This is a genomic window from Thomasclavelia saccharogumia DSM 17460, assembly GCF_000686665.1.
Lineage (GTDB): Bacteria > Bacillota_I > Bacilli_A > Erysipelotrichales > Coprobacillaceae > Thomasclavelia > Thomasclavelia saccharogumia.
In genome coordinates, this window is sequence record NZ_JMLH01000006.1 from 1 (window position 1) to 84,991 (window position 84,991).

The 84,991-nt window shown below is 30.4% G+C and carries 88 protein-coding genes; 72 read left to right on the plus strand and 16 right to left on the minus strand.

All coding sequences use genetic code 11. From position 1 onward, the window contains the following. Positions 1-371 precede the first annotated feature (371 nt). Complete coding sequence (gene asnA, locus BR82_RS0102755; RefSeq protein WP_027088925.1) at positions 372-1,379, minus strand: aspartate--ammonia ligase; 1,008 nt, start codon at positions 1,377-1,379, stop codon at positions 372-374. A gap of 277 nt (positions 1,380-1,656) precedes the next feature. Here asnA and proB point away from each other — a divergent pair, with 277 nt between their 5' ends. The 53 genes from proB (at position 1,657) to BR82_RS0103020 (ending at position 56,100) form a co-directional block, all read left to right on the plus strand. After that, positions 1,657-2,790, plus strand: coding sequence for a glutamate 5-kinase (proB, locus tag BR82_RS0102760; RefSeq protein ID WP_027088926.1), 1,134 nt, complete (start codon positions 1,657-1,659; stop codon positions 2,788-2,790). Beyond that, positions 2,787-4,016: a glutamate-5-semialdehyde dehydrogenase gene (locus BR82_RS0102765; RefSeq protein ID WP_240474502.1), complete on the plus strand. Its 1,230-nt coding sequence runs from the start codon at positions 2,787-2,789 to the stop codon at positions 4,014-4,016. The genes proB and BR82_RS0102765 overlap by 4 nt, the downstream gene beginning before the upstream one ends. Before the next feature lie 213 nt (positions 4,017-4,229). Next, entirely contained in the window at positions 4,230-5,042 is an 813-nt protein-coding gene (locus tag BR82_RS0102770) for an endonuclease/exonuclease/phosphatase family protein (RefSeq protein ID WP_027088928.1), read from the plus strand. 73 nt (positions 5,043-5,115) lie between these two features. Beyond that, complete coding sequence (locus BR82_RS0102775; RefSeq protein WP_027088929.1) at positions 5,116-5,535, plus strand: C-GCAxxG-C-C family protein; 420 nt, start codon at positions 5,116-5,118, stop codon at positions 5,533-5,535. Between the two features lie 111 nt (positions 5,536-5,646). Further along, positions 5,647-6,099, plus strand: a complete 453-nt coding sequence (locus BR82_RS0102780; RefSeq protein WP_027088930.1) for a MarR family winged helix-turn-helix transcriptional regulator — start codon at positions 5,647-5,649, stop codon at positions 6,097-6,099. Then, positions 6,099-8,327, plus strand: coding sequence for an ABC transporter ATP-binding protein (locus tag BR82_RS0102785; RefSeq protein WP_027088931.1), 2,229 nt, complete (start codon positions 6,099-6,101; stop codon positions 8,325-8,327). Before BR82_RS0102780 ends, BR82_RS0102785 begins: the two co-directional genes overlap by 1 nt. Beyond that, a complete protein-coding gene (locus BR82_RS0102790; protein ID WP_027088932.1) occupies positions 8,320-10,170 on the plus strand; it encodes an ABC transporter ATP-binding protein in 1,851 nt (616 codons plus the stop codon). Before BR82_RS0102785 ends, BR82_RS0102790 begins: the two co-directional genes overlap by 8 nt. Positions 10,171-10,250: 80 nt before the next feature. Next, positions 10,251-11,570, plus strand: coding sequence for a replication-associated recombination protein A (locus BR82_RS0102795; RefSeq protein WP_027088933.1), 1,320 nt, complete (start codon positions 10,251-10,253; stop codon positions 11,568-11,570). A 196-nt stretch (positions 11,571-11,766) separates the two neighbouring features. Beyond that, positions 11,767-12,606 (plus strand): DUF368 domain-containing protein, encoded by an 840-nt coding sequence (locus BR82_RS0102800; protein WP_027088934.1) that lies wholly within the window; start codon positions 11,767-11,769, stop codon positions 12,604-12,606. A 185-nt stretch (positions 12,607-12,791) separates the two neighbouring features. Beyond that, entirely contained in the window at positions 12,792-13,040 is a 249-nt protein-coding gene (locus BR82_RS0102805; RefSeq protein ID WP_027088935.1) for a hypothetical protein, read from the plus strand. 432 nt (positions 13,041-13,472) lie between these two features. Further along, entirely contained in the window at positions 13,473-14,018 is a 546-nt protein-coding gene (gene lepB, locus BR82_RS0102810; RefSeq protein ID WP_027088936.1) for a signal peptidase I, read from the plus strand. A 12-nt stretch (positions 14,019-14,030) separates the two neighbouring features. Next, complete coding sequence (ylqF, locus tag BR82_RS0102815) at positions 14,031-14,897, plus strand: ribosome biogenesis GTPase YlqF (RefSeq protein ID WP_027088937.1); 867 nt, start codon at positions 14,031-14,033, stop codon at positions 14,895-14,897. Next, a complete protein-coding gene (locus BR82_RS15050; protein ID WP_024720599.1) occupies positions 14,884-15,504 on the plus strand; it encodes a ribonuclease HII in 621 nt (206 codons plus the stop codon). The genes ylqF and BR82_RS15050 overlap by 14 nt, the downstream gene beginning before the upstream one ends. Positions 15,505-15,572: 68 nt before the next feature. Then, the gene (gene dprA / locus BR82_RS0102825) at positions 15,573-16,325 is read left to right on the plus strand and encodes a DNA-processing protein DprA (RefSeq protein WP_027088938.1); all 753 of its coding nucleotides are present in this window, start codon (positions 15,573-15,575) and stop codon (positions 16,323-16,325) included. A 74-nt stretch (positions 16,326-16,399) separates the two neighbouring features. Further along, entirely contained in the window at positions 16,400-18,472 is a 2,073-nt protein-coding gene (topA, locus tag BR82_RS0102830; RefSeq protein WP_027088939.1) for a type I DNA topoisomerase, read from the plus strand. 59 nt (positions 18,473-18,531) lie between these two features. Beyond that, positions 18,532-19,836 (plus strand): methylenetetrahydrofolate--tRNA-(uracil(54)-C(5))-methyltransferase (FADH(2)-oxidizing) TrmFO, encoded by a 1,305-nt coding sequence (gene trmFO / locus BR82_RS0102835; protein WP_027088940.1) that lies wholly within the window; start codon positions 18,532-18,534, stop codon positions 19,834-19,836. Continuing rightward, positions 19,823-20,728, plus strand: coding sequence for a tyrosine recombinase XerC (gene xerC, locus BR82_RS0102840; RefSeq protein WP_027088941.1), 906 nt, complete (start codon positions 19,823-19,825; stop codon positions 20,726-20,728). Before trmFO ends, xerC begins: the two co-directional genes overlap by 14 nt. 530 nt (positions 20,729-21,258) lie before the next feature. Then, positions 21,259-22,122: a 30S ribosomal protein S2 gene (gene rpsB / locus BR82_RS0102850; protein ID WP_027088942.1), complete on the plus strand. Its 864-nt coding sequence runs from the start codon at positions 21,259-21,261 to the stop codon at positions 22,120-22,122. 42 nt (positions 22,123-22,164) lie between these two features. Beyond that, positions 22,165-23,073 carry a translation elongation factor Ts gene (gene tsf / locus BR82_RS0102855; protein WP_471529567.1) on the plus strand — a complete coding sequence of 303 codons (909 nt, stop codon included), beginning with the start codon at positions 22,165-22,167 and terminating at the stop codon, positions 23,071-23,073. A gap of 267 nt (positions 23,074-23,340) precedes the next feature. Further along, positions 23,341-23,550 carry a hypothetical protein gene (locus BR82_RS17615; RefSeq protein ID WP_240474504.1) on the plus strand — a complete coding sequence of 70 codons (210 nt, stop codon included), beginning with the start codon at positions 23,341-23,343 and terminating at the stop codon, positions 23,548-23,550. 98 nt (positions 23,551-23,648) lie between these two features. Next, a complete protein-coding gene (locus BR82_RS16955; RefSeq protein WP_154659601.1) occupies positions 23,649-23,798 on the plus strand; it encodes a hypothetical protein in 150 nt (49 codons plus the stop codon). Then, positions 23,767-23,985 (plus strand): hypothetical protein, encoded by a 219-nt coding sequence (locus BR82_RS0102865; protein ID WP_027088944.1) that lies wholly within the window; start codon positions 23,767-23,769, stop codon positions 23,983-23,985. The genes BR82_RS16955 and BR82_RS0102865 overlap by 32 nt, the downstream gene beginning before the upstream one ends. Before the next feature lie 69 nt (positions 23,986-24,054). Continuing rightward, positions 24,055-24,255, plus strand: coding sequence for a hypothetical protein (locus BR82_RS0102870; protein WP_027088945.1), 201 nt, complete (start codon positions 24,055-24,057; stop codon positions 24,253-24,255). 1,557 nt (positions 24,256-25,812) lie between these two features. Then, positions 25,813-26,529 (plus strand): UMP kinase, encoded by a 717-nt coding sequence (gene pyrH / locus BR82_RS0102875; RefSeq protein WP_024720591.1) that lies wholly within the window; start codon positions 25,813-25,815, stop codon positions 26,527-26,529. Between the two features lie 2 nt (positions 26,530-26,531). Continuing rightward, positions 26,532-27,077: a ribosome recycling factor gene (gene frr / locus BR82_RS0102880; protein ID WP_024720590.1), complete on the plus strand. Its 546-nt coding sequence runs from the start codon at positions 26,532-26,534 to the stop codon at positions 27,075-27,077. Positions 27,078-27,166: 89 nt separating this feature from the next. Continuing rightward, on the plus strand, positions 27,167-27,919 hold the full coding sequence (locus BR82_RS0102885) for an isoprenyl transferase (protein WP_027088946.1): 753 nt from the start codon (positions 27,167-27,169) through the stop codon (positions 27,917-27,919). Then, positions 27,919-28,701, plus strand: coding sequence for a phosphatidate cytidylyltransferase (locus BR82_RS0102890; RefSeq protein ID WP_027088947.1), 783 nt, complete (start codon positions 27,919-27,921; stop codon positions 28,699-28,701). Before BR82_RS0102885 ends, BR82_RS0102890 begins: the two co-directional genes overlap by 1 nt. A 1-nt stretch (position 28,702) precedes the next feature. Further along, on the plus strand, positions 28,703-29,866 hold the full coding sequence (locus BR82_RS0102895; RefSeq protein WP_027088948.1) for a 1-deoxy-D-xylulose-5-phosphate reductoisomerase: 1,164 nt from the start codon (positions 28,703-28,705) through the stop codon (positions 29,864-29,866). Beyond that, positions 29,854-30,933 carry a M50 family metallopeptidase gene (locus BR82_RS0102900; RefSeq protein WP_027088949.1) on the plus strand — a complete coding sequence of 360 codons (1,080 nt, stop codon included), beginning with the start codon at positions 29,854-29,856 and terminating at the stop codon, positions 30,931-30,933. The genes BR82_RS0102895 and BR82_RS0102900 overlap by 13 nt, the downstream gene beginning before the upstream one ends. A 69-nt stretch (positions 30,934-31,002) precedes the next feature. Further along, positions 31,003-35,322, plus strand: a complete 4,320-nt coding sequence (locus tag BR82_RS0102905; RefSeq protein WP_027088950.1) for a PolC-type DNA polymerase III — start codon at positions 31,003-31,005, stop codon at positions 35,320-35,322. A 97-nt stretch (positions 35,323-35,419) separates the two neighbouring features. After that, complete coding sequence (locus tag BR82_RS0102910) at positions 35,420-35,887, plus strand: ribosome maturation factor RimP (RefSeq protein ID WP_024720586.1); 468 nt, start codon at positions 35,420-35,422, stop codon at positions 35,885-35,887. A 12-nt stretch (positions 35,888-35,899) separates the two neighbouring features. Beyond that, a complete protein-coding gene (gene nusA / locus BR82_RS0102915) occupies positions 35,900-37,204 on the plus strand; it encodes a transcription termination factor NusA (RefSeq protein WP_024720585.1) in 1,305 nt (434 codons plus the stop codon). Between the two features lie 12 nt (positions 37,205-37,216). Continuing rightward, the gene (gene rnpM / locus BR82_RS0102920; protein WP_027088951.1) at positions 37,217-37,474 is read left to right on the plus strand and encodes an RNase P modulator RnpM; all 258 of its coding nucleotides are present in this window, start codon (positions 37,217-37,219) and stop codon (positions 37,472-37,474) included. Further along, a complete protein-coding gene (locus tag BR82_RS0102925; protein ID WP_027088952.1) occupies positions 37,467-37,763 on the plus strand; it encodes a L7Ae/L30e/S12e/Gadd45 family ribosomal protein in 297 nt (98 codons plus the stop codon). Before rnpM ends, BR82_RS0102925 begins: the two co-directional genes overlap by 8 nt. A 4-nt stretch (positions 37,764-37,767) precedes the next feature. Beyond that, positions 37,768-39,618 (plus strand): translation initiation factor IF-2, encoded by a 1,851-nt coding sequence (infB, locus tag BR82_RS0102930; RefSeq protein ID WP_027088953.1) that lies wholly within the window; start codon positions 37,768-37,770, stop codon positions 39,616-39,618. Between the two features lie 8 nt (positions 39,619-39,626). After that, entirely contained in the window at positions 39,627-39,974 is a 348-nt protein-coding gene (gene rbfA / locus BR82_RS0102935) for a 30S ribosome-binding factor RbfA (protein WP_024720582.1), read from the plus strand. Between the two features lie 115 nt (positions 39,975-40,089). Then, entirely contained in the window at positions 40,090-41,013 is a 924-nt protein-coding gene (locus BR82_RS16250) for a DUF4062 domain-containing protein (protein ID WP_051592725.1), read from the plus strand. A gap of 41 nt (positions 41,014-41,054) precedes the next feature. Next, positions 41,055-41,933 carry an aldose 1-epimerase family protein gene (locus BR82_RS0102945; RefSeq protein WP_027088954.1) on the plus strand — a complete coding sequence of 293 codons (879 nt, stop codon included), beginning with the start codon at positions 41,055-41,057 and terminating at the stop codon, positions 41,931-41,933. Positions 41,934-41,971: 38 nt separating this feature from the next. Continuing rightward, positions 41,972-42,145: a sporulation protein Cse60 gene (locus tag BR82_RS16610; protein ID WP_081721093.1), complete on the plus strand. Its 174-nt coding sequence runs from the start codon at positions 41,972-41,974 to the stop codon at positions 42,143-42,145. A 63-nt stretch (positions 42,146-42,208) separates the two neighbouring features. After that, entirely contained in the window at positions 42,209-42,358 is a 150-nt protein-coding gene (locus BR82_RS16615) for a DUF1540 domain-containing protein (protein ID WP_081721092.1), read from the plus strand. Between the two features lie 64 nt (positions 42,359-42,422). Further along, complete coding sequence (locus BR82_RS0102960; protein WP_024720579.1) at positions 42,423-42,926, plus strand: hypothetical protein; 504 nt, start codon at positions 42,423-42,425, stop codon at positions 42,924-42,926. Next, on the plus strand, positions 42,907-43,626 hold the full coding sequence (locus BR82_RS0102965) for a pseudouridine synthase (protein ID WP_027088955.1): 720 nt from the start codon (positions 42,907-42,909) through the stop codon (positions 43,624-43,626). Before BR82_RS0102960 ends, BR82_RS0102965 begins: the two co-directional genes overlap by 20 nt. Before the next feature lie 32 nt (positions 43,627-43,658). Next, positions 43,659-44,312: a tRNA (guanosine(46)-N7)-methyltransferase TrmB gene (trmB, locus tag BR82_RS0102970; protein ID WP_024720577.1), complete on the plus strand. Its 654-nt coding sequence runs from the start codon at positions 43,659-43,661 to the stop codon at positions 44,310-44,312. Next, positions 44,305-44,625 (plus strand): thioredoxin family protein, encoded by a 321-nt coding sequence (locus tag BR82_RS0102975; protein ID WP_024720576.1) that lies wholly within the window; start codon positions 44,305-44,307, stop codon positions 44,623-44,625. Before trmB ends, BR82_RS0102975 begins: the two co-directional genes overlap by 8 nt. A gap of 11 nt (positions 44,626-44,636) precedes the next feature. Beyond that, positions 44,637-45,236 (plus strand): YtpR family tRNA-binding protein, encoded by a 600-nt coding sequence (gene ytpR, locus BR82_RS0102980; RefSeq protein WP_027088956.1) that lies wholly within the window; start codon positions 44,637-44,639, stop codon positions 45,234-45,236. Between the two features lie 15 nt (positions 45,237-45,251). Further along, complete coding sequence (locus BR82_RS0102985; RefSeq protein WP_024720574.1) at positions 45,252-45,932, plus strand: hypothetical protein; 681 nt, start codon at positions 45,252-45,254, stop codon at positions 45,930-45,932. Positions 45,933-45,934: 2 nt separating this feature from the next. Next, the gene (acpS, locus tag BR82_RS0102990; RefSeq protein ID WP_024720573.1) at positions 45,935-46,258 is read left to right on the plus strand and encodes a holo-ACP synthase; all 324 of its coding nucleotides are present in this window, start codon (positions 45,935-45,937) and stop codon (positions 46,256-46,258) included. Positions 46,259-47,477: 1,219 nt separating this feature from the next. Beyond that, a complete protein-coding gene (locus BR82_RS0102995) occupies positions 47,478-50,498 on the plus strand; it encodes a fibronectin type III domain-containing protein (RefSeq protein WP_084300677.1) in 3,021 nt (1,006 codons plus the stop codon). Between the two features lie 298 nt (positions 50,499-50,796). Continuing rightward, positions 50,797-51,132 (plus strand): single-stranded DNA-binding protein, encoded by a 336-nt coding sequence (locus BR82_RS0103000; protein WP_024720571.1) that lies wholly within the window; start codon positions 50,797-50,799, stop codon positions 51,130-51,132. Positions 51,133-51,189: 57 nt separating this feature from the next. Further along, entirely contained in the window at positions 51,190-53,001 is a 1,812-nt protein-coding gene (gene lepA / locus BR82_RS0103005) for a translation elongation factor 4 (RefSeq protein ID WP_084300678.1), read from the plus strand. A 139-nt stretch (positions 53,002-53,140) separates the two neighbouring features. After that, a complete protein-coding gene (locus tag BR82_RS0103010; RefSeq protein WP_027088959.1) occupies positions 53,141-55,234 on the plus strand; it encodes a peptidoglycan D,D-transpeptidase FtsI family protein in 2,094 nt (697 codons plus the stop codon). A 71-nt stretch (positions 55,235-55,305) separates the two neighbouring features. Then, complete coding sequence (gene rpmG / locus BR82_RS0103015; RefSeq protein WP_027088960.1) at positions 55,306-55,455, plus strand: 50S ribosomal protein L33; 150 nt, start codon at positions 55,306-55,308, stop codon at positions 55,453-55,455. A 21-nt stretch (positions 55,456-55,476) separates the two neighbouring features. Then, positions 55,477-56,100: an MBL fold metallo-hydrolase gene (locus tag BR82_RS0103020; protein WP_471529570.1), complete on the plus strand. Its 624-nt coding sequence runs from the start codon at positions 55,477-55,479 to the stop codon at positions 56,098-56,100. A gap of 778 nt (positions 56,101-56,878) precedes the next feature. Here BR82_RS0103020 and BR82_RS0103025 read toward each other — a convergent pair. From BR82_RS0103025 to BR82_RS0103055, 7 genes are read right to left on the minus strand one after another with little or no spacing between them, the layout of a single operon-like run. Continuing rightward, positions 56,879-57,250 (minus strand): hypothetical protein, encoded by a 372-nt coding sequence (locus tag BR82_RS0103025; protein WP_240474503.1) that lies wholly within the window; start codon positions 57,248-57,250, stop codon positions 56,879-56,881. After that, positions 57,231-57,695, minus strand: coding sequence for a prepilin-type N-terminal cleavage/methylation domain-containing protein (locus BR82_RS0103030; protein ID WP_027088963.1), 465 nt, complete (start codon positions 57,693-57,695; stop codon positions 57,231-57,233). The genes BR82_RS0103025 and BR82_RS0103030 overlap by 20 nt, the downstream gene beginning before the upstream one ends. Continuing rightward, the gene (locus tag BR82_RS0103035) at positions 57,647-57,868 is read right to left on the minus strand and encodes a hypothetical protein (RefSeq protein ID WP_027088964.1); all 222 of its coding nucleotides are present in this window, start codon (positions 57,866-57,868) and stop codon (positions 57,647-57,649) included. Before BR82_RS0103035 ends, BR82_RS0103030 begins: the two co-directional genes overlap by 49 nt. Further along, entirely contained in the window at positions 57,855-58,262 is a 408-nt protein-coding gene (locus tag BR82_RS0103040) for a type II secretion system protein (RefSeq protein WP_027088965.1), read from the minus strand. The genes BR82_RS0103035 and BR82_RS0103040 overlap by 14 nt, the downstream gene beginning before the upstream one ends. Beyond that, positions 58,252-58,554: a competence type IV pilus major pilin ComGC gene (gene comGC / locus BR82_RS0103045; protein WP_027088966.1), complete on the minus strand. Its 303-nt coding sequence runs from the start codon at positions 58,552-58,554 to the stop codon at positions 58,252-58,254. The genes BR82_RS0103040 and comGC overlap by 11 nt, the downstream gene beginning before the upstream one ends. A gap of 45 nt (positions 58,555-58,599) precedes the next feature. Beyond that, on the minus strand, positions 58,600-59,601 hold the full coding sequence (locus BR82_RS0103050; RefSeq protein ID WP_027088967.1) for a type II secretion system F family protein: 1,002 nt from the start codon (positions 59,599-59,601) through the stop codon (positions 58,600-58,602). Beyond that, the gene (locus tag BR82_RS0103055; RefSeq protein WP_027088968.1) at positions 59,594-60,580 is read right to left on the minus strand and encodes an ATPase, T2SS/T4P/T4SS family; all 987 of its coding nucleotides are present in this window, start codon (positions 60,578-60,580) and stop codon (positions 59,594-59,596) included. The genes BR82_RS0103050 and BR82_RS0103055 overlap by 8 nt, the downstream gene beginning before the upstream one ends. A gap of 340 nt (positions 60,581-60,920) precedes the next feature. On the opposite strand from BR82_RS0103055, the gene efp reads away from it, so the two are divergent. From efp to BR82_RS0103145, 18 genes are all read left to right on the plus strand, one after another. Further along, positions 60,921-61,478 carry an elongation factor P gene (gene efp, locus BR82_RS0103060; RefSeq protein ID WP_027088969.1) on the plus strand — a complete coding sequence of 186 codons (558 nt, stop codon included), beginning with the start codon at positions 60,921-60,923 and terminating at the stop codon, positions 61,476-61,478. Positions 61,479-61,560: 82 nt separating this feature from the next. Next, positions 61,561-62,028 (plus strand): SpoIIIAH-like family protein, encoded by a 468-nt coding sequence (locus BR82_RS0103065; RefSeq protein ID WP_027088970.1) that lies wholly within the window; start codon positions 61,561-61,563, stop codon positions 62,026-62,028. Between the two features lie 51 nt (positions 62,029-62,079). Further along, the gene (locus BR82_RS0103070) at positions 62,080-62,418 is read left to right on the plus strand and encodes an Asp23/Gls24 family envelope stress response protein (RefSeq protein WP_024720560.1); all 339 of its coding nucleotides are present in this window, start codon (positions 62,080-62,082) and stop codon (positions 62,416-62,418) included. Positions 62,419-62,506: 88 nt separating this feature from the next. Continuing rightward, a complete protein-coding gene (nusB, locus tag BR82_RS0103075; RefSeq protein ID WP_027088971.1) occupies positions 62,507-62,911 on the plus strand; it encodes a transcription antitermination factor NusB in 405 nt (134 codons plus the stop codon). Continuing rightward, positions 62,911-64,227 (plus strand): exodeoxyribonuclease VII large subunit, encoded by a 1,317-nt coding sequence (gene xseA, locus BR82_RS0103080; protein WP_027088972.1) that lies wholly within the window; start codon positions 62,911-62,913, stop codon positions 64,225-64,227. Before nusB ends, xseA begins: the two co-directional genes overlap by 1 nt. 9 nt (positions 64,228-64,236) lie before the next feature. Beyond that, positions 64,237-64,452 (plus strand): exodeoxyribonuclease VII small subunit, encoded by a 216-nt coding sequence (xseB, locus tag BR82_RS0103085; RefSeq protein ID WP_027088973.1) that lies wholly within the window; start codon positions 64,237-64,239, stop codon positions 64,450-64,452. 3 nt (positions 64,453-64,455) lie between these two features. Next, complete coding sequence (locus BR82_RS0103090) at positions 64,456-65,304, plus strand: polyprenyl synthetase family protein (protein WP_027088974.1); 849 nt, start codon at positions 64,456-64,458, stop codon at positions 65,302-65,304. Beyond that, on the plus strand, positions 65,304-67,178 hold the full coding sequence (dxs, locus tag BR82_RS0103095) for a 1-deoxy-D-xylulose-5-phosphate synthase (RefSeq protein ID WP_027088975.1): 1,875 nt from the start codon (positions 65,304-65,306) through the stop codon (positions 67,176-67,178). The genes BR82_RS0103090 and dxs overlap by 1 nt, the downstream gene beginning before the upstream one ends. Further along, positions 67,159-67,959 (plus strand): TlyA family RNA methyltransferase, encoded by an 801-nt coding sequence (locus tag BR82_RS0103100; protein ID WP_027088976.1) that lies wholly within the window; start codon positions 67,159-67,161, stop codon positions 67,957-67,959. The genes dxs and BR82_RS0103100 overlap by 20 nt, the downstream gene beginning before the upstream one ends. An 8-nt stretch (positions 67,960-67,967) precedes the next feature. Next, positions 67,968-69,623 carry a DNA repair protein RecN gene (recN, locus tag BR82_RS0103105; RefSeq protein WP_027088977.1) on the plus strand — a complete coding sequence of 552 codons (1,656 nt, stop codon included), beginning with the start codon at positions 67,968-67,970 and terminating at the stop codon, positions 69,621-69,623. A 53-nt stretch (positions 69,624-69,676) separates the two neighbouring features. Further along, a complete protein-coding gene (locus tag BR82_RS0103110; protein ID WP_027088978.1) occupies positions 69,677-70,675 on the plus strand; it encodes a SpoIVB peptidase S55 domain-containing protein in 999 nt (332 codons plus the stop codon). 174 nt (positions 70,676-70,849) lie between these two features. After that, the gene (locus tag BR82_RS0103115) at positions 70,850-71,527 is read left to right on the plus strand and encodes an AzlC family ABC transporter permease (protein WP_027088979.1); all 678 of its coding nucleotides are present in this window, start codon (positions 70,850-70,852) and stop codon (positions 71,525-71,527) included. Continuing rightward, complete coding sequence (locus BR82_RS0103120; RefSeq protein WP_034864028.1) at positions 71,514-71,843, plus strand: branched-chain amino acid transporter permease; 330 nt, start codon at positions 71,514-71,516, stop codon at positions 71,841-71,843. The genes BR82_RS0103115 and BR82_RS0103120 overlap by 14 nt, the downstream gene beginning before the upstream one ends. A gap of 13 nt (positions 71,844-71,856) precedes the next feature. Then, positions 71,857-73,056: a DNA polymerase IV gene (locus BR82_RS0103125; RefSeq protein WP_027088981.1), complete on the plus strand. Its 1,200-nt coding sequence runs from the start codon at positions 71,857-71,859 to the stop codon at positions 73,054-73,056. A gap of 50 nt (positions 73,057-73,106) precedes the next feature. After that, positions 73,107-73,670: a hypothetical protein gene (locus BR82_RS0103130; protein WP_027088982.1), complete on the plus strand. Its 564-nt coding sequence runs from the start codon at positions 73,107-73,109 to the stop codon at positions 73,668-73,670. Positions 73,671-73,737: 67 nt separating this feature from the next. After that, positions 73,738-74,646, plus strand: coding sequence for a site-specific tyrosine recombinase XerD (gene xerD, locus BR82_RS0103135; RefSeq protein ID WP_027088983.1), 909 nt, complete (start codon positions 73,738-73,740; stop codon positions 74,644-74,646). A gap of 30 nt (positions 74,647-74,676) precedes the next feature. Next, positions 74,677-75,858: a phosphopentomutase gene (gene deoB, locus BR82_RS0103140; RefSeq protein ID WP_027088984.1), complete on the plus strand. Its 1,182-nt coding sequence runs from the start codon at positions 74,677-74,679 to the stop codon at positions 75,856-75,858. An 11-nt stretch (positions 75,859-75,869) separates the two neighbouring features. Next, complete coding sequence (locus BR82_RS0103145; RefSeq protein ID WP_027088985.1) at positions 75,870-76,142, plus strand: hypothetical protein; 273 nt, start codon at positions 75,870-75,872, stop codon at positions 76,140-76,142. Positions 76,143-76,163: 21 nt separating this feature from the next. Here the strand turns inward: BR82_RS0103145 and BR82_RS0103150 are convergent, their stop codons facing one another. The 8 genes from BR82_RS0103150 to BR82_RS0103185 form a co-directional block, all read right to left on the minus strand. Next, positions 76,164-76,940, minus strand: coding sequence for a sporulation initiation factor Spo0A C-terminal domain-containing protein (locus tag BR82_RS0103150; protein ID WP_027088986.1), 777 nt, complete (start codon positions 76,938-76,940; stop codon positions 76,164-76,166). Between the two features lie 328 nt (positions 76,941-77,268). Beyond that, positions 77,269-78,690, minus strand: a complete 1,422-nt coding sequence (gene purF / locus BR82_RS0103155; protein WP_027088987.1) for an amidophosphoribosyltransferase — start codon at positions 78,688-78,690, stop codon at positions 77,269-77,271. A 61-nt stretch (positions 78,691-78,751) separates the two neighbouring features. Beyond that, a complete protein-coding gene (locus BR82_RS0103160) occupies positions 78,752-80,479 on the minus strand; it encodes a GNAT family N-acetyltransferase (protein WP_027088988.1) in 1,728 nt (575 codons plus the stop codon). Between the two features lie 8 nt (positions 80,480-80,487). Then, entirely contained in the window at positions 80,488-81,720 is a 1,233-nt protein-coding gene (locus BR82_RS0103165; RefSeq protein WP_027088989.1) for an ATP-binding protein, read from the minus strand. 47 nt (positions 81,721-81,767) lie between these two features. Continuing rightward, complete coding sequence (locus BR82_RS0103170) at positions 81,768-83,132, minus strand: PFL family protein (protein ID WP_027088990.1); 1,365 nt, start codon at positions 83,130-83,132, stop codon at positions 81,768-81,770. A 13-nt stretch (positions 83,133-83,145) separates the two neighbouring features. Next, positions 83,146-83,418: an ACT domain-containing protein gene (locus tag BR82_RS0103175; protein WP_027088991.1), complete on the minus strand. Its 273-nt coding sequence runs from the start codon at positions 83,416-83,418 to the stop codon at positions 83,146-83,148. Positions 83,419-83,542: 124 nt separating this feature from the next. Further along, entirely contained in the window at positions 83,543-83,860 is a 318-nt protein-coding gene (locus BR82_RS0103180) for a PTS sugar transporter subunit IIB (RefSeq protein WP_027088992.1), read from the minus strand. A gap of 82 nt (positions 83,861-83,942) precedes the next feature. Continuing rightward, positions 83,943-84,257, minus strand: a complete 315-nt coding sequence (locus BR82_RS0103185) for a PTS sugar transporter subunit IIB (protein WP_027088993.1) — start codon at positions 84,255-84,257, stop codon at positions 83,943-83,945. Between the two features lie 204 nt (positions 84,258-84,461). Here BR82_RS0103185 and BR82_RS15060 point away from each other — a divergent pair, with 204 nt between their 5' ends. Continuing rightward, entirely contained in the window at positions 84,462-84,914 is a 453-nt protein-coding gene (locus BR82_RS15060) for a metallophosphoesterase family protein (protein WP_051592726.1), read from the plus strand. Positions 84,915-84,991: the final 77 nt, after the last annotated feature.

An 84,991-nucleotide genomic window follows, 5' to 3' on the forward strand; every position in this document is an offset into this window, starting at 1 on the left:
CAGGTAATAAGCGATTACGAGTAAAATTTGAGATTGGATCATGGCAGAAGCACTGAATCCCTTCAAGAGTAAAATCGATAGATTGATTGAGAATCTTTTTGATCTTTTTTGGTGAATAGTAGATGTTTGAATTTGAATGTTTCATCATATGTAATACCTCCTAAAAAATACATCTACTAAAAAGGGCTAGTAATGAATATTTTGCTATTCATTACTAGCCACACGATTCTCACTATTTGTCAATAGCTAAATAAAAAAGTCTCTTTAAATTACATTAAAGAGCTTTTTCAGTATTTTAATGCCTAACTTAATGACATTGGATCGATCACCAGTATTTTTAATTACTGTGATTCTTCCTTATTTTTATTCAATTATAGTAAATGGATGTTATGTTTCTCACATTCATCGATTACTTCTTGAGGCCAAATACTAGCTTGAACTTCACCGACATGAGCTTTTTTTAATAATAGCATACATAATCGTGATTGTCCGATTCCCCCACCAATAGTATATGGCAATTCTTTATTAAGAATCTGTTTATGATAAGGTAATTCTAAACGTTCTAGACAATTTTCAGCTTCTAATTGTTTTACTAAAGCATCTTCATCAACTCTGATTCCCATTGATGAAATTTCTAGAGCGCATTTAAGTGGTTCAAACCAAAATAAGATATCGCCATTTAAATCCCAATCGTCATAGTCTGGTGCTCGACCATCATGTTTGATTCCACTTTTTAATTTCTTTCCAACTCCCATGACGAAGATGCAGCCATATTCTTTACACATTGCTGTTTCACGCTCAGTTGGTGTTAGATTAGGATAACGATCTTCTAACTCTTGTGATGTAAAAAAATGAATTCTATCTGGTAAACGATTAACAGCATGAGGGTATTTATACCAAACTTCATGTTCCATGTGTTTAATTACTTTAAAAATCTTTAAAACATGACGTTTAAGAGTATTTTCGTTTCTTTCAGATTTAGAAATAATTTTTTCCCAATCCCATTGATCAACATAGTATGAGTGCAGATTATCAACAGCTTCATCTTTTCTAATAGCATTCATGTTTGTATATAGACCTTCATGCATTTTAAAGCCATATTTTTTAAGAGCCATCCGTTTCCATTTTGCTAATGAATGAACGACTTCGATTGTTTCATCAGGTATTTCTTTGATTTCAAATGAGACCGGATTTTCTACACCATTTAAATTATCATTTAAACCACTATTTTTCTCAACAAATAATGGAGCTGATATTCTAGATAACTGTAAAGCTCTTCCGATTTCTTTTTGGAATGTATCACGAATATATTTGATTGCTTCCTGAGTTTGACGTAAATCTAAAACAGGATCATAATTTTCAGGTATAATTAATTTCATTGTAGTAATAACTCTCCTTTAATATTTTTCTACATTGTAACATGTATAAATACTTAGATACAATAAGAAAATAGAGTAATTTTGTAAACTTTTAAGGTGATTTATAAACGTTAAAGGTTTATAAATGAAATTTAGGAAATATTTTTTTAAATATTCAATTTATATTTATTGAAATTAACATTAATTAAATCCATTATATTATTTAGTAAGAAAATATTTGTTGTTAAGTAGTGATAAAACTTGTATAATTAAGAAAATAATTGCAGGGGGAATTAGTATGCGAGATTTGAGTAAAATAAAAAATTTGATTATTAAGATCGGGTCTTCGTCATTATGTGATGATCAGGGAAATATAAATAAAGAAAAAATTTTAAACTTAATTCAGCAAATAGCATATATTAAGCGTAAGGGGATCAAAATTACACTAGTCAGCAGTGGAGCAATCAATGCTGGCGTTCATGTAATGAAACTCGATGAGCGGCCTCAGACAATTCCTAAAAAACAAGCCCTGGCAGCTATTGGTCAAGCCTCGTTAATGCAAATATATGAAGATCTGTTTAGTTTGTTTAATTTAAAGTGTGCGCAAATATTGTTAAATCATGATGATTTTGATGATCGAAAACGGTTGATGAATTTCAATCATGCGATGCAGGCATTAATTGAGTATGATGTCGTGCCGATCATTAATGAAAATGATACTTTGGCAGTCGATGAGATCAAAGTTGGGGATAATGATACTTTGGCATCACTGATCGTACCAGCTGTAAGTGGTGATATGCTAGTGCTGGTTAGTGATATTGATGGTTTATATGATGATAATCCGCATATCAATAAGAAGGCTAAGTTGATTAGAAATGTTAATGGTATTACTAAAGAAATTGAAAATATGGCTAAAGATGCTTCGAGTAAAGTTGGAACAGGCGGGATGATCACTAAGATCAAAGCTGCTAAAATATGTAATGAATTTGGCTGTGATATGGCAATTGTTAATGGGGCTCAAGCAAATGTTTTAATAGATTTGATTGAAGGTAAAGAAGTAGGAACATATTTTAATAGTGATGCTGGTAGAAAGTTAAACTCGCGACAGCACTGGATCATGTATCGAAGTATGCCCAAAGGGAGTATTATTGTTGATGATGGTGCTAAAATGGCATTGATCAATAAACATACTAGTTTATTACCTAAAGGAATCGTAGATGTGAAAGGAAATTTTTTAATTTCTCAAATCGTCGATATAAGAGATCTTAATGATGATTTTTTAGCACGAGGAATGGTTAATTATTCAAGTGATGAAATTAAGTTGATCAAAGGTTTAAATACAAGTGAAATCGAAAAAGTGTTACATTATAAAGACTATGATGAAGTTATTCATGCAAATAATCTGGTCTTAGTAGAAGGGGTGAAGAAATGATGATTGAAGAACAATTAAAAGAGGCTAAATTAGCTTGTCGTAAAATGCAAAATATTGATAAATATACTAAGATGGATGCTTTAGATGCTATTAGTAAAGGACTATTAGATAATATCGATTATATTTTAGGTGAAAATGCTAAAGATATTGCAAATGCCAAATATAATGGAATTAGCGATGCGATGGTTGATCGTTTATTGTTAACAGAAGAAAGAATCAAGTCGATGGCCAAAGATGTTGAAAAGATTGCAGATTTAAAAGACTGTATTGGTGAAGTAGTACGTGAAATCAAACGTCCGAACGGATTAGTTATTGATCAAGTACGTATTCCTATCGGGGTAGTTGCAACAATTTATGAATCACGACCTAATGTTACCGTTGATATTGCTTCAATCTGTATCAAAACTAATAATGTCTGTGTTTTAAAAGGTGGGAAGGAAGCAATCTATTCAAATATCGCTTTAGTTAATGTTATTAATATGGCAATTAAAGATATTTTACCTGATAATGTTGTAACGTTAATTGAAAATACAGACCGTAGTATCGTTACAGAGATAATTACAGCTAATCAATATGTCGATGTTGTGATACCTCGCGGTGGGGCAGGTTTGATTCAGCATGTAGTAAATAATGCAACAGTACCAGTAATTGAAACTGGAGCAGGGATCTGTCATTTATATGTCGATAAAGATGCCGATTTGCAAATGGCTGTAAAAATTGCAGTCAATGCCAAAATTTCAAGACCTTCAGTTTGCAATGCGATTGAAACGATTTTAGTACATCAAGATATTGCTAATGCTTTTTTGACAAGCTTGAAACCAGAGTTTACAAAAATCAAGATTTATGGCAATCCTGAAGCATTAAAGTTTATTGATGGGGAGTTAGCAACATCTAAAAATTATGCTACTGAATACGATGATTATATTTGTAATATTAAAGTGGTCAAAAATGTTGACGAGGCAATTGAACATATTTATAATTATTCGACTAAACATTCTGAAAGCATTGTCAGTGAAAATGAAAATACAGCTAAATATTTTATGGAATCTTTAGATTCAGCTTGTGTATATCATAATGCTTCAACGAGGTTTACTGATGGTGGCGAATTTGGTTTTGGGGCTGAAGTGGGTATAAGTACGCAAAAATTACATGCCCGAGGGCCAATTGGATTACAAGAGATGACATCAACAAAATATATGATCTATGGAAAAGGACAGATCCGATAAATATAAATAAAAGTGTCTAGTGTTTTTATACCTAGATATTTTTTATGCAAATAAATAATTTAATTACCTGTTTTTTGTAAAATGTTTGTAAATTTATGTGATATTATAGAAAATTTATCTAAAATTAACGAATTATTTAAAAAATATTGACGCAAATTAAGTTTATCATATAGATTAAGTATAGAAGATGATAATGTATGGCAGGTGAAAGAGATGAAAAAAATATTGAAATTAATGATATGTATTGTCATTTTATTATTTGTTGTTGTAGGGCGTTTTTATTATAGTGTTTATGCTAGTGAATATGATTGTGATCTATCTAATGATGATAGTTTAAATATAGATGATTTTGATAGTTTACGGATCGGTAGTTATAATATAAAATCTTTGAATTATGGAAAAGAATCTTTAGAAGATTTTAATAATGATATTAGTGGACTTGATCTTGATGTTATTTGTTTACAGGAAGTTGATAAAAATGCTTACCGTTCAGGTAATTATGATATGCTGGAAGAAATGGCAGAGGCTAATGGCTATGCATATTATCATTTTTATTCAACGATGTGGATCTTAGATGGTTATTATGGTTTAGGCATCTTAAGTAAATACCCAATCATTGAAGTATCGGCGAAACTTTTACCAAATAGTTTATTGAAAGAACCACGAATATTAACTAAAACTACGATTGCTTTTGGTAATAAAGAAATCGATATCTATAACACTCATTTAACATATGAAAATAATGATTATCGTATTTCACAAATGGATTTTGTTAAAGAAGAAGTTGATTTTGATGATTATGCAGTTTTAGCCGGTGATTTTAATTCTTTTGGGATGAATGGTGATTTTGAACTTGAAGGTATTAAAAGTATTAATGATGAAAAAGAATATATGACATTTCGTGATTTTGCTGCCCCAGATGATATCTTTTATTCTGATAAATTTACAGTAAATGATCAAGGGTTGATCATGTCATCTTTTTCAGATCATAATCTTTTGTATGCAGAATTAAAACTGGAAAATTAATTATCGGATTCTTGACAATATTTGTAAATATCACTACACTATAAATAGCAATAAGGAAGGTAAGGATCAAACTATGAATATTGAAGAAAGAGTAAAAAAGGCTTATGATTTGCATCATATGGGTTATAATTGTGCTCAGGCGGTATTAGGAGCATATGTTGATTTGTTAAATATTGACATGGATCAAGCTATGAGCATCGCCTATGGTTTTGGGGGCGGTGTAGGAATGACTAGAGAAATCTGTGGAACTTTGACTGGTGGGGCGATGGCATTAGGTCTAAAATATGGTAAAGGTGAAGCTGATGTAAAGCAAAAGAAATTTGTTAATGAAAAGGTAGCTGCTTTATGTAAAGAATTTGAAGAATCACATGGTTCAGTTATTTGTGGTGAGTTATTGGGAATTAGAAAAACAGATAAAGAAGTTAATCGTGCTACATGTGATGATCTAATTGCTGAGGTTGTTAGATTATTGGAAAAATATTTAATTGATTAGAAGATGTCGTTTGACATCTTTTATTTTTTTATTGACATTAGTTTGTGTACTAACTATAATGATTAGTATACTAACCATTGGTTAGTATTAACTGATGAAAGGAGGTAGAAAATGGAAGAGACTAATTTTGATGATATAAAAGAATTGTTTGATAATTTTCAAAATTTTCATAAAAATGTACATTATACAATGAAGGGAAAAACAGAACATTTTGATATTTCAATCGATCAAACGAAATTGCTTATGATGTTACAGAAACATCACAATATTAATCAAAATGCTTTAGCAAAAAAGCTTAATGTCACTAAGGCTACTTTATCAGTTAGGTTGCAGCGTTTGGAAAAGTTGGGTTATCTTATTCGCGTTCAAGATGAACACGATAAGCGTAATTATGTCTTAAACATTACAAATACTGGGGAAGCTTTTATCGAACAAGCAACTAAAATTATGAAAGAAAAGATTATGATTTTGTTTAAAGGAGTTTCAAAAGAACAGATTAATGTGATAAATGATGTCATAAAAATTATGAAAAAGAATATTGAAGAATGTAAAGGAGAGAAATGATGCTAAAATTAAAAAATTATTTTAAAAAATTTTGGGCACCGATTTTGCTTTGTGTAGGTTTATTATTCTTGCAATCACAATCAGAATTAGCATTACCTGATTATATGTCGGATATAGTATCGGTTGGTATTCAAGCAGGCGGTTTTGATAGTGCGGTTAGTGATGTTTTAAGTGAAGATACGTATAATCATTTACTAGTTTTGATTGATAAAGATGACCAGGATTTTTTTAAACAGTCCTATAAATTAGTGGATAGTAAGGATATTGATAAAGATACTTTAGATAAGTTTCCTAATGCTAAAGGTCAAAATATCTATACTTTAAAAGATCTTAATGATAAAAATATGGATGAATTAGAACAGGTTCTTGAAAAACCAATGTTATTAGTAACATCAATAGATACAATGGATCCAAGTTCTAAAGAATATCAAGAAAAATTTGGTAATTTACCTGAAGGGATGAGTCCTTACGATGCTCTGGCAATGATTCCAGATGATCAAAAAGCAGAAATGTTTAGTGAAATTGATAGTCAAATGGAAGCAATGGGAGAGTCTACACTAAAAATTGCTGCTGGTAATGGGGTAAAAGCTGAATATACAAAACTTGGCTGTGATATTGATCAAGTTCAAAATGAGTATATTTTAATGGCCGGAGTTAAAATGTTAGGAATTGCTCTTGTGGGAACTGTCTGTGCCATTGCCTGTGGTTTTTTAGCTAGTAGAGTTGGATCAGGTGTAGCTAGATTATTACGTGGCGATGTTTTTAAAAAAGTTGAAAGTTTTTCTAATGAGGAATTCAATAAGTTTTCAACAGCTTCTTTGATTACGCGAACCACTAATGATATTACGCAGGTTCAGATGGTTGTAATCATGTTTATTAGAATCGTCTGCTTTGCACCGATGATGGGAATAGGAGCATTGATCAAAGCATTTCAAAATACACCATCAATGACATGGATCATCGGATTAGTATTAGTTGTTATCTTTTTATTAATTGGAATTACTTTTGTGATCGTAATGCCAAAATTTAAAATTGTTCAGTCATTGATCGATAAACTTAATTTAACGATGCGTGAAAATCTATCAGGAATGCTGGTTATTAGAGCCTTTGGAAATGAGGAACATAGTGAAAAAAGATTTGAAAAAGCCAATTCTGATTTAACAAAAGTTAATTTATTTGTCAATCGGACAATGGCTTCGATGATGCCAATCATGATGTTTATATTTAATGTTGTTAGTTTGTTGATTGTTTATTACGGTGCTAAACAAATTGATTTAGGAAATATTGCGATTGGTCAGATGATGGCATTTATGCAATATGCAATGCAGATCATTATGTCATTTTTAATGATTGCCATGATTGCAATCATGTTACCACGTGCTAGTGTCGCTGCTGATCGTGTTTATGAAGTATTATCAATGGAACCAAAGATCATAGATCCTCAGGAGCCAAAATCTTTTGATGATAGTAAACGGGGCTTAGTTGAATTTAAAAATGTTACATTTAAATATCCTGGAGCTCATGAAGCGGTCTTAGAAAATATTAGTTTTACAGCTAAACCAGGGCAAACAACTGCTTTTATTGGTTCAACTGGTTCAGGGAAAAGTACATTAATCAATTTGATTCCACGATTCTATGAGGTCAGTGAAGGAAAAATTGAAGTTGATGGTGTTGATATTAGGGATGTTAAACAGCATGATTTAAGAGAAAAGATTGGTCTAGTTCCGCAAAAAGGATTATTATTTTCGGGAACGATTAGATCTAATTTGACTTACGGAGCACCAGAGGCAACCGATGAACAGTTAGAAGAAGTTATTAAAATTGCTCAAGCTAAAGAGTTCATCGATCATAAAGAAGAGCGTCTAGATTCAGAAATTTCTCAAGGTGGTACAAATGTTTCTGGGGGACAAAAACAGCGTCTAGCAATTGCAAGAGCTATTGCTAAAAATCCTGAAATATTTATTTTCGATGATAGTTTCTCAGCTCTTGATTTTAAAACGGATGCTAAATTACGCCGTGAATTAAATGAGATGATCAAGAAAACTAAAAATACTGTTTTAATCGTTGGTCAACGTATTGCTTCGATCATGTCAGCAGATCAAATCATCGTTTTAGATGAAGGAAAGATCGTTGGTAAAGGTAAACATAGTGAATTGATGGAAAATTGTAAAGTATATCAAGAAATAGCTTATTCACAATTATCAAAGGAGGAATTAGGACATGAGTAGTAAAGAAAAAAGAAATGGTCCTAAATTCGGACCAGGAATGCAGGGAATGCGTGGTGGTGAAAAGGCTAAGGATTTTAAAGGCACGCTTGGAAAGCTATTTAAATATTTGAAACCATATTATTTTAAATTGGTAATAGTAATAATTTTTGCTGTGGCTTCAACTGTATTTTCAATTGTAGGACCAAAAATCTTAGCTAAAGCAACAGACAAATTAGGTGAAGGAATTATGGCTAAGGTCAATGGTACTGGCGGAATCGATTTTGAATATATTAGTTATATTATCTTGATTTTAGTTGGACTATATTTATTAAGTGCATTATTTAGTTATGTTCAAGGTTTTATCACTTCTACAGTATCCCAAAAAGTGGCATATGATTTAAGAACATCAATTTCTACTAAGATGGATAAAATGCCATTAAGTTATTTTGATAAACATACAAGTGGTGATATTTTAAGTCGTGTTACTAATGATATTGATACAATTGCCCAGTCATTAAATCAAAGTATGTCACAGGTAATTACTTCTAGTGTTACTGTAGTTGGTATCTTTATCATGATGTTGAGCATTTCGCCACAAATGACATTGATCGCTGTTTGTGTTTTACCTGTTTCAATGATTTTAATTGCTTTGGTTATGAAGCGTTCACAAAAATATTTTGCAAGACAGCAGCAGGCTTTAGGCGATGTAAATGGTCATATCGAAGAAATGTATGGTGGTCATAATGTAGTTAAAGCTTTTAATGGTGAAGAGGCTTCAGTTGAGCAGTTTAATGAATATAATTATAGTTTATATGAAAGTGCCTGGAAATCACAATTTTTCTCAGGATTGATGCAGCCAATTACAAACTTTGTTGGAAATGTTGGCTATGTAGCTGTTTGTTTATTAGGTGGTGTTTTAGCTGGTGGTGGTAATATCACAATTGGTGATATTCAAGCTTTTATTCAGTATGTTCGTCAATTTAATCAGCCAATTAGTCAATTAGCACAAACGATGAATATGTTACAAAGTACAGCAGCAGCGGCAGAACGTGTTTTTGAATTTTTGAATGAAGAAGAGTTAGAATTGGAAACACCAAAAGTAACAAGTGAAGAAGTTAAGAAAATCAATGGTTCGGTAACTTTTGCTGATGTTAATTTTGGATATGTAAAAGATCAAACGATCATTAATGATTTTAGTTTACATGTTCATTCTGGACAAACGGTAGCAATCGTTGGTCCTACAGGTGCTGGTAAGACAACGATTGTTAAATTATTGATGAGATTTTATGAGTTGAATGGTGGTTCGATTTTAATTGATGGTAAAGATATTCGTGATTTTGCTCGTAAAGATTTAAGATCATTATTTGGAATGGTTTTACAAGATACTTGGTTATTTAATGGAACAATCAAAGAGAACTTAATGTATGGTAAACTTAATGCTAGTGATCAAGAAGTTAAAGAAGCTTGTAAAGTTGCTAATGTTGACCATTTTGTTCAAACTCTTGAAGATGGTTATGATACGATCATTAATGAAGAGTCATCAAATATTTCTCAAGGACAAAAGCAGTTATTGACGATTGCTCGAGCATTTTTGAAGAATCCTAAGATCTTGATTCTTGATGAAGCAACTTCATCGGTTGATACAAGAACTGAAGTCTTGATTCAACGAGGAATGGAAAAATTAATGGAAGGAAGAACAAGTTTTGTCATTGCCCATCGTTTATCAACGATTCGTGATGCTGATACGATCATTGTTATGAAAGATGGCGATATTGTTGAACTTGGTAATCATGATTCTTTAATTGAGAAAAATGGTTTCTATGCTTCTTTATATCAATCTCAATTTGAAGGGATAACTGAATAATAATTAAATGAGCGGATGAATTTTATTCATTTTGCTCTTTTTTATATTGTATAATAGTAGATGAATGGAAGTGATAGAAGATGAAACAAAAGACGCTATTTACACATATTAGTAATGAACCGTTAGCTAATCGTTTAAGACCTAAAACTCTGGAAGATTATGTAGGACAGAGTCATTTAGTTGCACCAGGAAAAATTTTGTACCAGTTGATCAATAGTGATACTTTACCTTCAATGATTTTTTGGGGGCCTCCAGGTGTTGGTAAAACAACACTAGCAAGAATCATTGCCAATCAAACAAAAGCAAATTTTATTAATTTCAGTGCTGTTACTAGTGGTATTAAAGATATTCGAAGTGTTATGAAAAAGGCCAAGGATATACAGGAACATGGAGAAAAAACAATTGTTTTTGTTGATGAAATTCATCGTTTCAATAAAGCTCAACAAGATGCTTTTTTACCGTATGTTGAACAAGGAAGCATTATTTTGATTGGTGCAACAACAGAAAATCCATCATTTGAGATTAATTCAGCTTTGCTATCGCGTTGTAAAGTATTTACATTAAAAGCACTAACGAGTGATGATATTGTAAATTTATTACATCGCGCTTTAAATGATGAAAACGGTTTTAAAGGAGAAAATATAATCATTGAAGATGATTTATTGTATATGATTGCAAATTTTTCTAATGGTGATGCAAGAGTAGCAATAAACACTTTAGAAATGGTAGTTTTAAATGGAAATATCGATAAAGATAAGATATTTATTACTAATGAAACAGTTGAACAATGTATCAACCAAAAATCATTATTGTATGATAAAAATGGTGAAGAACACTATAATATTATTAGTGCTTTGCATAAATCAATGCGTAATAGCGATGTTGATGCTTCAATCTATTGGCTGGCTAGGATGCTTGAAGCAGGTGAAGATCCTTTATATGTAGCTAGACGTTTGATTCGATTTGCATCAGAAGATATTGGAATGGCCGATAGTCGTGCTTTAGAAATAGCCACAGCTGCATATCAAGCTTGTCATTATATTGGAATGCCTGAATGTAATGTTAATTTAACTCATTGTGTAACTTATTTAGCTTTAGCGCCTAAATCGAATGCTTTATATATGGCATATGAAAAGGCCAAAAATGATGCATTAAATACTGTTGCTGATCCTGTACCATTACATCTTTGTAATGCTCCAACACAATTAATGAAAGAATTAAATTATAGTAAAGGCTATCAGTATGCTCATGATTATGAAGATAAAATAACAAATATGCAGTGTTTACCTGATCGTCTTAAAGATCAACGCTATTATTTTCCTACTAATCAAGGGACTGAAGCAAAAGTGATTAAACGGCTGGAGCAGATAGCTTATTTAAAAAAAAGATATCATAAATAAATATTTTATAGATAAAAGGTAAATATTTACTGTATAAACATGGATCATAATTGATAAAAATTATTAATTTAATAAATAACCTAACTTCTTTAGTTAAGAAAATAAAATCTCTTCTTTAGTTAAGAAAATAAAATCTCTTGTTATCTCTAAAAGATTTGATTATAATAGGGATAAATTAAATAACAAGGAGAAGTATATGATAAAAAATATAATCGGTGGTATTGCCATAGGTATTGCCAATGTAATCCCAGGTGTTAGTGGGGGAACCATGATGGTTATTTTAGGTATTTTTAATCCTATGATGGATGCTATTAGTGGCATTTTTAAACGTGAAAATCCTAATCGAAAAAGAGATATTATTTTTATTTTTCAAGTATTGATTGGTGCTGCTGTTGGAATTATTGGTTTTGCTAAAATTTTAGAAGTACTATTTAATTATTATCCAACTCAGACGATCTATTGGTTTATTGGGCTGATTGCATTTAGTATCCCTTTATTTTTAAAAGGTGAGATGAAAGGGCAAAAGTTGGCTGTGATTCCATTTATTTGCGGTCTAGCAATTATTTTTGCTTTAGAATATTTTAATCCTGGTGAAGGTAAAACAGTTGTAAATCCTGATTTTCCAGCGTTGAGTGCAGGTCTATTTATTAAGATGGTAATAATTGGGGCTATTTCTGGAGCAACGATGATCATGCCAGGTGTTAGTGGTAGTATGGTATTGTTGATTTTAGGAGAGTATTATTTATTTAAATCTTATCTAGCAAATGTTACTAGTTTTAGTTTAGATGTGATTCTGCCACTTGGTTTTATGGCAATCGGAATTGCTGTAGGTATTGTTATTAGTGCTAAATTATGTTCTTATTTTACTAGAACACATAAAGCAGGATTTTTAAGTTTGATACTTGGCTTGATCGTTGCTTCATCGTTAGTATTAATTCCTTTTGATGTTAGTTATGATCTTAATTTAATCATTACATCATTAGCAGCTGTTATTTTTGGTGGAATAATTGTTTTAGGTTTATCTAAAATTCAATAATTTTAAAATCAATAATGCTTTTTAGTATTATTGATTTTAATTTATAAAAAATTATTTTTTCTATTTATGATGTTTATAAACTAAAAAAATTACTCTTTTGGCTAAAAAAATGACAAGAGAGTGTCATAGGGAAGTGACATATTGACGATTTTGTGTTAGTATTGGACTAAAGGGGGGATAAAGAAATGATTACGTATAAAAAAGCAACAACAAAAGATGAAATCATTAAAACTATTCATGAGATGGATTTAGAATATGTTAGAGAATATGGTACATCAATAGTAATTCCGTTTGTTGATAAAAAGACAAGAAAAATTATTGAACGAGAACTAAAAAAATTAAAAATATATCATAAAGTAGAACTTATTATGACTAATGATATAAAAGCAATGCATGAACATGTATTAAAAGAATACAAAAAAACAGTGTCATAGTTTTTTAATTCTTATCCATAATCAAAAATATATTTACAAAAATTTAATAACAACATTAGATGTATTGAAATTCTATTTTCCATGTAAAAAATAATTTATCTTAATAACAACATTAGATGTATTGTAAAGAATATCTAGGTTTAAGATATATTGAGATAATAATTTATTAACCCATATGGATATTTATAGTATTAATACATGTTTATTAATAACCTAGATTAGGATAATGGTGATTTAGAATCATAAATAAGTAAATTTATTTAAAGATATTTAATCTTTAAAGAATTCTTTTATGTTACAATAAAATGTTTACAAATATGTGAAAATAGGTATTATTTTAACTGTAAAGTGTTAAAAAATAGAATTTTTGAAACTAATGTTTCTTTTTTTTATAATCTTTTGTATAATAATTCTATTGCAGGAGGCTTTCAGATGACAAAGAAAAAAGAACTAGTTAAGTTTTCAATTGAAATGATAGCGATCGTTGCAGTAACAGCAGTTGTTTTTACGAAGATCGTGATTCCCGTAAAAGTAGATGGGGAAAGTATGTATCCTACATTGCATGATAAGGATACTGCAATAGTAAATGCTTTGTATTTAGGTAAAAATGATATAAAACGTTTTGATATTGTCGTTTTGAAATGTGAAAAATTAGATAAAGATATCATTAAAAGAGTAATTGGACTACCTGGCGATACTATTGTTTTTAGTAATGATAAATTATATATAAATGGTTCATATTATGCAGAAGATTATTTAGATAAAGATTATATTGAAGAAGCGAAAGAAAGATATGCTACTGATCTATTTACAAATGATTTCGAAGTAACATTAGGCGATGATGAGATATTTGTTTTAGGCGATAATCGCTTACGTTCAGCTGATTCAAGAACACTAGGGACTTTTAAGTATAGTGATATTGTTGGTAAAAAAGGAGTAATCATTTATCCATTTAGTAATATGAAGTTTATTGATTAAAGGAGGTAAAGTATGTCGAAGAAAATTCAATGGTTTCCTGGACATATGGCTAAAGCTCGTCGGGAAATTAGTGAGAAAATGAAATTGATTGATATTGTTATTGAGTTAGTAGATGCTAGAGCACCACTTTCATCAAAGAATCCTTTATTTAATCAAGTCTGCAATAATAAGCCCCGCTTAATTGTTATGACAAAAAGAGATCTAGCTGATGAAGAAATAACTGATAAGTGGATCAAATATTTTAAAAACAAAGGGATTCATGCAATATGTGTAAATTTGAAAAACTTCAATGAATATTATTTAATAATTGATCTTTGCAAAGATATTTTAAAAGAAAAGATGGAACGTGAAGCCAAGCGAGGTCTTAAGCCCCGAGCGATGAGAGCGATGGTATTAGGAATTCCCAATGTTGGTAAATCAACTTTTATTAATCGTCTTGCTAAGCGTAAAGCGACAATTACGGGCAATCGCCCTGGTGTAACTAAAGCACAGCAAATTATCAAGGTTGATAAAGATTTTGAATTATTTGATACACCGGGAGTTCTATGGCCACGATTTGATGATATAAATACAGCTCGTAATATTGCTTTGATCGGATCAATCAAACAGGATATTTTACCATTAGATGAATTGTTTATTTATGCAGTCAAATATTTAGAAACAACATACTATCAAATGGTTAGTAAACGTTATAATATTGAAATCGATTTTGATAGTGACTGGGTGGAAAAAGTTTATGATGATATCGCGAAAAATCGTAAAATTAAACCAGTGCGCGGTTATACAGACTATGATCGGGTAATGGAAGTGTTTTTTAATGATATATTTGATGGCAGTATGGGAAGAATTACATGGGAGAAACCAGATGAATCGCTATGAGTATGAAAGTAAATATTACCAGATGGGCTATGATTATATTATTGGTCTAGATGAAGCTGGTCGTGGGCCAATGGCAGGCGAATTAGTTGTAGCTGGTGTAATCTTTCCAAAAGGTTTTTATGATGAAAAAATTAATGATTCAAAGCAGCTTTCAGAAAAAAAACGTGAAGCACTGTATGATTTGATTGTCGAAAATGCTTTAGCTTATGATATTGAAATTATTAGTGTTGAGGATGTTGATAGTTTAAATGTATATCAAGCTAGTAAGCTGGGAATGGAAAAATGTATTGAAAATTTAAAACGTGAAAAGATGTTTGCATTAAGTGATGCAATGCCTCTAAATTATGCTGATCATGAAGCTATCATCAAAGGTGATGCTAAAAGTATTTCTATTGGGGCAGCTAGTATATTAGCTAAGGTTACAAGAGATCGATTAATGAAAGAATATGCTAAAATTTATCCAGAGTATGGTTTTGATAAACATAAAGGTTATGTTACAAAGATGCATAAAGAGGCAATTGAGAAATATGGAGTTTGTCCAATTCATCGTAAATCTTTTGCACCAGTACAAAAAATTTTAAATAAACAGATGTCATTTGATTTTTAAATGACATTTTTTATTTTTTGTAGTAATTTTTGTTTTTTTGGAGTAAAAGATAATGAGGTGATAAATTTATGGAAGAAATTTTGTTATATTTCTCATTAAAATATGAAGGTGATTTTGATGAAATATATGGAGCTTTACAGCAAAAAGAAAAAGTTGATGAAAATTTGAAAGAAAAGTTATTTAAAAGTTTAAAAACCAGGTATACAACCATAATATCCAAAGATTATCCGATCAGTTTAAAAGAAATCAGCTGTCCACCTTTTGTATTATACTATCATGGAAATTTAGGGCTGGTCAAAAATAAGTGTATTGGTGTTGTCGGAATGCGCCATCCTAGTGAATATGGGATTGAGGTGACAAAAATGATGGTTGAGCAGTTAGTAAAAGAAAACTATACAATCGTAAGTGGCCTGGCATTAGGAATCGATGTTACAGCTCATAAAAGTGCGATGAATAGTTTTGGGCAAACAATTGCGGTATTAGGAAGTGGAATTGATTATTGTTACCCTTTAAAAAATAAGTCAGTTTATCAGGCTATGAAATGTAATCAGTTGATTATTAGCGAATATCCAGGAAATCTGGTGCCAAAGAAAGTTAATTTTCCGCGGCGAAATCGCATAATTTCAGGATTAAGTGAATCTATATTAGTAACAGAAGCAAATTTACGTAGTGGAACGATGATTACAGTAGGGCATGCTTTAGAGCAGGGTAAAGATATATACTGTATCCCTAGTAGAATTACGGATTCTTTAGGGTGTAATCATTTGATTCAACAGGGAGCAAAATTGATAGTTGATATCAATGATATTATTGATGATTAAATATTTTTTTAAATTTTAGTTGACAAAAGTTAAAAAAAAACTAATAATTGTGTTATTCGTGTGGAGGAAATGAAATGAGCAAAAAAGTTGTTATTGTCGAGTCGCCATCAAAATCCAAAACAATTGAGAAATATTTAGGAAGTGATTATTTGGTTACTTCTTCAAAAGGTCATGTTCGGGATTTGGCTACTTCAGGAAAAGAGGGATTAGGTGTAGATGTTGAAAATAATTTTGCACCTAAATATGTAATAAATAAAGATAAAAGAGATGTTGTTAAAGAATTGAAGCAATTGGTCAAAGAATCTGATGATGTATATTTAGCGACCGACCCTGATCGCGAAGGGGAAGCAATTTCCTGGCATTTAGCGCAGGTTTTAAATGTTGATATGGATAAAGAAAATCGGGTCGTATTTAATGAGGTAACTAAAGATGCTGTTGTTGATGCGTTAAAGCACCCACGTAAGATCGATCAAAATTTAGTAAAGTCTCAAGAGACAAGAAGGGTTTTAGATCGAATTATTGGATTTAAATTATCTAAGTTATTACAAAAGAAGATCAAATCTAAAAGTGCTGGACGTGTTCAATCAGTTGCTTTACGTTTGATCGTTGAAAGAGAGCGTGAAATTGAAGCGTTTGTTCCTCAAGAATATTGGAAAATCAAAGCTGAGTTTGAAAAAGATCAAATTGAATTTACCGGTGAACTAACAAAATATAATAATAAGAAATTAGAAATCAAAAATGGTGAAGAAGCAAATAATATTTATGAATCATTAAATAAAGAATTTGAAATTGCTAATGTTAAAAAGACAACCAAAAAAAGAGAGTCAAAACCACCATTTATAACATCAACTTTACAGCAGGAGGCTTCTTCTAAATTAGGCTATAAAGCAAGAAGAACCATGTCGATTGCCCAAAAGTTATATGAAGGGATTGCTTTAGAGGATGAAACAGTTGGTTTGATTACGTATATGCGTACTGATTCGACTCGTTTATCAGATTCTTTTGTAAGTAGTGCCCATGAATATATTAGTGAAAAATATGGTAAGGACTATGTTGGGAAAGTCAAAGTTAGTAAAAAGACAGAAAATGTCCAGGATGCTCATGAAGGAATTAGACCAACAAGTGCTCTACGAACTCCTGAAAGTGTAAAGAAATTTTTAAAACCAGAAGAGTATAAGTTATATGCTTTGATTTATGCTCGGGCGATGGCTTCATTGATGGCACCAGCTAAATTTGATGCGACATCAGTATCTTTGATGAATAATGGATATGAATTTAGAGCTAGCGGTTCAGTAATTAAATTTGATGGTTATTTGCGAGTTTATGGTGATTATGAAAAACAAAGTAATGAATTATTACCAGAATTAAAAGAAAAAGAAATGATTGAAAGCAAGAAGATTGAAAAAACTCAACATTTCACTAAACCACCAGCTCGATATAGTGAAGCAAAATTAATTAAAGAAATGGAAGAATTAGGAATTGGACGTCCTAGTACTTATGCGATGATCATCGATACGATTCAAACTAGAGGTTATGTAGAATTGATCGATAAAGCATTTAAACCAACCGAATCAGGAATTTTAACAAGTGATCGTTTAACGCAATACTTCAACGATATTATAAATGTTGAATACACTGCTAAAATGGAACATGAATTAGATGAAATTGCTGAAGGTGAAGACGATTATGTAAGTGCACTGCAAAGTTTTATGGATATTTTTCAGCCTTTATTAGATGATGCCTACGATAAAATGGAAGTAATTGCTCCTAAGAAAACTGGGGAGAAGTGTCCTGAATGTGGACATGATCTGGTAGAACGTAAAGGTCGTTATGGAACATTTGTAGCATGTGAAAATTATCCAGAATGTAAATATATTAAAAAGGATCCTGTAGAACCAGAATATACTGGTGAGGAATGTCCAAAATGTGGTGGTAAGATGGTCTTTAAAAATGGCCGTTATGGACGTTTTGAAGCATGTTCAAATTATCCAGAGTGTAAGTATATTAAAAATAGTAAGAAAAAAGAACCTGTCATGACTGATGAGATTTGTCCCAATTGTGGTTCACCAGTTGTAATCAAGCAGGGACGCTGGGGTGAATTTAAAGCTTGTTCAAATTATCCTAAATGCAAGACGATCATAAAGTAGAACGGAAGTTCTACTTTTGTTTTCAAATAATAAATGTTAAAATATGAAAGGTGATAAAAATGGAAAAGATAATAAATGTAATTGGTGCTGGTTTAGCAGGTGTCGAAGCTTGTTATCAGTTAGTTAAACGTGGGTATAAAGTTCGTTTATATGAAATGCGCCCGCAAAAGATGACACCGGCCCATCATAGTGAAAATTTTGCCGAACTAGTTTGTTCTAATTCATTAAGAGCCGATGGAACAGCTAATGCTGTTGGTGTTTTAAAAAAAGAGATGGAAATGCTCGATAGTATCGTTATTAGATTTGCTAGAAAGCATCAGGTTCCTGCTGGTGGAGCTTTAGCAGTCGATCGTGAGAATTTTTCAAAAGATATTACTGAGTATTTAAGAAATCATCCTTTAGTTGAAGTTATCCATGAAGAAGTTACCGAGTTTCCAAAAGGCCATACGATCATTGCTTCGGGTCCTTTAACAAGTGATGCACTGTCTAATGCAATTAAAGATAAATTAGGAGAAGATTATTTTTACTTTTTTGATGCTGCTGCACCGATCGTTAGTAAAGAGAGTATCAATTTTGAAAAAGCATATTATAAATCACGTTATGATAAAGGTGATAATGAATATATTAATTGTCCGATGAATGAAGAAGAATTTAATCATTTTTATGATGAGTTGATTAATGCTCAAGTGGTAAAGCCTAAAGATTTTGAGGAGAAGTTTTTTGAAGGCTGTATGCCTTTTGAAGAAATGGCGCGACGTGGTAAACAAACTTTATTGTTTGGTCCAATGAAACCAGTAGGTTTAAATACGCCTGATGGTAAACGACCATATGCTGTAGTACAGTTACGTCAAGATAATGTCCAGGCAAGTTTATATAATATCGTAGGTTTTCAAACACATTTGACATGGCCTGAACAAAAACGAATCATTCAAATGATTCCAGGGCTTGAAAATGCTAGTTTTGTTCGTTATGGTGTTATGCATCGAAACAGTTTTATCTGTTCACCAAAACATTTATTAAATACATATCAATTAAAAGCTGAGCCTAGTATTTTTATGGCTGGTCAAATTACTGGTGTGGAAGGGTATGTTGAATCAGCCCAAAGTGGAATCGTAGCTGGTATTAATACGATTAGATTATTGGAAGATAAAGAACCTTTGATTTTTCCTAAAGAAACAGTTATGGGATCTTTAGCTAATTATATTACTAATGCTTCAGCTGAAGATTTTCAGCCAATGAAAGCCAATTTTGGAATTTTACCAGATTTTTCGACACGGATCAAAAAGAAGGAACGAAAAGCAGCATATGCTGCGCGGGCATTAGAAACAATGAAGGAATTTATAGAGATAAATGGACTTGGATAAATTGATTGATCAATACCTGGATTATTTAAAATATCAGCGTAATTATTCAGATAAAACGATTGAATCGTATCGTCGTGAAATAAATCATTTTAAAAGATTTTTAATTCAAGAAGTAATCGATAGTTATAATGATGTTGATTATTTTATGTTAAGAGGTTATTTAACTAAACTGTATGAAGAAAATTTATCAAAAGTTAGTATCAATCATAAATTAAGTGCCCTTAGAAGCTTTTTTAATTATTTGTTAAAGGAAGAATTGATCAAAGATAATCCTTTTAAGCTGATTGAATCACAAAAAGCAGCTAAACGAACTCCTGACTTTTTATTTCCTGAAGAAATCATCGCATTATTAGATAGTATTGAAACAAAAGATGATCTAGGGATACGTAATAAAGCAATGCTGGAACTTATGTATGCTTCAGGTCTAAGATGTTCAGAAGTAGTGAATTTGCAAATCTCAAACATTGATTTAAATCAACAAGTATTATTAATTCATGGAAAAGGAAATAAAGATCGTTATGTCCCGTTTCATGAATATGCGCGGGATTGGTTAATTGAATATATTGATGATGCTCGTAATAATTTAATGGTCAAAAACGAAGGGCATAATTTTGTTTTTGTAAATAAGTTTGGTAATCCCTTGACAAACCGTGGCGTTGAAAATATTGTTGATCGTGTTACTAAGCATTATGATCCAACAAAAAAAATCCATCCTCATACGATCAGACATTCGTTTGCAACCCATTTATTAAATGCTGGTGCTGATATTCGAACTGTTCAGGAGCTTTTAGGTCATGAAAATCTTGCAACAACACAAATTTATACCCATATTACAAAAGATCATTTAAAAGAAGTGTATTTGCAAACACATCCACGAAGTGAAGATAAATAAAAAACTCTTGATTTTTTCTAAAAATAAGCTAGAATATAGTTGTAAATCAAGTATTCCAAAAGAAAAGGAAGAGGTGTGACTCTTCCTTTTCACTGTTTTACGGGCTATTATTCTAACTAAATCTGCTTAGATTTAATTAGATATAAAATTAGAAATAATATTATCAAGTATTCCATAATTGGAAACTTTATTATTTTTAATATGAGCCCGCTGGAAAATTTTAAACATTCGTTTCCTCCTTCCATTCAAACAGCGGCAGCTATCTTTTTATATTTTATCACAGTTTAAATAATTATTCGTCTCAACATTGTTGCTGATTTGTTTCATGATTATTTATTTTTTATGTTATTAGATTGTTGAGATGTTTACAAAAGTGAAGCAATTAAAAAAATATGCTTGTATGTTATATTTTTTTGTGATAAAATATCTCAGGTATGAAAAATACACACATTATGGATTCATTTATCTAGTGCCTAATGGTGATAAATGTTCGAAATAATGGAGGAAAAAACAAAAAGGAGGAAGTTACAATGTCAGTAATTTCAATGAAAAAATTATTAGAAGTAGGTGTTCATTTTGGACATCAAACAAAAAGATGGAATCCTAAAATGGCTCCATACATCTTTACAGCAAGAAATGGTATTTACATTATTGATTTACAAAAATCATCTAAAAAAATTGATGATGCTTATAAAGCAATGAATGAAATCGCTGCAAAAGGTGGAAAAGTATTATTTGTTGGTACTAAAAAACAAGCTCAAGAAGCAGTAAAAGAAGAAGCTATCCGTTCTGAAAGTTTCTATGTAAACTCTCGCTGGTTAGGAGGAACTTTAACTAACTTCAAAACAATTCAAAAAAGAATCAGAAGATTGATTGAATTAGAAAAAATGGAAGCTGATGGTACTTTTGATCTATTACCTAAAAAAGAAGTAATCTTACTAAAAAAAGAAGCTGATAAGTTAGAAAAGAACTTAGGTGGTATCAAAGAAATGAGAAGATTACCAAATGCATTATTCGTAGTAGATCCAAAAGCTGAACATAATGCAGTAGCTGAAGCTAGAATCTTAGGAATTCCTGTATTTGGTATCGTTGATACTAACTGTGATCCTGATGAAGTTGATTATGTTATTCCAGCTAATGATGATGCAATCAGGGCTGTTAAATTAATCGTTGCAGCTATGGCAGATGCTATTTGTGAAGCTAAAAACGAACCATTAACTGTAGCATATATCAAAGATGAAGATGACAAAGAAGTGTCTATGAATGATGCTATCACTTCAGTTGAAAATAATCAAAGAAGAGCTCCTAGAAATAAGGGTGGTAGACCTAATCCTAAAAGAAATGGTGCTCCAAAGGCAACTAAAGAAGAAAAAACAGCTGGAACTGAAAAATAATTGTAAAATAAGGGAAAGCTTTGCTTTTCCTTTTTAATAAATATACATAAAGGAGATAATAAAATGGCAATTAGTGCAAAATTAGTAAAAGAATTACGTGAAAAAACTGGTGCTGGGATGATGGACTGCAAAAAAGCTTTAGAAGCTTGTGACGGTGATATTGAAAAATCATTCGACTGGTTAAGAGAAAAAGGAATCGCAAAAGCTGCTAAAAAAGCAGATCGTATTGCTGCTGAAGGATTAACTACTTTTGTTATTGAGGGTAATACTGCTGCAATCGTAGAAGTAAACTCAGAAACTGATTTCGTTGCAAAAAATGCTGAATTCCAAGGATTAGTAAAAACAATCGCAGAAACTGTTGTTGCTAATAAACCTGCTGATTTAGAAGCTGCTTTAAATACTGAAATCGAAGGTAAAAAATTAGAAACAGTTATTGCTGAAGCAAGTGGTAAAATTGGTGAAAAATTAAGTTTTAGAAGATTTGAAGTATTAACTAAAGAAGATAATGAAGCATTTGGTGCTTATTCACATATGGGTGGAAAAATGACTGCAATTGTTAAAGTTGCTAATTCTACTGCTGAAAAAGCTCGTGATGTTGCTATGCATGTAGCTGCTTCAAATCCTCAATATATCGATAGAACAGCTATTCCTCAAGAAGTATTAGATCATGAATTAGCTGTATTAAAAGCTCAAGCAATGGAAGAAAATGCAAAGGCTGCTAAACCAAAACCAGAGAATATTGTTGAAAAAATGGTTCAAGGTAGATTAAATAAAAACTTAAAAGAAATATGCTTAGTTGATCAAGAATTTATTAAAAATCCTGATGAAACTGTAGCTAAATTCTTAGGTGAAGGTAAAGTTTTAAATATGGTTAGATTCCAAGTTGGTGAAGGAATGGCTAAAAGAGAAGAAAACTTTGCTGAAGAAGTAGCTGCGCAAATGAAAGGTTAATTTTTAGTTACTATTATAATAATAAATAAACCCCGTTAATTTATGTTCTGCGGGGTTTTTAAATATAATTATTTGAAATTTTATTTTCCTTTTTCCAAATTAAAATCAAAATTATTAAAAATGTGCATCGTTTGTAAATAAGAAAAAAGGAAATGTTAGTAGTCTGTCAGAACTTATAGAATATGGAAAAACTTTTCGAAGTTATTATTATTTGAAGAAAGAATTGATTTTTGTAGAGAAAACAACTTACCCGTTTCAGGTGGAAAGATAGAACTTACAGATAGGATTGTATGTTTTCTTGATATGAGGAAGATGTTAGAAACTTCTCCAAAAAGGAAAACAGCAATAACTGTTGGATCAATTGCTGAGAATACAATAATAGAACTTAATATAGTATGTTCTAAAAAACATAGGGCCTTTTTTATAAAAAAATTGATAAAAGCTTTTCTTTTAACGTGCTGTTTCAAAAATGGTTAAAGGGCAATGCTGGAAATATAAAAAAGTTTGCAGGGACATAATCGTTATGAACAATCTGATAAATCGGGATTTTCAGATTATACAAAGGGGAATATCGAGTGAATGATTATAAGATTGAATTAGGAATGTATCAAGATTGCTTATATGAAATAAAGAGAAGAATTGACGTTATTGCAGAACATCTCAACAGAGTGACTACTGAAAAGTATTTGATAATTGGAAATAGAAACTGTTTGTTTACAGTTTAGAAAAATATTTGAAAAAATTGCTTTAATGTTATTAGTAGCTAATAAAGAATCATATGCAGAACAAAATGACAAATTTGTTAAGCACTATCATACCAAAAGAATATTGAATGATTTGGAAAGGATTAATCCTGATTTTTATCCTGTTCCGACAAAGAGAGTAACACATGAAAATAAAGAAGATGAATAGATTGAAATTGAGAGTGGGTATTTAACAAAAGACGAATTAATTAAAATTTATGAAAAGTGTGGAGGTATGATGCATGCACAGAATCCTTTTGCAAATAAAAAACCTTTAGAAGAAATAGAGGCATGTTTTCCAGGATGGTTAACAAAGATATGTATTCTTTTGAATCATCACCATATTAAGTTGGTTGGAGGAGAAATTATGGTTGTGGGTTTAATGAAAAGAAAAGATAACGGACTTCCACAGGCAGTACTATTTAAAAAAGTTGATTAGATATTTATCTTATTAAAAGACAAATTCCAGTTTATGAAAGGCTTCAATAAATGCTGGTATCAAAATAACTGATATTTGGTATAAAATTGAATATTATGTTTATACTTGAAAACGAGTAGGTTAAATGTTATAAACTACTTGTAAATCAAGAAGCATTGTATCAATGTAAAAAGGTAAGCAACGCACGCAACTCCTTACCTTTTTTAGTTTTTAGAGAGTGAACTTAACATCAGGCTAGTTACCGTTATAAGTGTCTGTTTAACCATTTGCATATGTGTCAGCTATTTGACGCTTACGTTGTTTCTTTACCGTTAAGTATCAGGTGATCCTCTTCATCTACACCGCTGATAATACAGGTTCTTGCTATTGTTTTTATTTGAACCACGTTTTTTTTGTGAATAAAGCATTTTGTTCTACCTCTTTAAGGTTGATTGGAATATTTCTAGCATCTAATTGAATCTGATCACTTAATGAGTTATTCTGTAGATAGTTTATGGAATCATAAGTAACTGTGCTGTATTTTTCTTGATACTAACAATATCAGTAGTTTTGCGATGCAAAAAGCCGTTTATTCATATTTGATAAACTTAGTTCATTTTTATTAAAATGAGTAGAATCATGATAAGGGTATTTATGTTTCTTGGCACACCAAATAAAGATCTGTTGAGCTTGTGGGCCTCTAATAACAGGTTTCATAGTAAATAATATTTCAAATAATTCATTTAATAAATCAGGTAAAAGTTTTTTTAAATCATCAATGGCATATTTTTATTCCATATAAGTACTTCTCTAATATAAGTTACTTATATTCATGTTATACACTAAATATGTTTATCAGTTTAATGATGTGGCATAGTTATGTATTTAGAGATTAACTCTTTTATTGTAAGAAAAGGATATCGTTTATTTTGATACATATTTCATTTTTGGCATTATATCAAGGCTTATTCAATCGTGATAAAATTAATAATTTTTGCAACATCAAATTTTTTGAAAATATAATATTTATGTGGATGATTTCAAATCACATACAAAAATTTTCTGTAAATAATTATAAAGTTATGTTTTTAATTGATTTAAGTAAGGAAGTTATCATTTAGAAAAAGGATAATCAAGTGTTAGTTAAAATAGATAAAGAGGTGAATTAGAGATAAATTCAGATTTTTTGGCAAGTTCAAATATGAATTAGGGTTTAAAATTATAGGAAGATAATGCTGTTCATGATTTTCAAAACTGTGTATAGGATTTATTATCTGATGATAGATCGTGATTCTTTTTTGTGTAACATATTTTATTATTGATCTTTTATGCTTTAACGAAATAGTAAATATTGGTGATACAACTAGGTTAATTCTAAAATTAAATTGATTATCTATTAATTGTTTATAATAAGAAAAATCTAAAAAATATCTAGATAGTTTTACGAGTATAATGTACCTTGACTAAAAAGAGAAAATATGATAAATTTTGTAAAGAAAAAGTAATCATTATTGTTGATAATGGGATGCAAATTTATGCATAGATATTTTTTAAGAAAATGTAAAAAAGGAGATTAATATGAAGTATAAGCGGGTATTATTGAAATTAAGCGGTGAAGCTCTAGCTGGTGATGATAAAATGGGAATCAATGCGCAGACTGTTGCAGATATTGCACGTCAAATCAAAGATGCCAAAGCTATTGGTGTAGAAATTGCAATAGTATGTGGTGGTGGAAATTTATGGCGTGGTAAAACTGGTGCTGATATGGGAATGGATCGATCAAGTGCTGATTATATGGGAATGTTAGCAACTGTTATGAATGGTTTAGCAGTTCAAAATGCATTAGAAGCTATTGATGTTCCAACAAGAGTTCTTTCAGCAATTGAAATGCGCCAAGTAGCAGAACCATATATTAGAAGACGGGCGATTCGTCATTTGGAAAAAGGGCGTATCGTTATTTTTGGAGCTGGTACGGGAAGCCCGTTCTTTACAACTGATACAACAGCAGCTTTAAGAGCAGCTGAAATTAATGCTGATGTTATTTTAATGGCAAAAAATGGTGTTGATGGTGTTTATTCAGCTGATCCTAAACTTGATCCAAATGCAGAGCGTTTTGAAAACATTTCATATTTTGATGTATTACAAAAAGATTTGAAAATTATGGATCAAACTGCAATTACTTTATGTAAAGATAATAATATTGATTTATGTGTATTTAATATGTCTGAAGATGGCAATATTGCTAAAGCATGCAATGGCGATAAAATAGGAACAATTATTTCAGGAGGAAAATAGAAATGATAAACATGATTTTAGATGATACGAGTGAAAGAATGAGTAAAACGATTGATTCTTTTAAGCGTGATTTAACAACAGTTAGAACAGGACGGGCTAATCCTGCAATGCTTGATCGTGTAATGGTCAATTATTATGGATCACCGACACCAGTTAATCAAATTGCGGGAATTTCAGTAGTAGAAGGACGTCAATTAGTAATCAAACCTTATGATAAATCAAGTATTAAAGATATTGAACATGGTATTTATGAAGCTGAATTAGGATTAACACCACAAAATGATGGGGAACTTATTCGAATCATGGTACCAGCTTTAACTGAAGAACGCCGTAAAGAATTCGCTAAACAAGTTTGGAAATATGCTGAAAATGCTAAAGTATCAGTTCGTAATATTCGTCGTGATAGTAATGATGAAATAAAAAAAGTTGATGGCAGTGAAGATGAAATAAAATCTGGTCAAGAAAAAGTTCAAAAGTTAACAGATAAATTTGTTAAAGAAATTGATGAGATTGCTAAAGCAAAAGAAAAAGAGATTATGACTGTATAATAATTATCGATGCTAAGTTTAGATTTAGCATCTTTTTTTTATAGTCTATTTATGGTATAATCTCGAATAGTTAAACAGGAGGTCAACAAATGTTTTTTAAAAAAGATAAAAAAGAAGAAGATTATCAAGATCTTGATTTGAATAATATTCCGAAACATATTGCTTTTATTATGGATGGCAATGGTAGATGGGCAAAGAAACGTAAAATGCCTCGTACATATGGACATCATGAAGGAACTAAGACGATTCGTGATATTGCTTTAAAATGCAATGAATTAAAGGTGGAAGCAATGACTGTTTATGCTTTTTCAACAGAAAATTTTGCGCGTCCTGAAAATGAAGTTCAGTATATTTTTAAACTGCCAAAAGATTTTTTTGATGCATATATGAAAGAATTGATGGAAAATAATGTTAAGATCTGTACGATCGGTCATTTAGATATGGCGCCTCAAGAAACTCAGGATATCATTAATAAAGCAATTGAAAAAACACAGCATAACACTGGTTTAAAATTATGTTTTGCCTTTATTTATGGTGGACGTGATGAGATAGTTAATGCTGGTAAGAATATTGCTATCAAACTAAAAGAGGGTGAGATCGATATTAATGATATTGATGAACAGTTATTTGCTGGTGAATTAATGACTAAAGATTTACCAGATGTTGATTTGATGGTTAGAACGAGTGGTGAACAGCGTTTGTCTAACTTTCTATTATGGCAATTAGCTTATGCCGAATTTGTTTTTACAGATGTATTATGGCCAGATTTCAATGAAGAAGAATTGTGTAAAGCGATTTGGCTGTATCAAAATCGAGATCGGCGTTTTGGAGGATTAAAATAATGAAACAAAGAATAATTACGGCTATTTGTTTATTGATAGTAGCTTTGCCATGTGTTATTTTAGGTGGTTACTTTTTTAAGGGACTAGTAGGTGTAGTACTAGCTCTGTCGGTTTATGAAATGCTTCATATTTGTACTCGTCCTAAAATTAAATTATATATTTATCCCTTAGTATTTTTATTTTTTAGTTATGGTTTTTTATTTGATCAAAATGATTTGTTTTTGGCTTCTTATGGGATACTGCTTTATTTGGTTGTCTTATTTGCAGCAACGATATTTGATGAGACTTTAACGATTGAAAGAACAAGTTATATTTTTACGATGGGGGTACTGATTTGTGCCGGTTTACACGCATTGATGTCACTTCGTGATGTTTATGGTTTTCAGTATTTATTATTATTGGCTTTAGCTACTTATGGTAGTGATACGGGAGCTTATTTTGCGGGTGTCTTTTTTGGAAAACATAAACTAATTCCTAGATTATCACCAAAGAAAACTGTTGAAGGATCGATAGGCGGGGTGTTTTTAGGAACTTTGCTGGCAGTTAGTTTTGCTGGGTATTTTGGACTTTTAAAAACAAATTCAATTTTGATCGTAGCATGTTTTGTTTTAACTCTTACAAGCCAAATCGGTGATTTAGTTTTTAGTGCTGTGAAACGTCATTTTGGCGTTAAAGACTATTCAAATTTATTACCTGGGCATGGTGGTATTTTAGATCGAATTGACAGTATTTTATTTAATGCACTTGTGTTAAGTTTCTTTTTAGTGATGGTGAGGTTATAAAATGAAAAATATTACAGTCTTAGGAGTAACAGGATCAATTGGAATGCAGACTGTTGATGTGGTCAAAAATCATTCTGACAGGTTTAAGATCAAGGCAATGTCAGCAGGATTCAATATTGCAAAAGTAGAAGAGATTTTAGAGATGATCGATGTTGAATATATTTGTGTGGTTAATAAAGAAGATGCCACTTATTTACAAAAAAAATATCCCCATAAATATATTTATCATGGAACCGAGGGATTGATTAAAATAGCAACATTGAGTGAAGTCGATATTGTTTTAAATGCAATCGTTGGCTTTGCCGGTTTATTACCAACAATTGAAGCAATCAAAGCTAAGAAAGATATTGCTTTAGCTAATAAGGAAACATTAGTAGTTGCAGGGCATATAATTACTAAGCTGGTAAAAGAAAATAATGTTAAATTGTTACCAGTTGATAGTGAACATTCAGCTATTTTTCAATCTTTAAATGGAGAAAATAGAAAGCAGATAAAAAAGATTATTTTAACTGCTAGTGGTGGCAGCTTTCGCGATAAAAGTTGCGAAGAACTTGTAGGTGTAAGTGTACAGGAAGCTTTGAATCATCCTAATTGGTCGATGGGAGCTAAAATAACTATTGATAGTGCTACTCTTTTTAATAAAGGTTTGGAAGTTATTGAAGCTAAATGGCTTTTTGATGTTAGTTATGATCAAATAGAAGTACTGATTCATCCTGAAAGTATCATTCATTCAATGGTTGAATTTGTTGATACATCAGTCATTGGACAACTAGGTAATCCTGATATGCGTCTACCGATTCAATATGCTTTAACTTATCCTGAACGTGATGTCTTAGCTGGTGGTGCGAGTTTAGATTTAGCTAAGATTGCTGCTTTAACGTTTAAAAAACCTGATTTTAAACGCTTTAGAGCTTTAGCATTAGCATATCAGGCAGGGCGTGAAGGTGGTAGTAAACCATGTGTTTTAAATGGTGCAAATGAACAAGCCAATGAATTGTTTAGAAATGGTAAAATTGAGTTTTTACAAATTGAAGAATTAGTCGAAAAAGCTTTATCTTGCCATCAAACTATTAAAGAGCCAACTTTACAGCAGTTAATTGAAGTTGATGCTTGGGCTCGTGATTTTGTATTAAAAGAGATAGGAGAAGATGGATGCAAACATTAATAAATATTGTTGTTTTTATATTGATATTAGGAATTGTTGTTTTAGTCCACGAATTAGGACACTTTTTAACAGCAAAATCATTTGGTGTATATTGTAGCGAATTTTCAATTGGTATGGGGCCTAAATTGTTTTCACGAAAAGTTGGGGAAACTGAATATGAAATTAGAGCTTTGCCAATTGGCGGTTTTGTTAGTATGGCTGGAGAAGCAGATAATGATATTGAGGAATTTAAAGATGTTCCTTTTGAAAGAACTTTAAAAGGAATTAGCTGTTGGAAGAAATGTGTTGTCTTTTTAGCTGGCGTCTTCATGAATTTTGTTTTATCATTAGTTATTTTAATTAGTGTATATTGTTTTATCAATGTTCAAACTAACACCTCAGAAATTGGTACGGTTGTTCCAGATAGTCCAGCTATGATGGCAGGCTTAGAAGCCGGCGATACTATTTCTAAGATAACTTATAATGATCAAGAAAATATTGTTGCTTCGTTTAGTGATATTCAAAAAGTGTTAGATAATTCTAATTTGAAATCTGACAGCAGTCAAGTTTCATTAAAAGTTGAGATCGTTCGTAATGGTAAGACAATGACCAAGAATGTTAGTGCTAATTATGACCAGGATACTAATTCTTATATTATGGGAATTAAAGCTGCGACAAGAAGATTAAGTTTTTTTGAAGCAATCAACTATGGTTTGGATCAATTTAAAACAATGGCATTGTTGATTTTTACTACTTTAGGGAAATTAATAACTGATTCGGCTAATACAATAGGGCAGTTATCAGGTCCTGTTGGTATATACAATGTTACTTCAGAAATTACCCAAACAGGTTCGATCAGTCAGCTTCTCATTTTACTAGCGCTTTTTTCAACCAATATTGGGATGTTTAATTTACTTCCGATTCCTGGTTTAGATGGATGTCAAGTGCTTTTTGCATTAGTAGAAAAGATCATTGGTCGTGAACTGCCAATCAAGCTTAAATATGCACTTCAAGTTATTGGTTTATTATTTGTTTTTGGCTTGATGATTTTTGTAACGATCAACGATATTTCGGGAATATTTAGTTAAAGGGAAATTAATTCCCTTTTCTTATGTTATAATAACAAATATGAATTTAAAGATCGATGAGGTGAGATGATGGAGGATAGACTATTAATATTATTAAAGAATTTAAAGATTGATGAACAAGTACAGTTTTTAAAAAAAGGTCTTATATCGAAAGTAGTGGTTGGTAAGGATGATAGTTATACGTTCTATTTATCATATCCGCAGCTAATACCATTTGATGAATATCAGTTGTTGTTGCAGGGAGCTCAAAATTTTCCCTATCCTGTAAAATATCGCATCAATTATGAAAATACTGATTTTACGGTTGAGCAATTATTACCATATGTAGGATATCTTTTAGAAAAATTGAAACAAGAATATCCAGTTTGTTCAACTTTAACAATAGATAGTTTTAAAATTGGATCAATTATAAAAATAGAGACTTGTAACGAAATCCAGCTAGAACAACTATCCCAATTAAAAAGTCAAATTGAAACTCTTTTTGCGGGAGTTGGTATCGATAGACCATTTGATTTTTATATCGATGAAAATAATGATATTTTCAAAGATATCAAAGAAGAAATGGAAGCTTATGAACCAGTAGAAATAGATATGTCATTATTACAAAAAAACGAAAAACCACCTGTTCAGGAAAATAATTATAAAAACAATTACCGTCAAAAAGGTAATGTCATTGAAATGAAGATAGAAGAAATAACTAATCAAACGATGGAGAATAATATCGTGATCAAGGGATATGTATTTAAAACGGATATGGTTAAAACCAGAGCCGGAAAGCATATTCAAAGTCTTTGGGTAACTGATTATACAGATTCTATTATCGTTAAAAGGTTTGAAAATAATTCTAATAATTCCCTTGAAGAGTTAAAAGTAATTGGTAAAGGGAATGTTTGGGTCAAAGTGCGCGGTGAAGCACGTTTTGATAGTTTTGCCCATGAAACAGTATTGATGGCGCGTGAAGTTGAAGTAATTAAAAGTCCTGCCGCAAGAAAGGATACATGTGAGACAAAACGAGTTGAATTACATACACATTCAAAAATGTCAGCAATGGATGGTATTGGAACGATCAGTCAATATATAAATACGGCAGCATCATGGGGACATAAGGCTATAGCAGTGACAGATCATGGAAATGTCCAATCTTTTCCTGAGGCTCAAATGGCTAGTTTGAAAGCGGGTATCAAAATGATCTATGGAGTAGAGTTCAATATGATCGATCCAACTTTAAATATTGTCTATAATCCAATCGATACTTCAATTGAACACGCCACATATGTATCATTTGACTTAGAAACAACTGGTCTTTCAGTTATTCATGATGGCATAACGGAATTTGGTGCTGTAAAAATTAGAAATGGTGAGGTCATCGACCGGATGCAAAGATTTATTAATCCTGGCAAGATAATTTCTTCTAGAATTACTAATCTTACTAATATTACTAATGATATGGTTAAAAATGAACCTACTATTGATGCCATTTTACCGGATATTTTAGAATTTTTTGATGATTGTATCTTAGTTGCTCATAATGCGAATTTTGATATTGGCTTTTTAAATGAGAATTTAAGAAGAAATAATTTACCAGAAATAACTAATCCAATCATTGATTCATTAGCTCTAGCAAGAGCTATCTTAAAACCAATGAAATCATATCGATTGGGAAATGTCTGTCGTACTTATCGGGTTAATTATGATGATGAAGTTGCCCATCGTGCTGATTATGATGCTCAGGTTTTAGGTGATGTTTTTACTTTGATGATTCATCAAATCATGCAGGGGGGAAAATATAATTTATTAGATTTATGTGAATTAACAGGTGATGATGTTTATAAAATTGTTTATCCTTATCATATGACAGCGTTAGCTTTAAATAAAACGGGATTAAAGAACATGTTTAAATTAGTAAGTGAAGCTAATACTAAATATTTTCATGGTGAATCAAGGATTCCTAAAGAGCGTTTGGAATATTATCATGAAGGTTTGATTTATGGCAGCAGCTGTTATAATGGTGATGTTTTTGAAGCAGCTTTAAATCTTTCTGATGATAAATTAGAAAAGGCCATGGCATTTTATGATTATATAGAAATTCAGCCGTTAGAAGATTACTATCATTTAATTGAACGAGGTAAACTTCAAGATCGTGATGAATTAATTAAGTCATTACATCGTATCGTCGATTGTGCTAAAAAATTAAATAAACTGATCGTTGCTACCGGAGATGTTCATTTTTTAGATCTTAAAGATAAGATTTTTAGAGATGTCTTTATTTCTAACCCGACAATCGGAATAGGACATAAAGCACATCCCTTATGTGATCGTCGTAATCCTAAAGCTAAAAATCCTTCTCAGTATTTACGAACTACAAATGAGATGCTGGAATGTTATCCTTATTTACCACAAGAAGAAGTATATGAATACGTTGTAACTAATACTAATAAAATTGCTGATATGATTGAAGAAATCAAACCAGTACATGATAAATTATATACGCCAAAAATTGATGGTGCAGATGAAAATTTGAAAAAACTTTGTTATGAAACAGCTTATAAAACATATGGTAATCCCTTACCAGAAATCGTTGAAAAGCGTTTAGAAAAAGAATTAAGTAACATCATCAAACATGGTTTTGGGGTCATTTATTATATTTCCCATTTATTAGTAAAGAAATCTAATGATGATGGATATCTGGTTGGTTCAAGGGGATCGGTAGGATCTTCTTTTGTAGCCACGATGTCAGGAATTACCGAGGTTAATCCGTTACCGCCACATTATGTTTGTTTGAATTGTTCTTATAGTGAATTTTTAGATGAAGGTGTTATTGCCGATGGTTATGATCTTGAAGATAAGGTTTGTCCTAAATGCGGAAAGATAATGAAAGGCGAAGGACACAATATTCCTTTTGAAACCTTCCTTGGTTTTAATGCTGATAAAGTACCAGATATCGATCTTAATTTCTCAGGTGAATATCAAGCTAATGCCCATGCTTTTACTAAAGAAATCTTCGGTGAAGATCATGTCTTTAGAGCCGGAACAATTTCGACAGTAGCGGAAAAAACTGCTTATGGTTATGCCAAGGGCTATGCTGAATTAATGGGGACTGATCAAACGATCAGAAGTGCTGAATTAGAGAGAATCGCAGCTGGCTGTGGTGGTGTCAAGCGAACTACGGGACAGCATCCTGGGGGAATAATTGTCATTCCTCGGGATATGGATGTTTTTGATTTTACTCCTTACCAATATCCTGCCGACGATCTAACGGCAGCATGGAAAACGACACACTTCGATTTCCATGCGATTCATGACAATGTCTTAAAATTTGATATTTTAGGGCATGTCGATCCTACGGTTACTAGAGCTTTACAAGATCTAACCGGAGTCGATCCTAAGACGATTCCCACGAATGATAAAAAAGTAATGTCTTTATTTACTAGTAGTGAAGCTTTAGGCTGTAATCTAGACTTTATTGGTTGTAAAAATGGTGCGCTGGGCTTACCCGAGTTTGGAACGACTTTTGTTCGCGGCATGCTGGATCAAACGCAGCCTAAGTCATTTAGTGATCTAGTTATCATTTCAGGATTATCTCATGGTACGGATGTTTATTTGGGCAATGCTGAAAGTTTAATTAAATCAGGAACTTGTACGCTTTCGGAAGTAATCGGATGTCGTGATGATATCATGGTTTATTTGATTGAAAAGGGCTTACCAAATAAAGATGCATTTGATATTATGGAATGTGTTCGTAAGGGAAAATCACCAGCCGTTTTTCCGGAGAAAAAGTATGAAGAATTAATGAAAAAATATAACGTACCACAGTGGTATATTGATTCATGTAAAAAAATCAAGTACATGTTTCCCAAAGCCCATGCAGTGGCTTATGTTCTTTCAGCAATTCGAGTAGCCTGGTGGAAAGTTTATTATCCTCGCGAATATTATGCAGTTTATTTTTCGACAAGATGTGATTTTTATGAAATAGATACCTTGATCCAAGGAAAAGATGCCATCATGGCAAGACGTGAAGAAATTACGCGGCTTCGAGCTGAGCGAAGTGCTTCAAATAAAGATGAGGGATTATGGGATGTATTTGAAATTGCTTTAGAGATGATTGAACGAGGGTTCCATTTTAGTCCAATCAGTTTGGAATATTCACAAGCGAGTAAGTTTATTCTTGATCCTAATGATGATCATGCTTTGATTCCCCCATTTAGTGCTATTGATGCTTTAGGTGATGCGGTAGCTAAAACTGTTATTGAAGCGCGTGAAAAAGGGCCGTTTTTGTCAAAAGAAGATGTTATCAAACGAACTAAATTAAATAATTCACATATTAAGACACTTACAAAAATGGGTGTATTTAATGGGATGCAGGAAAGAAATCAATTATCACTTTTTTAAAAGGTTGCAATATAAATTAAAATGTGCTATTATATAGACAGTTTCATAGGAAGCGAGTGGGGCAACCCACTCTTTATTATTGAATAGAGGTGAAATGATGGAACTTTTGGATAAGATTAAAATGATGATTGAACCAATTTTACAAAGTAACGATGTTTATCTTGATGATATTGAATATGTTCAAGATAAAGGGGAGTGGTATCTTAGAATCTTTATTGAAAAAAATGAAGGATTTTTAGATATGGATACTTGTGTAGCTGTAAGTGAAGCGATTAGCCAGAAACTCGATGAAGAAGATCCGATTCAAGGAGAATATTATTTGGAAGTTTCTTCACCGGGAATCGAAAAACCGTTAAAAACATTTGAACAGGTTAAAAAATCGATCGGTAAATATGTTTATGCTAAATTTTATGATCCGATTGCGGGGATGGATGAAGTTGAAGGTTATATTAAGACAATTGAAGATGAAGTGATTGAATTTGAATATTTGGTCAAAAATATTAAGAAAAAGATTAAGATTGACTATAACAATATTAAATTTATTAGACTAGCTGTGAAATTTTAGGAGGAAAAAAAAGTGGCAAGTAAAAAATTCATGGACGCATTAAATCTATTAATTGAAGAAAAAGGAATTGAAAAAGAAGTTTTCTTAGATATGTTAAAAGAATCAATTGCAAAAGCATACAAGAAAAATTATTTAAATCCTGATGCTAATGTCCGTGTTGAAATTAATGAAAAAACGGGTAAGTTTAGACTATTTGAATTAAGAACGGTAGTTGAAGATCTTGAAGATGAAGATATTGAATTATCTTTAGAAGAAGCTCAAGCTATCAATCCTTTTTATAAAGTAGGAGATGTTGTTGAAACAGAAGCTGATGTTGAACATATTGGGCGTTTAGCAGCAATTCAAACTAAACAGCTGTTTAGACAAAAAATTCGCGAAACTGAAAAAGAAACACTTTATAATGAATTTGCAGATAAAAAAGATGATATTATTACGGGAATCGTTGATCGGGTAGAAGATAAGTTTGCAATTATCAATATTGGTAAAACTGGAGCTTTTTTAGCAATAAATCAACAAATTCCTGGTGAAAAGATCAAAGAAGGTCAACATTTGAAAGTTTATGTTAATGATGTTGATCGTGGTACAAAAGGAACTCATATTGTCGTTAGTAGAACCGAACCAAATTTTGTTAAGCGTTTATTTGAATTAGAAGTGCCTGAAGTATATGAAGGAATCGTTGAAATCAAAGCTGTTTCTCGGGAACCTGGCGAAAGAAGTAAAGTAGCTGTTTATACTAGCCATGAAAATGTTGATCCAATTGGTTCATGTGTAGGACCTAAAGGAAGCCGAGTTAAAAATGTCGTTGATGAATTAAATGGTGAAATGATCGATATTATTATTTGGAGTAGTGATCCAGTTGTCTTTATTTCAAATGCTTTAAGTCCATCTGATGTTAAATATGTTACTGTTAATGAAGATGATCATAGTGCTTTAGTAATCGTACCTGATGATCAGTTGTCTTTAGCAATCGGTAAACGTGGTCAAAATGCCCGTTTAGCAGTACGTCTTACGGGATGGAAGATCGATATAAAATCAGTCAGTGAAGCTTTAGAACTTGGTTTAGTGACATTAGATGAAATTGATAATGAACCAAAAGATTCACCTGTTGATACTGGCTTTGAAGAAGAATTCGCTCAAGAAATGTTAGAAAAGACAGCAGCTGAAGCAATTGAAGATGATGAAACAGAAGCAGTTGAAGTGACACCAGTTAAAAAAGTCTTTGAATATGAAGATTTTGAAGATTTAGATGATGATTACAATAAGTATGATGAAGAAATCGATTATGATGAATATGATAAATATTATGATGCTGATTAAGGAGTGATGATCTTGCATAAAATACCATTGAGAAAATGTTTGGCTACTGGAGAACAGTTGCCAAAAAAAGAAATGATAAGGGTCGTTCGTAATAAGGAAGGCGAAGTATTCGTTGATCCGACGGGAAAGATGAATGGTCGTGGTGCGTATTTAAAAAGAAGTAAGGCAGCTTTTGAAACGGCAAAAAAGAAAAAAGTTTTAGCCCGAGCTTTACAAGTTGAAATTCCTGAGCAGATTTTTGAAGAATTGGAAAAATATGCAAATGAATAATTTTTTAAATACCTTAGGTCTAGCTAGTCGGGCTCGTAAAATCGTTACAGGAGAAACATTAATAAATAAAATTAGATCTAATGGGGTATATTTCGTAGTTATTGCTAGTGATGCAAGTGATAATAGTAAGAAGAAGATTACAGATAAATGTACTAGTTATAATGTTGATTATGTTATTGCTAGTAACATTAGTGAACTTTCTAAAGCAATCGGTAAAAATAATCGTGTCGCAATAGGAATTACAGATAGAGGATTTGCTAAAAATTTAAAAGAAAAGATAGGAGGGTGAAGTTATGGTAAAACAAAATAAACATTCAAAAAATAAAAAGGGTGCATCAAAAAAGAAACAATTGAAATCTAATTTTCCTACTAAGAAAGAAGAAGTAGTTAAAGATGGAGTAATTGTATATGAAGAAGGAATCACAGTTGGACAATTAGCAGAAAAAATTGGTCAAACACCTGCTAATGTTATTAAAGTATTATTTTTATTAGGAACGATGGTGACGATCAATTCTTCATTGAATGATGAACAAGTTGAATTAATATGTTTAGAATACGGTTTTGAAGCTGAAAAACATGTTGAAGTAAGTGAAGTTAATTTTGAAGAAATCGATATCGTAGATGATGAAAAAGACTTAGTACCACGTTGTCCAGTGGTTACAATAATGGGACATGTTGATCATGGAAAAACAACATTATTAGATACAATTAGAAAATCTGCTGTTGTTGAAGGAGAATTTGGTGGAATTACTCAGCACATTGGTGCTTACCAGGTTGATGTAAATGGAAAAAAAGTAACTTTTTTAGACACTCCAGGTCATGAAGCTTTTACAGCAATGAGAGCTCGTGGGGCCCAGGTAACGGATATTGTAATTATTGTTGTTGCTGCTGATGATGGTGTTATGCCACAAACTAAAGAAGCTATCGATCATGCTAAAGCAGCTGGGGTTCCAATCGTTGTTGCCGTCAATAAGATCGATAAAGAAGGTGCTGATCCTGAAAGAATCAAAGGAGAAATGTCTGAATATGGTCTTTTACCTGAAGACTGGGGTGGAGATACCGTGTATTGTGAAATCTCAGCTAAAAAGGGAATCGGAATCGAAGAATTATTAGAAACTTTAACTGTAGTTGCGGAATTGGCAGATTTAAAAGCTAATCCTAATCGTTATGCATACGGTAGTGTCGTTGAGGGTAAATTAGATAAGGGACGTGGACCAGTAGCAACTTTATTAGTTGAAAATGGAACATTAAGAGCCGGTGATCCCATCGTTGTTGGTACGGCATTTGGTCGCGTTCGTCAAATGTTAGATGATCGTGGTAAAATTATTAAAGAAGCTTTACCAGCAACACCTGTAGAAATTACGGGATTAAATGAAGTACCTGTAGCTGGTGATAAATTTATGGCTTTTGAAACTGAAAAACAGGCACGTAGTGTTGGAGAATCACGTTTGAAAGCTAAACAGGATAAGGAACGTAGTACGGGAGCAGCTTTATCACTTGATGATTTATTTTCACAAATCAAAGATGGTGAGGTCATTGATTTAAATATTATTGTTAAAGCTGATGTTCAAGGTACAGCTGAAGCGGTCAAAGCTTCACTTGAAAAAATAAATGTTGATGGTGTAAGAGTTAATGTAATTCGTTCAACAGCAGGTGGAATTTCAGAATCTGATGTATTATTAGCGACAGCATCTAAAGCAATTATTTATGGTTTTAATGTTCGTCCTAATGCTAAAGTTCGGCAAAAAGCAGAAGAGGAAGGCATTGAGATCCGTTTGCATAATATTATTTATAAGATGGTTGAAGAAATCGAAACAGCGATGAAAGGAATGCTTGCTCCTGAAGTGAAAGAAGTAGTTACTGGACAAGCTGAAATTCGTCAAATTATTAAAGTTTCCAAAGTTGGTAATATTGCTGGATGCTATGTTACTGATGGATTTATTCGTCGTAATTGTGGAGTACGCTTACTTCGTGATGGTGTTGTTGTATATGAAGGTAAATTAGGATCATTGAAACGTTTCCAAGATGATGTAAAAGAAGTTGCCAGTGGTTTTGAATGTGGTTTAAGTATTGAAAACTTTAATGATATTAAAGAAGGCGATATTGTTGAAGGCTATATCATGGAAGAAGTAGAAATTAAGTAGGTGATTAAATGGCTTTAAAGAAAGAAAAAGTTAGTGGTATTATTCAAAGAGAATTATCACAGATCCTTCAAACAGAAGTACGTGATCCTAAAATTGGTTTTTGTACGATCACAGCAGTTGATTTGACTAATGATTTATCGATTGCTAAAATTTATGTAACTTTTTTAGGTAAAGATTTTGATACACGTAAGGGAATGCAGGCATTAGAGCGTTCAAAAGGGTTTATTCGTTCATTGCTTGCTAAGCGTCTTACTATTCGTAAAGTGCCTGAATTATATTTTGTCAACGATACTTCTTTAGAGTATGGAAATAAGATTGAAAAGATAATAGATGATCTAAATCATCATGGTGAATAATTTTTAAGGTTTTGATTTATTAGTTCAGTGAAACTAAAAGATCAAAACCTTTTTTGTTTGTTGTAGGAAAATCTTTTAAATGATATAATTAAAATATTAAAGAAAGGGGAAAACTATGGCAAATGTAATTTTGAAACAGCATATACCCATTTTTGTTTCATCAACCTACGAAGATTTGATTCCATATCGTGATCAAGTTAAAGAAGTTATCGTTAGATTAGAACAAATAGTAAAAGGAATGGAATATTTTGGTTCTAGTCCAAGTAATTCACTAGCAACCTGTTTATCTCAGGTAAGAGAAAGTAAAGTATTTATTTCAATCATTGCTATGCGTTATGGTTCAGTTCATGAAGAGTTTGATCTTTCCTATTCAGAACTAGAATATAATGAGGCTATAAAAAATAACGTTCCTACTCTAGTTTATATTTTGGATGATAATCATCCAATTCCTCCTAAATTTGTTGATACCGGAATTAAAGCAGAAAAATTGAAAAAAATACATACTGTTAGTTTTTTTACTACACCTGAGGATTTAAGAGATAAAGTTAGTAGAGATCTAGTAGATACTTTAAGCGGATTAGAGGAAAAAATTAAATTTGATATCGAAAGAAACCGTGAATTTGAAATAAAAAGTGAAAATTTAAATAAAGAGATCATTAATGAATTTTATCTTCGCCCTAAAAAACATGCTGGTAAAGAAGGAAAAATAAAATTGCAAATGGTTGATGAACCATTTACCGTAAAAAGTGAAATTGTAAATTCCATAGGTCTAACAATTGGTGATACGATCGGTCGAGAAGTAAATATTCTTGATTTTGAAACTAATGAAAATATTGGAAGAGAAACATCATATATTTATGCTGATGGAGAAAATGCTGACTGGTTGGAAAAACTGGCTGTTAATGATGTAGTAGAAGTAAAAGTTCGTTTGAATTACTGTGTTGTAAAAGAAAAAAGAACTGCTGATGGTGAAATCATCTCTGATTTAACTGATGTAGTGTATAATTGTTTGATTTTATTAGAATTTGAAAAGAAATAATTTAAGATATATTATTTTGGAAAGGTATGCAGGTAAAGAAAATGATTACATTAAAAAATGATTTTTTAGAAGTACAATTAGCTAATAAAGGTGCTGAAATTATTAAAATTATTGGTCAAAAAGATCAAATAAATTATATGTGGCGTCGTGATCCGATTCAATGGGGGAGTAGTGCACCAGTTTTATTTCCGATAGTTGGCGCTTTACAAAATAATGAATGTCGTATCGATGGTAAGACATACAGTATGACGCAACATGGTTTTTCACGTCATAATGAATATCAGGCAAATCAAATTAGTGACCAGAAAGTAGTTTTTACACTTACATCAAATGAAGAGATCGTTAAACAATATCCATATTTATTTAAATTAGATGTTATTTATACTTTAAATGAGAATATTTTAACATGTAATTTTAAAGTAACAAATATTGATGAAAAAGAAATATATTTTCAAATTGGGGGACATCCAGCATTTGCTTGTCCATTTATGGAAAATGAATCTAGTAACGATTATTATTTGGAATTTAGTGAAAATGAAACTTTGGCACGTAAAATTTTGAATCTTGAAAAAAAGGGAATCACTCATGAAACAGAAAGTTTTTTAGATAATGAAAGAAGATTTTTTATTCGTCAAAAATTGTTCAGTAATGATACGATCATCTTAGAAAATTTTAAATCGAAAAAAATTGCATTAAAATCTTTGAATCATGATAAATCATTGGTAGTTCATATGGACGGTTTTAAACACTTAGGAATATGGGCGGCTAAACATGTAGGTGGACTTGTTGCTATTGAACCTTGGTTTGGACATAGTGACTATGTCGATTTTACTGGGGAATTTAAAGATAAAGAAGGAATTATCGCTTTAAAACCTAATGAAGTATTTGAAGCAGCATTAAAAATTGAAATCAACCAATAATGACAAAAATTTTATGATCTACAAATTATAATCTAATTATGAAAATAAAAATAATTGAAAAAACTCATGAATTAGATTTAGAAGATGAAATCAATGAATTTATCGCTAAAAAAGATCCTAAAATCTTAGCAATTCATTATCAAGTAGCAATGACTTTTTCTAGTGAGCTAGAATATAGTTTTAGCTGTTTGATCGAATATGAGGATAAATAATTATTTATCCTTTTTTTGAATAGTTTCTTTAAAACTGCTAAAACTAGTAATGGAGGTGATTCCATGGCAAAAGATGTATGTTGTCATGTTGACAATTGTGTATACAATCATAATTGTAAGTGTGATGCCCAAGAAATTACAGTATGTAATTGTAGATGTAATGAAGCAAAAGAAGTTAAAGAAACTGCTTGTGAAACTTTTAAATGTAGATAGGAACTTCGGTTCCTATTTATTTTATTGTTTTATAAAAAGTGCTATAATGGTTACGGTGAAGAATATGAAAAGAATTGTTTTTATTATTATATGTAGTATATTGTTGACAGGCTGTTTTAATAATAGCTTAGACGATGATAAAAATGATAAATTATATAAACAATATAAAATATATGAAGAGATGCTCAATGAGTCTAAAAACTATCAGGATGGTAGTGATGAGTTTTCAATCAGATTAATTATCAATAAAATAGATGATGAGACAAATCGCTATGATGTTGTTATTGACAGTCCTAAAATAAATATGTATCATTTACAAGCAATCGCAAAAGTTGAACAAGATGAAAGTGCGAGTTTACCTAATTTAGGAATTCTTGAAGATGATGTATTTTCACTCGTCCCTAATGTTATAGATAAAGAAAAAGGAATTTATAAAGGTGTAAATTTATCTGGGATCACGACAAAAAAAGAGTTTAATGTATTAGTTTATTTAACTTTTTATAACGATGAAAATGGTAAAGAAAAAGAAGAGAGGTTTATAAGATTATATGGTAATGCGATTAGATAAATTGTTAGCTAATTATGGAATGGGAACTAGAAAAGAGGTCAAAGCTTTTATTAGAAAAGGATATGTTACAGTAAATGGAGAAATAATAAAAAAAGATGACTATAAAGTTGATTATGAAAAAGATATAATTGTTTTTGATGGTGAAAAGGTCAATTATCGGCCTTATGTATATATAATGCTTAATAAACCACAAGGATATGTTAGTGCTACCAAAGATAATGTTCATCCTACTGTAATAGATTTAATCATTGGTTATGAAAATTATGATTTATTTCCAGTTGGAAGATTAGATATTGATACAGAAGGTTTGTTGTTAATAAGCAATGATGGTGATTTTGCTCATAAATTGATGGCACCTAGTCGAAATCATTCTAAAATATATATAGCTGAAGTTGAAGGAATCATGAATGAAAATGATATTGCTGCTTTTAAAGAAGGAATTGTTTTAGATAATGGTTATAAATGTAAAAAAGCTAATTTACAAATACTAGAAACTGGTGAAGCTTTTTGTAAGGTACAAATTGAAATTTTTGAGGGCAAATTTCATCAGGTGAAAAAGATGGTTGAAGCCTGTGGCAAACATGTAACATATTTGAAGCGCTTAAAAATTAAAGATTTATCATTAGATCGTAGTTTAGAATTAGGTGATTTTCGTGAACTTACTGATGAGGAATTGGTCGACTTGATGAATGATTTATGATAGAATATGCATATATGTAAAGGGGAGTAGTAATGCGACTTAGAAATAATCCAAAGGCTTATGATATAATGAATGAAAATACTGATTTTGTTGTAATCGAGCCGGAAAAGTTTAAAAATAAATGGAAAGAAATTTTTGGTAATGATAATCCAATTTATATTGAAATTGGTATGGGCAAAGGTGATTTTATTTATGAAAATGCTCGTTGTAATCCAAATATCAACTTTATTGGAATTGAAAAATATCCAAGTGTATTAGCTGCTGCTATTAATAAAATTAATATGCAGGAAACAAAAATTACTAATCTACGCTTAATGCGTTATGATGCAATTTTATTAGGTGATGTTTTTAATGAGAATGAAGTTGATAAGATTTATTTGAATTTTAGTGATCCATGGCCTAAAAACCGCCATGAAAAAAGAAGATTGACTTCTAGTAAATTTTTAGATGTTTATCATAAAATATTAGTAAATGATGGTGTGATTGAATTTAAAACAGATAATCGTGGTCTGTTTGAATATTCTTTAGTTTCATTGAATCAGTATCCATTAGATTTAGAAACTGTAAATCTTGATTTGCATCACAGTCCTGAAAATGAAACTAATATTATGACTGAATATGAACGTAAATTTTGTAAGAAAGGCCCAATTTATAAATTGGTTGCGAGGTATCGAGAAAATGGATAAGTTAATTGAAATTAAAACACTTGAAGAATTTGACAAAGTTAGAGTGGGTAAAACAATTATCATGTTTACAGCTGACTGGTGTCCAGATTGTATGTTTGTTAAACCTTTTATTGGCGATATTGTTGATGCTAATCCAGAATTTAAATTTTATTTAATAAATCGTGATAATTTATTAGATTTATGTAAAGATTTAGATATTTTAGGAATTCCTTCTTTTGTAGGATATGAAGATGATAAAGAAATTGGACGCTTTGTAAGTAAACTTCGCAAAACTAAAGAAGAAATTCAAACATTTATAGATAGTTTAAAGTAAGAGGTGTAGAGATGTTATTTCATGGATTTTATAATCATGGTCATATCGGTGATATAATGTTAGCTAGATGTAATGAAGGTAAGACATTCAGTTATGATAAATATGATGACCTAGTTGTTTTGAAAGATAAAAAGGATAAAGTTATTGGTTATAATTTATTAAATGCCAGTAAATATTTAGGAGAAATTAATGATGGATTGATCAAATTTAGTGATGCACAGATAGAGGCTTTTAATCAACTTTTAAATAAATATGAATTAGAACCAGTAGTCTTAGATAAAACTCCACGTTTTATCGTTGGAGAAATCATTTCAATGTGCGATCACCCTGATTCAGATCATTTGCATATTTGTCAGGTGGATTTAAAGGATACAAAGACACAGATCGTTTGTGGGGCTCCAAATGTTGAAGCAGGACAAAGAGTTGTTGTTGCGACAGTGGGTGCAGTCATGCCCAGCGGTTTAATAATCAAACCATCAAAATTGCGCAAAGTAGATTCAAATGGAATGATTTGTTCTGCACGTGAGTTAGGTTTACCAAATGCTCCTCAAGTTCGTGGTATTCTTGTATTAGACAAAGATAAGTATGATATCGGAGATTCTTTTTTCTAGAAAAGGAGGGTAAGTATGTTTAGAGGTTTATTTAAAAAACATGAGCAGGATGATGATATTTTTGAAGTCGATCCAGTTGTTGAACAGCGTCGAAAAGAAAAGTTTAGTACGCCATTGATTTATGATGAAGAGTTTAAAGAAGAAGTTAGCGAAGCTGAAGAAAAACCTGTAGCTAAACCTAAAGCAAAATCAAAAACTGTTGAAACAAAACCGGTAGTTGAAGAAAAGCCTAAACCTGTTTATCAAATGAGCGAAGTCATTTCACCAATGAATGGTATTACAAAAAGAAAAGAAGAAGAAAAAACTGTTAAAACGAAAAAAACTGTTAAACCAAAGAAGAAAAAGAATAACGACCAGTTAGTGCCGGTATTGAGTCCATATTTTGGTAATTATGAAGAAAAACCAGTTGTTGAATCAGAAGCAAAATTAACTTCAATCAATGAAGAAAAAGCGAAAAAAAAGAAATCTAAAGAAATTGAAAAGTTACCAACAGTGGAGGAAAACTTACGAAATATAGCTAAAATAGTTGAAGAGGAAAAAGATCAGTTAAAAATTATCGAAGAAAGAACTGGGGAGTTTAAACTTGATTTTAGTACTAATGAACTTGAAAAACAAAATTCTTTAATTGATGAAATTGATGATGATATGTCTTTAGATGAATTGATGAGTTTGTATGAAAAAAAATTTAAGGATTAAAAATGATTAAGGGTATTGGTTGCGATATTGTTGATTTAAATCGGATAAATGATAAATTGGCTAATAAGATTTTAACTGCAAAAGAACTAAAAATATATGAAAATAAAAAAACATCTAAGCAAAAGCGTGAGTTTTTAGGAGGACGTTTTGCTGGAAAAGAAGCATTTTTTAAAGCTGTAGGAATTGATCAGGGTTTGGATACTTTTTGTGACATTGAGATATTAAATGATGCTAAAGGGAAGCCATATCTTAATTATCCCAATTCTTTTATTTCGATTGCTCATGAAAATGATTATGCCATCGCTTATGTAGTTGTAGAAGCTTGATTATTATTGATATATACTTATGTAAATAACCTGAATACAGGTTATTTTTATTTATATACCAAATTTTTTATGTTATTTTTAGGAACTATACTTTTTTTGTTGCTAAAAAAAAGAATGTGTGGATTTTGTTTTGGGGTATATAGTTAATATATAAATAGTGTTGATGGTTTAAAAAATTTAATTCTATACGGGGAGCTTATGTATGAAGATGTGTATTTTTTTGAAAATAATACTACAATGGAATAAATGAAGATGCTGGTTCTTCATTTTAATTATTAGTATTTCTGTCAAAAAAAGTGCATATTCTAAAAGTTTAGATTTAAAAAGCAAATTTTTAATTTTAAATGAAAGATGATTTTTAATAGTGTAATTATTTATGAGATTAATTTAAAATTGATAAATAATGATTAAACTTAATGATAGTAATAGATCCTTGTTGTTTTGCAACCTCAATTAGTGGAATTGTTACTTTTTTGTATGAAAAAGATTTTTAGTGAATCAATCAAAATAGCAGGAAAATGTAAATGGGATAATAATTATATAAAATATAGAAATTATAATAAATTAACTTTTTGACACTGATTCTTTGTAAAGGTCTAATTATATTGAAGAATAATTGACAGGTATTATAGTTCTTTGAAAAGTGAATGAAAATGTATACTGAAAACAAGTTTAGTAGTTTTTATTTAATAAAATCACTATTGTACTAAATAAAAATGTTTTCGGTTAAAAGTTACTCAAGTAACTCTCTTATACAAGTATTAGATAGAATATTTATTGAAAGTAAGATAATGTAGTTTTTATTTTTGATAGAATTTTTAGAGTGCCATATTTAAGTTATTATGCATAAAAAATATATTAAAATAAGAGAGCTAGTTTTAGGAGGTGACTCTTTTTGTTATCCACACTATTGATTAAGTTTTAATTATTAATTAACTGTTTTCTTTTATTTCTGTTAATAGAATACTAATGTATTTTTATTTATAGAATATTGCTAAAAGATTAGTTGTTTTTTATTTTGGGTAAAAGAGGAAATATGTATATTTTTATTAAGAGGCAATAACCAGCAAGATATCAAGAATTGATGAAAATTTGAATTATTGATTTTTTTATTGCTATTAAAACGAACAATAGAAACAAATCATATACATCACTTTTATAATGTAATTAAAATTTAGAGAAAGGGAAAGGTATACAAAATATACCAAAAGTATAATTTATGAAACATAATAGGTTTAGATTTCTTACATCTATTGCTCTAGTCTTCATGCTTTGCGTAAGTACTGTTATGCCGGTATTTGCTGATACACCAATAACAAAAGTCTTTGCAGCTTCAGATTATCAGGCAAAAACCGGTGATGCTGAAGGTGAAGAAATACTTGGCGCTATCATCGATGCTATGATAAATGATGGTCATACAAGCGTAGATGGGGCTTTATATGCCGGAGATTATGACTACAATATGCCTAGTGATACATCACATGGTATAATTTCTATCAAGAATGTATTTAATTCAAAATGGCCATCACTCAGTGAGGATAATATGGTATTTGTTCAGGGAAATCATGATCCTGCCAGCACTCCAGGAATTACTCCAAGTGGTGCTAACGATACTGAGGATTATGGGGTGTTTGTTATCAACGAAGGTGATTATATGTGGTATAATAGTGATCGTGGAACGATTGAAAAAACTGCTAATAATCTAGAAAATTATCTTGGTGATAAGCTTATAGAAGGTTATAGTAAGCCAATCTTTGTAGTATCACATTTGCCATTGCATTATAGTATGCGTACTCGTAATGACGGTGATACTCAATATGCCAATTTATTGTTTGATGTACTTAACGAAGCAGGTGCTAATGGTTTAAATATTATTTTCTTGTTTGGTCATGATCATTCAAATGGTTGGGATGATTATCTTGGTGGTTCTTGTATATATCTTGCTAAAGGTGATAGTATTAATATTGCTCAATCAAGTCGTACAGAATTCAAAGCAGAAACTTTAAACTTTACTTATATGAATCCTGGATACACAGGTTATTATAATCAAGTTAATAGTGGGGTTGAAGCTACACTTACTTCTACAGTATTTACAATTTATGAAAATCGTGTAGAGATAAATCGTTATAGTGCAAATGGTACATATAATCTTAAAAGCGAAGGAGTACGAAACGCTTATAAGAATGAAAGTGGTTATGATGTAGATACCCGAGTTGTTACCGGTCCTGGAAATCTTGAACTTAATACAGTTAAAGCCATGTCAGCTGTTAAGATTGTAAATGAGGGGAAAAATATTATCCCAGTTGGCGGAGCAGCTGCATTAACAGCAGAAATTTCTAATATAACTGATCCAATATTTGATTGGTCAAGCAGTAATTCTGATATTTTATCAGTTGAAGGCAATGGTGATAATGCAGTAGTTTATGCTGTTGGAGAAGGAAGTGCAACAATTAATTTAACTGTAACAGATGGAAATGATTCTACTACTACATCAACGTCGTATAGTGCAACTGCTATTGATACAGCTAATAGCAATGTTTATGAATTGGTAAATAAAGTTGATCAAATTGAAAGTGGTAATAAATATTTTATGATCTTTACAGATAGTAGAGATACATTACCTAAATACAGTGCTGTAACTCATGAAGTAATGACAAATGGGGGAAGAACTGGGCTTGTTCCAAAAGATATTGGATTAACTAGTGATGTTGCACATTTAACTGGTGATTATAGTAGCTATGAATGGACATTTACAGGATCAAATGGCAGCTATGTTATAAGTTGTGATAGTGGTGTTTTAAGTATTGGCAATAGTAATGTTAATTTAAATGGTTCTGCTGATCATATAATTAAAATTACAGATGGTTTAACAGGATTATATTTTACAGACAGTACTACTAATTATCAGTTAAGCGATTCTAGTAAAGGGATGTTTAGTGGATATTCAAATGGTGAAGGTAAACAATTCTCTCTTTACAGAAATATTGATATCGTCGAAGCACCTGGGGAACCACAAAATCTTTCTGTCGTTTCTGGTAATCAAACTGTGACTTTATCATGGGATGTGCCTAAAACTAATGGAGGTAATGCTATTACAGGTTACCAAGTATCATGTGATGGTTTAACTTGGGTAGATACAGTTGATAACAGTTATACTTTTACAAATTTAACTAATAATACAGCATATACTTTCTATGTCCGGGCAGTTAATAGTAAAGGTGCTGGTATTACGGCTAATATTATAGGAACACCTGTTGCTAAAGATCCTGAACCTGGAGAAATAGTAAACAAATTAGCTTTATCAATAGCTGTTGAAATGGCAAATAATGTAACTGATGAACAGTTAGCTAATGTTGTCCCAGCTGTCGTTAATGAATTTAAAGCCGCCCTACAAGAGGCAACAGTAATTTTAGCTGATGATAGTGCTAGTCAGGAAGTAGTAGATGCTTCATTTGCTCGTTTATCAGTTGCTATGCATATGTTAGAATTTGTAAAAGGTGATAAGAGTGCTTTAGAAGCCTTGATCAATGAAGCAAATAGTTATGCAGAAGAAGACTACACACCAGCTTCATGGACAGTATTCAAAGAAGCCTTAGATGTTGCTAGTGTTGTCATGAATGATGAAAATGCATTAGAATATGAAGTAGTAGAAGCCTTAAATAACTTAAAAGATGCCATGACAAACTTAGTGATCAAAGTAGATAAAACAAGATTACAAGAAGCATATGACATGGTAAATGGCTTAGATAAGAGTCTATATACAGAAGGAAGTGTTGCCAACTTAGCTAAACCAATGGCAAATGCTAAAGCGGTATTAGATGATGCAGATGCAACACAAGAAGCAGTAGATAATGCATATGAAGCATTGATAAGAGCATACTTAGACTTAAGATTAATTCCAAACAAGGATTTATTACAAGGATTGATCAATAAAGCTGAAACATTAAATGTTACAAATTACAGTGCTAAGACATGGTCAGTGATGATGGAAGCATTAGATGAAGCCAAAGCAGTATTAAACGATCCAGAAGCAACACAGGAACAGGTAGATAATGCTAAAGATGTTTTAACAAAAGCGATGGCTGGATTAGAAGTAAATGAAGCAAGTAATCCAGTAAAAGCCGGTGATACAACAGCAAGTGTAGCTACTGGTGATGATAGTTTAATTGGTTTATTTGCGGGAGTAGGATTGTTAAGCATGGCTACAGTTTTAACAAATCGTAAAAGAAAAGAGAACTAGGAAAAAGTTTTTAATGAAAAGATAAAAATAAAAGGAACATAAATATGAAAAGAGATTTTCAATGATTTATGTTCTTTTGTTTTTAGGATAACTAAAGTCTTAAAATCATAATATTTTCAACTTTTTTTTGTAGACATCTTTGGACTATTTTGGGATATTAAGTAAGGATTTAGATAAATTTTAATAAAAAATAGTCATCACAGACCGATTTTAGGAATTTACTAAATTAGGTTAAAAATCATCAACTTGCAAAACATGTTCTTTCCGCCTATAATTGCTATGCAAAGGAGGGGAATAGATGTTAAATCAAGTAATGTTGGTAGGTCGTCTTGTAGATATACCGGTTATGAAAACAACTAAAGGAGGTGTAAAAGTCGCAAATGCAACTCTTCAAATTGAACAAGGATTTAAAAATGGCTTAGGTGCTTATGAAAGTGATTATGTTACTGTATCACTGTGGCGCGGTATTGCTGAAATGATAATAGAAACTGCAATGCCAGGCAGTCTAGTAGCTGTAAAAGGAAGATTACATTCGCGAACGTTTGAGTGCAGTGATTCTAAAATTATTACATCAATTGAAGTTATTGCCGAGCATGTTTCTTTACTTGACAAATATTTTCGTGAAAATAAATAGTATTTGAGTTTAAGAGACTTATTTGTTATAATATCATAACGAAAGTGGGTGATGAAAATGACTATTGATCAAAGTAAAATAAGAAATTTTTCAATTATCGCGCATATCGATCATGGTAAAAGCACCCTGGCAGATCGTATTCTTCAAATAACTGGCGCTGTTGCTGATAGAGAAATGAAAGCCCAGCTGCTTGATAGTATGGATCTTGAACGTGAAAGAGGAATAACAATAAAGTTAAATGCAGTCCAATTAAATTATACTGCAAAAAATGGTGAAACATATTTATTACACTTGATAGATACTCCAGGTCATGTGGATTTTACATATGAAGTGTCACGATCATTAGCAGCATGCGAAGGTGCTATATTAGTTATTGATGCAGTACAAGGTGTTGAAGCTCAAACTTTAGCTAATGTATATCTTGCTTTGGATAATAATCTAGAGATACTTCCAGTTATAAACAAAATTGATTTGCCTAGTGCTGATCCTCAAAGAGTAATTAGGGAAGTTGAGGACGTAATCGGTTTACCAGCTGATCATGCGCCATTAATTTCTGCAAAAACAGGATTAAATATTGATGAAGTTCTTGAAAAGGTTGTTCAAGAATTTCCAGCTCCATCAGGGAGTATCAATAATCCAACCCAGGCATTAATTTTTGATTCTTATTATGATAGTTATCGTGGAGTAATTGTTTTTGTTAGAATCAAAGAGGGAAAAATCAAATTAGGTGACACAGTTAAGTTTTTAGCAACTAACGCTACCTATGAAGTTACAGAATTAGGGGTTAGAACCCCAAGAGAAATAAAAAAAGAAGAGCTAGTTGTTGGAGAGGTTGGCTGGTTTTGTGCATCAATTAAATCTATTCAGGATATCCATGTTGGCGATACTGTTACAACACTAGAAAATGAATCAGATCAACAATTACCAGGTTATCGACAATTGAATCCAATGGTTTATTGCGGCCTTTACCCAATTGATAATGCTCGTTATAAAGATTTGCGTGAAGCTTTAGAGAAAATGCGATTAAGTGATTCTTCATTAATGTTTGAACCTGAAACTTCACAAGCACTTGGCTTTGGTTTTAGATGTGGATTTTTGGGATTGTTACATATGGATGTAATTCAAGAAAGGTTAGAAAGAGAGTTTGATCTTGATTTAATAGCTACAGCGCCATCAGTTATTTATCATTGTTATTTAACTGATCGTAGTAAAGTAGTAGTGGATAATCCTGCGATGATGCCTAGTCCACAAGTTATTGATCATATTGAAGAACCATATGTAAAAGCTTCGATTATGTCACCAAGTGAATTTGTTGGTGTGATTATGGAACTTTGTCAAAATAAACGTGGTGAATATATTGATATTGAATATATTGATGATACGCGTCGAAATATTATTTATGAAATACCATTATCAGAAATAGTTTATGATTTTTTTGATAAACTTAAATCTAGTACTAAAGGTTATGCTTCATTGGATTATGAATTGATTGGTTATCGTAGTAGTAAACTGCAAAAAATGGATATTTTATTAAATGGTGAAGTTGTAGATGCCCTTTCAACGATCGTACATAAAGATTTTGCTTATAGTCGAGGAAAGGTTATTTGTGAAAAACTTAAAGAAATCATTCCTAAGCAAATGTTCGAAGTACCAATTCAGGCAGCTTTGCAAGGAAAAATCATCGCGAGAACTACGATCAAAGCAATGCGTAAAAACGTTCTTGCTAAATGTTATGGTGGTGATATTACCCGTAAAAAGAAATTATTAGAAAAGCAAAAAGAGGGTAAAAAAAGAATGAAAGCGGTTGGAAATGTAGAAATTCCACAAGAAGCTTTCATGGCAATATTGTCAGTCGATGATGATAAGTAGTACATGCCGTACTACTTATTTTTAGTACTTATTAGAGAGTAATTTTGGGTACTTTCTTTATTTTGTGGTAAATTTCTGTTTTAATTTACTTAATTAAGTAATTAGTCTATAATAATTAAAATGATAAGGAGGCGACAAGATGGCATTTAATTTTAAAAACAAAATTCATAAAGTTCGTTTTTATGGAGCCTTAGAACAAGAACGAGAGCAAAAAAATAAACAGGATAATATAGTCAGCAGACGCTTGATCATTTTACTTTGTTTCATTGTTGCAATTACATCAGTTATGGCGGTTAGACTAGCCTTGATCCAGTTTAGAGATGGTGATGAATTAGCTGTCAAATTAGAAAAATACGGTACAGCTACATATTCGACCGATGCCCCAAGAGGTGAGATCGTCGACCGTAACTACGTTAAACTGGTACAAAATACTAATGTTATCTGTGCAACTTATTATGCACCTAAAAAGATCAAGGATGAACAGTTAAAAACATCGGCTAAATTTTTAGCGAAAACGATAAATTTAGATACCTCTTCTATTACGACCCGTAATAAAAAAGATTATTTCATTATTGCCTATCCAGATCTAGCAGATGAATTAGTCAGTGATGAAGAAAAAGCTAAACTTAAAGAACAAAATAACTACGACAGTGCCTTATTAAATCTCCAGATTGAACGGATCACTGATGAGATGCTTGAAAAATATATGGATGAAGAGACATTAAAATATACACACTTTTATTATTTGATGAAGAGCTGTTCAAGCGGATCATCAGTATTAGCAGAAGGGATAAGTGAAGAAGAAGCAAGTATTATTGGAGAAAATACAGATATTTTGCCAGGGATCGATGTAACGACGGACTGGTCACGGCAGTATGTCTATGATCGAGAGTTCAGTCAGGTACTAGGCAGAGTAACAACGAAAAAACAGGGTCTGCCTTCAGAAATGAAAAATGAGCTGTTAGCATTAGGATATCAGAATGATTCTAGAGTCGGGGTATCGGGATTAGAAGCCCAGTATGAAGATATCTTGAGAGGAAGCGACAGCAGCTATACATTAAATTATGACAGTGATGGAAATCCGATTATTACAAGTACCAAATCCGGGACAGCAGGATCGAATATTCGTTTGACGATCGATTGGGAGCTGCAGCAGTTTGCTGATTCGATAATAGAAGAAGAACTGGTCAAGATGAACAGTCAAAACAAATTCTTTAATAAGATGTTTTTTACCCTGATGGATCCCGACACGGGCGAGATCATTGTGATGTCTGGAAAGATGATCGATAAAGAGACCGGAGAAGTAACGGATTATGCGGCAGGGAACTATTTAGATGCCAATTTGATTGGATCGACGATCAAAGGGGGAACACTTTATACAGCATTTAAAGAAGGAGTGATAACACCAGGGACGACCTTTATGGATGAACCAATCAAGATAAAAGGAACGAAAGAGAAGAAATCACATCGAAATTTAGGACTGATCAATGAAGTAGATGCGCTAGCATACTCATCAAATGTATATATGTTTAGAATCGCGATGCTGTTAGGAGGAGCAAATTACGTATATGATGGACCGCTAAAGATCAATGATGAAGCTTTTGAAACCTTAAGAAGAGATCTGGGAGAATTAGGTTTAGGGGTAAAGACCGGAATCGATATTCCTAACGAAGCGTTTGGATACAGAGGAAGCAAACGAACTGGAGGATATTTATTAGATGCTTCGATCGGACAATATGATACATATACAAATATTCAGTTGGCCCAGTATGCCTGCACACTAGCAAACGGGGGAAAGAGAATCAAACCGCACTTATTTTTAGATTCATATGTAACCGATGCTGATGGACTGGCCAATGCCAACTATACAGCGAAAACAGAGGTATTGGATGATGTTTCCAGCCAAACGACAGCCTTTGGTCAAATCAAGCAGGGGATGAGAGCGTGTGTAACAAGAAGCAGCGGGACATGCAATGCCTACTGGAGCAGTAAACCATATGTGACATATGCCAAAACAGGGACAGCCGAAGATTATACGGGAACAGGAGAGACCGATTATCCAAACCATTTACAGATCGGATATATTCAGGCAGATGAAAACTCTGAACCAATCGTAGCCTTTGCCTGTATTGCGATACGACAGACGACAGCATCGAATGGAGGCAGCAGTTCGGCACCGTTGATTTCACAACAAATAATCGATAAATATGTCGAAAAGTATGGTTTAAATTAAAAAAAAACTAGTAATTAAGATGATACTATGTTAATATATTTAACGGAAGTTTACAAATGGAGGTGTAAGTAATGAGAGAAAATATCATTCTTAGATGTACTGAATGCGGTGAAGAAAATTACATTAATACAAAAAATAAAAGAAATCATCCTGATAGAATGGAAATAAATAAATATTGTCCAAGATGTAATAAGAAAACTGTACATAAAGAAAAGAAATAAGCCTAACGGCTTTTTTTCTTTATTGGAGGTGGGAAGATGAAAGTAAAAACATTATTATTAGGAAATATGCAAACTAATTGTTATGTTGTTAATGATGATACAAAACATTGTTTTATTGTAGATCCTGGTGCAAATGGTAAAAAGATTATTAATTACTTAAATGAAAATGAATTAGTCTTAGATGCAATATTATTAACTCATGGTCATTTTGATCATATAGGAGCAGTTGATTATTTATATGAACATTATCATTGTCCTATTTATATCCATCATGATGATATCTTGTTATTACATGATGCCAAAGCAAATTTATCAGTTTTTGAAAAACCATTTGTAGTTAAAGCACCAGTAATTAAAAGTGATGAAAAAATGAAGATAGGTAATTTTGAAATAAGCTGGTTACATCTACCAGGACATTGTCCAGGATCTTCAATGATTTACTTACCTAAAGAAAATGTGATTTTTGCTGGTGATGTATTATTTAAGGGATCGATTGGTCGTTTTGATTTTCCAAATTCTTCTAAACATGATACTTGTGAATCGTTAGCAAAGATCAAAGAGTATGATTTTGATGCTGTAGTATATCCTGGACATGGTCCTGCAACAACATTAAAAGAAGAACAAATGCATAATCCTTATTTTTAAGGGAATTAAAAATAGTAAAAGAAGTGTATTATTTCTTTTACTATTTTTTATAAACTTCTTGATTTAAAAAAAGATGTGCGCAGAAAATATCAATCATATAGATTAACTATATAATTTATTTCTTTTTAGTATTTTTTTAACTAGGCAGGCTACCCAATATTACACCAGCAATTAAACCAAGCTGCTAATTTATCATTATTTGTATTTTTGATTTTCATATTTATTTTCCTTTCATATATTAAATAGAAGTTATTAAAATTACACTTATCATGATAGCTATGATATTACTAGCATAATTTATCTTTTCTATGAATTGTATATTATCAAAATCGTATTTTAATTTATTACATTATAACATAGATAAGTTCATCTTTATAATTCTTTTCTAGAAGCATATTGTTTTTAATTAAATAAGTCATTTCTACTTTGGTTTATAAATTATTTAATTGTTAACAAATTAATAGTCATTCACAAGTTTGTTTTTTGTTCATACCTTTTCATTAAGATTGTATATAGTGATTTTTTAATTCAGTTGGTAAATCATTATTTATGATGATTTATCTCTATTTAGTATAGTTACAGCATTATCAATTGATTTTTATAGCATGTGATAATATTCAAATCATTTTTTTACATAGTTACTAAACTTTGTTAAGGGAAGATTAGTAATTAGCCTTAAAAAGAATCAACTAATAAATCATTTGATTTACTGCTGATTCTTTTTATTATTTACTTTTAAACAAATAAACATTACTCTTTATCATTTATAAAATGGTAGTTATTGATATTCAAATGCAGAAATTATTAAAGTTTCAATGTTGATTTCTAAGTTAAAACTATACTCATATTTATCATTTCTAACAGTTGTTACAATATAATAATAGCTTCCTAAATCATCTACTGTGTACTCAATGATATATTCACCAACTGTGATAATATCACTAATTAAAATATCGTTAGCAATCATTTCTTTATAATATCTTAATATACTAAGCTCAACTAAACGCTCATTATTAATTTTTTTAACTCTTTCTATTGCTTTACTGTTTTCAATTATGCTAGTAAAAAACACTCCGATATTTAAGCTCAAAACCATAAAAATAATTAATACTAATTGTAAAATTGTACCTTTATGGAAGTATTTCATCATTCGTTTCCTCAAAATTATGAGTATGTTCATAATTTGTGGCAATTAGATAATAAAAATCATCTTTACCATTATTTAAATGCATATAAATATTTTCATCTCTATTAAAAAAATCTAAGCTTTCAACATCTCTGATTATAATATCAAAACCAGGTTCTTTGACTACTCTTTTTTTATGCAGAGATATTGTAAATAACTGATTATTACTATCTTTAAAAGATAACTGATCACCAACAATAATATCTTTAGATGTATATAAAATCTTAGTTAATTGTTTTGCCCCGATAGCATAAAAGCTAGTATTTACCTTAAGTTTATCTTTATAAGATATTGTTTTAATAAGCGGTACACTGTTTAAAACAATCAGCAGACAAATTGAAAGTGAAAATAAAACTTCAATTAATGTAAAACCTCTTCTATTGACTGATCCAATGCTGTTGTTTGCCATAATTGTAACTCCTTAACATTTTGTTGTTCTAAATAATTTTGATAATCATCATTATTGATTTGGAAATGTCGCATACCAGTACGATAACAACTAAAAATTACTACGATAATAGTAATAAAAATACTAAATGCCAACAAACTTTCAATCAAAGTCATTCCTTTATTCTTTGACATAAAACGTACCACTGCCAACATTAAAAATAATACTTCTACAATCATTTTGATTGCAGATAGTTAAGTGATTTCCTTTATTAATATTTCCATTTTCATTAAAATAAAGTTCAAAGCTATTTTGAAAATAATAATTACGATCTAATTCAATTTTTTGTTCACCCTGATAATCATAACAGATTTGATTATTATCAATTAAAATATCGATTCTTTCATGATTTAATAAAGCTTGAGTTTTAGCTTCCTGTAATAAAGCAATAATTAGTTTACACTGCTGATCAATAGATATGCAGGGTGGGGTAGTAATTGCAAAATGCAGACTAAAAACGCTTAGAATAATAATGATACTAATTGTAAAGACTACTTCAATCAATGTAAAACCATGTTTATCTTGCATAAGCTTGACCATCACTAATAGAAATCGTTAAACCGCTAGGACAGGTTACCTGTTTTTCTGTTAAATAAGGGTGATCACCTGATGTTAGATCAGAAATACTTGCTGGTAGATGACCATTTTCAATTTCATAAAGAACGATTTGAGAATTGACAACTTCAATTTGGGCATCACAGCTTTTTTCTTTAACAACTCTGTTTTTGCTTGTAACATTTGGTATAACTAATAATAAAATAACTAAAATAACTGAAATACAAAAAATCATTTCAATTAAAGTAAATCCTTTTTGTTTCATCTTTTCCCTCCGTTTTGTGATAAATATCATGAAATATTCAAATTACTATAAATTACCAATTATTGACATCATTGGAATAACAATTGAAACATAAACTAAAATAACGAATCCGGCTGTAAAACAGTAAATTAATGGTACGACAAGCTTGATTATTTTCATGACTTTAAAATGTAAAGTGTCAATAGAAATCTTTAAATAATTATCAAGCGATTTATGAGCTTGATTATCATGAATCAATAATTTAAAACTAGCAATAAAAAGAGGCTCAAAATAGTTAAACTGAGAAATGATATGTTCTAAAGATTCACCCTTTAAAATCTTTAGATATATTTCATATACCAACATTTTAATATCACTATCATCAATTTGTTGATAAAGCATTACAACGATATCGGTAGTATCATAGCCATTGATCAATAGTTCATTATAATATAGAGCAAATTTAATTGAATAATATTTTTGAATCATTTTTTGAATGAACCAAACATGAGTCACTAAAAAATCTATTAATTGATAATACTGTTTTTTTATTGCATAAACAGTTATTAAACAGGTACAGCTAAAACATATTAAGATCATTAAAATAAGAAAGGGAATGATTTTAAATAGGCTAAACATCATTTTAGTAATAAAACCAGATTCAATGGCAAATTCGACAAAAAGCTGCATTATTGAGGGTAGTAAGGCATAAATGATAAACAATGAAAACATCATTAAAAAGATAATCAATAAAATAGGGTAAGTTAATTCTTTTTTTAATTTATTAAATGTTTCGTCTCTTGTTTTACAAATATTTAAACTTTGAACAATTGCTTTAGATAGATTATTTTTAATTCTAAAAAATTTAAAATATTCAATGAACGTTCGATTAAAATCACCTTTGATTATTGCTTCATCTAATGTCAAACCATTATTTAATTTCTTTTTTAGATCTTCAATTCGTTCATTACTATATATAAAAGAACATATCTCTAAAATATCTTGAATCAAATATCCCTGTTGTAAAAAATAAGCAATGCTTTCTAAAAAACGATATTCTTCATTCATAAAAAATTCCTGCTACCTGTTGATAATTAACCATGTTATTTTCCAATAAGATTTTTGCATTATCTTTAAAAGTAAGATAATCAACAGTCTGATTATTAAAAAAATCATTAATTTTTTTACGATCTAAGTATTCTGGTAAAACAAGCGGTGTATGCTTGTTTTTATGATAAAGCATCTTTTGTGACATTACACCAATTAAAACATCTTCAATATCTATTTTTAATATTCCTAAGTTCAATAGACGTCTAATCGTTGTCAAACAATTACTGGAATGAATCGTTGTTAAAACAAGATGTCCTGTCAAAGCACAGGTAATTGCCAATCTTGCCGTTTGTTCATCACGAATTTCTCCAATCATGATTATATCGGGATCATGGCGAAGAATTTGTTTTAATGAATTATTGTATGTAATACCCAATTTTTCATTGATTTGGATTTGTAAACAGTAAGATTTTTTAATTTCTATGGGATCTTCTAAAGTTACGATATTCTTATGATATTTTTGATTGATTGTATCCAACAAGGTATAAAGAGTGGTCGACTTTCCCGAACCGGTTGCCCCGCTAACAATAAATAGTCCGGAATTTAAAGTTACGATTTGGGCTAAAAATATTTTTACATCTTTAAAAATAGTAAGTTCCTCTAATGATAATTTACGATGATTATTCAATATTCTAATTACAATACTATCAATATCTTTTCCTGGTAAACTGGAAACACGTAAATAATATGCATTATTATCGTATTGATAGTTTAAGTGCCCAGTTTGCGGTTTTAGCTGATAATTAATATCAACGTTTGATTTAAAACGAATATAATTTAATAATTTTATTCCTTGTTTATATTCTAAAGTATCATAAAGTATTAGATCTCCCTGTTGACGAAAAGAAATAGTGCACTGTTGTTTTAGTAATAGATGAATATCTGATGTTTTACAAGCAATAGCATGGTTTATTATTTTTTCAAATAGATCATTCATAAAATTTCCTCCTATTATCTTTTACAACAAAAAATCATAAATTACTTCAAAAAATAAAAAAATTCGTTTAAAATACTTTTTTATAGAACAGCAGCTTGTACATAACCATTACAACAAATATTACTGTTGTAATATAGCTCAAAATAATTCCTAACTTTTTTATTTATACAAATGAAAACCTATACATCATTTTTGACCTTGGATCTTAAAAGTTGCTGTTTTAATTTATTACTAGTGATAAATTAAAATTAGAGTATCAATAATTATCAAAATCTCTTCACTTTATCAATAATTTTTGATATAATCACAAAGTAAATTACAAATAAGGAGATTTTTTAAAATGATTAGTGTTGGAGATTTAAGACCAGGTATTACTTTTGAATATGAAGGTAACCTATATGTTGTATTAGACTATTCACATAACAAGACAGCTCGAGCAGCTGCTAATATTAGAATCAAGATGAAAAACTTAAGATCTGGATCAACTACAGAGGTTACTTTTGGGGGAAATGATAAAGTAAAGAAAGCGCATATCGATAAAAATAAAATGCAATATCTATATAATTCTGGAGATGCATTAGTATTTATGGATAATGAAACTTATGAACAAATTGAAATTCCTGCTGATAATTTAAAATGGGAAATTAATTTCTTAAAAGAAAGTGATGAAGTTGAAGTAACTAGCTATGAAGGGGAAGTTTTAGGAGTTTCTTTACCTATCAATGTTCCATTTAAAATTATTGAAACTGAACCAGCTGTTAAAGGAGATACTGCAACAGGAGCTACTAAAAATGCTATTATCGAAACTGGATATCAAATCAAAGTGCCTTTATTCATTTCTGAAGGTGAAATAGTTATCGTAAATACAGTTGATGGTAAATATCAAGGTAGAGCTTAACACTAGTTTTATTGAACTAGTGTTTTTTTCATACTTTTTTTCTTCTTGCATATAATAAAGTAGTTGATAAAGGAGAAAGAAAATGAATAGACAAGCAATTACTTTTTTAACTTTATTTAGTCTAATTTTAGTATTATCAATTTATTATATTCTTCTGCCACCAGAAAATACTGCTAATGAAGTTGCTGTAAATAATCAAGAGGTATCGCAAATCGAAGCCCTGCAGAAGAACTTAGATAAAGAAAGAGAAGATCTAATCAGCGAAAATAATGCTATTATTGCTTCGAGCAAAAGTGATAGTGATAAAATAGCATCAGCTTTAGCAACAATTAGTGAAGCTAAAGAAACAGCTGCTTTAGAAGCAAAAATCACAAAGATTGTAAATGAGGCTGGATTTAAAAATGTTTTTGTAGAAGTGGAAAATAAAACTATTAAGGTCGTTGTTGATAAAAAAGATGGCAGTGTAAATGATGCTAATGGTATAATTAAAATAATTATGGAAGAAACTAAAAATGAGTATCAAGTAGAAGTTAAGTTTATTGAGTCTTGAATTTTTTCTTGATTTTATATACAATAAAGGTATATAAAAGGAGCATTTGTTATGAGTCAAGAATATTATTCAGTAGAAAAAGAAACAAATTTGGGAGCTTTAAATATTGGGTTAAATGTATTTCAGTCAATTGTTATTAAAGCTGTAGAATCAATTGATGGCGTAGATTTTGAAGGAAATATGATTCCAATGCCTGGTAGTGGACCAGTAACAGTACGCTTAAATAAGAACAATCAGGTAATTGTTGATGTCGCTATTTTAATTGATTACGGTTTGAATGTTACATCTACAACTAATGCATTACAAAACAAGATAGCACAAAGCTGTTTTGAAATGACAGGAATAAAAAATATTAAAGTCAATATTGAAGTTAAAGGTATTAATTTTTAAAGATTATCTTTTGATAATCTTTTTATTTATTTATTTTAAGATATAAATATGGTAAAATCATCTTAGATATTTTGGAAGGACGGTTTAAATGAAAAAATATAGAAAAAAATTAATTAGAGAAAAAGCAGTTATTGCGATTTATCAAAAATTACTCGTTGATATAAATGAAGATGAAGTACGTGAATATTTAAATAGTGATAAAGATCTTGTTAGTGATAAAGATGATTATGATTATTGTTTTATGTTAATTACAAGCATTGCTAATGAGATTGAAAAATATAAATCAGAAGTAGCTAAATATTTGAAATCAGGCTGGACTATTGATAGATTATCTAAGATGGAGCTGGCAATTCTTTTAGTAGGATGTTATGAATTATTAGAAACAAAACAGAGTAAGGAAGTTATTATTAATGAAGCTGTTGAACTTTCAAAAAAATATTGTGATGAAGATGCTTATAAATTTGTTAATGGATTATTGAATAAGATCAAGTAATGGAAAAAAAATATTTAACAGTCAGCGCTTTAAATCGTTATTTAAAAGCCCGAATCGATGCTGACGAACAGTTGCAAAAAATATTAATAAAAGGTGAGATTTCCAATTTTAAGCATCATAGTTCAGGACATCTTTATTTTACTTTAAAAGATGAATATTCAAGAATAAATGCTGTTATGTTCGCTTCGAAAGCTAAAAAAATTCCTTTTAAACTAGAAAATGGAATGAAAGTGCTGATACAGGCTAGTGTATCTGTATATGACGTTGCTGGAACATATCAGCTATATGTTGATAATATTGAGCAGGATGGTTTAGGAAATCTTTTTTTAAGATATGAACAGTTAAAAAAACAGCTTCTTTTAGAAGGCTTATTTGATTTAGATCATAAATCAAAGATTCCTAAATTTCCTAGTAAAATTGCTGTTTTATCAGCATATCCTAGTGCTGCATTAGCCGATATTGTAAGAACGATCAAGTTAAGATTCCCTGTTGTTCGCGTAATCGTATTTCCTATTCCGGTTCAAGGAAAGGATGCCTATTTGCAAATAATGAAAACTTTGAGTTACGTTGATAGTTTAGGTTTTAGTACTATTATTATTGCTCGTGGCGGTGGCTCTTTGGAAGATTTATGGAATTTTAATGAGGAGGCCTTAGCTAGAACGATATATAGTTGTAAAACACCTATCATCAGTGGTGTGGGACATGAGGTTGATTTTACGATTTGTGATTTGGTTTCTGACTATCGGGCTGCTACACCAACGGCAGCAGCGATCAAAGCAACACCAGATTTAGTGGAATTACAACAAAATGTAAATAATTTACAGTATACGCTAAATACCTTAATGAAACAAAAAATTGCTTTGAATAAACAAGCCCTTACAAAGATAAAATCATTTTACTTATTTAAAAATCCTGATAAATTATTTGAAGATAAAAAAGCTAAAGTAGATTACTTATATGACCGCCTAAATGATGTTTTTGCTTATAATTTAACGAATCAGAGTAATAAAATGAAACATTTGATACAATCTTTTGAGCATCAAACTAATTTATTTACAATTACTCAGCAAAATCATATAAATCTAATGATGCAGGCAATGCAGCAGTTAATGAAGCAAAAAATTCAATCTGATCAGGAAAAGTTTTATTTTACATTATCAAAATTAAATACTCTTTCTCCTTTAAAAACACTTGAAAGAGGATATGCAATCATATTAAAAGACGAAAAACTTATCTCTTCATCATTAGATCTTAAATCAGGAGATAAAGTTGAAATCAAAATGAAAGACGGCATGAAAAATGCTATTATTGAATAGAGGTAAATTATGGACAATATTACATTTGAACAAGCTATGAAGCGACTTGAAGAAATTATTAAAGAACTTGAAGATAATCAAACATCGTTAGAAAATAGTGTCGAGCTATTTCAAGAAGGGATTAAACTATCTAAAATTTGTAGTGATAAATTAGCGGGAATTGAAGACAAAGTAGCTAAAATCTTAGTTGATGGAAAATTGGAAGATTTAAAGATCGAGGAATAGCGGATGGAAAAATTAATTAGTGAAATAAATGACAGGCTATTACAAATAATTGATAGATTTCAAGATTCGACTGTTAAAGAAGCAATGCGATATTCATTAATGGCAGGCGGTAAAAGAATTCGGCCGGTGATGATGCTGCAAATAATTAGAAGTTATAACATTGATTATCATGACTATATTGATGCTGCCTGTGCAATAGAAATGATTCACACTTACTCATTGATTCATGATGACCTGCCAGGTATGGATAATGATGATCTACGACGCGGTAAGCCAACATGTCATAAACAGTTTGATGAAGCAACAGCGATTTTAGCCGGAGATGGTTTGTTAAATGAAGCAGTAAATGTTATTTTAGAAGCAGATTTTAATAATGAATTAAAAATCTCGTTACTACAAACTTTGTATCAGGCAAGTGGTGTAAATGGCATGATTTTAGGACAAGCATTAGATATGAAGTATGAAAATCAAAAAGCTGATCAACAGGAATTAGATTTGATTCATCGTCATAAGACCGGTGATTTAATTAGTGCAGCGATGAAAATGGGTGCTTTGATTGCTAATAAAAATGATGCTGCTATTTGGCAGGAAATTGGCTATAAAATAGGATTAGCATTTCAAATTCAAGATGATGTTCTTGATGTAATTGGAAATAGTGAAATTTTAGGAAAAAACGTAGGTAGTGATATTGAAAATCATAAATCCACTTATGTTTCTTTGATGGGAATCGAAAAGTCTCAAGAAATAATTGAACAGTATTTTAATGAGGTAGATGAACTTATCAATAAATTAAAAATTAATCATGAAGTGATTTTAGAAATAATAAAAAAAATAAAGAGAAGAGTGAAATAATGGATCTAAATAAAATTAAAGATCCCTCTTTTTTAAAAGAGCTGGATATTAGACAATTAAATCAATTAGCCTCGGATATCCGTGAATTTTTAATTAATAATATTTCAAAAACTGGAGGCCATCTTTCAAGCAATTTAGGTGTAGTTGAATTAACAATTGCTTTACATTATGTTTTTAATTCACCTAAAGATAAAATCTTCTTTGATGTGGGACACCAGTCTTATGTTCATAAGATCCTTACAGGTCGAGCTAGTCAATTTAATACTTTGCGGAAATACCAGGGGTTATCAGGATTTCAAAAACGTTGTGAAAGTGAGCATGATGTGTGGGAAGCAGGACATTCCTCAACGGCATTAAGCGGTGCTGTAGCAATGGCAATCGCCCGCGATTTAGATAAGCAAAATTTTAGTGTTATTCCTGTCATTGGTGACGCCGCAATGGTTGGCGGGGAATCTTTAGAAGCTTTAAATCATCTTGGTTCTATCAACAATAAAGTTATCATTATCTTGAATGATAACCAAATGGCAATAGGTAAAAGTGTTGGCGGTTTTAATGATTTTTTGTCTTCAATAAGACTTAGCGGAACTTATAATAATTTGAAAGAAGATTATCGTAACATTACTTCAAAAAATAAATTTGGTAAAATGATTTTTAATATTTCTAAACGCGTCAAAGATTTTGTAAAGCATGGTTTGATCGATGACACAATTTTTGAGGATTTTGGTGTTGATTATTTAGGACCTGTCAACGGACACGATTTTGATGATCTAATCAGAGTTTTGAATCTAGCAAAAGCTTCTAAAACAAGTGTTGTTGTTCATGTAGTTACCAAAAAAGGAAAAGGGTATCGCTATGCCGAAAATGATTTTGCTGGTAAATGGCACGGAATTGCACCATTTAATATTAGTGATGGAACAATAAAAAATCCCGAACCTGAAGATAAAACGACCTGGTCTAAATTAGTTGCTGATCATATTGAAAAAAAGATGGCAAGTGATCAAGATATCGTTGCGATTACACCAGCAATGATTCATGGTTCCGCGATGGATAGTATTTTTGTACATTATCCTGATCGCAGTTTTGATGTTGGAATTGCTGAAGAGCATGCCTTGACTTTTACCGCTGGTCTATCTATTGCGCATAAAAAACCGTTTATTTCTGTATATTCGTCTTTTTTACAGCGTGCTTATGATCAAATCAATCATGATATTGCCAGAATGGATCTTGGCTGTTTAATTTGCGTTGATCGTTGTGGTTTTGTTGGAGCTGATGGTCCTACTCATCATGGTGTATTTGATTTAGGAATTTTAAATCCTTTACCAAACGTTATTATTTGTACTCCAAGTAATAGTAAAGATGTTAAAAGATTTATTAATACATACTTAAAATATAATGATCATCCTTATATTTTAAGAATTCCTCGTGGAAGTATCGAAATTGATGATACAGAGGTTGAAGAAATCTTACCGATTGGTAAATGGTCAGTTGAAGGCTTTGATGATCATGAGATAACTATTATTAGTTATGGTCAAAACGTAAATATGATTCGTGATTTTTATAAAGATAAAGATATTAAAATTCGCTTAGTAGATGCTAAGTTTATTAAACCGATGGACTTTGAACTATTGGATAGACTAGTTGATGATAAACCATTGATCGTATATGAAACGGAATTAAAAATAAATTCTTTATCTAGTAATATTGCTTATTATTATAGTCAAAAAGGAATTTTAAAGCGTATTTATAGTTTTGGCGTTGATGACCATTTTTCTGTTCAGGGTAGTATCGAAGAAATTTTAAAAGATGAAGGATTAGATATGGAATCATTTTATCAAAAGGTTAAGGAGATAATTGATGAAAAAAGAGAGAATTGACGTCTTATTAGTTGAACATGGTTTTTTTGATTCGCGCGAAAAAGCTAAACGAGCAATCATGGCTGGAATTGTTCATGATGATTATGATATAATTGATAAACCAGGGACAAAGATCCCAATCGATTCTAATTTACATGTTAAAGGAAATATCATGCCTTACGTATCCAGAGGTGGTTTAAAACTGGAACGAGCTTTAAAAGAATTTTCTTTAGATCTTAAAGATAAAATTATGGTTGATATTGGCAGTTCAACCGGTGGTTTTACTGATTGTGCGTTACAAAACGGTGCTAAATTAGTATACGCAGTAGATGTCGGAACTAACCAGTTAGTTTGGAAACTACGCAATGATCCTCGTGTAATCGTAAAAGAACAGACAAACTTTCGTTATGCTACGATTGAATTGTTTGAAAATGGAGTTCCTTCTTTTGCTACGATCGATGTTTCGTTTATATCTTTAAAATATATTTTTGATGCTTTAAAAAATATATTAAGTTCTAATGATCAAGTTGTGGCATTAATAAAACCGCAATTTGAAGCAGGTCGTGAAGATGTTGGTAAAAAAGGGATCGTTAAAGATAAAAAAATTCATTGTCGTGTTATTGAAAAAGTAATTGAATTTGCTAGAGCGGATGGCTTTATTTTAGAAAAGCTTACATATTCACCAATAACTGGTGGAGAAGGAAATATTGAGTTTTTAGGATTATTTGTTAAAGAAGGCAAAGAAACCGCTATTGATATTGAAAATGTAGTGGAGAGCGCACATAATTGTTTTGAAGGATAGGTGAAAAAATGTTAGAGAGTATCTATATTGAAAATTTTGCAATCATTGATCGTTTGGAAGTATCTTTTCATGATCAGATGACGGTTTTAACTGGTGAAACTGGTGCTGGTAAATCGATTATTATTGATGCAATTGGTCAATTGATGGGTAATCGCAGCCAAACCAGCTTTATAAAAAGCGGCTGTAATGAGTCATTTATCGAAGGAATTTTTACGATTAAAGATAATTCTTCGGTTTTAAATAAATTGAAGGAATATCGAATTGAATTTGATGATAAACTAGTAGTATCAAAATCTTTTAATCGTGATAATAAAACAGTTATTAAAATAAATTATCGAAATGTTTCAAAAATGGTTTTACAATCTATTATGAGTGAATTAATTGATATTCATTCTCAATTTGAAACACATAGTTTATTTGATCCTAATAATCATATAAATATTTTAGACAATTATATTGGCAACTCTCTAACAGTTTTAAAAAAACAATATTTAGATGTTTACCAAGAATATAAAGAAACAAAAAAACTTTACCAAAAAACAATTGAAGAAGAACTAAGTGATGAGCAGTTAGAATTTTATCAAAGTCAGCTAGATGAAATTAATAGTATTGATCTATCAGCAATCGATGAAGAAGAGTTAGAACAAGAAAAAAAAGCATTACTAAATTATGAAAAAACTAATGAAAAAATCACTAATTATCGCCATTATATCAGTGGTAGTCAAGGTGTATTAGCACTTTTAAATAGTGCTATAAATGAATTAGAAACACTTGGTGAACAGCCTGCTTATCAAGCTATTTATGAAAAGATGTATGATTTATATTATAATTTGATTGATCTTGATGAAGAGGTACAAGATGAATTTAACAGTAATGATTTTGATGAATATCGTTTAAATGAAATACAAGATACTCTATTTAAGCTAAATCGTTTAAAACGTAAATATGGCCAATCTCTTGAAGCAATTATTGAAGCTAAAAAAGAGCTGGAAAATAAAATAGAAGCTTTTACTAATCGAGAGATATACTTAAATGAATTAAAAAATCAATTAGATACCACTTTTAACAAAGCAACTGAATATGCTAACAAGATTACGACATTACGTAAACAAAAGGCTTTAGAGTTCACTGAACAGGTAATGGTTCAATTAAAATCTTTATATCTTGATAAAGTTATTTTTAAAGTTGCTTTTGGAAAAAAAGAACTGCAAAAAGATGGCCAGGACGAGATAACTTTTTTGATTGCAACTAACCTTGGTCAATCTTTAAAACCATTAAACAAAGTTGCTTCTGGTGGTGAAATGTCAAGAATCATGCTGGCAATAAAGACGCTTTCTTTAGCAACTAGTACTATTGAAACAATTATATTTGATGAAGCTGATACTGGTGTAAGTGGTAAAGTAGCTGAAAGCATTGGTGCTAAAATGCAACTAATTGCTAAAAATCATCAGGTTTTATGTATAACCCATTTAGCTCAGGTAGCTGCATTTGCTAAAAATCATTATTTGATTGAAAAAACTGCTACTAATAATAATACTGAGGTTAAGATTTCTAAATTAGATGAAAATCAAAGTATTAATGAAATTGCTAAATTAATTTCTGGAAAAGATATTTCTAAAGAATCAATCGAGCATGCAAAAAAATTAAAAGCTTGTAGTGAATAATTATTAGCATAGAGACCAAACTAGATTGTAACATTTGTTACAAGGAGGTTTCTATGCTTTTTAAAAAGCTAATACTTTCCTTAATTGTTATTTTAGCCATTACAATTAATCCCATTGCTTTATATGCAATATCATTGATTCCTGGTGGTGATTCAATTGGAATTGAATTAAATTATCAGGGCGTTGTAATAACTGGTGGATATAAAATTAAAACTGCTGATACAATTTATGACCCTTTAGCAGAAGATTTTAAAGTCGGAGATATAATTGTTGAAATTGATGGACAAAAAGTAACTACGATTGAAGAATTAAGTGAATTTATTAAAACTGGTGGTAGTGAGAAAAGTAATTACGATTTAACTATTATCAGAAATAAAGAAAGACTTCATCGTAATCTCCAGGTTTTTTTAGAAAATCAGGAATTTACAACCGGATTATATGTAAAAGATGCTATTTCTGGTGTGGGAACTTTAACGTTCTATAATCCTGCAGATAATACCTTTGGCGCATTAGGACATGCAATGAGTGATACTAAATTAAATACCAATAGTTTACTGCAATCTGGTAATATTTATGAAAGTAGTGTTACGGGAATTAAAAAAGCTTCTCCTAACAGCTCTGGTAATAAAATTGCTGATATTTCTAATATTGAAATAGGTAGTATAAACAGCCATAATCAATTTGGTATTTATGGAACTTATAATTACGATATTTCTAATAGAAAGGCAATGGATACAGCCAGCAAGGATGAAATCAAATTAGGAAAAGCATATTTTTTAACTGTTTTAAATGGTCAGGAAATCCAAAAATGTGAAATTGAAATTACTAAGTTAAATGATCAAGATTCAGTTAAAGAAAAAGGAATTGAGTTTAAAGTAACAGATCAAAATATTATTGATAAGGCTAATGGTATAATTCAAGGAATGAGCGGCTCACCAATTATTCAAGATGATAAGATTATTGGTTGTGTAACGCACGTATCTGGAAATAATCCGATGACAGGTTTTGGTTTGTATATAGAATGGATGTTGGAAATGGAAAAACAAAGATAACAATGGTGCCTTAAGGGCCAAAGTCATTAGTTTAGATGACAAAAATATGCCAGGAGGATGAGACTTAAAAGTTTCTGCTCCTGGTTTTATTTTAAATGACTGTTATTTATCTTTTTTAACCTTACTTTTCATAAATAAACTTTTTTAGTATAATAGTGTCATTGGAGGATTTATATGAATTTTAAAATATTGAAAGAAGCCTTTAAGGAATCTATTCCGGTAATGATGGGATATCTTGTATTAGGTTTTGCCTTTGGCGCTTTGCTTGTAAGTAAGGACTATCCTACTTATTATGCTTTAATTATGAGTTTTTTTATCTATGCTGGCAGTATGCAGTTTGTAACAATATCTCTATTAACAGCTAAAAGTTCACTTTTAAATGCCTTTATCATGACATTAGTAGTAAATGCTAGACATATTGTCTATGGTTTATCAATGTTAAATAGATTTGAAAAAATGAAAGTTTTAAAGCCATATATGATTTTTTCATTAACTGATGAGACTTTTTCACTTTTGATCAAAGATGATCAGCAAAATAAATATGTTAGTTTTTTTATTAGTCTTTTTGATCAGTGCTATTGGATCATCGGGTCATTGATTGGAGCTACCATTTCAAATATTATTACTTTTGATAGTAGGGGATTAGAGTTTTCAATGACAGCATTATTTATAGTAATTGTAATAGATCAAATAAAAAACAGTCAAAATCATCTAGCAACAAAAATAGGTTTTATTGTAAGTATTGTTTCTTTGCTTATATTTGGTAGTGATAATTTTGTAATCGTATCTTTAATTGGAATTATTGGGGCTTTAATATTTAAAAGAAAGGATTTAGAAAATGAATATGAATAGAGATATAATGATAATAATAGTTGTGGCTCTAGGCACCATTTTGACAAGAGCTTTACCTTTTATTATTTTTAATGATCCAAGTAAAAAGCCGGCTTTAATTGATTATTTAGGTAAAGTATTACCATATTCCGTTATGGCCATGCTAGTTGTATATTGTTTAAAAGATATAAATTTTTTTGATTCAAATCATGGCTTACCAGAAATAATCGCAATTTCGATTATTATTGTAGTGCACTTATTAAAAAATAATACATTATTATCGATTATCATAGGGACTATCAGTTATATGATTTGTGTCCAGATGATTTTTATTTAGGAGGGGTTGTGTAATGCAAATAATCTTTCATATTGATTTAAATGCATTTTATGCAAGTGCTGAAATATCAAGAAATCCCAAACTTGAGGGGAAACCGCTTGTTATTTCGGGAAAATCAAAACGAAGTATTATTACTACTGCTTCCTATGAAGCTCGTAAGTTTGGAATCCATTCTGCGATGCCGCTATTTCAGGCTTATCAAAAATGTAAAAATCTAATTGTTTTACCAGCAGATTTTGAATTGTATCATCGCTTATCTAATGATTTTTTTAATATAATAGCATCATATAGTGATATTTTAGAGGTTGCTAGTATCGATGAATGTTACGTTGATGTTACTAAAATTATTCAAAGTAGAAATTGTCATCCGATGCAGTTAGCAAAAGAAATCCAAGATAAAGTTTATAACGAGCTAAATCTTAAATGTTCGATTGGCATTTCGCCAAACAAATTTTTAGCAAAAATGGCTAGTGATATGAAAAAACCAATGGGTATTACGATTTTAACACGATCAAATATCAAAGAATTAATGTGGCCTTTAGATATTAAGGATATGTTTGGAATTGGAAAAAAAACTACACCTCGTTTAAAAGAAGTTGGAATCAATACAATCGGTGATATTGCTAATTATGATAATTATAATAAATTGCGTCAAATCGTTGGTAAAAATGCTTTACTATTATATCGTAAAGCCAACGGAATCGATATTCGCACAGTTGATGCTAAACAAAACGAATTAAAATCTGTAGGCAATTCTACTACATTACCTCATGATACTTTAGATGAGGTCATATTGAGGGATACTTTAAAAAAATTAGCTAAACAAGTTTCTACAAGAGCAATAAAAAGAAATCTTATTTCTAATTCGATATCGATTACAATAAAATACACGCGATTTGAAAGTGTTAATCGACAAACAACTATCAAGTCATATGTAAATGATTATGAAACTATTCTTTCTACTGCTAAGATGCTTTTTGAAGCTCATTATGATGGTCGACCAGTACGTTTATTAGGAATTAGTTTAAATAATACCATCAATAAAAAGGATTATAAAGAGCAGCTGAGTATTTTTGATACTTCTAAAAATGAAGATGATAAGGAAGCGTTAGAAACGATTATAGAAAATATTAATAATAAGTTTGATAAACCGATCGTAACTAAGGCATCAGCTGTTTCTAATAAAGGTATTCAAAAGAAATATTTAAAATAAATGAATAATTATTTATCTTGCTCATAAGTTATATAAACGGAGGACTACTTATGGGCATTATAAATAAAATTTTTAAAAATGAAAAAGTATTAATTAATCTTTTTTCAGTTGTTTTATTAAGCTGCGGGATTATTTTTGGAATTATTTATTATTTTTATGGTAGTGAAAATCTGATTGATTTTTGTAAGTATTTATTTTTTTATAAAGATAATGAAGTAACTAATAATTATAATATATATATGACAATTACTGGTATATACATATTTTTATCTTTGTTTATTTCAACGAGTTTTTTAGGAATGTTTTTTAATAGTTTTATTATTTTTACTAAAGGAATGCAATTTACGATCGCAACTATTTTTTACTTTACTTTAAACGACTTTAGTATTAGTATGTTTTTTTTAGGATATATACCACAATTGTTTATTGAATTATTATTAACGTATGTAATATCAATAATTTCACTTAGGTTATCATTAAATTGTTTTACGATTACATTTATTACTAGAGAAGTGTTTAATAGCCGAAAGATAATAAATTATATTTTAGATTATGTTATTGTAATTTTGATCATTGTAACTTTGTCAATGGCTTTTAAAGTTTATGCACTTTAAGTTAGCAAATCAATGGAAAATTTAATTTTAATCATGATATAATTAGTCATATAAGAGGTGAAGATTGATGAAATTAAAAGATAGTCTAAATGAATACCGACAGTATTTGATCGTTGAAAAGGGATTAAGTAAAAATACTATCTTAGCATACTTAAATGATTTAAATAAATTTTTTATCTATTTAAATGATATTCATCAAATATATGAAATAGAAAATATTTCTAAAGAACATATTCGCCTTTATTTAAAAGAATTATCAAAAATAAACAGTTCTACAAGTATAACGAGAAAGTTAGTTTCTTTAAGAATGTTTTTTGCTTTTTTAGTGAAAGATAAGATCATAGATGTTAATATTATGAATGATTTTGATTTACCAAAAATTGATAAAAAATTACCTGTTGTTTTAAGTGAACAAGAAATGCAGGAAATTTTAGATAGTATCGTTGTTGAAGATCATTTGAGTTCGCGTAATCGCTGCATGTTAGAACTAATGTATGCTACGGGCTTAAGAATATCTGAATTAATTAATTTGAATGTTAGTTCTGTGAATATTTATATGGGTTATATAAAAGTAATTGGAAAAGGGAATAAAGAAAGAATTGTTCCCATTGGTGCAGTTGCAAAAAAAATATTGAGTGATTATTTAAATAATTATCGGGAAGAATTTATCAAAAAAGAATCTTCATTATTATTTTTTAATAATCATGGTAATAAAATGAGTCGCGAAGAGTTTTATATTATTTTAAAACAAATTATTAGACAGACATCAGTAAACAAAAAAGTATCTCCACATACAATTCGTCACAGCTTTGCTACTCATCTTTTAGAAAATGGGGCTGATTTACGTTCGATTCAAGAACTGCTAGGACATAGTGATATAAGCACGACGACAATATACACTCATATATCAAATCAAAAAATAAAAAAAGAATATCAGCAATTTCATCCCCGAATAAAAAAGGATATAGATAAATAATGCATGAATCATGCTGGAAATGGAGGAAAAATGAAATATAAACGAATTTTTTTAATTATATGTGATTCTCTAGGAATAGGTAATGCAAAAGATGCTGTTGCTTTTAATGATCAAGGAGCTAACACTTTAAAACATATTTGTGATTATTGCAATGGTCTAGATTTACCAAATTTAGAAGGCTTGGGCTTAGGTAATCTAGGTGATTTTAAAGGAATCAACCCTTTAAGACTACAGCTTGGCTATACTTTACCATTAAATGAAATTTCTAACGGTAAAGATACTATGACAGGACATTGGGAAATAATGGGATTAAAGACAGGAAAGCCTTTTGTTACTTTTACAGAAACTGGCTTTCCCGACGAATTTATTCAGTTATTTGAAGAAAAAACAGGACGTAAATGCGTCGGTAATAAAGCAGCCAGTGGTACAGCTATACTCGATGAATATGGTGAACATCAAATCAAAACAGGAGATTGGATCGTTTATACTTCAGCTGATTCGGTCTTTCAAATAGCCGCTAATGAGGAAATCATACCTCTAGAAGAGTTGTACGAAGCTTGTCAGATTGCTCGTGAATTAGCAATGGATGAGCGCTGGAAAGTTGGAAGGATAATTGCAAGACCATACATAGGTAAAAGAGCAGGGGAGTTTAAGCGTACCGCTAACCGCCATGATCTAGCTTTAGCACCCTCTAGCAAAACTGTTTTAGATAATTTAAAAGAAAATAATTATGACGTGATTGGTGTTGGTAAAATAGCAGATATTTTTGATAATCAGGGAATTAGTAAAAAAGTAAAAACAGAAAGTAATCATGATGGTATGGCAAAAACGATTGAATTAGCTAAAACAGATTTTACGGGTTTATGTTTTGTCAATTTAGTTGATTTTGATGCTGTTTACGGTCATCGCCGTGATCCTGAAGGATATGGTAAAGCTATTAAAGAGTTTGATACACAATTAGAAGAATTGATGAAATATTTGCATCATGATGATTTATTGATGATAAGTGCTGATCATGGAAATGATCCAACGTATCAGGGAACTGATCATACCCGTGAACAAGTGCCGTTAATAATTTATTCAAAAGAATTATTAAAACCACGTCAATTAGAAGAAATGGATTCTTTTGCAGTTATTGGTGCAACTATTGCTGATAATTTTGAAGTTCCTTTACCAACGATCGGAATTTCAATTTTAAATAAAATAATATAATGGAGATTTTTATGGAAGAAAATAGTAAACGTTTAATAATCACTTCAATTTTAGCCTATGCAGTCGGAACATTTATTTTTGCAGCCGGACTTTTAACTAAAACATCTATCAGTATTATTGCTTTTTATATTATTGCAATGATATTGATTATTTGTGCAATGCTGGCATTGTTTAATAACTATAAAAATAATAAACAAATAAAATTATATCTTTATTTATTTATTGTTGGTTTTGTTTTTATTATTATTAATACAGCAGCATTTATTAATAATTTAATATTATAAAAAGAAGTTTTTAACTTCTTTTTATATTCTTTCATTTAAGCCTTTTTTCATTCTAAGATTATCAGCAATTAAAACAATGAACTCGGAATTAGTAGGTTTAAATAGATCTGTTCTTTTCAAGATATCATTAATTTTTTTACCATCATCTTGATTCCAGGCAGTCTTAATGGCATGACGGATAGACTTTTCAACTCTTGAAGCTGTTGTGCTGTACTGGCGAGCAATATCGGGATATAGTTTTTTTGTTATCTGAGTAAAATATTCAATATTATTATATACTAAGATAATAGCTGTTCGTAAATACAAGTAACCATTAAGATTAACAGAAATACCTGTCTTTTTTAGAATTATACTAATTTCATTTTCTAATTTAATCATTTCATATTTTTTAGAAGTTTTAGAAAGATTAATTATTTTATCATCTACATTTATAATTGAATCAATTGTTGAAAGAAAAGAATCAATGTCTATAGGTGATTTTATACAATATGTGACCTCTAAATCATTTAATAATTTAGATATAATTGGATTATTAAAACTTGTCATACAAATTACTTTTTTATATGCTGTTTCATTTAATTGCTTTAATTTTTGTAAAACACTTATACCATCAATTTTAGAAAGCATCAAGTCAATTATTAATAGATCACAACTATTATGTGATAAATAACTAATACAATTTAAAGCATTATTACTAACTTCTAAAATATGATATTTATTTGTTGATAATAGTTTTGTACTTAAGATAGATGCTAATCTTATATCTTCTTCTAAAATATATATTGTATCTTTTTTCATGGTTTAACTCCTTTCATCGATCGACAAAAACAATTATATTGTTACATAAATGTAATTAAAAGATACACTTTATAATTTGATAATAAATTTATTAAATTATAAAGTGTGTTTAATGATTATAATAAATAATTCGCCATAAAGTGTTATTATATAAAGGTTTTTGACGAATAATAACGAAAGCATAAATTATTAAATACTAGATTTATTTTAAATAAAATTTACATAATATTAATTATGCGAAGTTGAATATATTATTATTTTATTTAAGATAGAAAATAAAAGGATTGGATGATAATATCCAATCCTTTATAAGTATTAAGTATGAAAATTATAACTTTCCTTTTTTTAGCTTATCTGTTTCAAAAGAATCATATAATTTAGTAATATAATCTCCATTAAAGCAAGCTAAACATAGACCACATTTATGTTTTTCTTTATTATAATGAATTGATTTATCAATTCCTTCTTCACTAATAAAAGCTAATGAATCAGCTTCAATATACGTACATAATTCTTCAACTGATAATTTATTAGAAATCAATTCATCCATCGTTGACATATCAACACCGTAAAAACATGGCCATTTAATTGCTGGTGAAGCAATTCTTACATGAACTTCTTTAGCACCAGCTTCTTTTAATAAACGAACAATGCGTTTTGAAGTAGTCCCACGGACAATTGAGTCATCGATCATGATTACTCTTTTACCACATACAATTGATGAAACAGCAGAAAGTTTCATTCTTACTCCCTGTTCTCGCATTTCCTGAGTTGGCTGGATAAAAGTTCTTCCTACATATTTATTTTTTATTAAACCCATTTCATAAGGAATACCTGAAGCTTCAGAATAACCAATAGCAGCAGATATTGAAGAATCAGGAACTCCAATTACTAAATCAGCATCTACAGGAGCTTCTTTATATAATTGTTTACCAGCTAATTTTCTTGTTGTATGTACATTGATACCATCTAAATTACTATCAGGACGTGAAAAATAAATATATTCCATCGCACATATTTTATCTGTTACATCTTCAGTATATAATTTAGATTTTAACTCGTTATTTTTCACTCTAACAATTTCACCAGGCTCTAAATCACGAACAAATTTAGCTCCAACAACTTCAAAAGCACATGTTTCCGATGAAAAAATATAAGCACCATTAGGCAATTGACCAATAGATAATGGTCTTAATCCATATTTATCACGAGCAACATAAAGAGCATTTTCAATTAAAATCAAAAATGCAAAAGCACCATCTAAACGATTTAATGATTTACAGATACGGTCAATCATATGCCCTTCTTCACGCATAATTAAATGACCCAAGATTTCAGTATCTGATGTACTAGAGAAAATACTCCCCTTTTTTTCTAATTCAGCCTTTAAAACATTAGCATTAACAATATTACCATTATGAGCAATTCCCAAAGAACCATTTAAAGTTCTAAATAATAATGGCTGGACATTAGCAATTCCGCCACCTCCAGCAGTAGAATAGCGAACATGTCCGATTGCATAATCACCTTTCATCTTATTAATTTTTTCTTGATCAAAAACTTCAGAAACCAAACCTTCACCTTTTTGAATCGATAAAGCTTCGTGATCTTTTACTACGATTCCAGCTGCTTCCTGTCCACGATGTTGTAAACTGTGTAAGCCATAGTAGCACATCGCTGCAGCATGTTCATAGCCACATACTGCAAAAACTCCACATTCTTCATGCAATTGTCGATCTTGTAAAAACATTTATTGCTGACCTCCTTGAATTCCATTACATTTTATAATGCATTAAAGGTATAGTCAATATTTATAAGCACTCATTTATATAAAAATTATTATCTTGACAATTATTTTTTAAGAAATTTGTTAACATTGTACAAATAAATGTGCATTCACCATTGATTTTGGCCTGTAAATCACTTTCAACAATTATTTCTTTATTGAAATTACCAAAATAATTAAGTATTTCATTTAATTCATTTTGATTCAAATATATGATTTCAGAAATTTTAATTGTTGTTGCATCTTCACTGTAGATAACATATCCCACTGCTTTGGTATCATGATAGAATACTTTGATTTCTTCTTTAAAAGCAATACAACGTGGAATTAAATAATTCTCGTAATATTCGATATCTCTTTTACGATATCCATTAAAATTTTCACAAAAACAATTATATAAATTCACTAACTTATTATAATTGTAAATCTCAATTACTTTAAGTTTAGATGGAGATGAATATGATCGAATATCAACTTTTGTGATTTTATGAAAATAATCTTCATTAAATCCAAATTGATAATATAATTCAGGATGATATGCTTGTAACATTATTTTAGCATTTTGATATTTAGGTAATCCTAAAACATGATTCATCAGTTTTTTCATCATCCCCTGCCTTTGATAGTTTTTATCAGTCGCTACTCCTAAAATAAAATACACTGACTCTTCTTTATTTTCTAAAAAAATAGTATAAGGAACAATTTGTAACATGGAAGCAATATGATGATCATTTTTTAAAAGATAAGTATTTTCTTTTTGATAGCGATTTATAAAATAGAAATTTGTAGACATTTCATCCTCATCTTTAAAACTATTACGCCATAGATCAATAATACCATATAAATCATTATTATCAGCTTGAACAATTGATTGTTCATTCAAAACGATAGTATATTTTTTTATCATTTTGATAGGATGAAGCATTTGCTTTGCTTTTCGTAGTGACTCTAAGCCCATATCTTCTTCACGATTTACAAATTCATATCCATCGTAGTTTTTTTCTAAGAAAAATTTACCTATTGCTACATAGAGTCCGCGAATATCTTTGTTAGCTTTTTCGACATGGATTTGAATAGTATTATGTTTTAGTGGTGAAGCAATAATAAAAGCTTCTAATTTATTATCAATATAGATACATCCAGTTTTAATATTCAATTCATGACGATGAACTAATAAATATACGATTCCAATATATTCTGAAATAACACTTTCCTCAATATGCTTTGAAAAATCCCATTTTTTTAAACATTGAAGTACATTATCAATATCTTCATCTTCAATCTCTTTATATACATAATTAGGATTCTCTTTAAGAAAAGCATTAAAATGATTGCGCCTTTTTTGCATTTTTTTACCTGAAAGTGTTTCTAATGAAGCTTTACTATAAATATAATCATCAAAATCATCATTATGGAGATATAAAAATTTGTCTCCATACAGATCTTGAATCAATTGTTTTGATTTTTCTACTGCTAGATCAATTTTAAAAGAAAAATTATAATCTTTTGCATATTTTATCATATATTCAAGCGCTTCATGATAATATTCTGGCTTACAAAATGGCATAGCAAAAAACTTTTCATTCATGTAAGTATGTAACATGATCATAAAATGATCTTTGATTTCATAATAAATTTCATATTCATGATCCCACATCATCATTGTTACAAAATTTGAATTATAACCTTCATAATCAGCATCATCTAAATATGGTTTGATTTTTTGATAATCACTTAATAATAATTTTTGCATATTTCTCCCTATCTATTTCCTAACATTGCATTAATAAATTGTTTAGCTGTTCTCCCTGAAAATCCACCGTAACGAATTTCCCAAGTTAAAGCTTTTTGATGTAATTCCTCTTGAGGCATTTGTAGATTATATTGTTTTGCTAAACCGTCTACGATTTCTAGGTAATCTTGACGATTTGGATGAGTATATAGTATTTTTATTCCAAATCTTGAACTTAATGATGTTTTTTCCTGTTTAGCATCATTTACATTAACTTCATCCTGATCTTGACGATCACTCCATGTTTGTTTGACTAAATGGCGACGATTGCTAGTAGCATAAATCAATATATTATCAGGCTTTTTCTCTAACCCGCCTTCAATAACCGCTTTTAGATATTTATATTCTATTTCAAATTCTTCGAATGATAAATCATCCATGAATAGAACAAATTTATAGTTACGTGATTGTAGTTCTTGGATGATACTTGGTAAATATTTAAACTGGTGTTTATAAATTTCAATCATTCTTAGACCATCTTTATAATATTCGTTTAATAGTGCTTTAATGCTGCTGGATTTACCAGTTCCGCTATCACCATAGAGTAGAACATTATTAGCTTTTTTACCAGCTAAAAAAGCTTCAGTGTTTTGAGTGAGTTTTAGTTTTTGACTTTCGTATCCTATTAATTGATCCAAACGTCCATTACCTATATGTATTATAGGGCTAATTTGATGATTTTCATAACGAAATGCTTTATTTAATCCAAATTTTCCAACACCATAAGTTAAAAAGAATTTTTCTAAAATATTATAAAATTGTTCTACATCTTTACAATTAGATAAATTATTTTGCAATGATCTTGAGATTTCAAATAATTCTTGATTGATTACGGGTCTTGATGGTGTAAAGTTAGTAATAAGATCTTGTTGTAAAGGCGACAATGAACTAAAGTCAGTATTAAACATTTCAAAAATAACTTTGAAATCATTGATAACAATATTTTTTAGATTATCAGCAATAGCGGCTTTTCTTTCTAATGCTAAAGTAAATGAATTTTCATTATTAATTAATAAGTGTGTTAATAGACTGTTGAACAAATCACCATATAAATTATACTTTTCAGCTAATTTGATCAGTAATGAAACAAAATAGTTAGCATTTTCTAAATTATTATTTTTAATAATCTCATCATATATTTTAAAACATTCTTTTATATCATCATTTTTGTATAATGGGAAAAATATTATTAAATCATTCATACTTATATTATCCTTTCTAAATAATTAAAAAGACGAAAATTCGTCTTTTAATTTTTAAAACTGTGAATCGGAGCAGGAATTCTTCCCCCACGATTAATAAATTCACTACATCCAAAATTATTTACTGGCATGATAGGCGCATAACCTAGCAATCCACCGAATTCAACAACTTCGCCAACTTCTTTTCCAATCACGGGAATAATTCTAACAGCCGTTGTTTTTTGATTGATCATTCCAATTGCCATTTCATCGGCTATTATTCCAGAAATAGTAGTTGCTTCAACACTTCCAGGAATAGCGATCATATCAAGACCTACTGAGCATACACATGTCATAGCTTCTAATTTTTCAAGTGTTAAAGCTCCTCTATTGACAGCATTGATCATTCCCTGGTCTTCACTGACTGGGATAAAAGCCCCACTTAATCCACCAACATATGAAGAAGCCATAACGCCTCCTTTTTTTACTTGATCATTTAAGATTGCAAGTGCTGCAGTTGTTCCTGGAGCCCCAACACTGTCTAAGCCCATACCCTCAAGACAATCAGCAATACTATCACCGATTGCTGGAGTTGGTGCCAATGATAAATCAATGATTCCAAATGGAATATTTAATCTTTCAGATGCTTCTAAAGCTACTAACTGGCCGACCCGAGTAATTTTGAAAGCTGTTTTTTTAATGATTTCACATAGTTCACCAAAATCTTTACCTTTAGCATTTTCAATTGCGGTTTTAACTACACCAGGGCCACTTACACCGACGTTAATAACGGCATCAGCTTCACTTACACCATGAAATGCTCCAGCCATAAATGGATTGTCATCAGGTGCATTGCATAAAACAACTAGTTTAGCACAACCAATAGAATCGTCTTCTTTAGTTAGTATCGCGGTATCTTTAATGATTTCACCCATTAATTTAACAGCATCCATATTGATTCCCGTCTTCGTAGAACCAACATTAACAGAACTACAAACATTATTAGTTACTTTCATTGCTTCCGGAATAGATCTAATTAATAATTCTTCAGCTTTAGTCATTCCTTTAGATACGATAGCACTATAACCACCAATAAAGTTTACCCCAGTTTCATGCGCACACTTATCTAATGTTTTTGCGATTTTAACAAAATCAGCAGTACTCTTGCATGCGTTAGAACCAACAAAACCAATTGGTGTTACAGATATTCTTTTATTGACGATCGGAATTCCATATTTCATCTCAATTTGTTTTCCAGTCGATACTAAATCTTTTGCTACAGTAGTAATTTTTTTATAAATATTTTCACATAAAACATCAATATCATGATCCATACAATCCAATAAACTGATACCTAAAGTAATCGTTCTTACATCAAGATTTTCTTGTTCAATCATTTTATTTGTTTCTGCTACTTCAAATAAATTAATCATCTATAACTTCTCCTTAAATACGATGCATTTTATTAAAAATATCTTCATGCTGTAATTTTATATTAACGCCAATTTCATTTCCTAATTTATCTAATTCTTCACAGATAGTACCAAATTCATCAGTTATTGAACTTAATTCCACAATCATCATCATATTGAAATATCCTTGAATAATAGTTTGTGAAATATCTAAAATATTTACTTGTTTTTTAGCTAAATAAGTACATACTTTAGCAATAATTCCAACTTGATCTTTACCTACAACTGTAATAATCCCCTTTTGCATATAATAACCTCCTAATTATTTAGGTTATTATAGCATAATCATATCCAACAAAAAAGAGCTAAATTAAATAATTTTTCGACTCTTTAATTATTAAAAAAGACTGCCTGGCAGTCTATGTAATTAATTATTTGTTAAGTAATTTTTTAGCAAATTCGTAAACAGCTTTACCATTCATCATTCCATAATCTTTCATTTCAATTACATCAAGCGGTATATCTTTTCCTGCTTCTTCTATAAGTTTTTCAACTTCACTTTTAGCATATCTAACTTGGGGTCCAAGTAAAACACAATCAACAGTATTTATCATTTTTCCCCCTTCACTTAAAGGTAAAGCAAAAATTTCAACATCATCACCAGCTTCTTTAGCGGCCTTTTCCATTTTTGTTACTAATAAGCTAGTAGACATCCCAGCTGCACATATTAACATAATTCTTGTTTTCATAATTTTCTCTCCTTTATTTCAATTCATATAAAAAGGGCATTATAAAAAACGCCCGTTTTATCTGTTTAGACAAGCTTTTCTATTAACCAATCATTTTCATTGCAGTTTCAAAAACAGCTTTACCATTCATCGTTCCATAATCTCTCATATCGATAACATCTACAGGAATAGGACCCGCTTTACGCCCAGCAGCAAGTTTTTCAATAGCAGCTTTTTGGAATCTAACTTGAGGTCCAAGTAAGATGCAGTCAACTTCTTCCAATACTCTTGGTGCATCAGAGAAAGGCAATGCAAAAATTTTACATTCAACACCAGCTTCTTTAGCAGCACTTTCCATTTTTGTTACTAATAAGCTAGTAGACATCCCAGCTGAACATACTAATAAAATAGTTTTCATATACTGTACCCTCCTTTTTTCTACCTGTTTTAATTTTACAACGAATGTTGTTAGATGTAAACACTTTCTTAAATCTTTTTTTTGCTTTTTCAATATCATTATTTAAGTTTAAATCTAAATTTCACTCTTAAATTCACAATTTTTTAATATATAAAAGATATAATAAGATATCATAACACATGTTTTTTTATAATAGAGGAAGTGATGATTATACGACTTTTAGTTCTTAGTGATACCCATCTACAAAACCATCTTTTAAAAAATATAACTGACAAATATCCTGATATGGATCACTATATTCATTGTGGCGATTCATCATTAAAAAACGATGATCCACTATTAAAAAAATATCTTACTGTTAATGGCAATCATGATCGACCAGGAACATTTAAAACGAATCTTATTTTTAATGTCGGGAAATATCGTTGTTTAATTACTCATGGTAATAAATTTAATATTTATTATGGCAATGAGGAGTTACTGGTATTTATGAAAAAAAAGCATATTGATATTACATTTCATGGGCATACTCATGTACCTGCGTATACTATTATTGAAAATAAGTATATTATTAATCCTGGCAGTGTAATGATGAACCGTGGCAGTTATGGTTTTGGTACATTTGCAATCGTTACTATTATCGTAAGCGTCAAATAGCATACACCTAACAGTAAAAAACATCTCAATATATAATAATAGAGTCATCAATAAGTGGAGGTGTTAATATGACAAAA

What these genes read in the sequence shown, in the direction of transcription:
- BR82_RS0103130 (WP_027088982.1), top strand. Translation starts at nt 73,107, where the DNA reads ATGGGCATTATAAATAAAATTTTTAAAAATGAAAAAGTATTAATTAAT.
- BR82_RS0102905 (WP_027088950.1), top strand. Translation starts at nt 31,003, where the DNA reads ATGGAGGATAGACTATTAATATTATTAAAGAATTTAAAGATTGATGAA.
- BR82_RS0102925 (WP_027088952.1), top strand. Translation starts at nt 37,467, where the DNA reads ATGAATAATTTTTTAAATACCTTAGGTCTAGCTAGTCGGGCTCGTAAA.
- trmFO (WP_027088940.1), top strand. Translation starts at nt 18,532, where the DNA reads ATGGAAAAGATAATAAATGTAATTGGTGCTGGTTTAGCAGGTGTCGAA.
- BR82_RS15060 (WP_051592726.1), top strand. Translation starts at nt 84,462, where the DNA reads ATGATTATACGACTTTTAGTTCTTAGTGATACCCATCTACAAAACCAT.
- BR82_RS0102890 (WP_027088947.1), top strand. Translation starts at nt 27,919, where the DNA reads ATGAAACAAAGAATAATTACGGCTATTTGTTTATTGATAGTAGCTTTG.
- recN (WP_027088977.1), top strand. Translation starts at nt 67,968, where the DNA reads ATGTTAGAGAGTATCTATATTGAAAATTTTGCAATCATTGATCGTTTG.
- BR82_RS0102870 (WP_027088945.1), top strand. Translation starts at nt 24,055, where the DNA reads ATGCATGCACAGAATCCTTTTGCAAATAAAAAACCTTTAGAAGAAATA.
- BR82_RS0103115 (WP_027088979.1), top strand. Translation starts at nt 70,850, where the DNA reads ATGAATTTTAAAATATTGAAAGAAGCCTTTAAGGAATCTATTCCGGTA.
- BR82_RS0102805 (WP_027088935.1), top strand. Translation starts at nt 12,792, where the DNA reads ATGATTACGTATAAAAAAGCAACAACAAAAGATGAAATCATTAAAACT.
- BR82_RS0102985 (WP_024720574.1), top strand. Translation starts at nt 45,252, where the DNA reads ATGTTTAGAGGTTTATTTAAAAAACATGAGCAGGATGATGATATTTTT.
- rpsB (WP_027088942.1), top strand. Translation starts at nt 21,259, where the DNA reads ATGTCAGTAATTTCAATGAAAAAATTATTAGAAGTAGGTGTTCATTTT.
- comGC (WP_027088966.1), bottom strand. Translation starts at nt 58,554, where the DNA reads ATGAAACAAAAAGGATTTACTTTAATTGAAATGATTTTTTGTATTTCA.
- dprA (WP_027088938.1), top strand. Translation starts at nt 15,573, where the DNA reads ATGGAAGAAATTTTGTTATATTTCTCATTAAAATATGAAGGTGATTTT.
- BR82_RS0103055 (WP_027088968.1), bottom strand. Translation starts at nt 60,580, where the DNA reads ATGAATGATCTATTTGAAAAAATAATAAACCATGCTATTGCTTGTAAA.
- nusB (WP_027088971.1), top strand. Translation starts at nt 62,507, where the DNA reads ATGAAAAAATATAGAAAAAAATTAATTAGAGAAAAAGCAGTTATTGCG.
- xerD (WP_027088983.1), top strand. Translation starts at nt 73,738, where the DNA reads ATGAAATTAAAAGATAGTCTAAATGAATACCGACAGTATTTGATCGTT.
- deoB (WP_027088984.1), top strand. Translation starts at nt 74,677, where the DNA reads ATGAAATATAAACGAATTTTTTTAATTATATGTGATTCTCTAGGAATA.
- BR82_RS0103120 (WP_034864028.1), top strand. Translation starts at nt 71,514, where the DNA reads ATGAATATGAATAGAGATATAATGATAATAATAGTTGTGGCTCTAGGC.
- lepB (WP_027088936.1), top strand. Translation starts at nt 13,473, where the DNA reads ATGACAAAGAAAAAAGAACTAGTTAAGTTTTCAATTGAAATGATAGCG.
- BR82_RS0103040 (WP_027088965.1), bottom strand. Translation starts at nt 58,262, where the DNA reads ATGCAAGATAAACATGGTTTTACATTGATTGAAGTAGTCTTTACAATT.
- pyrH (WP_024720591.1), top strand. Translation starts at nt 25,813, where the DNA reads ATGAAGTATAAGCGGGTATTATTGAAATTAAGCGGTGAAGCTCTAGCT.
- BR82_RS0103160 (WP_027088988.1), bottom strand. Translation starts at nt 80,479, where the DNA reads ATGCAAAAATTATTATTAAGTGATTATCAAAAAATCAAACCATATTTA.
- BR82_RS0103000 (WP_024720571.1), top strand. Translation starts at nt 50,797, where the DNA reads ATGTTAAATCAAGTAATGTTGGTAGGTCGTCTTGTAGATATACCGGTT.
- xerC (WP_027088941.1), top strand. Translation starts at nt 19,823, where the DNA reads ATGGACTTGGATAAATTGATTGATCAATACCTGGATTATTTAAAATAT.
- BR82_RS0102885 (WP_027088946.1), top strand. Translation starts at nt 27,167, where the DNA reads ATGTTTTTTAAAAAAGATAAAAAAGAAGAAGATTATCAAGATCTTGAT.
- BR82_RS0103170 (WP_027088990.1), bottom strand. Translation starts at nt 83,132, where the DNA reads ATGATTAATTTATTTGAAGTAGCAGAAACAAATAAAATGATTGAACAA.
- efp (WP_027088969.1), top strand. Translation starts at nt 60,921, where the DNA reads ATGATTAGTGTTGGAGATTTAAGACCAGGTATTACTTTTGAATATGAA.
- BR82_RS0102900 (WP_027088949.1), top strand. Translation starts at nt 29,854, where the DNA reads ATGCAAACATTAATAAATATTGTTGTTTTTATATTGATATTAGGAATT.
- infB (WP_027088953.1), top strand. Translation starts at nt 37,768, where the DNA reads ATGGTAAAACAAAATAAACATTCAAAAAATAAAAAGGGTGCATCAAAA.
- BR82_RS0103185 (WP_027088993.1), bottom strand. Translation starts at nt 84,257, where the DNA reads ATGAAAACTATTTTATTAGTATGTTCAGCTGGGATGTCTACTAGCTTA.
- BR82_RS0103180 (WP_027088992.1), bottom strand. Translation starts at nt 83,860, where the DNA reads ATGAAAACAAGAATTATGTTAATATGTGCAGCTGGGATGTCTACTAGC.
- BR82_RS0103100 (WP_027088976.1), top strand. Translation starts at nt 67,159, where the DNA reads ATGAAAAAAGAGAGAATTGACGTCTTATTAGTTGAACATGGTTTTTTT.
- BR82_RS0102775 (WP_027088929.1), top strand. Translation starts at nt 5,116, where the DNA reads ATGAATATTGAAGAAAGAGTAAAAAAGGCTTATGATTTGCATCATATG.
- BR82_RS0103025 (WP_240474503.1), bottom strand. Translation starts at nt 57,250, where the DNA reads ATGATGAAATACTTCCATAAAGGTACAATTTTACAATTAGTATTAATT.
- BR82_RS0103165 (WP_027088989.1), bottom strand. Translation starts at nt 81,720, where the DNA reads ATGAATGATTTAATAATATTTTTCCCATTATACAAAAATGATGATATA.
- BR82_RS0103070 (WP_024720560.1), top strand. Translation starts at nt 62,080, where the DNA reads ATGAGTCAAGAATATTATTCAGTAGAAAAAGAAACAAATTTGGGAGCT.
- BR82_RS0102765 (WP_240474502.1), top strand. Translation starts at nt 2,787, where the DNA reads ATGATGATTGAAGAACAATTAAAAGAGGCTAAATTAGCTTGTCGTAAA.
- BR82_RS0103065 (WP_027088970.1), top strand. Translation starts at nt 61,561, where the DNA reads ATGAATAGACAAGCAATTACTTTTTTAACTTTATTTAGTCTAATTTTA.
- BR82_RS15050 (WP_024720599.1), top strand. Translation starts at nt 14,884, where the DNA reads ATGAATCGCTATGAGTATGAAAGTAAATATTACCAGATGGGCTATGAT.
- acpS (WP_024720573.1), top strand. Translation starts at nt 45,935, where the DNA reads ATGATTAAGGGTATTGGTTGCGATATTGTTGATTTAAATCGGATAAAT.
- BR82_RS0102780 (WP_027088930.1), top strand. Translation starts at nt 5,647, where the DNA reads ATGGAAGAGACTAATTTTGATGATATAAAAGAATTGTTTGATAATTTT.
- dxs (WP_027088975.1), top strand. Translation starts at nt 65,304, where the DNA reads ATGGATCTAAATAAAATTAAAGATCCCTCTTTTTTAAAAGAGCTGGAT.
- frr (WP_024720590.1), top strand. Translation starts at nt 26,532, where the DNA reads ATGATAAACATGATTTTAGATGATACGAGTGAAAGAATGAGTAAAACG.
- topA (WP_027088939.1), top strand. Translation starts at nt 16,400, where the DNA reads ATGAGCAAAAAAGTTGTTATTGTCGAGTCGCCATCAAAATCCAAAACA.
- BR82_RS0103175 (WP_027088991.1), bottom strand. Translation starts at nt 83,418, where the DNA reads ATGCAAAAGGGGATTATTACAGTTGTAGGTAAAGATCAAGTTGGAATT.
- BR82_RS0102975 (WP_024720576.1), top strand. Translation starts at nt 44,305, where the DNA reads ATGGATAAGTTAATTGAAATTAAAACACTTGAAGAATTTGACAAAGTT.
- lepA (WP_084300678.1), top strand. Translation starts at nt 51,190, where the DNA reads ATGACTATTGATCAAAGTAAAATAAGAAATTTTTCAATTATCGCGCAT.
- rbfA (WP_024720582.1), top strand. Translation starts at nt 39,627, where the DNA reads ATGGCTTTAAAGAAAGAAAAAGTTAGTGGTATTATTCAAAGAGAATTA.
- BR82_RS0102945 (WP_027088954.1), top strand. Translation starts at nt 41,055, where the DNA reads ATGATTACATTAAAAAATGATTTTTTAGAAGTACAATTAGCTAATAAA.
- BR82_RS0103145 (WP_027088985.1), top strand. Translation starts at nt 75,870, where the DNA reads ATGGAAGAAAATAGTAAACGTTTAATAATCACTTCAATTTTAGCCTAT.
- BR82_RS0103090 (WP_027088974.1), top strand. Translation starts at nt 64,456, where the DNA reads ATGGAAAAATTAATTAGTGAAATAAATGACAGGCTATTACAAATAATT.
- ylqF (WP_027088937.1), top strand. Translation starts at nt 14,031, where the DNA reads ATGTCGAAGAAAATTCAATGGTTTCCTGGACATATGGCTAAAGCTCGT.
- BR82_RS0103110 (WP_027088978.1), top strand. Translation starts at nt 69,677, where the DNA reads ATGCTTTTTAAAAAGCTAATACTTTCCTTAATTGTTATTTTAGCCATT.
- BR82_RS0102995 (WP_084300677.1), top strand. Translation starts at nt 47,478, where the DNA reads ATGAAACATAATAGGTTTAGATTTCTTACATCTATTGCTCTAGTCTTC.
- BR82_RS16615 (WP_081721092.1), top strand. Translation starts at nt 42,209, where the DNA reads ATGGCAAAAGATGTATGTTGTCATGTTGACAATTGTGTATACAATCAT.
- BR82_RS0103030 (WP_027088963.1), bottom strand. Translation starts at nt 57,695, where the DNA reads ATGGCAAACAACAGCATTGGATCAGTCAATAGAAGAGGTTTTACATTA.
- BR82_RS0103035 (WP_027088964.1), bottom strand. Translation starts at nt 57,868, where the DNA reads ATGTCAAAGAATAAAGGAATGACTTTGATTGAAAGTTTGTTGGCATTT.
- BR82_RS0102785 (WP_027088931.1), top strand. Translation starts at nt 6,099, where the DNA reads ATGCTAAAATTAAAAAATTATTTTAAAAAATTTTGGGCACCGATTTTG.
- BR82_RS0103050 (WP_027088967.1), bottom strand. Translation starts at nt 59,601, where the DNA reads ATGAATGAAGAATATCGTTTTTTAGAAAGCATTGCTTATTTTTTACAA.
- BR82_RS0102910 (WP_024720586.1), top strand. Translation starts at nt 35,420, where the DNA reads ATGGAACTTTTGGATAAGATTAAAATGATGATTGAACCAATTTTACAA.
- BR82_RS0103010 (WP_027088959.1), top strand. Translation starts at nt 53,141, where the DNA reads ATGGCATTTAATTTTAAAAACAAAATTCATAAAGTTCGTTTTTATGGA.
- BR82_RS0102965 (WP_027088955.1), top strand. Translation starts at nt 42,907, where the DNA reads ATGGTAATGCGATTAGATAAATTGTTAGCTAATTATGGAATGGGAACT.
- proB (WP_027088926.1), top strand. Translation starts at nt 1,657, where the DNA reads ATGCGAGATTTGAGTAAAATAAAAAATTTGATTATTAAGATCGGGTCT.
- BR82_RS0102800 (WP_027088934.1), top strand. Translation starts at nt 11,767, where the DNA reads ATGATAAAAAATATAATCGGTGGTATTGCCATAGGTATTGCCAATGTA.
- BR82_RS0102960 (WP_024720579.1), top strand. Translation starts at nt 42,423, where the DNA reads ATGAAAAGAATTGTTTTTATTATTATATGTAGTATATTGTTGACAGGC.
- BR82_RS0103125 (WP_027088981.1), top strand. Translation starts at nt 71,857, where the DNA reads ATGCAAATAATCTTTCATATTGATTTAAATGCATTTTATGCAAGTGCT.
- BR82_RS0102770 (WP_027088928.1), top strand. Translation starts at nt 4,230, where the DNA reads ATGAAAAAAATATTGAAATTAATGATATGTATTGTCATTTTATTATTT.
- ytpR (WP_027088956.1), top strand. Translation starts at nt 44,637, where the DNA reads ATGTTATTTCATGGATTTTATAATCATGGTCATATCGGTGATATAATG.
- BR82_RS0103150 (WP_027088986.1), bottom strand. Translation starts at nt 76,940, where the DNA reads ATGAAAAAAGATACAATATATATTTTAGAAGAAGATATAAGATTAGCA.
- BR82_RS16610 (WP_081721093.1), top strand. Translation starts at nt 41,972, where the DNA reads ATGAAAATAAAAATAATTGAAAAAACTCATGAATTAGATTTAGAAGAT.
- trmB (WP_024720577.1), top strand. Translation starts at nt 43,659, where the DNA reads ATGCGACTTAGAAATAATCCAAAGGCTTATGATATAATGAATGAAAAT.
- xseA (WP_027088972.1), top strand. Translation starts at nt 62,911, where the DNA reads ATGGAAAAAAAATATTTAACAGTCAGCGCTTTAAATCGTTATTTAAAA.
- BR82_RS0102795 (WP_027088933.1), top strand. Translation starts at nt 10,251, where the DNA reads ATGAAACAAAAGACGCTATTTACACATATTAGTAATGAACCGTTAGCT.
- BR82_RS16250 (WP_051592725.1), top strand. Translation starts at nt 40,090, where the DNA reads ATGGCAAATGTAATTTTGAAACAGCATATACCCATTTTTGTTTCATCA.
- xseB (WP_027088973.1), top strand. Translation starts at nt 64,237, where the DNA reads ATGGACAATATTACATTTGAACAAGCTATGAAGCGACTTGAAGAAATT.
- BR82_RS0102790 (WP_027088932.1), top strand. Translation starts at nt 8,320, where the DNA reads ATGAGTAGTAAAGAAAAAAGAAATGGTCCTAAATTCGGACCAGGAATG.
- purF (WP_027088987.1), bottom strand. Translation starts at nt 78,690, where the DNA reads ATGTTTTTACAAGATCGACAATTGCATGAAGAATGTGGAGTTTTTGCA.
- rpmG (WP_027088960.1), top strand. Translation starts at nt 55,306, where the DNA reads ATGAGAGAAAATATCATTCTTAGATGTACTGAATGCGGTGAAGAAAAT.
- asnA (WP_027088925.1), bottom strand. Translation starts at nt 1,379, where the DNA reads ATGAAATTAATTATACCTGAAAATTATGATCCTGTTTTAGATTTACGT.
- BR82_RS0102895 (WP_027088948.1), top strand. Translation starts at nt 28,703, where the DNA reads ATGAAAAATATTACAGTCTTAGGAGTAACAGGATCAATTGGAATGCAG.